The sequence below is a fragment of the Sphingosinicella xenopeptidilytica genome (genome assembly GCF_042676985.1).
Classification (GTDB): Bacteria; Pseudomonadota; Alphaproteobacteria; order Sphingomonadales; family Sphingomonadaceae; genus Sphingosinicella; species Sphingosinicella xenopeptidilytica.
In genome coordinates this window covers 1-109,423 of record NZ_JBHTIK010000005.1, presented here as the reverse complement: position 1 = coordinate 109,423, position 109,423 = coordinate 1, and the positions used below count along the sequence as shown (strand labels likewise).

The window sequence follows — 109,423 nt, the reverse complement described above, 5'->3', positions numbered from 1 at the left end:
CGCCGATCTCGTCTTCATCGAAAGCCGCACCGAAGAGCGGGTGTACGGACGGAAAGACGTGCTCGGCTGGCGGCTCGGCGTTCCCGAACCCGTTGCGGGCGAGATCGCCGCGTTGCTGCCACACGCCGCGCACTACGGCGGCTGGATCGACCGCATCGGCCTGTGGCGGGCGAGCGTCATCGGCCTTGCCGTATCGGCAGCGGTGCTGTTCGCGGTCTACCAGCTGCCGCACTGGCTGGCGCCGCTGGTGCCCGACCGCGTGATGAAGAGCTACGGCGACGCGATGGTCGGCGATTTCGGCGGCAAGTTCTGCGCCGGGCCGGGCGGGCAGGCCGCGCTAGATGCGCTTACCCGGCGGCTCGCGCCCGATGTGAAGGGCCTCAACGTCCGCGTCGTCGACCTGCCCGTCGTCAACGCCGCCGCGCTTCCCGGCGGCAATATCGTGATCTTCAACGAGCTGCTGAAAGAGGCGAAAAGCCCCGAGGAGTTCTCTGGCGTGCTCGCGCACGAGATCGCGCACATCGAGCACCGCGACGTCGCCGAGGCGATGGTGCGCGAGCTTGGGCTCGGGCTCGTGCTGACGACACTTGGCGGCGACGTCGCGGGCAATGTCCACGGCCTGCTCTCGCTCAGCTACAGCCGCGGCGCCGAAGGTGCCGCCGATGCCGAATCGATCGCGATGATGAACCGCTCGCACATTTCCCCTGCACCGACGGCGGGCTTTTTCGAACGGCTCGCGAAGAGTGAAGACATGATCGGCGGCGCCGACATGCTCGTCTACCTCTCCTCACACCCGGTCTCGAAGGGCCGCGCCGCTGCCTTCCGCAAGGGCGCAGCGAAAGGCGCGGCCTACACCCCCGCGCTTTCCCGCGACGAATGGGACGCGCTCGTCGATATCTGCCATAACGATCCCGACCGGCAAGACTGACGACAGGAGTTCCATGCCCACGATCACGTCGCGCGGCGGCATTCCGCTTGCCTATGCGCACCGCACGGGAACCGGCCCGACGCTCGTGTTCCTGCCCGGCTACATGTCCGATATGGAGGGCGGCAAGGCGCTTGCGGTGGATGCATGGTGCGCCGAAAACGGCCGTGCCTGCCTGCGCCTCGACTATTCGGGCTGCGGCACAAGTGGTGGTGCGTTCAAGGACGGCACGCTCACGCGCTGGCGGGATGACGTGCTCGATGTAATCGCGGCGGCGGCACCAGAGGGCCCGCTGGTGCTGATCGGCTCGTCGATGGGCGGTTGGCTCATGCTGCTCGTCGCGCTTGCGATCCCCGCGCGCGTTTCCGGTCTCGTCGGCATCGCTGCCGCGCCGGATTTCACCGACTGGGGCTTCACCGATACCCAGAAGGCCGCCTTCGCGCGCGGCGAAGACCTCGTGGAGCCGTCCGCCTATTCGGACGAGCCCTACGTGACAACCGCTGCCTTGTGGCGCTCGGGCGAAGCAAGCCGGTTGCTGGATGCGCCGGTCCCGCTCACCTGCCCGGTGCGGCTGCTGCACGGGCAGGCCGACCCGGACGTGCCGTGGTCCGTCTCGCTCCGGCTTGCCGAAGCGCTCGGTTCAGCGGACGTACAGACGCTGCTGGTGAAGGACGGCGACCACCGCCTGTCGCGGCCGCAGGACATTGCCCTGCTGCTGCGCGTGATCGAGGATCTGTAAATGCCGCTGCTTGCCGCCCTGATGCTGATGCAGGTGGTCGCGCCGCTGCCCGCCACGCCCGGCGCCGCCACGACGCCGAACGAACAGGCGCTGTATGCGGACTGTGTGCGCGCCGCGAACGAAGGCGTGCCCGGCGCGATCGATGCGGCGACGCAGTGGAAGAACGGCACCGGCGGGGTTCCGGCGCGGCATTGCCTCGGCCTTGCCTACATGGGCGCGAACCGCCCGGCGGACGCCGCGCGTGCCTTCGAGGACGCCGCGCGCGTGGCGGAAGCCCAAGGCAACCCCGCCGCCGCCGAGCTCTATGGGCAGGCAGGCAACGCGCTGCTGATCGCGGAGCAATATGCGCGCGCCGAAGTGGTTCTCAGCAATGCGATGGTGCTTGCCGCGCGGCGCCCGGCGCTGAAAGGCGAAATGCTGATCGACCGCGCCCGCGCCCGCGAGGCGCAGGGCAATGCGCTTGGCGCGCGCTCCGACCTCGAACAGGCGGTTGAGCTTGCGCCGGATGATGCCCTGGGCTGGCTGCTGCTCGGCACGCTCGCCCGCCGCGAAGAACGACTGGACGCCGCCCGCCCGGCGCTCGCCAATGCACTGCGCCTCGCGCCCGACGACCCGGACGTGCAGCTCGAAGCCGGCAACATGGCGGCGATGGACGGCGACTATGCGAGAGCGCGCACGCTCTGGAACGCCGCTGTCAGGGCCGGACGCGACACGCCCGCCGGCAAGGCGGCCGATACCGCGCTGCTCAGGAACCCCGAATAGTTTTACTCGCCCTTGGGCGGCACTTCCCACGGCGTGAACGAGGACAGGCCGCAGCTTCCCGTGGTCATCCGGGTCGTCGTGTCGAACGTCGTGATGATGTCGCCCCGACAATATTGCGCCATCGACGAGCTGTGCCGGAACGCATCGTTTTTGAGGCCCCGGCAGCTTTGCGGGAAGTCCATCCGGTACACACGGCTGCCGCGCATGTGGAAGAAGGCGACATAATCGTTCACCGCCTCGACACGGTCGACATCGCGCTGTTGGATGCAGGTCACGGGCTCGCCGACGGCCTTGCCGGGCACGGCGGCAAGGGCTTCCTGACGCGCCGGGCCATCGTTCGCGGCGCAACCCGCAAGGGCGACCGCGGTGAGCAGAAACAGGCTACGCATGTGTTCGATCTCCAGTGATCCCCGCAGACCGAATTTAGCAGAGCGCAAAGGGATTTAGTAGCCCGCCGCCTGCCCGTCCTTGCGCATTTCGGAGGCGCCCCGGTAGACGCCCGTATCGGGGTCGCGCCAGATCGCTTGATAGCCGCCAAAGGGCCCGGTCGTGTAGCGCACGGTGTGGCCACGCGTGCGCAGCGCCTCAGCGACCGACTGCGGCACGCCCGATTCGATCTCGAGAACGCCGCCGTCCGTCATCGGCGCACCGCCTTCGGGATCGGTGGAGCCATCGTGATGGAAGCGCGCCGCGTCCCCCGCCGCCTGCACGCCCATGCCGAAATCGATCATGTTGACGACGATCTGCGCGTGCCCCTGCGGCTGCATGGCGCCGCCCATCAATCCGAAGCTCATCAGCGGCTTGCCGGCCTTCGTCAGAAATGCCGGGATGATGGTGTGGAATGGCCGCTTGCCGGGCGTGTAGGCGTTGGCGTGCTTCGCATCGAGATTGAACTGCGCGCCGCGATCCTGAAACATGAAGCCGAGCGTGCGACCGTTTCCATCGTCCGGCACCAGCCCCGAGCCCATGCCGCGATAGTTGGACTGGATGAGGCTGACCATCATGCCGTCCTTGTCTGCCACGGTCATGTAGATCGTATCCTTGCCCGCGCCTTCGATGGCGAGGCCGGGCATGTCGGTCTTTGACGCCTGCGCCATGTCGATCGTTGCGCGCTGCTTTGCGGCGCGGTCTTTCGAAAGCAGCGCGGCGAGCGGGATCTTCGCGAACGCCGGGTCCGCATAGAAGCGCGCGCGATCCGCGAAGGCGCGCTTCTTCGCCTCCACGAACACATGCCAGAAATCCGGCGAGGCACGGCCCATCGCCTTCAGGTCGTAGCCTTCCAGGATATTGAGAATCTGGAGCGCGGCGACGCCCTGCCCGTTCGGCGGCAATTCCCATATGTCGTAGCCGCGATAATTGACCGAGACGGGATCGACCCATTCGGATTTATGCGCAGCGAAATCGCTGAGTCGGTGCGGGGCACCGATGCGGCCGAAATACTGGTCCATCGCCTGCGCAAGGCTGCCCTTGTAGAAGGCGTCACGGCCGCCTTCGGCGATCTCGATCAGCGTCAGCGCGAGATCGGGGTTCTTGAAGACCTCGCCTTCCTTCGGCGCCGTACCGCCGGGCATGTAGACCCGGCGCATGTTTTCGATCTCTTCGATGACGCCGGCTTTCGCGAGTTTCTCGAAGTTCGCCGTGCCATACTTCCAGCCGTCGGCGATAAGTTCGCTGACAGGGAAGCCCTGCTGCGCATAGCGGATGGCGGGCGCGAGCACGCGCTGCATCGGCAGCTTGCCGAACTTGCCGTGCATTTCGAACCAGCCATCGACCGCGCCGGGAACGGTGACGGAGAGCGCGCCCCAATCCGGCACCGTGCCGTCCCGGTCGTCCCCCGTGCGCGGCACCTTCGCGGCGCGCGCCTTCAGTTGCGCGAGGCTCTGCCCCGAAGGCGCGCGGCCCGAGGCATTGAGGCCGTGGAGCCTGTTCGTTTTCGGATCCCAGATGATCGCGAACAGATCGCCGCCGATGCCATTCCCGGTCGGCTCCATCAGGCCGAGCGCCGCGTTCGCCGCGATCGCCGCATCGACGGCGCTGCCGCCCTGCTTCAGCACATCGAGCGCGATTTGCGTCGCAAGCGGCTGGCTCGTCGCGGCCATGCCGTTCAGCCCGAGCACGGCGGAGCGCGTGGCATGCGGTGCGCCCGAAGCGCGGTCGCCCTGATCCTTCAGGGGTTCGGCAGCGAGACTGGCCGTCGATAGCATAAGAGCCCCCATCGCAAGCCCGGCAAGTCGCTTCACGGCCCTGTCTCCCCTGTTAGCGGAAATTGTCCTTCGCGGTCCGCCGCGCCGCGAGTTCGGCAACATCATGCGCGCGCGTGAACGGGTTCGTTGCGCGCTCAAGACCGATCGTGGACGGCACGGTCGGCTCCCCGCGCCCGCGCATCGCGACGACCTCCGCCTGACGCGCGGCAAGCGCCGTGTTCTCCGGCTCGGCGGTGAGCGCGAAACGGCCGTTCGATTCGGTGTATTCGTGCGCGCAGTAAACGCGCGTCGCGTCGGGCAGTGTCATCAGCTTGCCGAGGCTGTCGAACATCTGCGCCGCCGTGCCTTCGAACAGCCGCCCGCAGCCCATCGCGAACAGCGTATCGCCGCAGAACAGCACGCCGTCTTCGGGGAAGCTGTAGGCGATATGCCCCGCCGTGTGGCCGGGCACGTCGATGACGCGGCCCTCTGCCTTGCCGATCCGCACCGTGTCGCCTTCGCTGACGGCGCGATCGATGCCGGTGATCTTCGCCGCCTCGCCCGCCGGGCCGGTAACGGTGCAGCCCGTCGCGGCCTTGATCTCCGCATTGCCGCCAACGTGATCCGGGTGCCAGTGCGTGTTAAGGATCTGCGTGATCCGCCAGCCGCGCGCAGCAGCCTCGGCAAGCACCGGCTCCGCGACCGCGGGATCGACCACGGCGGTCTCGCCGCTCGCCGCATCGTGCGCGAGCCAAACGTAGTTGTCGGAGAGCACCGGGAGGCGGACGATTTCGAGCATGGCGGCTTACCAGACGCCCGTGTTCGGCATCGAGGCCCACGGTTCGGCGGGCGCCTTCGCCTCGCCCTTCTGCAGAAGCTCGACTGAGATGCCGTCCGGCGAGCGCACGAACGCCATGCGGCCGTCACGCGGCGGGCGGTTGATGGTGATGCCGCCGTCCATCATGCGCTGGCAGTCCGCGTAGATATCATCGACCTCATAGGCGAGGTGCCCGAAGTTGCGGCCGCCGGTGTAAACTTCCGGGTCCCAGTTGAAGGTCAGCTCGACCTGCGCCTCCTCATCGCCCGGCGCGGCGAGGAAGATCAGCGTGAACCGGCCCGCCTCGTGGTCCATGCGGCGAATCTCGCGCAGCCCGAGAAGCCCGTAGAACGCGAGGCTCGCTTCGAGATCGCTGACGCGCACCATCGTGTGGAGATACTTCATGCCGCAGCCTTTTCCGCCCGGAGTGGGCGCCCTTCATAGTCTTCGAAACAACGGACCACCCAGTCCGGCACCGGCGCGGGCGCACCGCGCGATTCCTCAACGTTCACCGCCACCTGCTCCCCGATCGCGCGCAGATCGTCTGCGCCCGCACCGTGAATCTCGTAGTCCACGATGATGGAGCTGCTGCCGATGCGGCGGCAGCGCAGGCAGATGTCGATCATCTCGTCGAGCAGCACCGGTTTCTTGTATTCCACGACATTGCGCGCGACGTGGAAATCCGGCCCCATCGCCGTCGGCGAGAGCGCGTAGATGCCGGCGGCGCGCCAGTATTCGGTGATGCCGATATCCAGATATTCGAGATAGCGGGAATTGAAGACGATACCCTGCGGATCGCATTCCGCGTAGCGGACGCGCTTGGGGAACGAGAACCGGAAATCGGCGCGCGGCATGGAGCCCTTTCTTCGTTCAGCTGTTGTGCAGCGGCAAGGCGCGATAGGATGCGCCGAAACCGCTTTATGGGGCACACAATGGCCGCTGACACGACCAACCGCAACTCATCACTCATCATAGCCGCCGTCGTTCTGGCGATCGGCGTCATCCTCGGCGGCTATCTTTTGGGCGACGGGCTGAAGCGCGCCAAGCTCGCCGACCGTGCCGTGATGATGCGCGGGCTCGCCGAGCGCGACGTGACCGCCGACCTTGCCACGTGGACGATCCGCACGCTTTCGACGGGCAGCAATTTCGACGCCGTTCAGGCCGACGCCGCACAGGATGCCGGCGTGATCCGCGCCTATCTCGGCGAGCACGGCTTCGGCGCGGCCGACCTCCAGCCCGCGGGGATCAGCGTCAACCAGTGGAACAACAACGGCGTCGACCAGATCCAGGTGCGCCAGCAGTTCCGCCTGCGCACCACGAAGATCGCCGAGGCAAAGGCCGCGCACGCCGGGCAGGCCGCACTCCTCGCGCGCGGTGTCGCGCTCGAAGACGGCGGGCCTTCGATCGCCTACAGCTTCACCAAGCTCAATGCCGTGAAGCCCGCGATGATCGCCGAAGCCACCAAGGACGCGCGCAAGGGCGCCGAGCAGTTCGCCAAGGATTCGGGCGCGAGCGTCGGCGGCATCCGCTCGGCAAGCCAGGGCTATTTCTCGATCCAGTCGCGCGACGGCGATACCGGCGGCCCTGCCGAATCGTCACCCGAGCAGAAGGTACGCGTGGTGACGACGGTGGAGTTCTACCTGAACGATTGAGGCCGAAGCCTCAGGCGTCGATGATGCGCGTCAGCCGCGTGATGTCGGCGTCGAGTTCGCTGTCGTCGGCGCGCAGTTCCTCGATGCGCTTCACGGCGTGCATCACCGTGGTGTGATCGCGCCCGCCGAAGCGGCGGCCGATGTCGGGCAGCGAGCGCGGCGTCAAGCGTTTGGCGAGGAACATCGCCACCTGACGCGGCCGCGCCACCTCGCGCGCACGGCGCGCCGACAAGAGATCGCTGAGCTTGATGGCGTAGTAGTCGGCGACCTTGCGCTGAATCTCGTCGATCGTGACCTTGCGGTCGTGCGCCTTCAGCACGTCCGCCAGAACCTGCCGCGCGAAATCGAGATCGATCGGCTTTCCGACCAGCGTCGAGTAGGCGACGATGCGGTTCAAGGCACCTTCGAGTTCGCGCACGTTCGAGGTGATCTTGCGCGCGAGGAAGTCGATCACGTCCTCGCCGACGGTCGCACCCGGCATCCGCTTCATCTTTTCGAGAAGGATGCTGAGGCGTAGCTCGTAGTCGGCGGGGTTGATGTCGGCGACAAGGCCCCACGCGAGGCGCGAGAGGATGCGGTTCTCGATGCCTTCGAGGTTCTGCGGCGAGCGGTCGGCGGTGATCACCAGGCGCTTACCGGCCGAGATGATCTCGTTCATCGTGTGGAAGAATTCTTCCTGCGTCGAATCCTTGCCGGCAATGAACTGCACGTCGTCGATCATCAGGAGGTCGGCAGTGCGCAGCTTCTGCTTGAACGACAGCGTGTCCTTGTCGCGCATTGCCGAGACGAACTCGACCATGAACTTTTCGGCCGACATATAGACGACCTTCGCACCCGGCATCGCACTGCGGATCTGCCAGCCGATGGCGTGCATCAGGTGCGTCTTGCCGAGACCCGTGGTGCCGTGGAGGAACAGCGGGTTGAAATCGATCGGCCCGCCTTCGGCAACAGTACGCGCAGCGTTGTAGGCGAGCTCATTGGCCTTGCCGACGACGAAGCTGTCGAACGTGTAGCGCGGTTCGAGCGCGACGCCGAACGCCGGCGCCTCGCGCACCGCCGCAGGGGCAGCCAAGGGCTGCTCCGGCTCGGGGGCGGCAGCGGTCCTCAGACCATTCTCGACGACGATGCGGACATGCTGGATGGCTGCGGACTGCGCCGCCCAGAGCAGCCGCAGCCGCTCGGCGAAGTGATTGCGAATCCAGTCCGCCGTGAAGTGCGTCGGCGAGCCCAGCGTCACCGTGTCCGCATCGACGCTGACGAGCGCGAGCGGCTTCAGCCAGCTGTCGTAGGTGCGGGCGCCGTACTCGGCGCGCAGGTGCGCGCGAATCATCTGCCAGATCGATTCGGCCGAATCGGTGCCGGACAGGAACATGGAGACGCCCTGCGCCGAACCGCGACCGGCCATCGCCGACACGGCTCGTTCACCCGCCTGCTTGCCCGTCATATCCCCCAAAACCCAGCATCCTCAGACAAAGGCACGCACGGCGACTCGCCGAACGCAAAACGTACGAAAACAGCATCGCCCCACCGGGAAGCTGGTGGGAACGCGGCTTACTCTTGCGTCACTTTGGGGAAGGAGCGAACTCCCCTTTGGCGCGAGGCCGGGGGCACATTAGGCAGGCCGCGGACAGGCTTTCAAGGGTCTCCGGGTGCAACGAAAATGAAATAAAAGGTTTGACAAGGACGACCGCCGATTCGCCGCTTCGGACCCCAGGAAAGGCATGGTCCGTAACGCTTACAGAACGAATCGGGAATATGTCCCAAACTAAAACGCCGCCGGAATCCGGCGGCGTTTGAACCTTGAAATCAAAGGATTTTCAGGCGAGCGCCTTCACGCGCTTGCTGAGTCGCGAGATGGTCCGCGCGACCGTGTTCTTATGAAGAACGCCCTTGGTGACGCCCCGCATCATTTCCGGCTGGGCGGCCTGCAGCGCGGCGGCGGCCTCGTCCTTCTTGCCGCTCGCGAGCGCGGCCTCGACACCCTTCACGAAGGTGCGGATGCGGCTGACGCGCGACTTGTTGATCGCCTGACGGCGGGTGTTGCGACGGATGCGCTTGCGCGCTTGCGGTGTATTCGCCATCGAGTCCTCAGAATGATCCTGATCCGGACCGGCGCACGGGCCGGCTGGACGCGAGGGAGACCCGCGCCCGGGAAAGCGGGCCTCCTACTAGGCGCCGTCGCCCTCGTCAAGCACGCTTTGCCGCCGCCTTCCTCACAAGTTTCGGGATATACAGCGGCGGACCTGCCGATAGGCTCCCGACGCTATGACCAGCAAGGACGAAACCGTGGGAACAAGCCTGGGTGCCATGCTCGCCGCCGCGCGCACCGGAGGCGATGGAGCGATCTACACGATCACCGAGGAATGGATGCAGGGCCGCACCACCTACGGCGGGCTCTCGGCGGCGCTGTGCCTTGCCGGAACGCTCTCCGCGCACATGGACCTGCCACCGCTTCGCTCGGCGCAGATCGCGTTCATCGGCCCCGCCGGGGCGGATGTGACGGCACGCTGCCGTGTGCTCCGGCAGGGCAAGTCGATGACCTATATGGAAGCCGACCTTCACCAGGGCGAGGCGCTGGCGACGCGGTGCATCTTCGCGTTCGGCAGCAGCCGCGAATCGGTCATCAACCTCAACCATTTCCCGATGCCCACCGTATCCGCCCCAGAGGCGTGCGAGCCGTTGTGGCGCAAGCGCACGCCGCTCAACTTCCTGCAGCAGTTCGATGCGCGCATGGCTTTTGGCGGCCGGCCCGCCGACGGCACCGGAAACGGCGACATCGCGTACTGGTTCCGCCTGCGCGATCCCTCCGGCATTCCGCCCGCCGTGCGCCTGCTCGCGCTCGCCGACACGCCGCCGCCCGCCGTGATGCCGATATTCGATGCTTTCGCGCCCATCAGCACCGCGACATGGCAGATTGAGGTGCTTGATACGGAGGCGAGCGGCGAAGGCTGGCACCTCATCCGCTCCACCGCCGAAACGGGCGCGAACGGTTACACCTCGCAGACCATGGGCATGTGGGACGAAAGCGGCCGCCCCGTGCTCGCGGGGCGGCAGATGGTGGCGCTGTTCGGCTGAAGCCGACTCAGCGGCCGGTGAACTTGGCCTCGCGCTTCTCAAGGAACGCGGCCATGCCCTCCTGCTGGTCGGCCGTGCCGAACAGGCCGTGGAACAGGCGGCGCTCGAAGCGGACGCCTTCGGACATCGTCGTCTCATAGGCGCGGTTCACGGTTTCCTTCGCGGCCATCACCGCGAGCGCGCCGTAGTTCGCGATCTGCTCGGCCGCCTTGATCGTCTCTTCCATCAGTTGTTCCGGCGGGTAAACGCGCGCGACGAGGCCGATGCGCAGCGCCTCCTCGGCATCGATCATGCGGCCGGTGAGGATCATGTCCATCGCCACCGCCTTGCCGACGAAGCGCGTCAGCCGCTGCGTGCCGCCCGAGCCCGGGATGACGCCGAGCTTGATCTCGGGCTGGCCGAACTTCGCCTTTTCGCTCGCGAAAATCGTGTCGCACATCATCGCGAACTCGCAGCCGCCGCCAAGCGCGAAACCGTTCACCGCCGCGATCACGGGCTTCCGCGTCCGCGTCAGCTCCTCCCACGTCGCGGTGATGAACTCTTCCGAATAGACGACGGAGAAGGTCTTCGGCTGCATCTCCTTGATGTCCGCGCCCGCCGCGAACGCCTTGCCGTCACCGGTCAGGATCATCGCGCCGATATCGGGATCGGCCTCGAAGGCGCGGAGCGCGGCGGTGATTTCGCTCGTCAGCTGGTTGTTGAGCGCGTTCAGCGCCTCCGGCCGGTACATGGTGATGATGCCGACGCGGCCGCGCGTTTCCACCTTCAGGCACTGATATTCGGACATGGGCTGGTCTCCCCTATTTCTGACAGGATGGGCAATAAAAGCTGGAGCGTCCCGACTGGACGATGCGGGCGACAGGCGTGGCGCAGCGCACGCAGGCCTCGCTCTCACGGCCGTAGACGCGGAATTCATGCTGGAAGTAGCCGAGTTCGCCCGCCACCTGGCGATAATCGCGCAGGGTCGAGCCACCCGCCGCGATGGCGCGTTCCAGCACCTCGGGAATCGCAGCCGCAAGTTTCGCAAGCTCGGCGCGCTTCACCTTGCCGCCCTCGCGCGTGGGCGCGACCCCCGCGTCAAACAGCGCCTCGCACACGTAGATGTTGCCGAGGCCCGCGATCAGCCGCTGGTCGAGCAGCAGCGCCTTCACCGGCGCGAAACGCCCTTTGAAACCGGAAAGATCGACAGACGCACCGAGCGGCTCCGGGCCGAGACCTTTGATGAGAAAGTGACTGTCGAGGTCATCCGTCGGTACCAGATGCACCGATCCGAAGCGGCGCGCGTCGTTCAGCACGGCGCGGCGGCCCTCGTCGGTCTCGATGACGATATGGTCGTGCTTCTCGTCGGTTTCGGGATCGACACGCATCCGGCCGGACATGCCGAGGTGCAGGATCATCGTGTCGCCGCGATCGGTATCGATGAGGCCATACTTGGCGCGCCTGCGGATGCCGGTGACGACCGCGCCCGTCAGCCGCTGGCGCAGGTCCGCCGGGATCGGCCAGCGCAGGTCCGGCCGCCGCGCCTCGACGCGCGCGAGGCGGCGGCCTTCGAGGACCGGCCTCAGACCGCGCATCACGGTTTCGACTTCGGGAAGCTCAGGCATCGAACAGGCGTCTATGCCGCGTTTACGAAGGGGGCAAGCGTGGGCTAAGGGCTACGCCATGTCCGAGACAGTCTCATACGGCTTCCAGGAGGTCGACCCCGAGGAGAAGACGCGGCGCGTCGGCTCGGTCTTCGCGCGCGTCGCGGCGCGCTACGACCTGATGAACGACCTGATGTCGGGCGGACTGCACCGGCTGTGGAAGGACGATTTCGTCCGCGCCGTGAACCCGCGTGCCGGCGAGCGCATCCTCGATATGGCAGGCGGCACCGGTGACATCGCTTTCCGCATGGCGAAGCGCGGCGCAAGCGTGACGGTTTCGGACATCAATCCGGCCATGCTCGACGTCGGCAAGGAACGCGCGAAGAAACGCGGCGTCGAAAACCTCGACTGGTCCGAGCAGAACGCCGAGGTGCTGAGCTTCGATGGCGCAAGCTTTGACGCCTACACGATCGCCTTCGGCATCCGGAACGTCACCGACATCCCGGCTGCGCTCCGCGAGGCGTATCGCGTGCTGAAGTTCGGTGGGCGCTTCTTCTGCCTCGAATTCTCGCGCTGCGAGTGGCCCGTGTTCGCGCAAGTTTACGATAGCTATTCGATGAACGTGGTGCCGAAGATCGGCAAGGCGGTGGCGCGTGACGAGGAAGCCTATCAATACCTCGTCGAATCGATCCGCCGCTTCCCCGACATGTCCACCTTCAAGTCGATGATCGCGGACGCCGGCTTTGCGCGGACCACGGCACGGCCCATTCTCGGCGGCGTCGTCGCCATGCACAGCGGCTGGAAGATTTGACCGCCGGCATCGTCCACGCCTTTCGGATGCTGCGCTGGGGCCGGACGCTCGCGCGGCACGGCGCACTGCGCGAGATCGAGGCGGCGCCGCAAACGCCGCCGCTGCTGCGCCGCATCGCGAAGCTCGCCCGGTTCGGAACGGGCGCACCCGAAACGCCGCACTATGCCGACGCCTTCCAAGCACTCGGCCCCGCCGCGATCAAGCTCGGGCAGGCGCTCGCCACGCGCCCCGACCTTGTCGGCCCGGAGGCTGCGAAAGACCTGACGCGGCTGCAGGACAATTTGCCGCCCGCCCCGTTCGCCGCCGTGAAGGCCTCAATCGAGGAGGCCTTCGGCGTGCCGCTCGATTCGCTCTATTCGCGCTTCGAGGAAACGCCGGTCGGCTCCGCATCGGTCGCACAGGTGCACCGCGCCGTCACCACCGATGGCCGTGCAGTCGCCGTTAAGGTGCTGAAACCCGGCATCGAAGCGGATTTCGCGCGCGCCATCGAAACCTACGAATGGGCCGCCGTCCGCGCCGAGACGATCGGCGGCGAACTCGCCCGCCTGCGCCCGCGCGCCACGATCGCTTACTTCCGCCGCTGGGTGGAGCGCGAGCTCAACCTCCGCATGGAGGCCGCCTCCGCATCCGAACTCGCGGCAGCGCTGACGCCCGAGACCGGCTTCGTCGTGCCGGAGGTGGACTGGGCGCGCACCAGCCGCCGTGTGCTCACCATCGCGTGGATCGACGGCGTGAAGCTCACCGACCTCGCCGCCGTGGACGCCGCAGGCATCGACCGCAAGGTGCTGTCGCAGACGCTCGTCCGCAGCTTCCTGCGGCAGGCGATCGGCCACGGCTTCTTCCATGCCGACCTGCATCAGGGAAACATGTTCGCGCTGCCGGACGGGCGGCTCGCGGTGGTGGATTTCGGCATCATGGGCCGCATCAACCGGCAGGCGCGGCTGTGGCTCGCCGAGATCCTGCACGGGCTGCTCACCGGCAATTACGCGCGCGTCGCGGAGATCCATTTCGAGGCGCAGTACGTGCCGCCGCACCACGACATGGCCGAGTTCGAAACCGCGCTGCGCTCGATCGGAGAGCCGATCCGGGGTCTTCCGGTGAAGGACATCTCGATCGGCAACATGCTCGACGGGCTGTTCGCCGTTACCCGGCAGTTCGACATGGTGACGCAGCCGCACCTGCTGCTGCTGCAAAAAACGATGGTGATGGTGGAAGGCGTCGCGCTCGCGCTCGATCCCGACGTCAACATGTGGGAAATCTCCGGGCCGTTCGTGGGCGACTGGATGCGTGACGAACTCGGCCCCGAAGCCGTGATCGCCGACCGCATCGTGGAAGCTTCGCGCGCGCTCGCGCGCCTGCCCGATGTGCTGAAGCGCCTTGAAGCGATGGTCCCGAACCCCGGCGCCGCGCCACCCTTGCCGCCGCTCGCCCCCCTGCCCGCCCCGCGCGGGATTTCGCGCACGGCATGGCTGCTGCTCGGCACCGGCATCGGCGCGGGCCTTGGCTGGCTGGCGATGACGCTTTAGGGTCCGGCCGTGGGCAAACGCATCCTCCTCATCATTTCGGGCGGCATCGCCGCCTACAAGGCGCTGGAACTCGTCCGGCTGCTCCGGAAAGATGGGATCGCCGTGCGCGCGGTGCTCACCGAGGCCGCACAACAGTTCGTGACACCGCTCAGCCTCGGCACACTCACCGAGGACAATGTCTACACCGATCTCTTCGACCTGAAGGACGAGCGCGAGATCGGCCACATCCAGCTCTCGCGGCAGGCCGACCTCGTCGTCGTCGCGCCTGCAACCGCCAACATCCTTGCGAAGATGGCGGGCGGCATCGCCGACGACCTCGCGACGACGCTGCTGCTCGCGACCGACAAGCCGGTGCTCGCCGCGCCCGCGATGAACGTCCGCATGTGGCTGCACCCCGCGACACAGCGCAACATCGCGCAGCTCCGCGCCGACGGCGTCACCATCATGGAGCCCGATGACGGCGACATGGCCTGCGGCGAATACGGCCCCGGGCGCCTGCCCGAACCGCAAGCCATCCTCGCTTCGATCCGCGCCATGCTCACCGCACCCCTCGGCGAGGCACAGACCGCCACCGCGCGCTTCGGCCAGAACCCGCCGCCACTTCGCGGGAAGCACGTGCTCATCACCGCCGGGCCGACGCATGAGCCGATCGACCCCGTGCGCTACATCGCCAACCGCTCCTCCGGCAAACAGGGTTTCGCGATCGCGGGCGCGCTCGCCGCACTCGGCGCAGAGGTGACGCTCGTCGCCGGTCCCGTAACGCTTGCGACGCCGCCCGGCGTGCGCCGCGTGAACGTGGAAACCGCGCGCGAGATGGCCGATGCGGTCGAGGCCGCGCTTCCTGCGGACGCTGCCGTGATGGTCGCCGCCGTTGCCGACTGGCGCGCGGAAGCCACCGGCCAGAAGATCAAGAAGGACAAGGGTGGCCTCGAAGCGTTGCCGCTCGTCGAGAACCCGGACATTCTCGCAGGCCTCGCGAAATCGTCGAAGCGCCCCGCCCTCGTCATCGGCTTCGCCGCCGAGACCGAGAAGGTCGTCGAACACGCCAAGGCCAAGCTCGCGCGCAAGGGCTGCGACTGGATCGTCGCCAACGACGTCTCCGGCGACGTGATGGGGGGGGCGCGGAACCGCATCCACATCGTCAGCGCCGCCGGCGTCGAGGATTGGCCGGACATGGAAAAGGACGCCGTCGCCCGGCGGCTCGCACAAAGGATCGCAGATGAACTCACCGATTGAAATCCGCCTGAAGCGCCTTCCCCACGGCGAGGGCCTGCCCATCCCCGCGCTCGCCACCAGCGGCGCGGCGGGCATGGATGTCGCCGCCGCCGAGGACGTGATCATCCCGCCGGGCGGGCGCCACGCGGTCGCCACCGGCTTCGCCTTCGCGATTCCGGAGGGCTATGAGGTGCAGGTGCGCCCGCGCTCCGGCCTCGCGCTCAAGAACGGCATCACCTGCCTCAACACGCCCGGCACCATCGACGCGGACTATCGCGGCGAGGTGAAGGTGATCCTCGCCAACCTCGGCGCCGAGCCCTTCGCCGTGAAGCGCGGCGAGCGCATCGCGCAGCTCGTCGCGGCGACCGTGCAGCAGGCGCGCTTCGCCGAAGTCGACGACCTCGACGAGACCGCGCGCGGCGCCGGGGGCTTCGGCTCCACAGGCCGATAACGACGCCGTTGAGCCTTACAGACGCCCAACTCGAACGCTACGCCCGCCACATCATCCTGAAAGAGATCGGCGGCGCCGGGCAAGCGAAGCTGCTCGCCGCGCGCGTGGCCGTGGTCGGCGCGGGCGGGCTCGGCAGCCCCTGCATCCAGTATCTCGCGGCGGCGGGCGTCGGACACCTCACGATCATCGACGACGATGCCGTCGACCTCTCCAACCTCCAGCGACAGGTGCTGCACGGCACGGATGACGTGGGCCGCGCCAAGACCGAAAGTGCAGCGAATGCCGTCACGCGCCTGAACCCCGACGTCGCCGTGGCGCAACACCGCGTCCGTCTCGATGCGGCAAACGCGGCTACACTTCTGGCCAACCACGACGTGATCGCGGACGGCTCCGACAGCTTCGAGACCCGCCGTGCCGTCGCCGATGCCGCGCTTGCGCTACGCATTCCACTCGTCGCGGCGGCCGTGGGACCGTTCGAGGGGCAGATCGCCACCTATCGCGGCTGGGAGGCGGACAAGCCCTGCTGGCGCTGCTTCGTGGGCGAGGCCGCCGACCGCGAGGGCGCAACCTGCGCCGAGGCGGGCGTGCTCGGCGCGCTCACCGGTGTGATGGGCGCGATGCAGGCGCTGGAGGTGATCCGCGAGATCGCGCCCTTCGGGGATTCGCTTGCGGGGCGGGTTTTGCTGTATGATGCACTCGGCGCCCGGGTTCGCACCGTGCGGCTGCCGAAGGACCCCCAATGCCCGTCATGCGGAAAAGCGTGAAACAGCAAGGTCTTGCGCTCGTCTTCGCGGAAGCGAACCACGCGCGACTGCACGGCGGCCTCAGCCTCGCGCTCGCCGCCGCCGCGCTCGGGCGCCCGGTGCGGCTGTTCTTTCAGGGTGAAGCCGTCTGCGCGCTTCAGGTGGAGCGGCACTGGGCGGGCGACAAGGCCTACAAGGCGGGTGGGCTGCCGCAGCTTTCGGAGCTTCTCGATCAGGCCGTCGGCCTCAGCTTGCCAATCATGGCCTGCGAGTCGGGCATCCACCTCTGCGGGCTCAGCGCGCCGGGCCTCATCGCAGGTGTCGAGACGGGCGGCCTCGTCGCCTTCCTCGCCGATGCGCGGAACGACGAACTGCTGTTCGTGTAGAACCGGCCCTAGTCTATGGTTTCGCCCTTGTAGACACCCCACAGGTCAACCGCGAGCACATAGCCGTTGCGCCCGCCGAGCGAGAGGCGGCACCAGCCTTCGTCGCAGACCTGGATATCCGCAACCACACCGGGCTCCGCGCGCCATACCGCGGGGCTCGAAAACTCGGCGCGGGCATAGAGGTTCGCAATCTTGCCGCGCACCATCGCGGTGCGCTTGCCCGAAAGCAGGTTCTTGTTCATCCAGCCGGTTTCGCCGTCCGGATCGCGGATCTGCCGCCAGATGCCCCATTCGCGGATCACCTCCACGGGAAGCCCCTTGCGCTTGTAGGTCCACGTCACGGGATAGGCCTCGCCCGGCCCGGCGCGCATATTGGCCTCGCCCGAGGCGATCGAGACCCAACGCGGCGTCGGCAGGCCGGAAAGCCCCTTGGTGGCGTCCGAATCCTGCGCTGCGGCGGGTGTTCCTGCAAAAGCGGCGGCGAGCAGCAGGGCGATGATGCGTTTCATGCCGCTATTGAATCGAATCCGCCCCGCCATGCAAGCGCCTCGCTTGCTCTCTCGGCCTTGACGCGGGTGCGAGGCGATCCTAGCCACGGCACATGGAAGAACGCCCCCGCCGCCCGCGCGTCGTCGTCACGCGCCGCCTGCCGCAACCGGTCGAAGCGCGCATGAGCGAACTGTTCGATGTCGTTTTCAATGTCGAAGACAGAGCGATGTCGCAGGCCGACCTCGCCGCCGCGATGGCGGACTGCGACGTGTTTCTGCCCACCGTTACCGACACGATCGACGCCGCGCTCATCGCCGCCGCGCCGCCGCGGCTGAAGCTGATTGCGAACTACGGCACCGGCGTCAATCACATCGATCTCGTCGCCGCGCGCGCCAAGGGCATCATGGTGACAAACACGCCGGGCGTTCTCACCGATGATACCGCCGACCTTGCCATGTCGCTGATCCTCTCGGTACCGCGCCGCCTCACCGAAGGCAGCCGCCAGCTCTATTCAGGCAAGTGGGATGGCTGGAAGCCGTGCGACGTGCACGGCCACCGCATCACCGGCAAGAAGCTCGGCATCATCGGCATGGGCCGCATCGGCCAGGCGATCGCGACGCGTGCGCGTGCCTTTGGCCTGCGCATCCACTACCACAACCGCCGGCCTCTGGCGGACACGGTGGAGGGAATGCTCGGCGCGACCTACTGGGACGATCTCGACGCGATGATCGAGGCGGTGGACATCGTCTCCATCAACTGCCCGCTCACCGACGACACCCGCCACCTCTTCAACGCGCGGCGCATCGCGCTGCTCGGCCCCGAAGGCTATCTCGTCAACACCGCGCGCGGCGAGATCATCGACGAGGATGCGCTGGCGGACGCGCTGGAAAAGGGCGTGATCGCGGGTGCCGGCCTCGACGTGTTCGAGGATGAACCGCGCATCAACCCGCGGCTCATTCCGCTCGATAACGTGACGCTGCTGCCGCACATGGGCTCTGCGACCTTCGAAGGGCGCCAGGCGATGGGCGACAAGGTCGTCACCAACATCCGCGCCTGGGCGGACGGGCACCGCCCACCCGATCAGGTGCTCGAAGGCTGGCTCTAACAAGCGGAACCGCTTCCCCCACACCGCGTTGACCCTTCGATGGGGCGTTATGTGGGAGATTTTTCATGCGTAAGTCCATGATTATTCTGGCGTCGGGCACGCTGCTCGCGCTCGGCGCCTGTACGGGCAGCCGAACGATCGACAGCGGCCTTGTCGGCGCGGGTGTCGGTGCCGCCGCCGGTGCGGTGGTGCCGGGTGTCAGCACGACGGAAGGTGCGGTGGCCGGCGGCGCTGCGGGCGCGGTCTACGGCGCGGTAACAGACGGCGACAGCAAGCGCGGCAGCAAGAAATACTGCCGTGATCGCTATCCGCGCGATTCACGCGACTACGATCGCTGCCGCCGCGATCGGTAAAGTTCAGTCGCCGGTCTGAATGCGCTCGACGAGTTGCTTCACCGTCGGAACGAAGCCGTTCGAATAGAACGGGTCCGTCGAGAAGTGGTGCGCGCTGTGCCCGGCGAACATGAGGTTATCCTCGGGCGGTGAGCCGTGCGCGATGTCCTGAAGCGTCTTCTGGATGCAGAAGGAGCGCGGATCGGCGAGCCGCCCGGTGCTGTTCTTGTCGAGGTGCTCGGCCCACGCGCTGAAGCGGCACTGCGAAAGGCAGCCCATGCAGTCCGCCTGGTCCTTGCGCACCGTCTTCGCCATCGCGGGCGTTTCGAACACCAGCGTGTCATCGGGCGTCTTCAGCGCCTCGGTATAGCCTTGGGCGTGCCAGCCGCGCGCGTGCAGCAGGTCGTCGCGCGTCACGTAATAGTGCTTGTTGCCGGGAACACCGACGTCGAGCAGGTGGGTGCGGTGGTCGTGCGGTTCGGTTGAAATGCCGATCTGCCGCTCGGAGCGGTGGATCAGCTCTTCGAGGAACGGCGTCTTCACAGCCGACGAATAGAAGCCCGTCGGCGAGAACGCCTGCAGCAGGATATCGCCCTCGGCAAGCGTCGTCAGCTTGCGCTTCCACACGTCCGGGATCGGGCTTTCCTGCGTCAGAAGCGGTCGCGAACCGAACTGGAAGGCGATCGTGCCGAGCTCGGGATTGCCGATCCAGTTTTCCCACTCGCGCAGATACCAGACGCCGCCCGCCATCACGATCGGCACGTCGTCGGAAATACCGACCTCGCGCATCGTATCGCGCAGGTCTTTCACGCGCGGATAGGGGTCTTGCGGATGGAGCGGATCTTCGGCGTTCGAAAGGCCGTTATGGCCGCCCGCGAGCCACGGGTCTTCATAGACCACGGCGCCGAGCCATTCGGGTGCCTTGCTGTAGGCGCGCTTCCAGAGCGCGCGGAAGGCGCGAGCCGACGAGATGATCGGATAATAATAGGTGCGATGCCGCGCGGCGATCTCGCTCAGCTTGTAAGGCATTCCTGCACCGCAGGTGATGCCGTCGACAAGCGCGCTCGCCTCTTCCAATATGCCTTCGAGGATGCGCTGCGCGCCGCCCATTTCCCAGAGGACATTGATGTTGATGCCGCCCTGCCCGCCTGCGATCTCGTGTGCGCGGCGGACCTGCTCGACGCCGCCTGCGATACCGTAGGCGACCAATTCTTCGTGGCGGTCCCCGCGTGTGCGGCCGCGGTAAATCTGCGGGATGATGTTGCCGAGCGCATCCGTGCTGTCGGCGTTCACGGCCGAGACCGTGCCAAGCCCGCCCGCGGCAGCCCACGCACCCGACGATGCATGGTTGGTCGCCGAAACGCCCTTGCCGCCCTCAACGAGCGGAAGCATCTCGCGCCCGCCCATGCGGATGGAATTCAGAAGCTTCATCGTACCTGTTGTCGTTTCTCAGCCCGCAGCGCCCCTCCGGCGCGTCTCCCCTTGCGAGCTATAGACCAACGGGAGCGCGATTGGGGGCGAAATATTACCCAGCCGTCAAATAGCAGGGGGAGCCTCGCAGGAGACTCCCCCTTTTATACTATTTGTCAGTCGCGGTCGCCGGCGATGAAGTCCGGCAGACCACCGCCCTCGCCTTCGTTCGACTCTTCACGACGGGGACGGTCGCCGCCTTCGCCGCGATCACGACGGGGGCCACGATCACGGTCACGGCCGCCACCGCCGCCGCGTCCGCGGTCACCACCACGGCCGCCGCGATCTCCACGATCGCCACGGTCGCTGCGCTCACCGCGCGGGCGTTCCTCACGCGGCGGACGCGTGTCGGGCAGTTCCTCGCCCGTCTCCTGGTTGACGAGGCGCATCGACAGGCGGACCTTGCCGCGATCGTCGATGCCGAGCACCTTGACCTTCACCTCCTGGCCTTCGGTGAGTACCTCGGAAACCTTCCCGACGCGCTCTTCCTTGATCTCGGAGATGTGGACGAGGCCGTCCTTGGCGCCCATGAAGTTCACGAACGCGCCGAAGTCGACCATCGACACGACCTTGCCGTTGTAGACCTTGCCCACTTCCGGCTCGGCGACGATGCCGATGATCCAGTTCTTGGCGGCTTCGATCTTCGACAGGTCCGAAGACGCGATCTTGATGGTGCCGTCGTCCTCGATGTCCACCTTGGCGCCGGTTTCCGCGACGATCTCGCGGATGACCTTGCCGCCGGTGCCGATCACTTCGCGGATCTTGTCCTTCGGGATCGACATCGTCTCGATGCGCGGCGCGTGTGCCGACATCTCGGTGCGGGTGCCGTCGAGCGCCTTGTTCATTTCGCCGAGGATGTGCGCGCGGCCGGCCTTCGCCTGGCTCAGCGCCACCTTCATGATCTCCTCGGTGATGCCGGCGACCTTGATGTCCATCTGCAGCGAGGTGATGCCGAGCTCGGTGCCCGCCACCTTGAAGTCCATGTCGCCGAGATGATCCTCGTCACCGAGGATGTCGGAAATCACCGCGAAGTCCTTGCCTTCGAGGATGAGGCCCATGGCGATGCCCGAAACCGGACGCTTGAGCGGCACGCCCGCGTCCATCAGCGCGAGCGAACCGCCGCACACCGTCGCCATCGACGACGAGCCGTTCGACTCGGTGATGTCGGCGATCACGCGCATCGTGTACGGGAATTCTTCCTTCGTCGGCAGCACCGGGCGCAGCGCGCGCCATGCGAGCTTGCCGTGACCGACTTCGCGGCGGCCCGGCGCACCGAAGCGGCCGACTTCACCGACCGAGTACGGTGGGAAGTTGTAGTGCAGCAGGAAGTTTTCGTGGCTGATGCCGTAGATCGCATCGATCATCTGCTCATCGTCGGCGGTGCCGAGCGTCGTCGTCACGATCGCCTGCGTCTCGCCGCGCGTGAAGAGCGCAGAGCCGTGCGTACGCGGCAGCACCTGCACTTCGGCGAGGATCGGGCGGACGTCTTCCTTGCCGCGACCGTCGATGCGGCGACCGTCCTTGAGGATCGCGCCGCGAACGATGTCGGCTTCCAGCTTCTTCACAAGCTTGCCGAGCTTCAGCTTCTCGGCGGGCTCCGCGTCCGCGAAGGACTCCTTCGCCTTGGCGCGTGCGGCGTCGAGCGCTGCAACGCGCTCCTGCTTCACGGTCAGCTTGTAGGCGGCCTCGATATCCTTGCCGACGAGCTTCTTCAGCGAGGCCTTCTTGGCGTCGGCGCCGTCGTCGAGCTTCAGCTCCCACGGATCCTTGGCGGCCTTCTCGGCAAGACGGATAATCGCGTCGATGACCTTCTTGCCGTTCTCGTGAACGAACATCACGGCGCCGAGCATCACTTCCTCGGAAAGCTCATGCGCTTCCGATTCCACCATCAGCACCGCGTCCGTCGTACCGGCGGCGACGAGGTCGAGCTTCGAGCCTTCGAGGTTGCGGCTGGGGTTCAGCACATACTCGCCGTCGACATAGCCGACGCGGCCACCCGCGATCGGGCCCATGAACGGCACGCCCGAAAGCGTGAGCGCGGCCGAAGCGGCGACGAGCGCGAGCACGTCCGGCTCGTTCTCGCCGTCGTAGCTCAACACCTGGCAGATCACGTTGACCTCGTTGTAGAAGCCTTCCGGGAACAGCGGGCGGATCGGACGGTCGATGAGGCGGCTGGTCAGCGTCTCATGCTCGGTCGGGCGGCCTTCGCGCTTGAAGAACCCGCCCGGGATGCGGCCGGCGGCCGAGAATTTTTCCTGGTAGTGTACGGTCAGCGGGAAGAAGTCCTGCCCGTCCTTCACCGACTTCGCAGCCGTCACGGCGCAAAGCACCACGGTTTCACCGAGCGTCGCGAACACCGCGCCGTCAGCCTGACGGGCAATGCGGCCCGTTTCCAGGGTCAGCGTCTTGCCGCCCCACTGCGTTTCAACTTTGTGGATATTGAACATCTGTTTTTCCGTTTCCTTCGCGGCCGGTCAAAAACGGGCCCTATGCCCGCCCGGCCTCCATCATCCGTCGCCGCGCTTGTCGCGGCAGACGGTTTGCGCACGGTGGCAGGCATTTTCGCGCCTGCCGTACCTTCAATACGAAACGGGCGCCGTGCGCGGCGCCCGAGACGAACCTTTTACTTGCGAAGCCCGAGCTTCCCGATGAGGTCGGTATACCGTCCCTCGTCCTTCCGCTTCAGGTAATCGAGCAGCGTACGCCGCTTGTTCACCAGCATGAGAAGACCGCGCCGCGAATGGTTGTCCTTGGCGTGGCTCTTGAAGTGCTCGGTGAGGTTGGCGATGCGCTCCGAGAGGATCGCGACCTGAACTTCGGGGCTGCCGGTGTCGCCTTCGGCGCGGGCATGTTCCTTGATCAGCGCTTCCTTGCGCTCTGCTGCAATCGACATCGTAGACTCCTTCGTTCTAGAGGTTGAAGCCCCGCTCCACACGGACTGTTCCCGCTTCAACGCGGGCGAGCGCGACGGGCACTGCGTCCAGCATCGCGACCACAAGTCCGTCCGGTTCGGGACGTCCGGCGAGCGTCTGGCCCGATTTGAGCCGGGCCGCTTCGCCGGGGTTGACCGCCAGAGCCGGGATGTCGTCCAGCCCCGCGGTCAGCGGCAACAGTGCCGCTATAAGGCGCTGCTCCATAGCGAGTTCGCCGAGTTTGTCCAGCGATATCGCGCCTTCGAGGCCGAACGGCCCCGCCTTCGTGCGCCGGAGCATGACGACGTGCCCCACCGTGCCGAGCGCCTCCGCGATATCCCGCGCGAGGCTCCGCACGTAGGTGCCCTTGGAGCACGAAACGGAGAACGTCGCCGTCTCGCCGTCCGCCTCCAGCAGCCGCAGCGCATGGATCGTCACCGCGCGGGGCGGAAGCACCACAGTCTCCCCGGCACGCGCCCGTGCATAGGCCCGCTCGCCGTCCACCTTCAGCGCCGAATAGGCGGGCGGACGCTGTTCGATGGCGCCGGTAAAGCGCAGCAGGACCGCCTCGATCGCTGCGCGCGAGGGCCGTACGTCCGATGTCGCCACAACGGCGCCCTCGGCATCCTCGGTTTCCGTCGCCACACCGAACCGCACGGTAAAGTCGTAGGCCTTGTCACCGTTCAGCATCCGACCGGTCAGCTTGGTCGCCTCGCCGAGCGCGATCGGCAGCACGCCCGTCGCCAGCGGATCGAGCGTGCCGCCGTGGCCGATCTTCGGCTTCGGCAGACCCGCCTGCCGCCACAGCCGCTTGATCGCGGCAACGCCCTGCGCCGAGGTGAGCCCCAGCGGCTTGTCGAGAATGATCCAGCCGTTCACCGGGCGGCTTTAGCGCCCGGCAGACGACCTGTCAGTCCTCTTTGCTTTGGGCTTTCGCCGTCTTGCCGGGGTCTTCCGCCGTCACGAGGCTTTGCAGTTGACACGTCCGGCCATCGACGAGGATCTGCCCGAATTTGTCGAGCGTCCCCGTGCCCTTGGTGATGAAGCCGATCTTGTTCGCGAAATTGAGACCCGTGCAGGGGCCCATCGTCTCGGCGTAATACCAGCGCCCGGTCTGCCCCTCGATATAGAGTGCGTGGTCGTTTTCGGCGCGGAAGTTGCGGATGCCGGTGGTGTCCGCAAAGGGTATGCGCGCCTCCTCTCCGATCTTCACTTGCGGTGCCGCGGCAATCGCCGGAACGGCGGAAAGGAGCGCGGCGATTACGCCCACTCCCGCAGCATGGAATATCGTCTTCATGCTCTGTCTCCTTTGGGCCCCTTATCGGCCCCGCCGGGTGAACGACGACTGAGCGGCAAGGTCAGTTCCCGTTCAGCGCCAGACGCTCCAGAAAATGCTTTCGGCAGAGCGCCACGTAGCGGTCGTTGCCGCCGATATCGGTCTGGGCGCCTTCGCTCACCGGGCGCCCTTCCATATCGACGCGCAGGTTCATCGTCGCCTTGCGCCCGCATTCGCACACGGATTTGAGCTCGACGAGCTTGTCCGCGATCGCGAGCAGCCGCGCGCTCCCTTCGAACAGCTCGCCCCGGAAATCGGTGCGAAGCCCGTAAGCGAGCACCGGAATGCCGAGCCGGTCGCACACCGCCGCAAGCTGATCGACCTGCACCCGGCTCAGAAACTGCGCCTCGTCGACCAGCACGCAATCGATCGGCACCACGCCGTGCTCGGCGGAAATAATGACATCGAGATCGGTATCATCCGAAAAGGGAACGGCCTCCGCCTCAAGCCCGATCCGCGAGTTGATCCGCCCGCGCCCGCCACGATCGTCGACCGCCGCCGTGAACAGCAACGTCCGCATCCCGCGCTCGACATAGTTGAAGCTCGATTGCAGCAGCGTCGTCGATTTTCCCGCGTTCATAGACGCGAAGTAGAAATACAGTTTGGCCATCAGCCGAGCGTTTCGACGGCGAGTGGTGGCGTATCACCGACAACCTTTGCGAAACGGCGATCGAACGTCTGGAAAGCCGTGGCCCCGGCCGATGCGGCAAGATGGAGGAGATCGCCTAGATCGCCCTTTTCCGCGAACCGGCCGAGCGCCCAGCGAACCGCATCGGCTTCGGGTACGACGATGCCCGGCAGATCGACGACGGTCGACAACGCGTCGACGATGTCGGCTCGCGAAAGCCCATAGCGCGAGCTGAGCACCCAACCCGTCTCGAGAAGAACAGTCAGCGGGATCATCGCCCCATCTTTCAGCGCCCGCTCCGCAGCCTCTGTCTGCGCGGGTGTGTCACGCATCAGAACGCGCACAAGAACGTTGGTGTCGACCGCTTTCACCAGTCGCCGCGCGTGCCTCTTTCGGCCCACATTCGGGCAACGCCCTCATCCATCTCCTCGATGCTGACGGGCGGACCTTCATACGGCGGCACGCGCGACCGGAACGCCGCCAGCAGTTCATCGAAGCTCCGCCCCGATTTCTGCTGCACCGGCCGAAGCAGCACACCGCCGTTCACCGTGATGACGTCCAGTTCCTGCCCCTCGGCGAGACCAAGCTCGGTCCGCACGTCCTTGGGGATCACCACCTGCCCCTTGGCCGAAAGTCTGGTCCGCGCGTTCATGCAGGTAAGATACGTCTTACCGCGCCACTCGTCAATCTTCGCCGAGGTCGCGTGCTACCTTCGGATCGCGGAGCAGCTTGTCGATACGGCTGGCTTCCTCGTAGCTCTCGTCGAGCCGGAACTTGAGTTCGGGCGTGTATTTGGTGCTCATCGACCGCGCCACCTCGCCGCGCAGGTACTTCGCGTTGCGTTTCAGCGCAGCGAGCACCTCGTCGTCGTCACCGCCGAGCGCCTTCACAAAAGCGGTGGCGATGCGCAGGTCCGGGGAGACGCGCACCTCGCTCACCGATACGATGTGCGTTTCGAGCACCGGATCGCGCACTTCGCCGCGGCCGAGCACGCCCGCCAGCACATGGCGGACCTGCTCGCCGATCCGCAGCAGGCGGACCGATTTGCCCTCGGGGGTTTGCGTCTGCCGCATAGGCCCGCGCGAAACGCCCTAGAGCGTCCGCTCGCGCTCCTCGACCTCGAACGTTTCGAGGTAGTCGCCCGCCTTGATGTCCGTCGTGGCTTCGAGCGTGACACCGCATTCGAGACCGGCGCGCACTTCGGCGACGTCGTCCTTGAAGCGGCGCAGCGAGGAAACCGAGCCGTTGTAGATGATGACATCGTCGCGCATGACGCGCGCCTTGAGCGCCTTGCGGATGAAGCCTTCGAGAACGAGAAGACCGGCGGCCTTGCCGTGCTTGCCCGCCTGGAACACTTCGCGAATTTCGGCGCGGCCGACGACATGCTCGATCTTCTCGGGGCCGAGCTGACCGGCCATCGCCGCCTTCACATCGTCCACGAGATCGTAGATCACGTCGTAGTATTTCAGCGCCACGCCGCGCTGCTCGGCAATCTCGCGTGCCTTGGCGTTGGCGCGCACGCCGAAGCCGATGATCGGCGCGCCCGAAGCGCCTGCCAGCGTCACGTCGGATTCGGTGATGCCGCCGACGCCCGAATGCAGCACGCGGGCCTTGATGTCGTCGGTGGAGATCCGGTTCACCGCCGCCACGATCGCCTCGACCGAACCCTGCACGTCGCCCTTGACGATGAGCGGATATTCGAGCGCCTGCTTTTCCTTCAGCGCCGAGAACATCGTTTCGAGGTTCGCCGGTGCCTGCGTCGTGCGCTTGCGCTGCAGAACGGAAGCGCGATAGGCCGCGATCTCGCGGGCGCGCGCTTCGTTTTCCACGACCGCGAACACGTCGCCCGCCATCGGCGTACCGGAGAGGCCGAGCACCTCGACGGGCTTCGACGGACCGGCTTCCTTCACCTGCACGCCGCGATCGTCGACGAGCGCACGCACCTTGCCCCACTCGGCGCCGACAACGAAGATGTCGCCGACACGAACGGTGCCGCGGCTGACGAGCACGGTCGCGACCGGGCCACGGCCCTTGTCGAGCTTCGCCTCGATCACCGTGCCTTCGCCCGGACGATTCGGGTTCGCCTTCAGCTCCAGAAGCTCGGCCTGCATCAGGATCGCATCCAGCAGCTTGTCGAGATTCGTCTTCTTGAGCGCGGAGACCTCCACGTCCTGCACGTCGCCGCCCATGTCTTCGACGACGACTTCGTGCTGGAGCAGTTCCTCGCGCACCTTCTGCGGCTTGGAGCCGGGCTTGTCGCTCTTGTTGATCGCAACGATCATCGGCACGCCCGCCGCCTTTGTATGGCTGATCGCCTCGATCGACTGCGGCTTCAGGCCGTCGTCGCCGGCAACCACCAGAATGACGATGTCGGTAACATTCGCGCCGCGGCCGCGCATCTCGGTGAACGCCTCGTGGCCCGGCGTATCGAGGAAGGTGACGATGTCGCCGGTGGCGACCTTCACCTGATACGCGCCGATGTGCTGCGTGATGCCGCCGGCTTCGCCCGAAACGACATCGGTGCCGCGCAGCGCGTCGAGCAGCGAGGTCTTGCCGTGATCGACGTGGCCCATGATGGTGACGACCGGCGGACGCGGCAGCAGATCGGTATCATTGTCGGCTTCGCCTTCAAGGCCGATCTCGACGTCCGAATCGCTGACGCGCTTGATGTTGTGTCCGAACTCGGTGACGAGCAGTTCGGCCGTGTCCTGGTCGATGGTCGTGTTGATCGTCGCCATCGAGCCCATCTTGAACAGCGCCTTCACGAGGTCGGCGCCCTTCTCGGCCATGCGGTTCGCGAGTTCCTGCACGGTGATCGCCTCGGGGACGACCACGTCGCGCACCTGCTTCGCCTGGTTGGCGCCGCCGATATGCGCGCGGCGCTCCTTCTCGCGCGCGCGGCGAAGCGCGGCGAGGCTGCGGGCGCGGCCGTTCTCGTCACCTTCGAGTGCGCGCGTAACGGTAAGCTTGCCCGAACGGCGATGATCCTCGCCGCGTCCGCGTGCAGGCTTCGGCGCTTCCTTGCGCACAGGCAGCGGCGGACCGCGGCGTACACCACGGTTATTGTCGTCGTCGGCAGCCGCCGGCTCGCGCTTTGCCGCCGGCGCGGATGCAGCGGGGGTGGCGGCGGCCTGGGGTTCCGGCGCAGCGGGTTCGGGCGCCACCGGTGCGGCTTCGCGGGTTTCTTCCTCGCGGCGCTTTTCCTCGGCGCGGCGGCGCTCGGCCTCGGCCGCCTCGGCGCGTGCGGTCTCTTCGCGGCGGCGCTGGTCTTCCAGCATCTGAAGACGCGCTTCCTCGGCCTCGCGCAGCAGTTGCGCCTGCCGCTCCTGACGCGACATCAGGTCGTTCGGCGCGGCAGCGGGCCGTGGCTTCGGGGCTTCGGCAACAGGCTTCGGCGGTGCCGCGACGGGCGCAGGCGCCTCGGGGGCAGCTTCCACCACCGTTTCCTCGGGCGCGCCATCGGGCCGTCCGAGCACGCGCCGACGCTTCACCTCGACGACGACGGACTTGGTCCGGCCGTGGCTGAAGCTCTGCTTGACCTTGCCGACGTCGACCGTGCGCTTGATTCCAAGCGGTGCACGTGCGCCCAGCTTCGGTTTGTTATCGTCGCTCATTCGTACCCTTTACAACTCAGATCCATCGGACGGCGTCCCGTCCGCGATTTCGATTCCGTCATGCAGGCCAAGATACGCGCGCCAGCGACTGACCGCAGACTCCACGCGAAGCGCGGCCTGCCGGTCGCGAAGCGCGGCGTGTACCACATTGGCCTGCCCAAGCGCCAAGGACAATTCATCCCGGCCCGCGGGCAAGGCGATTGCTTTGGCCTTTCCGCCCGCCGAATGCAACCGCTGCGCCAGCTTGCGCACGCCGTCGGGCGCGGCGTCGGCGGCGTGCAGCACAAGCCGCGCCTCGCCGCTATCCACCGCCCCTGCGATGCGGTCGCTGCCGAGCAGCAGATTACCCGCGCGCAGCTCCAGCCCCAGCCGGTCGAGCGCCGCGCGTTTCAGCCCGGTCTCGATGCGCTCCGCCATGCCTTCGGGCACGCGTTTCACATCGCCCTTGAAGGCGCGCTGCAGCGCGCCCTTCAGTCTGCCCTTGGCTTCGGCTTCGGCAACGAACGCGCGGTCCGGTTTCACCCACGCGCCGCGACCCGGCGCGCGTGCGCCGACATCCGGCAGAACCTCGCCGTCGGGGGAAAGAGCGAGCCGCACCAGTGCGTCCCGCCCTTCGCGCTCACCGCTAATTATGCAGCGACGTTCGGGCTCATGCTTCGGCATCCGCGGGTGCGTCCTCCCCGGATGCGTCTTCGCCCTCGAACCAGTGGGCGCGGGCCGCCATGATGATGCGGTTGCCGTCGGCTTCGCTGAGGCCGTACTCCTTGAGCACGCCCTCGCGCTTGGAGACGAGTTCGTCGGTCGCGAGATCGCCGAGATCGTCGAGCGTCTTGATGCCCGCCTTGCCGAGCGTCACGAGCATCTTCTCGGAAAGCCCCTCGATCGCCGCCAGCGCGTCCTCGACGCCGAGCGCGCGGCGCTCCTCGCGGTTCGCCGCCTCGCGGCGTTCCAGCCCTTCGGTGGCGCGGTTCTGGAGTTCGCCCGCCAGATCCTCGTCGAAGCCTTCGATCGCGGCGAGTTCGTCGGTCTCGACGTAGGCGACCTCTTCGAGTTCCGTGAAGCCTTCGGCAACGAGCAGCTGCGCCAGCGTCTCGTCGACGTCGAGTTCGTTCATGAACATCTCGGAGCGCTCGACGAATTCCTTCTGGCGGCGTTCGCTCTCGTCGGCCTCCGTCATGATGTCGATCTGATGACCCGTGAGCTGGCTCGCGAGGCGCACGTTCTGACCGCGACGACCAATGGCGAGCGAGAGCTGGTCGTCAGGAACGACCACCTCGATGCGCTGCTCTTCCTCGTCGATCACGACCTTCGCGACTTCGGCGGGCTGCAGCGCGTTCACCACGAAGGTCGCGATGTCGGGCGACCACGGGATGATGTCGATCTTCTCGCCCTGCAGTTCCTGCACGACGGCCTGCACGCGGCTGCCCTTCATGCCGACGCACGCGCCGACCGGATCGATCGACGAATCGCGGCTGATAACGCCGATCTTGGCGCGGCTGCCCGGATCGCGCGCGACCGCCTTGATCTCGATGATGCCGTCGTAGATTTCCGGCACTTCCTGCGCGAACAGCTTCTTCATGTATTCGCCCGCCGCGCGGGAGAGGAAGATCTGCGGGCCGCGGTTCTCGCGGCGCACGTCCTTGATCAGACACCGGACGCGGTCGTTCACGCGCAGGATCTCGCGCGGGATCTGCTGGTCGCGGCGGATGACGCCTTCGGCGCGGCCGAGGTCGACGACGACGTGGCCGAATTCGACGCGCTTCACGACGCCCGTCGTCACCTCATTCACGCGGTCCTTGAATTCCTCGTACTGACGCTCGCGCTCGGCATCGCGCACCTTCTGCACGATCACCTGCTTCGCCGCCTGCGCTGCGATGCGGCCGAACTCGATCGGCGGCAGCGGATCGACGACGAAGTCACCGATCGCGGCGCCCTTGTCACGCTTCTGCGCGTCGACGAGGCTGATCTGCTTGAAATGATCCTCAGGCGCCTCGACCACTTCGAGCACGCGCCACAGGCGCATTTCACCGGAGACCGGATCGATCTTCGCGCGAATGTCGTTCTCGGCGCCGTAGCGCGCACGGGCGGCACGCTGGATGGCCTCTTCCATCGCCTCGATCACGATCATGCGATCGATCGACTTCTCGCGCGCAACGGCGTCGGCAATCGCCAGCAGCTCGGCCTTGTTGGCGGAAATCGCGGTGGCCATCAGTCGTCTTCCTCTTCTTCTTCGTCTAACGCGTCGGCGCCCTCGCTGGAGAGCGGCTTCGTTGCCTTGATGAGATCATCGGTCAGCACCAGCTTCGCGCTGGCGATACTTGCAAACGGCACTGCGGTCTCGCCGAGTCCCTCGACGGCGATGCGCACCATAGCATCATCGAGCCCGAGAATGTGCCCCTGAAACCGCTTCCGCCCTTCAGCGGGCTCGGTGAGCTGGATCTTGGCGACATATCCCGCCCAGTCGGCGAAATCCTGAAGCCGGGTCAGTGGCCGGTCGATGCCGGGCGAACTCACTTCGAGATTATATTCGCCCGGAATCGGATCGACCTCGTCGAGCATGTCCGACACGCGGCGGCTCAGCGACGCGCACTGATCGATGGTGAGCTGCCGCGTCGCGGGGTCTTCCGCCATCACCTGCAGCGTCAGTCCGCCCGCACCGTTCATCAGCGCAACGCGCACGAGATCGAAGCCCATCGCGGTTGCGATCGGCTCCACCAATGCCTCGAGCGCCTTCGTGTCCGTCAAACTCCAGCCTCCCTAGCGGATACGACCCTTCGGCGCCGGTCCCGAACCTTGGAACCGACCTCCGCTTGGACTACCCATGTGGAGAACGCCGCCCATATAGGCGCAAAGCCAGCGCCCCGCAAGAGCAGGCCATCGCCCTGCACGCCCGGGCAAGACCATAGGCATTTGTCAGCGACCCAACACCGGGTTAGCCTGCAGTCATTCCCCCGACTGTTTTTGGAGACAGTGCTGCAATGATCCGCTCCCTCCCCGCGCTCGCCCTCGTTTCCGCGCTTGCCCTCGCCGCCTGCGGCGCAAACGGCTCCGCCGCCGGCGACAGCGCCGACACCACACCCGCCACCACGACAAAGTCAGGCAAGCCCTTCACCTCGGCCGAAATGGGCAAGTTCGAAGAGCCGTGGGCGCTCGCCTTCCTCCCCGATGGCCGCATCCTCGTCACCGAGAAGAAAGGCGTGCTGAAGCTGGTCCGCCTCGGCGGCGACACGGTCGATGTCGCGGGCGTGCCCAAGGTCGACTACGGCGGACAGGGCGGCCTCGGCGACGTCGCCGTGCACCCTGATTTCGCGAACAACGGCTACATCTATCTAAGCTTCGCGGAAGCCGGCGACGGCGACACGCGCGGCGCGGCGGTGGCGCGCGGCAAGCTGGTGCTGGAAGGCACACCCCGCATCGAAGGCCTGCAGGTGATCTGGCGGCAGGAGCCCAAGGTCTCCGGGCAGGGCCACTACGGCCACCGCATCGCCTTCGGCCCGGACGGCATGATGTACGTGTCGAGCGGCGAGCGGCAGAAGTTCGATCCGGCACAGGACCTCACCGCCAACCTCGGCAAGATCGTGCGCCTGTCCGACACGGGCATGATTCCGTCGGACAACCCCTTCTACGATCAGGGCCGCGTGAAGGCGCAGGTGTGGGCCTACGGCATCCGCAATCCGCTCGGCATCGATTTCGATAGCGAGGGCCGGCTCTGGGAGATGGAGATGGGCCCGAAGGGCGGCGACGAACTCAATCTCATCAAGGCCGGAACCAACTACGGCTATCCCAAGGTCTCGAACGGCGACCATTACGACGGCAAGGACATCCCCGACCATGCGCCCGGCGACGGCTTCGAGCCGCCGAAGGTGTTCTGGAATCCCTCGATCTCGCCCTCAAGCCTGCTCATCTACAAGGGCGACCTGTTCCCCGACTGGAAGGGCGACGCCTTCATCGGCGCGCTTTCGGGCGAGGCGCTGATCCGCGTCGACCTCAACGGCGAGACCGCAACCAAGGCCGACCAGTGGCCGATGGAAGCCCGCATCCGCGCCGTCGAGCAAGGCCCAGACGGCGCGATCTGGCTGCTTGAGGACGGCGAGAACGGCCGCCTCCTGAAGCTGACGCCCGCTTACTGATCCCGCCAGACGGGATCGCGCTTCGCGATGAAGGCACCGATGCCCTCGCAGGCATCGGCCGCCATCATGTTTTCCGCCATCACCGTCGACGCATAGGCATAGGCCTCGGCGAGCGGCATTTCGCGCTGCGCGTAGAAAGCACGCTTGCCGATGCCGACCGTCAGCTGCGAGCGCCCCGCGATCTGCGCCGCGAACGCCATCGTCTCGGCGGTGAGCGCGGCGTCATCCACCACGCGGTTGACGAGACCGATCTCGGCCGCGCGCGCCGCGTCGATAAGATCGCCCGTCAGCAGCATTTCCATCGCGTGCTTCACCGAAAGGTTGCGCGTCAGCGCCACCATCGGCGTCGAACAGAACAGCCCGATCCGCACGCCCGGCGTCGCGAACCGCGCGGCCCTGCCCGCCACGGCGAGGTCGCAGCTCGCAACGAGCTGGCACCCGGCCGCCGTCGCAACACCCGCCACCTCGGCGATCACCGGGCAGCGATGGTTCACGACCTCCTGCATCAACTGGCCGCACGCCTCGAACAGCCGAATGAACGCTCCGCGCCCGCCGTCCTCCGCGGTGCGCGCTGCATCCATTTCCTTGAGATCATGCCCGGCGGAAAACACATGCCCCGCAGCCGCGATCACGATGACACGCACTGCGCGGTCCGCATCCGCATCGCGGAGCGCGGTGCGCAGCGCCTCGATCATCGCGAAGGACAGGCTGTTCCGCGCGGACGGCGCGTTCAGCGTCAACCGCAGAACGCCGCCTTCCATCGCTGTCATCACAGGAGCTTCGTTCGCAGTCATGTCCATACTCCCTATCGCCGCCGATACCGGAAATACCAGATCGGCCGCCCTTCGCCCGCCGCCCATTCGCCGTAGCGTGTCGGCGGCCAGTCGTCGGGGCGAGTCTCCCAGTCGGAAGGATGCTCCGCAAGCCATTCGAAATCCGCCCGCCGCACCATCTGCATCACCGCCCAGCGCATGTAGACGGGATGATCGGTGGCGAGCCGGAATTCGCCGCCCGGCCTCAGCTTCGCGGCAATGCGATCGAGCGGCCCCGGATTGACAAAACGCCGCTTGGCGTGCCGCGCCTTCGGCCACGGATCGGGGTGCAGCAGATAGACGCGTTCCAGCGAGGCATCGGGCAGGCGTTCCAGCACATTCAGCGCGTCGCCGTCGTGCACGCGAACATTCGTCAGCCCCTCGTCCTCGATATGGCCGAGCAGTCCGGTGACGCCGTTCAGGAACGGTTCGCAGCCGATGAATCCCGTCTCCGGCCGCGCGGCAGCGTGCGCGACCAAGTGCTCGCCTTTGCCGAACCCGATCTCCAACTCCAGCAGGCATGCCTTGCCGAATAACCGCGCGGCATCCAGCGACTCATCCTTCGGCACCGCCACAGCGGGCAGCAGTTCCTCGACAAGCCGCTGCGCCCGGTTACGCAGCGCAAATGCCTGCCGCCGCCCATACAAACGGCGGATGGTGGTCGGATCGGACATCGAAACTCGTCGGATCAGTTGGGGGGACGGCAGGCCTTGCCTTCATACTGATGGCGATGCAACCGGTATTCCTTGCCGTTCCAGCGTTCGACCGGGAAGCAGAAGCCGGGGCCGCCGATCTCGATGTCCGGCCATCCGCCCACGCCCTTCGTGGCGAGCAGGTTCGGAATGCCGGAGCCGCCGGAGATGACCTTCCAGCCGCCCGCCGCCTGCTTGCTGACGATCGTGTAGCCCGTGCCCGTATGGCCGAAGCAGTAAGTGCTGCCTTCGGTGATAATAGCTTCCGGCTGGCCATCGCCGTTGATATCGCGCACCGTTTCGATTGCGCCGGGCGTATACGACATCGTGCCCGGATCGCCGCAGCCTTCCCAGCGGCTCCCCTTCTTCACGAACCCCGCTGCCTTGAACGCCGCCGCCGTATCGGCGGGCGAAAGCTTGATGTCCGCCGCCAGCGCCGTGGATGCCGAAAACGCCAACACTACGCCAAGACAGAGAACACGCATGGCTTCCTCCCTCGCCCTGTTGCGAAGCACGGAGCCTACGCTTTTCAAAGTGAAAGCGGAACGATTCGTCCTAGTGGCGGAAGTGGCGCATCCCGGTGAATGCCATGGCAAGGCCCTTTTCGTTCGCGGCCGCGATCACCTCGTCGTCACGGATCGAACCGCCCGGCTGGATCACCGCCGTCGCACCCGCATCCGCCGCCGCAAGGAGGCCGTCCGCGAACGGGAAGAAGGCGTCCGAAGCCACCGCCGAGCCGACCGTTTTCGCCTGCGCCCAGCCCGCCGCCTCGGCGGCGTCGCGCGCCTTCCACGCGGCAATGCGCGCTGAATCGAGGCGGCTCATCTGCCCCGCGCCGATGCCGGCAGTCGCACCGTCCTTCGCATAGACGATGGCGTTCGATTTCACGTGTTTCGCCACGCGCCACGCGAACAGCATGTCGGCCAGTTCCTGCGGGCTCGGCTGGCGCGCGGTGACGATCTTCAGGTCATCGACGCCGATCGCGCCATTATCGCGCGATTGCAGAAGATAGCCGCCCGCGATGGTCTTGAGTGCAAGGCCGCCGCGCGCCGGGTTCGGCAACTCGGTGAGCAGCAGGCGCAGGTTCTTCTTCTTCGCGAAGATCGCAAGCGCCGCTTCATCGGCATCCGGCGCCACGACGACCTCGGTGAAGATACCGGTGATCGCCTCCGCCGCCGCCGCGTCGAGCGGCCGGTTCACCGCGATGATGCCGCCGAACGCCGAGACGGGGTCGCAGGCCAGCGCCGCGCCGTAGGCATCGGCAAGGCTCGTGCCCGTCGCCACGCCGCAGGGGTTCGCGTGCTTGATGATCGCGACCGCCGGACCCGCATCCTTGAACTCGGCGATGAGTTCGAGCGCGCCGTCGGCATCGTTCAGATTGTTGTAGCTGAGCTCCTTGCCCTGCACCTGCCGGGCCTGTCCGATGCCCTTGGTGTGCGGCCCGCGCGGCGCATAAAACGCCGCCTTCTGGTGCGGATTCTCGCCGTAGCGAAGTTCGTCGCCGCGCGTCATCGCGACCGTCAGCGTGTCGGGGAACAGCTTGCCCTGATCGCCGAATGCGAACCACGAGGAGATCGCGCTATCATAGGCCGCCGTCGCCGCGAACGCCTTCGCGGCAAGCCGCTTCCTCAGCGCAAGGTCGGTCGCCCCATCGTTCGCATCGAGCGCCGCGATGAACTCCGCGTAGTCGGCGGGATCGGTGAGGATCGCGACATAGCCATGGTTCTTCGCCGCCGAGCGTACCATCGAAGGCCCGCCGATGTCGATGTTTTCGATGATCTCGTCGCGCGCCGCGCCCTTCGCGACCGTCGCCTCGAACGGGTAGAGGTTCACCACCACCACGTCGATCGGCGCGATGTCGTGGTCGCGCATCGCGGCGGCGTGCTCGGGATGATCGCGCAGCGCCAGCAGCCCGCCGTGCACCTTCGGGTGCAGCGTCTTCACGCGCCCGTCCATCATCTCCGGGAAGCCGGTGTGTTCGGACACGTCCTTCACGCCGAGCCCCGCGTCGCGCAGCGCCTTCGCCGTTCCGCCGGTCGAAAGCAGTTCCACGCCCCGTGCCGCGAGCGCCTGCGCGAGGTCGACCACGCCCGTCTTGTCCGAAACCGAAATCAGTGCCCGGGTGACCTTCACCGGCATCTCGCTCATCGTATGTCCTGCCTGTTACTTGCTTGCGCGCTTGAACGACCAGTTGACCGTCGCGCCGCCACTTTCCGTTTCGCCGCTGACGACGATCTGCGCCACGCTGCGATGCTTGCCGCTTTCGTCGACGAAGATGCTCTCGTCAACCGTCAGGCGGCCGCCGCGCACCTTCATCTGCCACACGCGTCCCGCCGCCAGTTTCACGAGCGCGCCCTTGCCGTCCGCGGTCGGCGTCGCCTCGACACCGGGCGCGAGGTGGAAGCGCACGTCGAACGGGATCGCCTTGCGGCGCCCGAGCAGCCGCGTGGCGCGCGCGGGTTCGAGCGCATCCTCGCCCCGAATATCGCGCCCGTCTGCGGCAAGGAAGATGCGGCGGCGGTGGATGACGCCGAAGCGCTTCGCATAGCCGTCGTGCGTCGCATCGAGCCAGCAGCCCTCCTCGCTTTCATGGCGCGTGACGACGACTTCGCCGACACCCTTGCCGAGCCCGCCGCCAACGAGCAGCCGTGTCGAATTGGTGTCGTTCACGATGAGCGTCGAATGCGCCGCCGTCGTCCGCAGCAGGCCTTCGAGCGCATCCGGAAGCGCCGCCGCCGCGCCGTCCGCGCCACCGCAGTTGATGACCATGCGCGCGTCGCCGTCCGACATCTCGAAGGCGAGCGTTCCGGCATGTGCGCCGCTGCCCACGTCCTTCGCGGGCGGCGGCCCCGCGTCGACGACGATCACCGTCTTGCCCGCGTCCATGCGCTGGAAGCCCGATGCTGCACCGTTCCGCGTCGGCCGCACATTGCCGCCGACGAGCGCGAGCGCCTTGGCGATCCGCTCCGGCGCGCAGACGTTGCCGCCGTGGATCGATGCGAGCCGCCCGTCACCGAGCAGCAAACCCTTCACGCCCGAAGACACCGTCTCGATCGCCTCGGCGACCACCTCGGAAAGCTCGGTCTTGCGCGCCTCGTAAAAGGCGCGGAGCGTCAGCAGCCGTTCGAGGAGCGCGAGCGCATCCGAAGGCCGCCGGCTGGCGACCCCGCCGCCCGGAAGCAGCACGTCTTCGAGCGCCTTCCGCAGTGCATTTTCCGCGCGCACAGTACGCGCTGCACCTTCCGGCAGGATCAGCCCCGCCGCGAGCAGGCCCGCAGCCGCCTCCACGCGCGGCATCCCCTCCGGCATCTTCTCGCACGCCCGGTCCACATGGCGTGCGGCGCGGGCGAGGTGGTTGAGCACGAGGCTGCGATAGATGGGCTCGCTGCGCGACAGGATATAGGGCGCATAGAGCGGCCAGAACATCAGCCGCCGCCCGGCGAGATCGGCGCGCCAAGCGAGTTCGTCATACTCGCGGTAGCTCGCAAGCCACGCCTCGACGACGAGTTCGGCAACGATCGCGCCTTTCTTGCGGTCGCTCGCCGCCGCAAGGTCGCGCAGCCATTCGAAACCGTGCACCCATTCGCGCCACGCGAGCGGTGCGCGTGCCGTCGCGAAATTGAGCGTGCGGACCGCCTCCGTATGCCCGCCGAAGCTGAGCTTGCCCGCTGCGATCTCGCGGCCCGCCGCGACATCGCCCACGATCGGGTCCGTCGTCACCGCAAGCAGTTTCAGCGGCGGACGCCCGCGCAGCTTGCGATTGTGGAGCGGCGTCGCATAGCCGATGCGGGCAAGCTTTTCGGAAAGGCGTGCACCGAGCGTCCGCGCCGCGCCGCGTCCGCGCGTCAGGCGCTGGCCGTCACGCCCGCCATCATCCCTGCCGCCCGCATCGCTCACGCCGCGCCGCCTCCCCTGAGGCGCGCGATGTTCGCCGCGTAGGCATCCGGGCCTCCCCGGAACGTCGCCGTGCCCGCAACGAGCACGTCCGCGCCCGCCGCGATGGCGCGCGGCGCGGTCACCATGTCGATGCCGCCGTCCACTTCGAGGTCGATGGTCTTGCCCGTCGCATCGATCAGCGTCCGGATCGCCTCGATCTTGCGGAGCTGGCTATCGATGAACGACTGCCCGCCGAAGCCGGGGTTCACGCTCATCACGAGCACGAGGTCCAGATCCTCGATCACATAATCGAGCACGCTGAGCGGCGTCGCGGGATTGAGCACGACGCCCGCCTTCTTGCCGAGCGCGCGAATGGTCTGGACCGTGCGGTGCAGGTGCGGCCCCGATTCGGGGTGCACGGAGAGAATGTCCGCACCCGCCGCCGCGAAGGCTTCAAGGAACGAATCGACCGGCGCGATCATCAGATGCACGTCGAAGGGCTTCGCCGTGTGCGGCCGCAGCGCCTTCACCACAGCGGGTCCGATCGTGATGTTTGGCACGAAATGCCCGTCCATCACGTCGACATGGATATAGTCCGCGCCCACCGCATCGATGCGCCGCACCTCGGCGCCGAGATCGGCAAAATCAGCGGAAAGGATGGAGGGCGCGATACGGACAGGCTGCTGCATGTGACCGGCTTTAACATCCCAAGCCGGGAGGTCAAATTCGCGGCTCAAACCCTCGCGATGCGCGCCATGAAAAACCCGTCGAGGCCCCCGTCCGCCGCAAGCTGGCCGGGCAACGTGCGCACGAAACCCTCCGAATTCGGCGTGATTCCGGCTGGGAGCCTATCCACATCCACCGGAAGCGCACGCGCCCACGGCGTCCGCGAGAGGAATCCCTGAACCTGCGACTCGCCTTCGTCGCGTTCCAGCGAACAGACGCAGTAGAGCATCCGCCCGCCGGGCTTCAGCATGTCGAACGCATGGTCCATCAGCGCCGCCTGCATCCGCACGAGTTCGCCGATCTGCCGCGCCGATTTCAGGTGCAGAACGTCGGGGTGGCGCCGGAAGATGCCGGTGCCCGAACAGGGCGCATCGAGCAGCACCGCATCGAGCGGCGCGGCCGGTTTCCACTTCAGCGCGTCGCCCGCGACCACCTCCGCCGAAAGCCCCGTGCGTTCCAGATTCTCCCGCACCCGCGCGATGCGATTTTCGGAAATGTCGAGCGCCGTCACCTGCGCGCCCGCTGCGGCAAGCTGCAGAGTCTTGCCGCCCGGCGCGGCACAAAGGTCGGCGATCATCTCTCCCGCCTTCGCGTCCAGCAGCCGCGCGGGCAGCGATGCTGCGAGATCCTGCACCCACCACGCGCCCTCTTCGAAGCCGGGCAGCTCCTCGATGCGCCCATGCCGCGCAAGCCGGACGTGGCCGGACATCAGCGACGTGCCGCCGAGCGCTTCCACCCACATCGCCGTCTCACCCGCATTGCGAAGCGTCAGGTCGAGCGGCGGCTCCGCGCCAAGCCCGACGGCAGCAGCCGCGATCACATCCTCGCCCCACGACGCCCCCCAGCGCACTGTCCACATGTCGGGCAGGCTCGGCGGAGACGGCAACGCGGCGCCCTGCTTCAGCAGCGTCGAAAGCACCCCGTGCGCAAGCCTGCGCGGCCCGCCTTCAAGCAGCGGCAGCGCCGTCGCGATCACCGCGTGCGGCGGCGTTTCAAGGAGAATCGTCTGGACGAGCGCCATGCGCAGCACCATGCGCGCGCGGGCATCGTCGGGCAGCGGCTTGCGCGTCGCGCCGTCGATCAGCGCATCGAGATCGGGGAGGTGCCTGAGCACGCCCGAAACGATCGCGCGCGCAAGGCCGCGATCGGCAGGCGCATCCAGCTTGCGAAAGGCGCGCTCGATCGAACGGTCGAGCGGCTCGCCGCGCCACAGCACCGCCTGCAAGAGCGCAAGCGCCGCCGCGCGCGCGGGTACGCCGGAAATCTGCTCCACGCTCAGCGGCGGCGCTTGAGCGGATCGAGCGCGCTCACCCGGCCACGCTCGGCAGCCTCGCGGATGCTCTGCGGCCGCGCGCCCTGCCCCATTTCCTGCGCGATGCGGCCGAGCGCCGCGACACGGTTTTCAGGGTTCGGGTGCGTCGAAAAGAGATTGTCCATGCCGCCGCCGATCAGCGGCTCGACGATGTAGAGCTGGGCGGCCGCCGGGTTCTTCTGCGCATAGGGATTGGGAATGCGCGCGGCACCCGCCGCGAGTTTCTGCAGCGCCGACGCAAGCTTCATCGGCTTGCCGCTGATCTCCGCACCCGCCCGATCCGCGCTATATTCGCGCGTGCGGCTGATCGCCATCTGCACCAGCATCGCGGCGAGCGGCGCCACGATCACCGCCGCGATGATCGCGAGCGGATTGCGGTTGTTGCCGCCCGCGAACAGCGCGAAATTACCGAGCATCGAGATCGCACCCGCCAGCGTCGCCGTCACCGTCATCAGCAGCGTGTCGCGGTTCTTCACGTGGCCGAGTTCATGCGCCATCACCGCCTCGATCTCGTCGCGGTCGAGAATGCGCAGCAGGCCGGTCGTTGCGGCAACGGCGGCATTTTCCGGATTGCGCCCCGTCGCGAAAGCGTTCGGCGCGTCGGTATCAATGATGAACACCTTCGGCATCGGCAGACCCGCGCGCTGCGCGAGGCTTTTCACGAGACCGACGAACTCCGGCGCGCTCCGCGCATCCACCTCGCGCGCGTTGTGCATCCGCAGCACCATCTTGTCCGCGTTCCAGATCGCGAACAGGTTCATGCCGCCGGAAATCAGAAGCGCGATCAGCGCACCGCCGCTGCCGCCGAGCATGTAGCCCAGCCCCATGAACAGCGCCGTCAGCGCCGCTAGCAGCATCACCGTCTTCATCTGACCCATAATCGCGCGAGGCTCCTTCGGTCCTCGCCTCATATTATCGGGATGCGCTCGCCTCGCTTCAAGAGTTTCCGCTGCCGAGGAAACTGCCGATGCGCTTGAAATAGCTCACCGGGAACAGCCGCGTCATGATGTCGATGAAGCGCGCGTCGCCGCCGATCAGCACGCGATGCTGGCGGCGCTCCATACCGCGGATGATCGTTTCTGCGGCCTCGGCGGGCGTCGTTCGCGCCGACTTTTCAAACTCGTCGCCGGAATCGAGCGCATTCGTCCGCCCGTCCATGCCCTTGATGAACTTGGCGTTGCGCGCAACGTTGGTCTTGATGCCGCCGGGATGCACGCGGATCACGTTGATGTGCGGATCGGTTTGCCCCAGCTCCAGATACAGCGCCTCGGTGAGCCCGCGCACCGCGTATTTGGAAGCGTTGTAGGCGGACTGCGTCGGATAGCCCATCATGCCGAACACCGACGAGATGTTCACAAGCCACGCATCGGAGGACTTGCGGAGGTGCGGGATCGCGTGGCGGCAGCCGTTCACGACCGCATTGAAATTCACTGCCATCACCCGGTCGAAATCCGCCTTCGGCGTGTCGGCGAACGGCGCCACCACCGAAAGCCCGGCGTTGTTGATGATACCGTCGAGCCCGCCGAATTCCGCTGCGGCGGCGTCGATCCAGCCTTTCAGCGCCGCCTCGTCGGTCACATCGAACGCCGCGCTCGTATGCGGATAGTTGCCGAGCATCCGTGCGGTCTCGGCGAGCCCGTCCGCATCCTTGTCGGAAAGCGCCAGCTTCGCGCCGCGCTTGGCAAGGCCGATCGCGAGCGCCCGCCCGATGCCGCTTCCGGCGCCCGTTACGGCAATGGCCCGACCTTCAAGGCTTTTCATGTCGTCCGCCTCCCCCTATCTCGCCTGCATGGTGCCGCGTCCCGCGCAAGGCGCACAGCTATGAATATGGTGGAAGAGCCCGATGGAAGAGAAGAAACCCGCGAAATCCGCAAAGCACGCGAAGCCCGATGAGGCGCCGAAGGTGAAGGAAGAAGGCGGCCCCGCCGGCCCCGACCCCGTGCGCTACGGTGACTGGGAAAGGAAAGGCATCGCCGTCGATTTCTGACGGCGATGCCTTTTTAGAAACGCCGCGGGCCGGGGGGCTGCGGCGTTTGGGGGAAGTTATGCGGTCTTGCGGCGACGGCGCGCAGCGAGCGCACCCACGACACCAAGACCGAACAGACCGATCATGCCCGGCTCGGGCAGGAAGATCATGCGCAGGTCGCCCCGCAGCATCGCGTAGATCTCGTCGAGATAGGCGGAGACGCGCGTGTCGCCCGACATCTCGCCGAAGCTCGAGTTGGTGCAGGCGCTCGAAAGCTCCGTGGCCACCGCGTCGACGCCCGGCGCATTCGAATCCGGATCGAGGAAGCCCGGGCCGCAGCCGTCATCAAACACGCCGCCGGTGATGCCGAACGAGGTGATGCCGGCGATCAGTCCCTCGATGAAAGTGGGACCACCCGAATCACCCGGAGAGCTGTTCGCTTCCGTGCGCACACCGTCGATCACGACGCCGGTATCATGCGCGAAGCAGAGCTCAAGGCCCCCGCAGAACCAACGGTCCACCGAACCGAACACATCATTCTCGTCGAGGCCACTGTCGAAATCGAACAACAGCACCCCGTCGCCGACATCGGAGAAGATGTCGCTGCCGAGCGCTTCGTAGATGTTGTTGCCCGCGCGCTTGTCGAAGTCGTCGGCCGCAGGCGTGATGCCGCGCGTGCCCGCAGTGCCTTCGCCCGTCGTGCCGAAGCCGACCTTGGTGTGGATCTCGCCGAGCTCGTCGGTGCCGGTGTAGACACCGTAGACTTCCTCGCCGTTCGACGCGGATTTCTTCAGCTTGATGAACGCAAGGTCGTGGTTCGGGAAGTCGAAGCTCGGGTGCACCCAGTAGCTGAAGGCTTCGTATTCGGCATCGAATGTCGTCCCCGCAAGACCGTTGCCCGCGCCGGTGCGGAAGCGGATGCGGTTGACATCGGGATCATCGAGACAGTGCGCCGCCGTGACGACGACATCCGCGGCGATGAACGTGCCGGTGCACAGGCTGATGAAGCCTGCCGCATCAAGCGAATCCGTGTTGATGATGAGCCCGCCGACGCCTGAAAAGGCACTTGCACCCACCTTGAACTGGGGGTCGTTGACCTGACTGGCGCTTGAAACCACCAGCTTCGGCTGAACCAACGCCTTGTTGTCCGCCATCGAAATCTTGGTGATGCCGCCCGCGAGCGCAGACGACGAAGCAACCAGCCCCAGCGCAATTGCAGAGGCTCCGACGAGAATGGATTTTTGCATTTTCCCACCCTGATACCAGAGACGCAAACCCCTCCCAGCAGGGGTACGCACGGCGTGCCGCGTGGCGGTCACGCAGATGGGGCAAGCCCAAGCAAGAGCCGCGCCACCTTGGCGGACTCCTGCAATATCATATGGTTAATATTCCGTTCAGGAAATCTTGTTGTTCGGATGTAAAATTTGCCGACAGGCGCCGACTCAAATGTCCTCGCTGCGCAGCGGGCGGGAGAGCAGTTCGGCGATCACCGTGTCCACCGATGCGCTGCCGTCGAGCAGGCTGCACACCGCGCGCGTGATCGGCATGTCGACGCCAAGCTCGTCCGCCGCCGCCTGCAGCACCGGCGCCGTGAACGCCCCTTCGGCCACCGTCAGCCGGTCGCTGAGCAGTTCCCCCGCACTCTTGCCCTCGCCGAGCCCGTGCCCGAGCGAGAAGTTGCGCGACTGCGTCGAGGAGCAGGTGAGCACCAGGTCGCCGAGCCCCGAAAGCCCGCGCATCGTTTCGGAGCGCGCGCCCTTGGCGATGCCGAAGCGAAGCATCTCGGCAAACCCCCGGCTGATCAGCGCCGCGCGCGCATTCTCGCCAAGCTTCCGTCCCACAACGACACCGCACGCGATCGCCAGCACGTTCTTGATCGCGCCGCCCACCTCCGCGCCAATCACGTCATCCGTCCAGTAAGGGCGGAAGCGCGGCGCCGCGATGCGCGCGATCAGCCGCTCGGCGAGCGCGCGGTCGGCGCACGCGAAAGTGATCGCGGTCGGCAGCCCCAACGCCACCTCGCGCGCGAACGTGGGTCCGGAAAGCACGGCAAGCGGCGCCTCCGGTAGCACCTCGGCGGCAACTTCGCCGACAAGCCTGCGCGTCGTCGCCTCGATGCCCTTGGCGCACAGCACGATCGGCGTATCCCGGTTCGGCACCCCGGCAAGCACGCTCCGCACATGCTGCGCGGGCGCCACCACGAGCAGCACGCCGCAATCGCCCAGCGCGCCAAGATCGCCCGTCGCGACAATCGCTTCGGAAAGCCGCACACCGGGCAGGAACAGACGGTTCTCGCGCGCGCCGTTGATATCCGCGACCACCTCGGGCTCGCGCGCCCACAGCACCACGTCGCCGCTTCCTGCGGCAACCTCGGCAAGCGCCGTGCCCCACGCGCCGCCACCGATCACGCCAACCTTCATGCCTTCACTCCTGCCCCGCGCACCGGCTCCGCTTCCGGGTCGAGCGGCCAGCGCGCGCGCGCCGGCACGTCGAGCGCGTCGGTATGCCCGGCGCGCAGTCGTTCGATCCCGGCCCACGCGATCATCGCCGCATTGTCCGTGCAGAGCGCGAGCGGCGGCGCGGTGAAACCGATGCCGTTCTCGTCAGCGAGGCGCTGCAGCGCTGCCCGGATCGCACCGTTCGCAGCGACGCCCCCCGCCACGACGAGCCGCGTCGCTTCCGGCATCCGCCCAAGTGCGATCCGCGTCCGGTCGACAAGGCAGTCGACGACCGCCTGCTGAAAACTCGCCGCAAGATCGGGCACCGATCCGCCGGCCGCGCGCAGCACGGCGCTTTTCAGTCCCGCGAACGAGAAATTGGAATCTCCGCTCCCGACGAGCGGACGCGGCAGCGACACCGCCTTCGGATTGCCCTCCCGCGCCGCGCGCTCCACAGCGGGACCGCCGGGAAAGCCCAACCCCAGGATCTTCGCCACCTTGTCGAACGCCTCGCCCGCCGCGTCGTCGATCGTCGTCGCGAGCCGCCGGTAGCGTCCGACGCCCTCCACGCCGAGCAGCTGGCAATGCCCGCCGGAGGTCAGCAGCAGCAGATAGGGAAACGCCAGCGTCGGATCGGCAAGCCGCGCCGAAAGCGCATGGCCTTCGAGGTGATTGACCGCCACGAGCGGCTTGCCGCTCGCCAGCGCCAGCGCCTTGCCGGTCACGAGCCCGACCATCACCCCGCCGATCAGCCCCGGCCCCGCCGTCGCGGCAACGGCATCGAGATCGTCGAACCCGATCCCCGCCTCGGCCATCACCGCCTCGACGAGCGGCGCCAGCCGGTCGACATGCGCGCGCGCCGCGATCTCGGGCACCACGCCGCCATAGGGGCGGTGCGCCTCCTCCTGCCCGGCGATGCGCTGGGCGAGAATATTGCGGTTTCCATCGACGAGCGCTGCCGCCGTTTCGTCGCAGCTCGATTCCAGACCCAGTACGATTTTGTGGGGAACGATCATATTGTCTCCGCGCTCGTAACTAGATACGCCGCCCCCCATGCACAAGGCTGAGCCCCTGAAACTCGGAACGCGCGGGTCGCCGCTCGCGCTCGTCCAGGCCCGCGCCGCCGCCGCCGCGCTCGTCGCCGCGCACGGCTGGAGCGAAGACAGCGTCGAGATCGTCCCGATCAAGACCACCGGCGACAAGGTGCAGGATCGTCCGCTCGCCGAGATCGGCGGCAAGGCGCTGTGGACCAAGGAGCTGGACCGCGCACTCCTCGACGGCGACATCGATTTCGCCGTCCACTCCGCGAAAGACATGGAGAGCATCCGCCCGGATACGATCGCGCTCGCCGCCGCGCTGCCCCGCGCCGACGTGCGCGAACGAATCATCGGCGTCTCCGGCCTTGATGCCCTGAAGCCGGAAATGCGTGTCGGCACCACCTCGCCGCGCCGTGCCGCGCAGCTTCTGGCGCGTGTCCCCGGCCTCGGCCTCGTGCCGTTCCGCGGCAATGTCGCAACGCGGCTTGCCCGCATCGATGCCGGCGAAGCCGACGCGACGCTGCTCGCCAGCGCCGGGCTCGCGCGGCTCGGGATGCACGATGTCGGCACGCCCATCCCGGTCGAAGCGATGCTCCCCGCGCCGGGGCAGGCGATCATCGCGATCGAGGCCCGCGCCGGCGACGACACCGTCCTCGCCTACCTCGCCGCCGTGAGCGACGCCGACGCGATGACAGCCCTCGTCGCCGAGCGCGCCTTCGCCGCGGCGCTCGGCGGCAGTTGCCACAGCCCCGTCGCCGCGCTTGCCGAGCGGGACGGCGCAGACTTCCGTCTTCGCGCCGAAATCCTCAGCACGGATGGGGGGGAACGCATCGCAGGAGAAACGCGTTTTTCGGAAATCGATGCGGCCGCTGCCGCTGAAAGCCTCGCAAAAACCATATTGAACCGGGCATCACCCGGTCTTCGGAGTCTCTTTGTCGCATGACTCGTGTTCTGATTACCCGCCCGCAGCCCGGCGCTGCTGAAACCGCTGACCGCCTCCGCGCGCTCGGCCACGAACCCGTGGTCGCCCCGCTGTTCGAGGTGAAGGCGAAGGAATGGTCGCCGCCCGCCGCCATGCCGGAGGCCGTCATGCTGACGAGCGCCGCCGCGGCGCGCGAAGGCGGCCCGGCGATGGCGACGTATCTGGGTCTGCCCTGCTTCTGCGTCGGCGCGCGTACCGCCGCAGCCGCGCAGGGCGCGGGCTTCACCGATATCCGCACGCCGGAAGTGCACGACGGCGGAGAGCTGCTCGCCGCCATCGCCGCGGCAGGCATCGGCGACATCCTGCATCTCTCCGGGATCGAAATCGCCACCTACGCGCCGCCTGCCGGTCTCAAGGTCGAACGCCGCGTCGTTTACGGCGCACACTTCCACAGCTGGTCCGAAGCGGAGCGCACGGCCGCACAGGCAGCGGACGTCGCGCTCATCTATTCGCCGCGCGGCGGAGAAGCCCTCGCCGCCGCGTTCGGCCCGCACCGCAAGGGGGTGCGCCTCTCGGCGATCAGCCGCAACGCCGCCACTGCCGCGGGCGACGGCTGGGCCGCCCGTGCAGTTGCGGCCTCGCCAGACGAGGATGCGCTGTTTGCGGCGGCCGGGCTGTTGTGCGAGAAGCAGGCGGACAAGGCACCGCTGACGAGGACTGGATGATCGACGACGAAGCCCGCGAAACACCGCGCCCGCGCAGCGCTGTGCCCTGGGTGCTGGTGGCTGGGCTGGTGCTCTTCGCGGCCGGGCTCCTCTTGAGCCCGTGGTTCGAAACGAACGTACGCACGCGCCTGCCCGGTGCGTTGCAGCGCCCCGATGTCGAATCGCTCGCCGTCCGCGTCGAGCGCGAAGCCGGTACGATCACCGCGCTCGAAGCCCGTGTCGCGGCGCTGGAAACACGCCCGGCGACGTCCGCGCCGCTCGGCGATGCCGCAACCACGCCTCGCGCGCTCAACGATCCCGTGCCGCTCGCGCTCGGTGGAGGCCCCAGCGCCGAGCGCCTTGCCCGGCTCGAAGCGCGCATCGAAGCGCTCGACCGTGGACAGGCACAGGCCTCGACACGCCTCGACAATGTTTCCGCCGAGCTCGCGGGCATCAACGTGAAGATCGAGCAGGTCGGCGGCAACGCCGCCCGCTCCATCGAAGCTGCCGCCGCCAGCGCCGAAAAGGCGCGCGGCGTGCTGCTGGTCACTGCCGCACGGCGCGCTGCAGAGCAGGGCCAGAGCCTCGCGGTGCTCGCCCCGGCGCTCCGCCGCCATTTCGCCGCCGCCGATGCCGATGCTGTCGAACGGCTGCTCACCGCGTCTCCCGGCGCGCCGACGCTCGCCGTGCTGCGCCGCCGGTTCGCGCAGATCCGCCCGCAGCTCGCCGAAAGCGCCGAACCCGAACAGGCGGATACGCTCTGGACGCAATTCAAGGCGGGCGTCGCCAGTCTCGTCCAGGTGCGCGAAAAGGGCGCTGCCGCGGCCCAGACCGCCAACGAGGCGCGGCTCGCCGATATGGCGACGCGGCTTTCGCAGGGCGATGTCGCTGGCGCGCTCCTTGCCATGCAGCGGCTTCCGGCCCGGACGCAGCAGCTCGCCCGGCAGTGGCGCATCTCGGCGGAAGCCTACGCGAACAGCTACGGCGCGCTCCAGCAGCTCGAAGCCTCCGTCCTTCTCGAAGATACCGACCTGCCGCTCACCGCGCCTGCAGCCGGGCAGCAGAAGCCGGCGCAGTCGCTATAACCGCGCGCACGATCCGAATTCTCGTGTTCGAATCACCCAGATCAACCCACGTTAAGACAGGCGGATGATGGAAGGCCTTATCGAACTGTTCCTGCAGCCGGCCACATGGGCGGCGCTGATCACACTGATCGCGATGGAAGTCGTGCTCGGCATCGACAACCTGATCTTCATCTCGATCCTCACGAACAAGCTGCCGGAAGGCCAGCGCGAGAAGGCGCGGCGCATCGGTATCGGCCTCGCGCTCATCATGCGCCTCGGCCTGCTTGCCACGGTCGCCTTCATCGTCACGCTGGTGAAGCCGGTCATCGAGCTTTTCGGGCAGGGCTTCTCGTGGCGCGACATCATCCTGATCGCCGGCGGCCTGTTCCTCGTGTGGAAAGCCACGAAGGAAATTCACCACAGCGTTGACCCGGGCCCCGCCGAGGGCGTGTTCGATACCAGCAAGGTGGTGATGAGCTTCGGAGCGGCGATCACGCAGATCATCCTGCTCGATCTCGTCTTCTCGATCGATTCGATCATCACCGCCGTCGGCATGACCGATCACGTGCCGATCATGGTCGTCGCCGTGATCGTTGCGGTCGCCTGTATGCTGCTCGCGGCGGACCCGCTCGCGAACTTCATCGACAGGAATCCCACCGTCGTGATGCTCGCGCTCGGCTTCCTGCTGATGATCGGCACCACGCTGATCGCCGAGGGCTTCGGCGCGCACGTGCCCAAGGGCTATATCTACGCGGCGATGGCCTTCTCGGTCCTGGTCGAGGTTTTGAACATGCTGTCGCGCCGTGCGAAACAGCGCCGCAAAGGAAATGGCGAGTGACCGCGTATCTTCACAAGGGCGATCTGCCCGCAGACGTCTTCGGCCCCGGCGCCATCGCCGTGGACTGCGAGGCGATGGGCCTCAACCAGCTGCGCGATCGGCTCTGCGTCGTGCAGCTTTCGGACGGCGGCGGAGACGAGCATCTCGTGCAGTTCCCGCTCGGCCAGTTCGATGCGCCGAACCTGAAGGCGGTGCTTACCGATCCGTCGCGGCTCAAGATCCTGCACTTTGCGCGTTTCGACGTCGCGCTCATCCAGCAGTATCTCGGCATCGTGATGGCGCCCGTGTGGTGCACCAAGATCGCGTCGAAGCTCATCCGCACCTACACGGATCGCCACGGCCTCAAGGACCTCGCGCGCGAGGTGATCGGGCAGGACATCTCCAAGCAGCAGCAGTCGTCGGACTGGGGCGCCGACACGCTCAGCGAGGCGCAGATCGAATACGCCGCGTCAGACGTGCGCTATCTGCACCGCATCAAGGCGATCCTCGAAGAACGGCTGGAGCGCGAAGGGCGCACGGCGCTTGCACAGGCCTGCTTCGATTTCCTGCCGACGCGCGCCGCGCTCGACCTTGCCGGCTGGGCCGACAAGGACATCTTCAGCCACGAAAGCTGAGCGGAAAAACGATGACGCAGGCCGCAGACGATCTTGCCAGCGACCGCCGCCGCTGGGCGATGCCCGGCAGCGCGTGGGATCGGCAGGTCGTCCTCCTGAAGCGCCTGCTGCCCGCGACCGCCGCGGTGATCCTGCTCGCCTGCCTGATCTGGCCGCTCACCGCGCAGCAGGAATTCAGCTTCATCCTGTCGCGCGACGCCGTCGAAAAGGCAGCCGAGCGCCTGCGCATGGAAGCCCCGATGTATCGCGGCGAAGACAGCAAGGGCCGCCCGTTCAGCATCCTCGCGGACGAGGCCGTGCAGCGTACCTCGAACACGCCGGTGGTGGAGCTGAAGCGCATCGAGGCGCGCCTCACGATGCAGGAAGGCATCGCCACCGTCACCGCGCCGAGCGGCCGCTACGATCTCGAAGCGGAAAAGCTCAATGTCCTCGGCCCGGTCGTCTTCCACCGCCCGGATGGATACGTGCTGCAAACCGGAGACGTCGCGGTAAGCCTGCCGACACGCACCGTCACGAGCGTCGGGCGCGTCAGCGGCCGTATGCCGCTCGGCTCGTTTTCCGCCTCTCGCCTCGATGCCGACATGGAAACGCGCGTTGTCACCTTGTCAGGCGGCGTGAAAATGCGGATTACGCAGCGATGATCCGCTCCGCCCTTCTCCTCGCTGCCGCTGCAGCGCTTACCCTCCCCCTCGCCGCCTCGGCGCAGAGCGGCTTCGGCAGCTCGGCATTGAAGGGCCACGACACGCGCGCGCCCATCGATATCGATGCCGCGCGCATCGAGGTGCGCGATCGCGATTCGCAGGCGATCTTCTCGGGCGCGGTGCGCGTCGTGCAGGGGAGCATGACGCTGAACGCGGCAACGATGCGCGTGTTCTATGAAAACGCCACTGGCGGCAATCTCGCGATCAACCGGCTCGATGCCGAAGGCGGAGTCCAGCTTGTCAGCCCCAGCGAGCGCGTGAGTTCGCGCCTCGGCATCTACGACGTCCAGACCCGCCAGATCACCTTTGTCGGCGGCGTCGTGCTCAATCGTGGCGACAGCGTGCTGCGCGGCGAGCGGCTGGTCATCGACCTTGAAAACGGCCGTTCGACGCTCGACGGCTCGGCAAGCTCGACCGACGGCGGACCCCGCGTCACCGGCCGTTTCGTGGTGCCCCCGCGCAATACGCAGTAACCGCCCGCGCGATCCTTTTTATGCTGTTTGGTCCCGTTCGGCTTGCATTGCCGAAACCGACCATGCACAAATTGCGCCAACTGGGCACCCAGGCAGCCGGTTCCTGCATTTGTCGTTAAGTATTCGTGAGGTAGAAAGCCCGCCATGAGCGAAGTCATGACGATGGAGGACGAGACTCCCGCGGTCGACACCGAACGCGGTCTCGCTGTCGTGTCCATCGGCAAGCGCTACGACAAGCGCGTCGTGCTGCGCGATGTGTCGCTCGGCGTGCGCCGGGGCGAGGTCGTCGGGCTCCTCGGGCCGAACGGCGCGGGCAAGACCACGTGCTTCTATTCGATCATGGGCCTCGTGATGCCCGATTCGGGGCGCATTCTACTCGATGGCATCGATATCACCGGCCTCCCCATGTACCGCCGCGCCGCGCTCGGCGTCGGCTACCTGCCGCAGGAAACCTCGATTTTCCGCGGCATGACCGTCGAAGACAATATCCGCGCCGTCCTCGAAGTCGCGGAGCCGGACCCGGCCGCGCGCGAGGCACGGCTCGATCAGCTTCTCGGCGAATTCTCGATCGCGCGGCTCCGCAAGGCCCCCGCCATGTCGCTCTCGGGCGGCGAGCGCCGCCGCTGCGAGATCGCCCGCGCGCTGGCCGCGAACCCTTCGATCATGCTCCTCGACGAGCCGTTCGCGGGCATCGACCCCATCTCGATCGCCGATATCCGCAACCTCGTCGGCCATCTGAAGGACCGCAACATCGGCGTCCTCATCACCGATCACAATGTCCGCGAAACGCTGGAGATCGTGGACCGCGCCTGCATCATCTACGACGGCCGCGTGCTTTTCGAAGGCACGCCCGAGGCGCTCGTCGCCGACGAGACGGTGCGCAAGGTCTACCTCGGCGAGAGTTTCAGCCTCTAGCGTATGGCGATCGGTCCGCGTCTTGATCTGAGACACTCGCAGCAGCTGGTGATGACCCCCCAGCTGCAGCAGGCGATCAAGCTGCTGGCGCTGTCGAACCTCGAGCTCGAAAGCTACATCAACGGCGAACTCGAACGGAACCCGTTGCTCGAAGCGGCGGGCGAGGCGCCCGCCGAGCCCTCCGAAGCGCCCGAAATCGCCTCCGACGACTGGTCGGTTCCCGATCCCGCTGGCTCGGACCAGCTCATCGCGGCGGGCGGCGGCGATGCCGATGCGCCGCTCGACGTCGATCACAGCGCCGAGACCTTCCACCACGACTGCGCAAGCGACATGCCCGCCCCCGGCACCGGCGGCCTCGACGGCAGCCTCAGCGTCGCCGGCCCCACCGTCGCGGGCGCAGGCGGCGGCGAGGACAGCGAAGGCTTCGACGCCACGCTCGCCGCAGAGCTCTCGCTCCACGACACGCTCCTCGCCCAGCTCGCCGGCATGGACGACATCCAGCAGATTATTGCCCGCCACATCATCGATCTCATCGACGAGAGCGGCTATTTCACCGGCGACCTCAATGAAATCGGCGCGCGCCTGCTGGTGCCCACCGCCCACGTCGAGGCTGTGCTGAAGATCATCCAGACCTTCGAGCCGACCGGCGTCGGCGCGCGCTCGCTCGGCGAGTGCCTCGCGCTGCAGGCGATGGAGGCGGACCGCCACGATCCCGCGATGGCGATGCTGCTTTCGAACCTCGATCTCCTCGCGCGCGGCGAGATGGCGACGCTGCGCCGCATCTGCGGCGTCGATGCCGAAGACCTCGCCGACATGATCGCCGAGCTGCGCGGCTACAACCCCAAGCCCGGCCTCATGTATGGCGGCGAGCCCCCGCAGCCGATCATGCCCGACATCTTCGTCGGGCGCACCGCGTCGGGCGGCTGGGCGGTCGAGATCAACGCCGCGACGCTCCCCCGCCTCCTCGTCAACCGCAGCTATTATGCGGAGCTTTCCGGCACGGGCGGCAAAGCGGCGAAGAGCTTCCTGTCGGATTGCCTGCAATCGGCGAACTGGCTCATCAAGGCGCTCGACCAGCGCCAGCGCACGATCATCAAGGTCGCGACCGAGCTCGTCCGCCAGCAGGAGGCGTTCTTCCTCCACGGCGTCCAGCACCTGAAACCGCTCAATCTCCGCGCCATCGCCGACGCCATCGGGATGCACGAATCGACCGTCAGCCGCGTCACCTCGAACAAATACCTCTCGTGCGAGCGCGGCCTGTTCGAGCTGAAATACTTCTTCACCTCGGCGATTCAGGCCGCCGACGGCGGCGACGCCGTCTCGGCCGAGGCCGTGAAGACACGAATCCGCGAACTCATCGACGGCGAACGCGGCGGCAAGATCCTCTCCGACGACAAGCTCGTCGAGCTCTTGAACACCGCCGGGTTCGACATCGCCCGCCGCACGGTCGCGAAATACCGCGAGGCGATGGGCATCGGCTCCTCGGTCGAACGCCGCCGCGCAGCGGCGATCCAGAGCGCCGCCGCTTAGGCGTTTAGTCGCGCAGAAGCTCGTTGATGCCCGTCTTGCTGCGTGTCTGCGCATCGACACGCTTCACGATCACCGCGCAGTAGAGCCCCGGCCCGCCGTTCGCACCCGGCAGCGTGCCCGGCACCACCACGGAATATGCCGGCACCCGCCCGCGCGTCACTTCGCCGGTCGCGCGGTCGACGATCTTGGTGGAAGCGCCGAGATACACGCCCATCGAGAGCACCGCGCCCTCCTCCACCACCACGCCCTCGGCGACCTCGCTGCGCGCGCCGATGAAGCAATTGTCCTCGATGATCACCGGCCCGGCCTGCAGCGGCTCCAGCACGCCGCCGATCCCCACGCCGCCCGAGATGTGCACGCCCTTGCCGATCTGCGCGCAGCTGCCGACCGTCGCCCACGTATCGACCATCGTGCCCTCGCCCACATGGGCACCGATGTTGACGAAGCTCGGCATCAGCACCGCGCCCTTGGCGATGTAGGCGCCGCGCCGCGCGGCCGCGCCGGGCACCACGCGGAAGCCCGCCGCGCGAAACTGCGCTTCGCCCCAGCCCGCGAACTTCGAAGGCACCTTGTCGAACGCCGGCGCCCCGCCCGCGCCGCCGTCGACAACGGCATTGTCGTTGAGACGGAACGACAACAGCACCGCCTTCTTCAGCCACTGGTTGACGCGCCAGTCGCCGTCCACCTTCTCGGCGACGCGGTACGTGCCCGCGTCCAGCCCCGCGATCGCGGCCTCCACGGCGTCGCGCACCGCGCCCGTCGTGGAAAGGCCGAGCCCCTCGCGCTCTTCCCAGGCCTGATCGATGATGGCGGCGAGATCGGTCATGCGTTTACCCCTCTTGTAATGGAATGAAGCCAGTCGCCGACATCGGCGATCCGGTGGTCGATGCTGGTGTGATCGGCCTGATAGCTGCCGCTCTCGGCGCCGTTGTCCGCCCACACCGTGGTCATGCCCATCGCCTTCGCGGGCACGAGGTTCCGCGCCATGTCTTCAACGAACAAGGCACGTTTGGGCCGGATGCCGTGCGCCGCGCAAAAGCCGCGATAGGCGTTCGGGTCGGGCTTCGGCCGGTAATCCATGGCGTGAATGTCGTAGACCGCCTCGAACACGCTGCCGAGGCCGAGCCGGTCCAGCACCTTCTCGGCGTAAGCGGTATCGGCGTTGGTGAACACGAGCTTGCGTCCCGGCAGCTTGGCAAAGGCATCCGCCATGCGCCCGTCCGCCTCCAGCACGCCCATGTCGATGTCGTGCACGAAGCTCAGGAACTCGGCGGGCGCCACCCCGTGCCCGTCCATCAGCCCGCGCAGCGTCGTGCCGTGGTCGTGGAAGAAGCGCTTCTGCACGCGCCGCGCCTCCACCGCATCGCAGCCGATCAGGCGCATGATGAACGCGCCCATGCGCTCGTCGATCTGCGCGAAGAGGTTCGCGCGCGGCGGATAAAGCGTGTTGTCGAGATCGAAGATCCACGTCTCGATGTGGCCGAAGGCGTCCATGCCGGGGGTCATGGCTTCGACCGGCTGATTCCGCAAGCATTTGGTAATGCCTTTGCGCGACGATTCTGCCATCAGGGGCAAGACAGGAACCAGAGGGGCAGGCGAGTATGCGCCGACACGTCAGGACGCGATATCGCAGGCTTACCGCCGTTTCGACACTCTGCCTCGCCGCCTTCCTTGCCGCGTGCGGCGGAGGCGGCGGCACGCGCCCGGTGGCGCCGGGCACGGTCACGCCGCCCCCAACGCCGACCCCCACCCCGACACCAACGCCAAGCCCGGTTTACGATACGCTGGAATACAGCCGATCCAATGCCGCCGCCTCGGCCGGCGCGATCGCCGCCTATCAGGACGGCGCGACCGGCGCGGGTGTGAAGATCGCCGTGATCGACAGCGGCGTCGACATCCAGAGCGCCGAGTTTGCGGGCCGCATCGATCCCGCGAGCCGCGATATCGCGGGCTCGCGCGGCATCGACGATACCGACGGCCACGGCACGTCGGTCTCCGCCGTCGCGCTCGCTGCGAAGAACGACAGCGGTATGCATGGCCTCGCTTTCGATGCCACGCTGATCGCTCTCAGAACCGATACGCCGGGCTCCTGCGAGGACAAATGCAGCCATTCCGACAATAATATCGCCAGCGCCATCGATACGGCCGTCGCGGCGGGCGCGCGCGTTATCAACATGTCGCTCGGCGGTTCGGCCCCCTCGTCTCGCCTGCGTACAGCACTTGCCAATGCCACCGCAGCAGGTGTCATCGTCGTCATTTCCGCCGGCAACGAAAAAGAAGCAGGAGCGGGTGGCGACACCAACCCCGACCCCTTCGCACAGATCGCGGCGAACAGCTCGATTGCGCGTGGACGCATCATCATTGCGGGTTCCGTGAACGGCAGCGACGCGCTTTCGAATTTCAGTAACCGGGCGGGCAGCTATGCCGCATATTATCTCGCCACGCTGGGCGAAGGCGTCCGCAGTATCGACGAGACAGGCACTGGCCGCCTGTTCTGGGGAACCTCTTATGCCGCGCCGGGCATCTCCGGGGCCGTCGCGCTGCTGGCCGACGCCTTCCCCAGCCTTTCGGCAGACGAGATCATCGACATCTTGTTCCGCACCGCGCGCGATGCGGGCACAGCAGGCGACGACGCCGTCTTCGGGCAGGGCATCCTCGATCTCATCCGCGCGTTCTCGCCTATCGGCGGCACCTCGCTTGCGGGGAGTAGCGTGCCCGTCACCAGCGATGCGGGTTCGCTCGCCGTGCTCGGCGGCGCGCTCGGCGACGGTGGCGACCTTACCGGGACGCTTTCGGATGTCGTGGTTCTCGACAGCTACGGCCGCGCCTATGTTGCCGATCTCGCGGCCGGCGTCTCGCGCGCTGCCCCCGCGCCGCGCCTTGCCGCCGCGCTCCAGACCAACACCGAAGAGGCGCGCGATGCCTTCGGCGTCGCAGGATACAGCCTGTCGTGGAACGCTGCCGTCAGCACGCGGCCATGGCTCGGTCTCGCGCAGTCGGGCGGCATCGATGCGCGCGCCGACGCGGACGCAAGCATCACGCGCGGCTTCGTTACCGGCAGCGTCACGCCGGGCACGGGCGTCGGCTTTGCCGCCGGATACGGCGCGGACGACCTCCTCGCGAGCATGGCGGGCACGCGCGCGCCGGGCTCGCGCTTCATCGCGAGCGGAGACGCGCTCCGTGATGATGGCGTTTCCATCGCGGGCACACGCGCGGCAGCCGTCAGCCAGCGCATCGGCGGCTGGACCTTCGGCATGGCGGCGGGCACGGGCGAAACCCAATCGCTGCGCCCCGGCAGCGCGTGGGACCGGCGCCGGAGCGGAGACGCCGTGCAGCTTTTCGCCGCCAGCGCCTCGCGCCGCATCGGCGCGTCGGACGTCAGCGTCACGTGGAGCCGCCTCGACGAAAGCGGCAGCATCCTTGGCGCCGAAGGCTCGGCAGCGCTTGGGCTGACCCGCGCCTCCAGCAATTTCCTCGGCCTGGACTGGGCGATGGATGCCGGGCACGGCTGGCGCATCGCAGCGCAGGCGCGCGGCGGGCTCACCCGTCTCGATGTCGCCTCGGGCGGGCTCATCTCGGGCGCGGATGCGCTGCGCAGCCTCGCCTTCGCGTTCGATGTGACGAAATCGGGGGTCGTCGCACGCGGCGACGCGATCTCGATGCGAATCGCGCAGCCGCTCCGCGTCGAAGGCGGCGCTCTCCGGGCCGATATCCCGACGAGCTACGATTACGAAACGGAAACGGCAGGCTACACCCGCCGCACCTTCACGCTCGCGCCCTCGGGCCGCGAAATCAGCGTGGAAGCCGCATGGTCTCTACCCCTCGCAGGGCTAGGCCATCTCGACACGAACCTCTTCTGGCGCCGTGACCCCGGCCACATCGCCTCACTCGACGACGATATCGGCGCGGCCCTTCGCCTCAGAGCGCGGTTCTAGAGTGATTTCGAGGCAGGTGGCATCACCTGCCGGCTCGGAAATAACGGCAAACAAAAGATATTCTAGAGTTGTTCCGGTTCAATGAGAACCGGAACAACTCTAGAGTCCGCCCCACCTACCCCGTCACCCCGGCGCAGGCCGGGGCCCATAACCACGGTCTCATGGATACCGGCCTACGCCGGTATGACGAATGTATGGCAGGCTTTCATGATCTAACGCGCCGCCGAAACCCCATCGAGATGCCGCACGGCATCGTGCGCCAGCCGCACGACCTCGTCGTCGAACTCGGCCACAGTCGAAAGCGGCTTGCTGCACTCGGTGCAGACGATCCAGTCGCGTTCCGCAGGTCGGTCCGACACTGCAAAGTCCGTGCCGCCGCAGTTTTCGCACTTCAGGCTGACTCTGATTCCGCCAGTCATGGCTGATCTCCCCGGTTATGCTTTTGTTGCAAAGCTATCGGGCTCACGCGCGAAGTCGAGTCGTCTTGTGTAAATTGATGCCCCCGAAAAGACAGAGGGCCGGCATCCTCGTGAGAATGCCGGCCCCAGCGCGCTTTTCGGGTCTGTTTCCGACAGGGGGGATCGGAAAACGGTGCCCCGCGCGCTCTCAACGAAGCTGATCGGACTGGGACGTGCCGATCAGCTGTCGCCGCGCTCCGCGCGACGTTCCGCGCGCCTCGCCTCGTGCGCCGCACGGCGCTCCTCGGGGCTCAGCGTACCATCCTTGTTCGTGTCGGCGGCGTCGAAGCGGGCAAGCGGCTTCGCCTTCGCTTCGGCGAGCGTGATGCGGCCATCCTTGTTGGCGTCCGCGCTTTCGAAGCCCTTCTCGCCGAAGCTGCCCCAGCCCATTCCGCCGTGGCCGCCGCGATGCATCATGCGGTGGCCCTTGCGGCCATCCTTGTCGCCGTCCTTGAACTTCATCCGCATCTCGCGGCGGTCCTTGCCGTCCGCCTGCGCGGTCTCGCGGCGCTCGGCCCACTTGGCCTTCATCCCGGCGTGGTGCGAATCCCACTCGCCGCGGCTGATCTGGCCGTTCTTGTCGGCGTCCATCGCGGTGAACATGCGCGTGCGCGCCTCGGCCATCTTCCTTTCACCCTCGGCGCGGCGGGCTTCCCCCTGCGCCTTGATCTCGGCTTCGGTAACGGCGCCGTCCTTGTTGGTGTCCGCTGCGGCAAAGCGTTCGGCGATCTTCTTCTCAAGATCCGCGCGCGTCCCGGGGGCGCTCCAACGGGCAGCCTTTTCGGGGGTTTGTGGGGCTGCGGTCTGGGCGATCGCAGGCAGCGCCATCAGCGCGGCGGCCGATGCTCCGATCATCAGGAATTTGTTCACTTCGGTACTCCGTTTCAGCATCTGATTACCTGCCTATACGCAGCCCATGCTGACTCTCCCTTGAATATGCCGTTCATCAATGCGAAGGGCGCGCGTACTCCCAAGTTTTCCGCGAAAGGTTCGGTTGGATGTCTGATATCAAGCGCGTGGTTCTGGCCTTCTCTGGCGGTCTCGACACGAGCGTGATCCTGAAATGGCTTCAGCAGACCTATGCCTGCGAGGTCGTGACCTTCACCGCCGATCTCGGCCAGGGCGAAGAGCTCGGGCCGGCGCGCGCCAAGGCGGAGCTCATGGGCGTCAAGCCCGAGCACATCTTCATCGACGACCTCAAGGAAGAGTTCGTGAAGGACTATGTGTTCCCGATGATGCGCGCGAACGCGCTTTATGAAGGTCTCTACCTGCTCGGCACCTCGATCGCCCGGCCGCTGATCGCCAAGCGCCAGATCGAGATTGCCAAAATGGTCGGCGCAGACGCCGTCAGCCACGGCGCCACCGGCAAGGGCAACGATCAGGTCCGCTTCGAGCTCGGCTATTACGGCCTCAACCCCGACATCAAGGTGATCGCGCCGTGGCGCGAGTGGGATCTCACCAGCCGCACGCGCCTCATTGAGTTCGCCGAGGCGCACCAGATCCCGGTGTCGAAGGACAAGCGCGGCGAAGCGCCGTTCTCGACCGACGCGAACCTCCTCCACACCTCGTCTGAAGGCAAGGTGCTCGAAGACCCGTGGCAGGAAGTGCCCGACTACGTCTTCTCGCGCACCGTGAACCCGGAAGACGCACCCGACACGCCCGAATACATCACCGTCGAGTTCGACGCAGGCGACGCGGTCGCCGTCAACGGCGAGGCCCTGTCCCCCGCGAACCTCCTCGCCAAGCTCAACGACTACGGCCGCACGCACGGTATCGGTCGCCTCGATCTCGTCGAGAACCGCTTCGTCGGCATGAAGTCGCGCGGCATGTACGAAACCCCCGGCGGCACCATCCTCCACACCGCCCACCGCGCCATCGAACAGCTCACCCTCGACCGCGGCGCCGCGCACCTCAAGGACGAACTCGCCCCGCGCTACGCCGAGCTGGTCTACAACGGCTTCTGGTTCAGCCCCGAGCGCGAGATGCTGCAGGCCGCCATCGATCACAGCCAGCAGCAGGTCTCCGGCACCGTCCGCCTCAAGCTCTACAAGGGCTCGGCATGGGTCGTCGGCCGCAAGTCGCCGAACTCGCTCTATTCCGAGAAGGTCGTCACCTTCGAGGACGACGCCGGCGCCTACGACCAGCGCGACGCCGAAGGCTTCATCAAGCTGAACGCGCTGCGCCTGCGCCTGCTCGGGCGCCGAGACGCTTAAACCCGGGCTTAAACCCGCCTTAACCCTGCACCCCTAGTCTCGCCGCACCATGGGAACGGCGGCACGGGCGATGAAAGCGGATATCGGCGAGCTTCGCGCGGCGAGCGCGATGCTCGGCATCGCCGGGCTCTACATGGCCGTCGTGCTCGGTACCGGGCTCATTCCGGCGGGGCAGTTCGCGCAGCTTTTCTCGGTCTACGCGCAGTCGCTCGGCGCGCTCACGCTCGCGGCAGGCGGCATTGCGCTCTTCGTCGAATGCGGCCGCCGCGCACGCCGCGAGGGTACGGCACCCTCCCCTTTCGGCGTGATCCGCAGCTTCGTTACGCTGCGCTGGCAGCGCGACCGCTTCCTCAGCCTCGCCGCGCCGCCACTCGTCTGCGCGATGATGCTGGCGACGTTCAACGCCTTCAAGCAACTCGTTCTACCACGCGCGGGCTTCCACCTCGATCCGCTGTTCGCGGCGTGGGACAAGGCGCTGTTCATGGGCACAGACCCGTGGGTGGTGACGCACAAAATCCTGAGCGGCCCCGCCGCGACGCTCGCCATCGACAGCTTCTACCACGGCTGGTTCGTGCCGATGACGCTGGGCGTCATCGTCTGCGCCTACCTCCGCGATTCGCACCTGCGCACGCAGTATGTGCTCAGCTACGCGATCTCGTGGATCCTGATCGGCTCCGTCCTCGCATGGCTGCTCCCGGCCGCGGGGCCCTGTTTCTACGACGATTTCGCGGGCGGCGCGCCGACCTTCACCGCACTGATGGACACGCTCGGCAGCTACGACCGGACGCTCATCGCCGAAGGCGGTGCCGGTATCGCCGCGCTCAAGAACCAGCAGGCGCTGCTCAATCATTTCAGCAGCGGCGGCCCGCTCGTCCTCGGCGGCGGCATTTCGGCGATGCCATCGATGCACAATGCGCTCGCCGTCTTGTTCGCGCTCGGCGGTATGCGCATCAACCGCGTGCTCGGCTGGGTGATGTGGATTTACGCGACGCTGATCTGGATCGGCTCCATCCACCTCGGCTGGCACTATGCCGTGGACGGGATCGCCGCCGCCGTGCTCGCCGCGCTCATCTGGTATGTCTGCGGCCGCGCTGCCGAAGCGATGCTCTCCGCACGCCAGCACCGCGAACCCGCCCTCGCACTCGCCGAATAGGCGTCAGCGCGCGAAGACGGCGAACTTGTAGCCAAGGAAGTTGAACCCCATCGCCGCGACCGTCGCGGCGGCGAACGCCGGCGTCGTCGGCAACCCGGCGTAGGTCAGCGTGGAAAAGGTCGCGGCGTTGACGACGAGCCCGCCGAGCGATGCACCGACATAGCGGAGGAATTCCCGCCGCGTCGGCGGCGCATCCACGCGGAACGTCCAGCGCCGGTTGCCCATCCACGTCGTCAGGATCGCGAGGCCGAGCGCCGGAACCTGCGCCGCATACGGAGAAACACCGGCACGAACCAGCGCTTCGAGACTCGCCGCGCCGAGAACGAAGGCCGTTCCGCCGACGGCAAGGAACGCAGCGCCTTCGCGAAGCCGCGCCTTCACGGCGTCGGCAGCCCGCGCTGCGTCAGCAGGAACATGCGCTTCAGCTCAACACGCGAGCGCGAGACCGAATCGAGAATGAGCCCGCAGATCGCGGACATTGACGCGATGATCATCAGCGCGGCGGCGAGGATCGCGGTCGGGAAGCGCGGCACCAGCCCGGTTTCCAGATACTCCGCGACGACCGGCAGGCCGAACGCCAGCGATGCGAGCGTCAGCAGCCCGGCAATCCCGCCGAAGAAGAACGCAGGCCGCGTCTCCTTCAGCAGCAGGAAGAACACCGAAAGGATACGAAACCCGTCGTGGAACGTGCGGAGTTTGCTCACCGAGCCTTCGGGGCGCACGCCGTAGTCGGTCTCGATCTCGGCGACCGGCAGCATAAGCTGGCTCGCGTGCACCGACATCTCGGTTTCGATCTCGAAGCCGCGGCTCACTGCCGGGAACGTCTTCGCGAAGCGGCGGCTGAATACGCGGTAGCCCGAGAAGATGTCGCTGAAATCGTCGCCGAACATCCACTGGAACACGCCGTTGAACAGGCGGTTACCGATCGCGTGGCCGGATCGCCCGGCGTCCTGCCGCACGCCGCGCCGCGTTCCCACCACCATGTCGAGCCGGCGTTCCACAAGCGCCTTCACCAGCATTGGGGCGTCAGCCGCCGCATAGGTGCCGTCGCCGTCCGCCATCACGTAGATGTCAGCGTCGACCTCAGCGAACATGCGGCGCACCACGTGGCCCTTGCCCTGCCGCGTCTCGCGGATGACGATCGCGCCCGCGCGTTCGGCGACGCGCGCCGTATCGTCGGAGGAATTGTTGTCGAACACGTAGATGACCGCGCCGGGAAGCGCGTCCGCAAAGCTCGCAACCACATGCGCGATCGTCGCCGCCTCGTTGTAGCACGGCAGCACGACGGCGGTGGCAAGGCCGACCCGCGACTGCGCGGTGTCGAACTGCGAGGCGGACGGAATCGAGACCATGGTTGTTCCTCGGGCGGAAAGTTCCGATGGCCCGAACTCTAGGGCGGCGATGGCTTCCAACTGGTTAATATTGCACCGCTTCGAAGCTGACTGTTAACCATGCGCCGCGTAGACCGGCGCGCATGGATACGGATCGGACCCGCGGCTTTCTCGTGCCGCTCATCATCATCTGGCTGCTCGCCGCGCTCGCGCTCGTGGTGGTGAACCGCGCGGATATCGCCGCGCTCGACCTTCCCGATACCGACGACGCGCAGCGGCTGATGCAGGTGCGCGACTGGCTCGGTGGACAGGCATGGGGCGATATCGATCAGCACCGCATGAACCCGCCCGCAGGCGCGAACATGCACTGGTCGCGCCTCGTCGACCTGCCGATCGCCGCGATCATCGTCGTCACGGAGCCCGTCTTCGGCCGCGCCGTCGCCGAGCGCATCGCCGGAACTGCCGTCCCCCTCCTTGCGCTCCTCGTCACGATGGGCGCCGCCGCGCTCGCGGCCTTCCGTCTCGCCGGGCGGCAGGCGGCGATTCTCGCGGCGGTGTTCATCGCGGCGAGCGGCCAGATCCTGTCGCTGTTCAAGCCGCTCCGCATCGATCACCACAACTGGCAGATCGCGTTCATGCTCTGCGCCGTGGCCGCGCTCTGCGATCCGCGCCGCCGCTTCTCGTCGGGCATCGTCGCCGGCCTCGCCACTGTCGCGGCGCTCGTTATCGGGCTCGAAATGCTCCCGCACCTCGTCGTCGCAGGTGCGATCCTCGTGCTCGGCTGGTGCCTGCAACCGGCACTCGGGCGGCTGCTTGCGGGTTACGGCGTCGCGCTCGTCGCGGGATCAGCGCTCGCTTTTCCAGCCTTCGTGCCGCCCGCGCGCTGGTGGTTCGCCGCCTGCGATGCCTTCTCGCCCGTCTATGCCGCACCGCTCGTGTTCGGCGGCGCGCTCGCCGCGATCCTGCCGCAGATCGATGTGCTGACCACGCCCGTCAGGCGGGGCATCGCTGCCATCCTCGGCTTCGCAAGCGTCGGCATCGCCGTGCTCGTCGCCTTCCCTCACTGCGCGGGCGGCCCGATGGCGATGCTCGATCCCGCGTTCCTGCCGGTGCTAGCCCGCATCAGCGAGGCGCGCTCGATCGTGAGCTATCTCGGCACCGAGCCCGAAACCGCAATCGCGTTCGGCCTCTATCCCTTCATCGGCATCGCCTGCGCCTTCGTGATGCTGCGCCGCGCGGACGCGGACAGCCGCTTCGGCTGGAGCCTCGTCTTCGGCCTCCTCGCCACCACGACATGGCTGATGTTCCTGCAGCTCCGCGCCGCGACCGGCCCCAATGCACTCGCCGCGATCGCTGCCGCCGCCGTCGCCGCGATGCTGCTGCCCCGCGCCCGCGCGATCCCGTCGACGCTGCCGCGTATCGGCGCAACCATGCTCGTGCTGGTCGGCCTCACCAGCGCGCTTCCCATGTTCGCGGCGCTCGCGGCGAAGCGCATTGGCGGCTCTCCGAACACCATCCCCGCAACCGAACCCCTCGCCTCGTGCACCGCGTCCTCGACACTCGCGCCGCTGAACGGCGTGCCGAAGGGGATCATTGCCGACGTGTTCGACATGGGCCCCGCGATCCTCGTCCACACGCCGCACAGCGTCATCGCCGGCCCCTATCATCGCAACGCGGCCTCCATCGCGGACACGGTGCGTCTGTGGCGTGCGGACGATGAAGAGGCAAAGATGATCGCCGCCCGCTACGGCGCGACCTACGTGCTCGGCTGCGTCGGCACCAACGACCTTGCGGCCGCGAAAAAGGAAGCACCCGAGGGCCTGTGGGCCCGCCTCGAAGCCGGTGAAGTCCCCGCATGGCTCGAAGCCGTGCCGATGCCGAAGGGCTCGCCCCTGCGGCTCTACCGCATCAAAGGCTGAAGCTCGCCCGGATTCCGTCGATCACATATTGCGCGGCGAGCGCGGCGAGGATGACGCCGAGCAGCCGCGTGATCATCGCCTCCAGCTTGTCGCCGAGGAAGCGCATCAGCGGCCCTGCCGCGAGCAGCGCGACGAGCGTGGAGGCAAGCACGATGGCGAGCGCGGCGAGCACCACACTGCGTTCCGCCCAGCCGTTCGCCTGCGAGGTGAGCAGCATCACGCTCGCGATCGAGCCCGGCCCGGCGAGCATCGGGATCGCCATCGGGAACACCGAGACGTCTTCGATCTCCTTGGATGCGACCTCCTGTGCGCGCGAATTGCGTCGTTCGGTGCGCTTTTCGAACACCATTTCGGACGCGATCAGAAACAGGAGGATGCCGCCCGCGATACGAAACGCATCGAGGCTGATGCCGAGCGCAGCAAGCATCCCCTTGCCGAGAAAGGCGAAGAACAGCAGCACCGCCGCCGCCACCAGCACCGAGCGGATCGCCATCGAGCGGCGCTGCTGCGCGGAAGCGCCCGCCGTCAGCGAGGAATAGATCGGCGCGCATCCCGGCGGATCGATCACCACGAACAGCGTGGCGAGCGCCGAGATGAACAGCTCGGTCATTACAAGCCTTCGGGCGCCGGCAGACCGGCACGGCGATGCGCGGCGACGAGCGTATTGCGGAGAAGCACGGCGATGGTCATCGGCCCGACGCCGCCCGGCACCGGCGTCACCGCGCTCGCGGTCTCCAGCGCCTCGGTGTAGGCAACGTCGCCGACAAGCCGCGTCTTGCCCTCGCCGCGTTCCGGCGCCGCGATACGGTTGATACCCACGTCGATCACGACCGCGTCCGGCTTCAGCCAGTCGCCGCGCACCATTTCCGGGCGCCCCACGGCCGCGACCACGATGTCCGCCTCACGCACCACAGCGGGCAGATCGGCGGTGCGGCTGTGCGCGATGGTCACGGTCGCGTTCGCCGCGAGCAGAAGCTGCGCCATCGGCTTGCCGACGATGTTCGAGCGTCCGATCACGACCGCACGCTTCCCCGAAAGGTCGCGGCCGAGCCGGTCTTCGAGCAGCATCATGCAGCCGAGCGGCGTGCACGGCACGAGGCCGGGAAGCCCGGTCGCAAGCCGACCAGCATTCACAATGTGAAAACCGTCCACATCCTTGTCGGGGTCGATCGCCTCGATCACCGCACTCTCGCGCATGTGCCTGGGCAGCGGCAGCTGCACGAGGATGCCGTCGACGTTCTCGTCCGCGTTCAGCTTTTCAACGAGCGCGATCAGGTCGGCCTCGGGCGTGTCTGCGGCCAGTCGGTGCTCGAAGCTCACCATACCGGCCTCGACGGTCGCCTTGTGCTTGGAACCGACATAGACTTGGCTTGCCGGATCCTCGCCGACGAGCACGACCGCAAGACCGGGCCGATGCCCCGTCGCCGCAAGAAACGGTGCCACCGCGGCGGAAACACGTCCGCGGAGACCTTCGGCAAACGCCTTGCCGTCGATACGCTCAGCCGCCATTTGAAAACTTTCAGCCCGCCATGATGTCGAAGACCAGCGCCGGAACCAGCCGCTGGATGAGGATAAGGCCGAGGATCAGCACCATCGGCGAAAGGTCGATACCGCCAAGATCGGGGAGCACGCGCCGGATCGGCCGCAGCATCGGTTCGGTCAGCCGGTCGAGCCCGGTCAGCAGGCTGCGCACGAATTGATTGCTGGTGTTGATGACGTTGAACGCCACCAGCCAGCTGATGATGACCTGCGCGATGATGATCCAGATCACGAGCTGGATGACCATCGTAAAGATACCGAGCAGAGCCGCGACCGTATTCATGCTAGTCCATTCCTTGGCACACCGTGCAGGACTGTCTCCTAGCCGCGCACCGAAACGGTGTCCACCGCGTCCTCCGCGCCGAGCCCGTTCTCGATCGCATCGATCGCGGCAAGGAGCCCGGCCTTGTCGCAGCGCGCCGCGATATCCGCCTCGATCGCGAGCACGCCGGGCGCGATCTCGCCGTACAGGCGCTCGCCGTCCGCCGTCAGCGTCAGCCGCGAGGTGCGCCCATCGCGGTCGTCCGCCGCGCGCCGCATCAGCCCGCGCGCGATGAGCGCGGAGACGGCCCGGCTCACCGTCGCCTTCTCCATCGGCGTCATCCGCACCACGTCCTGCGCGCTCCGCCCCGGCTTCTCGGCGACGGCCGCGAGCACGCGCCACTGCGGCGAGGACAGCCCGCAGCCTTCATAGACACGCGCCAGCCGCTGGCTCAGCCGGTCGGAAAGCACCGCGACGCGGTAGGGCAGGAACGTGTCGAGACGGATCGGAGGCATATCGTTCCACTTGCAACAAGTTTCATATGAAACTAATATCACGGAATAACGACTCGAAGCAAATGAGGGAGAGAGCGTCAATGGCCGACCTTTTCGAAAACCCGGCAGGGCTCGATGGATTCGAATTCCTGGAATTCGCCGCGCAGGATCCCGCGCTCGTCGACCGCGTGTTTCGCCAGCTCGGCTTCACCCCCATCGCGAAGCACCGCTCGAAGGACGTGACGCTTTACCGGCAGGGCCACGTCAACTTCCTGCTGAACGCCGAGCCGCGCTCGCCTGCCGCCTTCTTCGCCGAAGAGCATGAAGCCGGCGCCTGCGCGATGGGCTTCCGCGTGAAGGACGCCGCGAAGGCCTATGCGCACGCCATCGCGAACGGCGCCGAACCCATGCCGACCTCCACCGGCTGGATGGAGCTTCGCCTCCCCGCCATCAAGGGCATCGGCGGCAGCCTTATCTATCTCATCGACCGCTACGGCGACGATGCCGATATCTACGATATCGATTTCCGCTATTTCGAAGGCGTCGACCGCCATCCCAAGGGCGCAGGCCTCGAGATCATCGACCACCTGACGCACAACGTCTATCGCGGCCGTATGAAGTTCTGGGCGGAATTCTACGAGAAGCTCTTCAACTTCCGCGAGATCCGTTATTTCGACATCAAGGGCGAGTATACCGGCCTCACCAGCAAGGCGATGACTGCGCCTGATGGCAAGATTCGCATTCCGCTGAATGAGGAGGCGAAGCAGGGCGGCGGCCAGATCGAAGAATTCCTGATGGCGTTCAACGGCGAGGGCATCCAGCACATCGCGCTCTCCACGAACGACATCTACGGCACCATCGACAGCCTGCGCGCCCTTGGCCTGCCCTTCATGACCCCGCCGCCCGAAACCTATTACGCAATGCTCGATGAGCGCCTGCCCGGCCACGGCGAACCGGTCGATGCGATGAAGGCGCGCGGGCTTCTGCTGGACGGTTCCACAGAGAACAACGACCCCCGCCTGCTCCTGCAGATCTTCTCGGGCAACATGCTGGGGCCGGTATTCTTCGAGATCATCCAGCGCAAGAAGGACGAAGGTTTCGGCGAGGGCAACTTCAAGGCCCTGTTCGAATCGATTGAACGCGACCAGATCGAGCGCGGCGTGCTCGAAACCGCGGAGGCCTGAGCTATGAAGCGCTACCTCAATTTCCCGCTGGTGAAGGGTGAAGCGAGCCGTCAGGCCCATGCCGACCTCCCGGAAGGCACCTACGAGCGCGAGATGTCGAAGGAGGGTTTCTTCGGCCCTGCCGCCTTCTTCTATCATCGCAATCCGCCCACGGGCTGGATCGACTTCGATGGGCCGCTCGCGCCGCGCGCCTTCGACCTCACGCAGATCAACGAAGCACCGAATTCGCTCTGGTCCGCGCCTGTCGTGCTCCACAACAAGGCCACCGAAATTCGCCTGTGGCGCCTCGCAGAGGCCATGCCGAGCCTCGACCGCAACGGCGACGGCGACCAGATTCTCTTCGTACATCGCGGCGCAGGCGATTTCTTCTGCGACTTCGGTCACCTCGCGATCGGGCAGGGCGATTATGTCGTCATCCCGCGCGGTACGATGTGGCGCATCGTGCCCACGGAGCCGATGCAGATTCTCGCTGTCGAGGCGACGAACTCCAGCTACACGCTCCCCGACAAGGGGCTGCTGGGGCCGCACGCAATCTTCGATCCGGCGGTGATGGACACACCCGAGATCGACGACGCCTTCCGCGCGCAGCAGGGCGACCTCGAAACGCGCGTCGCGGTGAAAAAGCGTGGGCAGGTGTCGTGGATGACCTATCCGTTCAATCCGCTCGACGCGGTGGGCTGGCACGGCGAGTTGTCGGTCGCACGGCTCAATGTGCGGGACATCCGCCCGATCATGAGCCACCGCTATCATGTGCCGCCCTCGGCGCACACGACCTTCCTTGCAGACCGCTTCGTGATCTGCACGTTCGCGCCGCGCCCGTTCGAAACGGACCCGAAGGCGTTGAAGGTGCCGTTCTTCCACAACAACGACGATTACGACGAAGTGCTGTTCTACCACGACGGCGACTTCTTCAGCCGCGACAACATCCACCCCGGCATGATGACGCTGCACCCCACCGGCTTCACGCACGGCCCGCACCCCAAGGCGCTCACCCGCATGTTCGAGCAGCCCAAGGCGATGACGGACGAGTATGCTGTGATGATCGACACGCGCGATCCGCTCGAAATCGGCGAAGCGGCTTCCGCTGTGGAATGGACCGGTTACAAGGATAGCTGGAAAGCCAAATCCTGAAGGGGGTCCACATGAAGGGTACGATCCTGTCCGCGGCGGTGCTGTGCCTCGCCGCACCGATGGCGAATGCCGCCGCACCGGGTTCGCCGCAGGGCACCGCGGCGCTCAGCCTCTACAAGGACATCGTCGAAATCCGCTCCGCCGCGGGTCACGGCAAGGTGCCCGAAGTCGCGGCGCGCGTCGTCAAGGATCTGAAAGCGGCGGGCTTCGCGGACGCGGACATCAAGGTCGTGCCGATGGGCGAGACCGTGTACCTTATCGCCCGCTATCCGGGGAAAGCGGGCAGCAAGAAGCAGCCCGTCGCCTTCCTCGCCCACATGGACGTCGTCGATGCGAAGCCCGAGGACTGGTCGTTCGACCCCTTCGTGCTGCGCGAGAAGGATGGCGATTTCCTCGGCCGCGGCACGCTCGACAACAAGATGGGCGTCGCCCACCTGACGCGCGCCTTCGCCGACCTCAAAACGAGCGGTTTCGTACCGGACCGCGACCTCTACCTCGGCTTCTCCGGCGACGAGGAAACCGGGATGGCCACGACGCGCGCGCTCGTCGACGCGCTGAAACCCGCGAAGCTCGAATATGCGCTCAATTCGGACGCGGGCGGCGGCGCACTCGCCCCGGACGGCAAGCCCTTCGGTTACGGGATGCAGGTCGCCGAGAAGACCTTCGCCACGTTCGACGTGACGATCCGCAACGAGGGCGGGCACTCCAGCCGTCCGCGCAAGGACAACGCGATCTACGATCTCGCCGCGCTCCTCAAGAATGTCGAGACGCTCAAATTCCCGATTCAGGCGAACAGCGTCACGCGCGCCTCGTTCGGCGCGATGGCGAAGGAACTGAAAGCCTCGCAGCCGCAGGTCGCCGAGATGCTGCGCCGCTTCTCGGAAAATCCGAACGACGCCGAAGCCGCCGCCGCGCTCTCGTCGAGCGAGGAATTCGAACCCGAGATGCGCACCACCTGCGTCGCCACGATGCTGAACGCGGGCCACGCTGAAAACGCACTGCCGCAGCGCGCGATCGGCACGGTAAACTGCCGCATCTTCCCCGGCGTGGAGGTGGCGACCGTGCAGGCCGCACTCGAACAGGCGGGCGGCAACCCGAAGGCCGAATGGAAGGTGCGCGGCACGCCAACGGCAAGCCCTGTTTCGGAGCCACGCCCCGACGTAACCGCCGCCGTGAAATCGGCGCTGGCGCTGCACTATCCCGGCGTCGCGATCACGCCCTATCAGGAGTCGGGCGGCACTGACGGCATGTGGTTCCGCATCGCGGGCGTGCCCACCTTTGCCGTGTCGCCGATCTTCATGGACATGAAGAAGATGCGCGCGCACGGGCTCGACGAGAATGCGCCCGTGGCCTCCTTCTACAACGGCCTTGATTACTGGCCGCACCTTATAAAAACGCTTGCCGGAGGGAAGAAATGAAGCTTGCCAGCCTGAAGGGTGGCCGGGATGGCCGTCTGGTCGTCGTGTCGAAGGATCTCGCGTGGTGCGCGGACGCGTCCGCCATCGCCCCGACGCTGCAGGCCGCGCTCGACGACTGGGACGTGGTGGCCCCGAAGCTCGAAGCCCTCGCCACCGATCTTGCGCACGAAGTGATCCCCATGATGCGCTTCCACGAGCGCGAGGCGCATTCGCCCCTCCCGCGCGCCTTCCAGTGGGCCGACGGCTCGGCCTACGTGAACCACGTCGAGCTGGTGCGAAAGGCGCGCGGCGCAGAGCTCCCCGAAAGCTTCTGGACCGATCCGCTGATGTACCAGGGTGGCAGCGATTCGTTCGTCGGCCCGCGTGATCCGATCGTGCTCGTCGACGAAAGCTGGGGCTGCGACCTCGAAGCCGAGGTCGTCGTCGTCACCGGCGATGTGCCGCAAGGCGTTTCCGCCGCAGACGCGCGCCAGCACATCCGCCTCGTCGGCCTCGTCAACGACGTCTCCTTGCGCAATCTCATCCCCGCCGAACTCGCGAAGGGCTTCGGCTTCCTCCAGTCCAAGCCCGCTAGCGCCTTCTCGCCGGTGTTCGTGACGCCGGATGAGCTCGGCGCCGCGTGGGACGGCGGCAAGCTTCTCGGCACGCTCAAGGTCGATCTCAACGGCCAGCCGTTCGGCCGCGCCGAAACGCATGTCGACATGACCTTCGATTTCGGCGTGCTGATCGCGCACCTCGCGAAGACGCGCGATCTCGAAGCCGGATCGATCGTCGGCTCCGGCACAGTCTCGAACCGCGACGCAGGCGGTGGGCCGGGCAAGCCCATCGCACAGGGCGGCCTTGGCTACTCCTGCCTCGCCGAAGTGCGGATGGTCGAGACGATCCTGTCGGGCAAGCCCGAAACGCCGTTCCTCAAGTATGGCGACAGCGTCCGCATCTGGGTCGACGACAGCACCGGCCACAGCATTTTCGGCGCGATCGAGCAGACCGTCGCGGCAAGCTGAGCAGGCGCGCTCGTTTCCAAGCTGTTAACGCCTGCTGGGGCAGGGTCGCGCGCACTGTATTCAGGGAGCGCATACATGACACTCGGCAGCAAGGTTTCAGCGCTTCGCCGCGCAAAGGCGTTGCCGCCGGTCAGCACGGGCGCGCAGGAACGGCGCCTGCATATGCAGGCGCACAACTACTGGGCGACGTTGCCACGCGCGGGCAGCGTGCCGCGTTGGAACGATTTCGATCCGATGCTGATCGAAGATCGCTGCACACAGAGCTTCGTCATCGATCTTGATGAACGCGAAGGCCCGCACCTCCGCCTCATCGGTGAGGCGCTGCAAGCCGAAGGCGGCGTCGATACCGACGTCATCGGCCTCGCCGACGCGCCGCCGGGCTCGCTCCTCATGCGCATCAGCAGCTACCTGCCCGAACTCCTCAGCCGCGCCGTGCCGCTGTCGGTCGAGGCCCCTTATGAAACCGCCACAGGCCACCCCGGCATCTACCGTGCGCTGCTGATGCCGTTCACCACCAACGGCGGCGTGATCGACGTCGTGTTCGGCGTCGTAAGCTGGCGCGAAACCGCACGTGAAAGCGAACGCCCGGCCGCAGCGCGCATCGTTCCCATCAGAGGCTGAAACGCCGTCCACGGTCAGCCCCTTTTCCAATTGTCAGTGGGAACGCACGCCCCCTATATTGGCGTGGTCCGCGGCGACAATGTTCGCTTCGCGGTAACCGGAGAGTGGATGTCTGAGCTTGTACGATAAGGCTCTCTGAACCTCAGAGAGCCTCGTGAATTCAAAGCCGCCGGGCGCAATGCGCTCGGGGTGTCTTTCACGCCTATCTTACGAGACTTCCATGAATATCTCACGAAATGAACAACGTGCGTTGCACGTTCTGGCCCTTGGCGGCTGCATTCTGCACGAGCGCGGCGACGGCCCCAAAATCACGTCGGTGACATGCGTCACACGGGAAGGAATGCTCCTCGCCGACTTCGACCTCACCGTTTTCAACCAACTGCGGCGGAAAAGGCTGATCGAATCCCGATCGGGCAGCCCATATCGGATTTCCAAACGCGGCCGTACGTCCGTTCGCGCGCAACTCGACAATCAAGGGGCATGACATGCTGATCCGCAATGAAACGACGGCTGACATCCCAGCGATCAGCCGGCTTGTCACGGAAGCCATGCTGCTGCTGCCGCAATCCACCGGAACAGAGGCACGCATCGTTGAGATGCTGCGCGCGGAGCACGCACTTGCCCTCTCCCTTGTGGCCGAGGAGCAGGGCGAGGTGATTGGGTATCTGGCCGCCTCGGCGGCGTGGATCGGGACGCAGGGCGGCTGGGGCCTGATCGGCCCGCTTGCAGTTTTGCCGTCAAGGCACCGCCAAGGTATCGGCACGGCGCTGATGGCAGAAGCCGTCCGCCGGCTACGAACGACGAGCCGGGGCGCGGCGCTGGTGGGCGACCCCGCCTATTATGGCCGGTTCGGCTTCCGATCCTTCCCCGGCCTCAGCGTCGCCGGCTGTCCTCCGGAGGTGGTTCAGGCCTTGCCCTTCGACGACATTGAGCCGCGCGGGGAGCTGCTGCACCATCCGGCGTTCGGCCTAGAGTGATTTCGCAGGTGGAATCACCTGCCGGCTCGGAAATAACGGCAAACAAAAGATCATTTGGAGTCGTTCCGGTTCAATCTGAACCGGAACGACTCCAGACCAACAGGCGTGACAAAGGTCGGGCAACGTATCGTCGAAAGGCACAGTCCGACCACAAACGAAAAGGGCCGGCGCGAATACGCGCCGGCCCCTCCTGCGTTCGATCCTCCCCGAATCGATTGCGGCTGCTTCGTTAGAGCAGTTCGATATTGCCTGCAGCCACCTTGCCGCGACGGTCGCGCGCCAGCTCGAAGCTGACCCGCTGGCCTTCGGCGAGGCTGGTGAGACCGGCGCGCTCGAGCGCACTGATGTGCACGAACGCGTCCTGCTTGCCGTCGCCGCGCGAAATGAAGCCGAAGCCCTTCATCGTGTTGAAGAACTTGACCGTCCCTTCGATGCGCTCGCCGGGCGTGAAGTCGTCGTCCATGGCACCCGCCGACGGACCGCGGTCGCGGGCCGGACGTTCGGGGCGATCGGGACGCTCGGGCGCCTCGCCATCGACCACGAGATCGGCAGCCGAGAGGCGTCCGCCACGGTCGAAGATCGAGAACGTGACCGGCTGGCCTTCATCAAGCGTCGTGCGACCGGCGCGTTCGACCGCACTGATGTGCACGAACACGTCTTCGCCGCTGTCGCGAGCGATGAAGCCGAAGCCCTTCGTCGCGTTGAACCACTTGACGGTGCCCGAAGCCGTGCCGAGCGACGTGCCGGGGTCACGGCTAGCGCCGCCACCACCGAAGCCGCCGCCACCGCCGCCGCCGCGGAAACCACCGCCACCGCCACCGCCGCCACCGCCGAAGCGATCACCGCCGCCGAAGCCGCCACCGCCGCCACCGCCGCCACCGAAGCGGTCACCACCGCCGAAGCTGCGACCGGAGTCGTAAAAATCGTCGCCACCGCCGAACGAATCGCGTCCTCCGCCGCGGCGGTCATAGCCACGGTCCCCACCGCGCTTGCGGCCATCAAAACCCATGTCGTGATATCCAGTCTGAATAACGTCGGCAGCCGGGCGCCTGCCGCCACAGCACTGTCGTTCTCGGCCCAATTCTATTCGCGGCGGTCGACAGCCTGCTGATCCCAAAACAAAATCCGTGCGCCCACGGACATTCATGACGAACGTCCACACCAGTCTGAAACTGACATGAACTTCGCCAGCCTACAGGAGATTCGCAAAACCTGCGAGCAAAAAAGACGTGTTCTCAATTCTTTCCGGCACGTGCGAGTGCAGCCTGCACTTCGGCGTGCCGCGCGGCGCTGAGCGGCAGCCGAACGAGCACGAAAGCGGCGGGAAGCAGGATCACCGGCGGCAGCACGATCCAGAAGCCCTCGACCCACAGCAGCGACCCCGGCGCGCTCGCCGCAGCCGCTTCGGCGCTGAACCCGACAAGTGCGAGAATCGGAAACAATATCCCCACCGGCAGCGCGTAGCCGAGCTTCATCGCCGTCGTCAGCACGGCATTCAGCAGCCCGATCCGGTCCGCGCCGCTCGCCAGCCGCTCCTCGTCGCCGACATCGGCAAGCATCGCGCGGAGCAGGAAGCCGGGCGCGGCATAGGGCGTTCCGGCGAGCCCGATGGCAAGATACGAAAGCCACGCCTGCGCGGGATCGAAAACGAGAAACGCCGCGACGTGCAGCGCCGCGCCGCTCACGCACGCAGCGGCGGCGGCGCGCTGTTTGCCGAAGCGCACGGCAAGGCGCAGCCACAGCGGTAGCGCAAGGAGGCCGCTGCCGAAATAGATCAGCAGCATCACCGCCGCCCCGGCCTGCGTGAAGCCGAGCAGGCGGACGAACACGAACTCGAAGAGCGCGCCCGTCACGCCCGGCGCGAGGTTCACCAGCACGTCGGCGAGAAGCAGCATCGCCAGTGCCCGGTTCGAAAACAGCCGGCGGATATCCGCCCACGTGATGCGCGGGTGTTCCGCCTGCGCCGCGCCCTCGCGCGCGCCGACGATCGCACCGATCACCGTGAGCGGAATGATGGCGAGGATGAATGCGCCCATCAGGTGCACCGGCTTCGGCGCGTCCGCGCCCATCATCTGCCCGAGCACGGCGGGGAGCACGAGCACGGTGATCAGCCCCACCAGATGCCCGCCGATCCACCAGCCGTAGACGCGCGAACGTTCATGATAATCGCCGGAAAGCGTCGCGCCCCACGCGATATGCGACACGTTCAGCATCGAATGGCCAGTGAACAGCAGCATCAACCAGCCGAACAGATACCACACGGTAATGCCCGGCACGGCGAAGAACACCGCGACCGTGGCGACAAGGAGCGTCAACCCGCCCGCCACCAGCCACGGCCGGAACCGGCCCCAGCGGCTGCGCGTGCCGTCCATGAAATGCCCGAGCAGCGGATCGAGCGGCATGTCGAGCATCCGCACGAGGAAGAAAACGAAACCCACCGCGGCAAGATCGAGCCCCAGCGTGCCCGCGTAGTAAGGCGGCAGATAGATGACGAGCGGCAGCCCGAGCGCGGCGACGGGAAGGCCGGGGCCCGCATAGGCGGCAAGCGTGCGCGTCGGAAGCCGGGTCACGGGGCGGGAGCTTATCGGCAGCGCCGCCGCCGCCTCACTAGCGATGCTGGGAGGATCGCTCCGGGCTTCGACGAACCGCACGCCCTGTTCGACGGGCGTATAGCAAGTCCCGGCGGCGCAGCGTATGAACCCAGCCATGCTCGCTTTTCCCGAAAGGACTTCATCGATGATGCGCAGCCTTGCGTCGGCTTTCGCCATTGCACTTTCGCTTGCTCTCGCCGCCCCCGTCTCGGCCCAAACGGCGCCGGCGGCCTCCGCCGCGGTCCAGAACCCCGCACATCAGGCGCTCTGGCAGCTTTTCCAGGATTCGGACGAGGCGAACCTCAAGCGCAATCCGATCAATGCCCTGTTTCGCGGGGACATGCGCTACGCGGACCAGCTCGGCGACTACATTACCGATGCTTACTACAATGCAGAGCGTGCCGCCGGCGAAAGCGACCTCGCGCGCCTGAAGGCGATCGACCGCAGCGCGCTCGATGCCACCGACCGCATCGCCTACGATGTCTTCAAGTGGCAGACCGAAGAGACGCTCAAGGGCCTCACCCCCGAAATCCTCGCGCTCACCGTCGTGCGCCCGGTCAATCACTTCAGCGGCTTCCACACCTTCTACCCGTCGTTCGCATCGGCCACCGGCGGCGCGCCCTTCGCGACGCTCGCCGACTACGAGAACAACCTGAAGCGCCATCAGGACTACGTCACGCTGCTCGATCGCTCGGTCGGCCGGTTCCGTGAAGGCATGGCGTCAGGCGTCGTCGAAACGAAGCTCACGATCAACAACGTCATCGAGCAGCTCGCGACCCAGCTCGCGCAGGCGCCCGAGGACTCGCCCTTCTACAGCCCGGTCACCAAGTTCCCCGAAGGCATCTCCGCCGCGGATCAGGCACGCCTCAAGGCCGAATACCGCGCGATGATCACGGACAAGATTTATCCGACATATCAGCGGCTGCACGATTTCCTGAAAGCCGAGTACCTCCCGGCGGCCCGAGAGCAGGTCGGCCTCTCCGCCATGAAGGGCGGGCCCGTACTCTACGCGCAGCTTATCGAAAACACGACGACGCTGCCGCTGAAGGCCGCAGACATTCACGCCATCGGCCTTGCCGAAGTGAAGCGCATCAAGACCGGGATGGAGAAAGTGAAGGCCGAGGTCGGCTTCAAGGGCACGCTGCCTGAATTCTTCGATTATCTGCGCAACGATCCGCAGTTCAAGCCGCAGTCGCGCGAGTGGCTCACCCAGAAATATTTCGAGATCGGCAAAGCGTTGGACGCCAAGGTGCCGGCGTATTTCTCCACGGTGCCGAAGTCCCCGCTCGATATCCGCCCCTACGAGCCGTTCCGCGAAAAGCAGCAGGCCGGTGGTTCCTATCAGCAGGGCACACCCGACGGCACACGCCCCGGCATCTTCTATTTCAACGCCTATGATCTGCCCTCGCGCACCACGCCGGGCATGACGACGCTCTACCTCCACGAAGGCGCCCCCGGGCATCATTTCCAGATCAGCCTCGCGCAGGAAAATGCCGCCCTGCCGAGCTTCATGCGTTTCGGCGGCAATACCGCCTACATCGAAGGCTGGGCGCTCTACGCCGAAACGCTCGGCTACCCGATGGGCTTCTTCGATGATCCCTACCAGCGCTTCGGCACGCTCTCCGACGAGATGCTGCGCGCGATGCGGCTCGTCGTCGACACCGGACTTCATTCGAAGGGTTGGACCCGCGATCAGGCGATCGAATACATGCTCGCCAACAGCGACATGGGCCGCACCGACGCCACGGCGGAGGTCGAGCGCTACATCGCCATCCCCAGCCAGGCGCTCGCCTACAAGGTCGGCGCGATGAAGATCCAGGAACTCCGCGCCCGCGCCGAAAAGGCGCTTGGGCCGAAGTTCGACATCCGCGATTTCCACGCGCAAGTGCTGATGACCGGCGCCCTGCCGCTCGCGGTTCTCGAAAAGAAGATCGACGACTGGATTGCGTCGAAGAAATAAGTGCCCGAACGCGCCGTCATTCCGGCCTGGGCCGGAATGACGGCTATCGGCCCGCCGGCCTGCACATTATAGGCTCGGCCCATGGTGAAGCTTTCCTGCCTCTGCGGCCAGATCCACATCGCGACCGAAAAACGGCCGGACTACATCCACGAATGCAACTGCACGCTGTGCAGCAAATCGGGCGCGCGCTGGGCCTATTGTCATCCGTCGGAGGTCAGCGTCGAAGGCGTGACGAACACCTACTCCCGGCAAGACAAGGATGACCCGGCCGCGGAAATCCATTTCTGCCCCACATGCGGCGCGACAACGCATTTCACCCTGACTCCGGGCGCCGTGGCAAAGTTCGGAAACAGCATGATGGGCGTCAACATGTGGCTGGCGGACGAGAAGGACCTCGCCGGAATCGAACTGCGTTATCCGGACGGGCGCAGTTGGTCGGGCGCGGGCGATTTCAGCTACGTGCGCGAGGCACGCATTCTCGGCTAGATCTCGACCTGGCTGCCCAGCTCCACCACGCGGTTCGTCGGCAGCTTGAAGAACTCCATCGCCGTCGCCGCGTTGCGCAGCATCCAGGCGAACAGTTTTTCGCGCCAGATCGCCATGCCGGGTTTCGGCGCCGCAATCAGCGTCTGGCGGGAAAGGAAGAAGCTCGTCTGCATCATGTCGAACTTCGGCCCGCAGGCGTTGACTGGTGAAAGCGCTTTCGGAATATCGGTTTCCTGCATGAAGCCGTAGCGCAGCTTCATGCGGTAGAAGCCCTGCCCCAGATCCTGCGTCTCCACGACGTCGCACGTCTCGACGTAGGGAATATCCTCGATCGCCACGGTGAGCACGATCACGCGTTCATGCAGCACCTTGTTGTGCTTCATGTTGTGGAGGAGCGCGTGCGGCACGCCGGTCGGTTCGGACGACATGAAGATCGCCGTGCCCGGCACGCGCGTGGCGCTGCCCGCCGCCGATTTCACGAAGATCTCCATCGGCATCGCGGCTTCCTGCATACGGCGGCGCATCAGCAGGCGGCCCTTCGACCATGTCGTGAGCATGGTGAAGGCAACGATGCCGACGGCGAGCGGGAACCAGCCGCCATCGGGAACCTTGGTAAGGTTCGCCGCGAAATAGGCGCCGTCCACGAGGAAGAAGATGCCGAGCAGCGGAATGGCCACCCACGGCTTCCACTTCCAAAGCGAGAACAGCACGACGCCGAGCAGGCAGGTATCGATGAACATCGCGCCCGTCACCGCGATGCCGTAGGCGGCGGCGAGGCTGCTCGAATTCTGGAACATCAGCACCAGCAGGATCACCGCCGCCATCAGCAGCCAGTTGATGACCGGGATATAGATCTGCCCCTGCGTGGAGGCACTGGTGTGCTTGATGGTGAGGCGCGGCATGAAGCCGAGCTGGATCGCCTGATGCGTCACCGAGAAGGCGCCGGAGATCACCGCCTGGCTCGCGATGAACGTCGCCATCGTGGCGAGAATGACGAGCGGCAGACGCAGCCCCTCGGGCGCGAGAAGGAAGAACGGGTTGCGGATCGCTTCCTGCGCCTCGGCGGCGGGCAGGCTGATGATCATCGCGGCCTGCCCCATGTAGTTGATGAGCAGCGCGGGCATCACGAACCAGAACCACGAGATCCGCAAGGGCCGCCGCCCGAAATGCCCCATGTCGGCATAAAGCGCTTCCGCACCCGTGACCGCGAGCACCACCGAGCCGAGCGCAAGGAATGCGAGCCAGCCGTCGATCATGAAGAACTGGATCGCGTACCACGGGTTGATCATCGCCAGGATGATCTCGGGATGGTGGACGATCTGGCTCGCGCCGAGCACCGCGATGGTGAGAAAATAGGTGAGCATGATCGGCCCGAACCATGCGCCCACCTTCGCCGTGCCGCGCGACTGAAGCATGAACAGGAACACCAGCAGACCGACCGCGATCGGCAGCACGAGCGGCTCCATTCCCGAGCGAACGACGGTAAGCCCCTCCACCGCCGACAGCACGGAGATCGCGGGCGTAATCATGCTGTCGCCGTAGAAGAGCGCCGTTGCGAACACGCCGAGCAGCACGATCAGCGGCGCGAGCCTGGAATGCTCGGTTCGCCGCGAGATGAGCGCGAGCAGCGCGAGGCTGCCGCCCTGCCCCTTGTTGTCCGCACGCATCAGGATGGTGACGTACTGGATGCTCACCACCAGCGTCATCGACCAGAAGATGAGGCTGATGACGCCGTAGACGTGTAGCGTATCGAGCGCGAGCGGATGATGCCCCACGAACGTCTCGCGAAAGGCGTAGAGCGGCGAGGTGCCGATGTCGCCGAACACGATGCCGATGGCGGCGACCGCGAGCTTCGCGATCCCGTCATGGCGATCGGATGTCGCCGCGTGCGGGTTGTGGGGTCCGGTCATGGACGGGGGTGTGGGATCGGCGCCGCGATCAGCGGCTCTGAACCCTTTTATCCTTGTACTGCTGGGCCATGCGACTCATGCCTCAAGCTGCATTGTTTCTCACCGAAACGGCGGCGGCGACTAGCATAGCGTGCCGCACTGCACAACAGGCGTGCCAACCCGCTCACTCACCCACGATCTTGCGGATGCTCACCTGCGTCACCAGCCGCTGCACGCCGGGCAGCGCCGCCAGCAGCTCGCGGTGCACGCGCTCGAAGCTGTCGCCTTCCTTCACCAGGATTTTCAGCATGTAGTCCGAATCGCCGGTGATAAGGTGTCCCTCGGCAATTTCGGCCGCGCGTGCCACGGCGGTTTCGAAAGCGGAGAGCGTTTCCTTGCGCTGGTCGGTGAGCGTGACGGCGACATAGACGGCGGAGGGATTGCCCCGCGCTTCGGGCGACAGCACGGCGCGGTAGCCGCGGATGTACCCCGACTCTTCCAGAAGCTTCACCCGCCGGTGTGCCGCGGACGCCGAAAGCCCGACCCGGCTGCCGAGCTGCTCGCTGGTCAATCCCGAGTCGATTGCAAGCTGGGCGATAATCTTGCGGTCTATCTGATCAAGATCGGACAATTTCCTGAAATCTCCAACAATGTTCGAATATTCTCTACACGATTCCCCTTCCGTCTGACAACTTCACAAACTTTTCCGACGCGATTTCCGTTAAATTCCCTCCATTCCATAAGGACGAGGGAGAACAGGTCATGCGCGTCGGGGTGCCCAAGGAAATCAAGGTTCACGAATATCGTGTCGGCATGACGCCGGCCTCGGTCGCCGAGCTCACGCAGGCGGGCCACGAGGTTTTCGTCGAAACGGGCGCGGGCAGCGGCATCGATTTCGGCGACGACGCCTATACGGCGGTCGGCGCGAAAATCCTCGCGACGCCGCAGGAAGTCTTCGCCGCGTCCGACATGATCGTGAAGGTGAAGGAGCCGCAACTCCACGAGATCGCATGGCTGGAACCGCGCCACACGCTGTTCACCTACCTGCACCTCGCCGCCGACAAGCCGCAGGCCGAAGCGCTGATGAAGTCCGGCGCGACGTGCATCGCCTATGAGACGGTCACGAACGCGCAGGGCCGCCTGCCGCTCCTCCAGCCGATGTCAGAGGTCGCGGGCCGCATGGCCGTGCAGGTCGGCGCGCACTATCTCGAAAAGGAACAGGGCGGCCGCGGCATCCTGCTCGGCGGCGTGCCCGGCGTGGCGCCCGCCAAGGTCTCGATCCTCGGCGGCGGCGTCTCCGGCTTCAACGCCGCGCAGATGGCGGTCGGCCTCGGCGCAGACGTGACGATCTACGACGTCTCGTCCACCCGCCTTGCCGAGCTCGACGCGCTGTTCCAGAATCGCATCAAGACCGTCTACGCGAGCGGCGCTGCCGTCGCACGCGCGGCGGAGAACTCGCACCTCATCATCGGCTGCGTGCTGATCCCGGGCGCAGCAGCACCGAAGCTCGTAACGCGCGAGATGCTGAAGACGATGAAGCGCGGATCGGTGCTCGTCGACGTCGCCATCGATCAAGGCGGCTGCTTCGAGACCTCGCACGCGACGACGCACAGCGACCCGGTCTACACGGTCGAGGGCGTCATCCACTACTGCGTCGCCAACATGCCCGGCGCCGTGGCGCGTACGTCGACCTTCGCGCTCAACAATGCGACGCTGCCGTTCATCGTGAAGCTGGCGAAGCTGGGCGCCGAGGGCGCGATGCGCGCCGACCCGCACCTCCGCAATGGCCTCAACGTCGCGGGCGGTTTCATCACTTACAAGGCGGTCGCCGACGATCTCGACCTCGCCTACCGCGCCTGGGAGTAAAGCGTTTCACCTGAGCGATGCCAAAAAAGAAGGGCCGGAGGCGATGCCTCCGGCCCAACTGTTTTCGGACCGACAGTCGTTAGAAGCGGAACGCGAGGCCCGCCAGAACCTGATCGGCCGCATAGCCGCCGTCCATGTCGCGGTGGCGGTATTCGGTGCGGATGCTCGCCGACTCGTTGATGCCGTACTCGAGACCACCGCCATAGAGCAGGCCGTCCGACCAGCCCTTGTCGCTGGCCGAATCGACACCCTGGATCGTCGAGACCAACGAAACGCGAGTCTTCTCGGCACCGTAGCCGACGCGGCCGTAAACGAGCAGGTTCGGCGTTGCGAGGAAGCCCGCGCGCGCGCTCACGTCGTAGTTCCACTTGGGGTCGACCTCTGCGGTCAGGCCGGCGATCGGCGTACCGCGCAGCGTCTTGCCGCCAAAGCCGAGACCGGCTTCGACACCAACGAGAACGTTCTGACCGATGCCGTAATCGTAGCCGGCGAACACACCGTAATCGATGCCGCTGCGGTTCTTGTCGAAATCATCAACGCCCGGCAGGCCGAACTCAAGATCGACCGACCTTTTGCCCCAGCCGATCTGGCCGCCGACGAACGCGCCGCCGATCGTACCTGCGTCCTGAGCAAGCGCGGACGCCGGGAGGAGGGCAGTCGCGAGCGCGGCAAGGATAAGCTTTTTCATAAACACACCTCTACAAAATTGCACTGCCCGCGACGGGAGAGCCTCGCGGACGGCGGGAGAGGTGGGAGCGAATTAAGGCCGCGAAAAGGCATGGCGGCACGGCTTCGGCGAACGACTGTCGAAAACAGGACAAACGACATACGGGCTTCGACGAACGACGTTCAGCGCCCGTTAAACCGTAATATCGGGTGGAAAAGCGCCCGCTAAAGCGCCTCTTCGGGGATCGCAAACAGTGCCTCCGCGCCGCGCGTAATCGGCCCGAGCAATGCCGCCGCCTGCGGCAGGAACTGTTCGGCGAAGAAACGCGCCGTCACGATCTTCGCATTCAGGAACGCCGGGTCACCCTCGCCCGCCGCAAGACGCTGCGCTGCGGTCGCCGCCTGCTTGGCGAGCAGCCAGCCGCCGATGGTAAGGCCGAACATGCGCAGGTACGGTGTCGCGCCTGCCGCATTGTCGTCGGCACCGCCCGCCGCGCCGCCTTCGGCGAGCCACGTCGTCGCGCTCTCAAGCGCCGCGAGCGCGTCTTCGAGATAGGGCGCCAGCCCGGCCGTTTCGCCCGTGAGCAGCGCGAAATCCGCGCGCATGTCCGCGAACAGGCTCTTCCAGCGGCCCTGCGGCAGCTTGCGGCCGACGAGGTCCATCGCCTGGATGCCGTTCGTTCCCTCGTAGATCGGCGCGATGCGCGCGTCGCGGTAGTGCTGCGCCGCGCCCGTCTCCTCGATGAAACCCATGCCGCCGAAAATCTGCACGCCGAGGCTCGCGACCTCGACGCCGACATCGGTCGAGAACGCCTTCGTCACCGGCGTCAGCAGGTCGGCAAGCGCCTGCGCCTCGCGCCCGGCGCGTTCGTCAGTTTCAGCGTGCGCGCGGTCGACGGCGGCGGCGTTCAGATAGGTGAGCGCCCGCGCCGCTTCGGTGAGGCCGCGCATCGTCATGAGCATCCGCCGCACATCGGCGAATTCGATGATGCGGCGCACCTGTACGCGTTCCTTCGCGTAGGCGAGCGCGTGCTGATACGCACGCTCGGCGATGGAAACGCCCTGCAAGCCCACATTGATGCGGGCGTGGTTCATCATCGTGAACATCGCGCGCATCCCGGCGTTCTCGCCGCCGATGATGTAGCCGACGCAATCGTCGTTATCGCCGTAGCTCATCGTACAGGTCGGCGAGGAATGGATGCCGAGCTTATGCTCGATCGAAACGCAGCGCAGGTCGTTGCGCGCGCCCAGAGAGCCGTCCGCGTTCACCAGGAACTTGGGCACGACGAACAGCGAGATGCCCTTGGTGCCCTTGGGCGAGCCGGGCGTGCGCGCGAGGACGAGGTGGATGATGTTTTCGGCCACGTCGTGCTCGCCCCACGTGATGAAGATCTTGGAGCCCTTGATGCGCCACGTGCCGTCTTCCGCGGGCGTCGCGGTGGTGCGAAGCGCGCCGACGTCCGTTCCCGCCTGCGGCTCGGTGAGGTTCATCGTGCCGGTCCATTCGCCCGAGATGATCTTGGTCAGGTATGTCTGCTTCTGGTCCTCGGAGCCGTGCGCCGTCAGCGCCTCGATCGCGCCCTGCGACAGCATCGGGCACAGCGACAGCGCCATGTTGGCGCTCGTCAGCTGCTCCTGCACGGCGGTCGCCAGCACGAACGGCAGGCCCTGCCCGCCCCACGCCGGATCGGCGCCGAGCGTCATCCAGCCGCCTTCGACATAGGCTGCATAGGCCTCACGAACGCCTGCGGGCAGCGTCACCACGCCGTTCGCGAGCTTCGCGGCCTCGGTGTCGCCGATGCGGTTGAGCGGCGCGAAAACGCCTGCGGAGAGCTTCCCCGCCTCCTCGAGGATGGCATCCACCAGATCCGCGGTCGCCGCCTCGAAATGTTGTAGCTGCGCGAGGCCGGGCAGATCGGCGATGGTTTCGAGGACGAAGCGCTGCTCGGTGATCGGGGCGGTGTAGGTCATGGGCGGCCATCTATCGCTTGTGAGAGGAAACGGCGCGGGTATAGCGGGGGGCTGTGAGCGGGCAACCTGATCTTTTGAGCACTGAAACCGTGCCCCCGGACACGGCAGGCGTCTCGCTTGCCGCCGCGCTGCTACGCACCGGCTCGGTCGTCGCGGTCCCGACCGAAACCGTCTACGGCCTCGCCGCCGACGCAACGAACCCAAACGCCGTCGTCCGCATCTACGCCGCCAAGGGCCGCCCGTCCTTCAACCCCCTCATCGCCCACGTCAGCGGCGCTGAAATGGCAGCAGCGCATGTCGAACTATCCCCGCTCGCCCACCGCCTCATCGACGCGTTCTGGCCGGGGCCACTGACGCTTGTCCTGCCGCGCAAACCCGAAAGCCCCGTCGCCGCCATCGTCACCGCCGGACTCCCGACACTCGCTGTCCGCTGCCCCGATCATCCCGTCCCGCAAGCGCTGATCGCGGCGCTCGACCGCCCACTCGCCGCCCCTTCAGCCAACGCCTCCGGGCAGATCAGCGCAACGCGCGCAGAACACGTCCTGAAAACCCTGGGCGGCCGCATTCCGCTCATCATCGACGGCGGCCCCTGCAAGGGCGGCATCGAATCGACAATCGTCGCGGTGGATGGAGACCGCCTGCGCTTGCTGCGCCCCGGCGGCATCCCGCGCGAGGCGCTGGAGGCGTTCGCCCCTGTTTCGTTGGGGGGTAGCGGTATCGAGGCACCGGGCATGATGGAAAGCCATTACGCTCCCTCGAAGCCGCTCAGGCTGGACGCGAAAACTGCAGCTGACGACGAGTTCCTGATCGGCTTCGGTCCCGTCACGGGCGACATCAGCCTGTCCCCGGCGGGCAATCCCGTCGAAGCTGCCGCCCGCCTATTCGACTGCCTGCACGCCGCCGACGCGAGCGGTGCGGGCGCCATCGCCGTCGCCCCCGTCCCCCATGAAGGCCTCGGCGCCGCGATCAACGACAGGCTCCGCCGCGCCGCTGCGCCGCGCTGATTCTCCTTGCGCCCAGAATGTGTTATGCAGCCCCGCCGCGCATGACGCGGCGCTTCAGGGGAGGGTATGGCATGTTCGATCTCAAGAAGCTTACAGCGGAACTCTTCGGCACCTTCTGGCTCGTTCTCGGCGGCTGCGGCAGCGCGGTGCTCGCCGCCGCGTTTCCCGATGTCGGCATCGGTCTTGCCGGGGTCAGTCTCGCGTTCGGCCTCACCGTGCTCACGATGGCCTTTGCTTTGGGCCCGATCTCGGGCGGGCACTTCAACCCCGCCGTCACGCTGGGTCTCGCCGCGGGCGGGCGCTTCGCGTGGAAGGACGCGCCGGGCTACATCGTCGCGCAGGTCGTCGGCGCCATCCTCGCCGCGCTCGTGCTCTACACGATCGCGAGCGGCAAGGCCGGTTACGCGGGCGGCCTTGCCTCGAACGGCTTTGGCGAACATTCGCCAGGCGGCTATTCGATGACCTCGGCGCTGTGGACCGAGATCGTGATGACCTTCGGCTTCCTGATCGTCATCCTTGGCGCCACGGCGAAGCGCGCTTCGCCCGGCTTCGCGCCGATCGCGATCGGGCTTGCGCTCACGCTCATCCACCTCATCAGCATCCCGGTGACGAACACGTCGGTGAACCCGGCGCGCTCGACGGGGCCGGCGCTCATCGAGGGGGGCATTGCGCTTCAACAGCTCTGGTTCTTCTGGGTTTACCCGATCGTGGGCGGACTCATCGCGGGCTTCGTGTACAAGTTCATGTGGGACGAGTGATACGGTGCGGGAGGGGAGTTGCGGCTTCCCTCCCGATTGTTGGAAAGCCATTGACAGATTCCTTATTGCGAATGATTATCAATCTTATCGCAACAAGGATCGGACCATGGCGACGATTGCCGAAATAGCCGAATACCGTGGCGGGCCGTGGCTGAACCTGCCGCCTGACAGCCAGACGATCCTGTGGGCGCTGCGGCGGCTCGTGATCGGCTGGCCGCGCCCGCCCTGCCTTCACGCCGCGCTGATCGAGGCCTACGGCGACAACGCGTGCGGCATCGAACACCTGCTGCGCTGCCTGCTGACGGGCATCGCCATGCACGGCACACAGCGGCTGGAGATCGGCGCGCCCTGCTGCGTGGCGCTGCTGCCGCACGAGGCCGAGCTGCTGGAAGCCATCGGGCTCGACGGCGCCGAAGCCGATCCCTCCGCGCTCGTCCGACTTTGCGACAATCCCGCGGCAGCCCAGCTTTCGGTGCTCGCCGCAGGCATCAGCGCAGCGGTGGCAGACGCGCATGTCGGCGCTGCGCATTAGAAGAGTTTCCGTTCGCGCGGGTCTGATTTATGTTCCGCTCAAATCAGCGGAAGAGGGACCGCATGACCGAACATTTCGACATGATCGTCGTGGGCGCCGGCATCTCGGGCATCGGCGCCGGCGTGCACCTGAAAAAGCACTGCCCGGATCGCAGCTATATGATCCTGGAAGGCCGCCCGAACATCGGCGGCACGTGGGACCTGTTCCGCTATCCCGGCATCCGGTCCGACAGCGACATGTATACGCTCGGCTTCAACTTCAAACCGTGGACGGACCAGAAGGCGATCGCCGACGGTGATTCCATCCTGCGCTATCTCGATGAGACCGCGCGCGAATACGGCCTCTACGAGAAGATCCGCTTCGGCCACCATGTCGAGGCCGCGGCATGGGATTCGCACACCGCACGCTGGACGGTGACGGCGCGCTCCGACGGCAAGCCCGTGCAGTTCACGTGCAATTTCCTCTACATGTGCTCGGGCTACTACCGCTACGAGGCCGGCTACACGCCGCAGTTCGAGGGCGCGGAGCGCTTCCGGGGCCGCATCATCCACCCGCAGCACTGGCCGCAGGACCTCGATTATGCGGGGAAGCGCGTCGTCGTGATCGGTTCGGGCGCGACCGCCGTCACGCTCGTCCCCGAAATGGCGAAGACGGCGCATGTCACCATGCTACAGCGCTCGCCGACCTACATGATCTCCCGGCCCGCCGAAGACCGCTTCGCGAACTGGCTGCGGCGCTGGCTGCCGCCGATGGCCGCCTACAACATCGTGCGCTGGCGCAACGTCGCGATGCAGCAGTGGCTCTTCCGGCTGGCGCGGAGCAAACCCGAAAAGCTGAAGAAACGCCTGCTCGGCGGCGTCCGCGACTTGCTCGGCCCCGGCTATGACGTGAAGACGCACTTCACGCCGACGTACAACCCGTGGGAGCAGCGGCTCTGCCTCGTTCCCGACGACGACCTGTTCGATGCGATCCGCGAAGGCCGCGCCGAGGTCGCGACCGACCACATCGACCGCTTCACCGAAACCGGCATTCTCCTGAAATCTGGCAAGACGCTGGACGCGGATATCGTCGTCACCGCAACCGGCCTCGATCTCCTCTTCATGGCCGGGATCGACGTGACGCTCGACGGCCGCAAGGTCGATTTCCCGAAGACGTACGGCTACAAGGGCATCATGTTCTCGGGCGTGCCGAACCTCGCGGTGGCGTTCGGCTATACCAACGCTTCGTGGACGCTGAAGGCGGACCTCACCAGCGAATATCTGTGCCGCGTGCTCAATCACATGAAAGAGACCGGCACCGATACGGTCACGCCAACGCTCGTCGACCCGAACATGGAAGCCGAGCCGTGGATCGACTTCTCCTCGGGGTATTTCCAGCGCGGGCTTCACCAGTTCCCGAAGCAGGGCAAGACGGTGCCGTGGCGGCTCAACCAGAACTATGCCGGCGACGTGAAGATGTTCCGCCACGCGCCGGTCGACGACGGCGTGCTGCGCTTCAGCAAGGCGGCGGATGCGTCGGCGCAGCGCGAGCCGCAAGCGATCGCGGCCGAGTAGAACCTACCGCCCGGCAAACAGCTGCCGGCCGGCAAGATCGAGCAGGATTTCCTCCGATCCGCCACCGATCGCGTTGACGCGCACCTCGCGGTAGATGCGTTCGACCTTGGAGCCCTTGAGGTAGCTGGCGCCGCCCAGCACCTGCGCGGCATCGCGGGCGACAGCCTCCAGCATCCGTGTTGCCTGCACCTTCAGCATCGCGAAATCGGCAGGCTCTGTTTTGCCTTCGCGCACCTGCCACGCGCACTGATCCACCCACGCCTGCGTCGCATTCACCTGCCGCGCCATGTCGGCGAGCTTGATACGGATCGACTGGTGCCCGACGAGCGGCTTTCCGAACGTCTCGCGCTCGCGTGCCCATGCCGCGGCTTCCTCGAGACAGACGCGCGCGTAGGCGCAGCAGCCGTGCGCCATGCCGAGCCGCTCGCTGTTGAAATTGCGCATGATGCCCATGAAGCCCGCATTTTCGGGGCCGATCAGGTTTTCGGGCGGCACCTCGACATTGTCGAAATGAAGCGCGGCGGTATCCGAACAGTGCCAGCCCATCTTTTCGAGCGGCGTGCGTGTGAAGCCCGGCATGTCCGCCTCGATCAGCATCAGCGAGATGCCGCCCATGCCCGCGCCGCCGGTGCGCACCGCGACCGTTATATAATCTGCGCGCATCCCGCTGGTGATGAACATCTTGCCGCCGTTCACGACATATGTGTTCCCCACCCGTTCGGCACGCGTACGGAGGCTTGCGACATCCGAGCCGCCGGACGCCTCGGTGATGCCGAGCGCGATGATCTTCTCGCCCGCGAGCACCGCAGGCACGACGCGGCGTTTCATCTCCTCGCTGCCCATGGCGAGGATCGGCGGCAGGCCGATGCCGTGCGTCATCAGGCTGGCAGTGAGCCCGCCCGCGCCCGGCCGCGCCAGTTCATCGGACTGGGTGAGGTTGTGGAACACGTCGAAGCCCGCGGTGTGACCCCCATATTCCTCGGGATAGCCGAGCCCCAGGATGCCCGCTTCCGCGGCCTTGCGGTGGAGCGCGCGGGGGATAGCGCGCGCCTCCTCCCACGCATCGACATGAGGCGCGATCTCGCGCTCCACGAATCGGCGCACGCTTGCCGCCACCGCCTCGTGCGTTTCGTTGTAGAACGGCGAGCGTGCCCGCCAGTCGTCGAAAAGCGTCATGCACGCGATGCTCGGCCCCTGCGGCCGTGCGGGTCAACCTCGGCTTTTAAGGCGGTCTGCGTATTTTTCCCGGAATTTCCGGACCTTGGGGCCGACGACAAAGTTGCAGTAGGGCGTCGTGTCGCCGGTCCGTGCGTAATATTCCTGGTGATAGTCCTCGGCCGGATACCATGGGCCCGTCTCGATGGTCGTCACCACCGGGTCCGGCCACAGCGCCCCGGCCTTCACGATCGCCGCCGCCGCCGCCGCCCGCTGCGCATCATCCTGCGGGAAGATCGCCGAGCGGTACTGCGTGCCGACGTCGTTGCCCTGCCGATTGAGCGCCGTCGGGTCATGAACGTGGAAGAAGATGTCGAGCAGCTCTTCGTAGCTGACGACCGCCGGATCGAAGTGGATCAGGATCGCTTCGGCATGGCCGGTGTCGCCGCCGCAGATTTCCTTGTAGGTCGGGTTCGTCGTATGTCCGCCGATATAGCCGGATTCGACTGCCGCAACCCCCTGAAGATCGTCATAAATCGCTTCCACACACCAGAAGCATCCGCCTGCGAGGATCGCGGTTTCCATGGGCATGTTGCACTCGCTCCGTTCGATTTCGCTGTGCTTCCGACCGCCGCTGCGGCGGCATGTCGCAAGCCGGCGCTCTGGCGGTTAACCACCAACATTATGTATATTCGCGGCAACAGAATACAAATTCTTGCGGATTGAACCCGCGCCAGGGCCAGGCCGGACTTGTAAATGCAGGATTAATCCATAATAATTTAGTAACCAATCAACGCTCGCAGCGGGGCCGTGTCGCGAGCGGAATGACAACAGAATATCAACGGGGCCCGCCGACGCTTTGCGCGGCGAGGATAGGGCAGGTTTGGTTATGAATATCGCTGCTGCTGGAAAGCTGGCGCTGTGCATCTGCACCGGCGCTGTGGTTGGTGCCGGGGTGAACGAAGCCCGTCATAATGCCGACAAGCCGAAGGCCGTGAAGACGGCTTCGAAGAACCCTGCCCGCAAGGTCGTGCAGTTCCCGTGCGAACCCTATATCGTGCAGGATCAGATGATGCGCGATGCGCAGATCCCCAGCGACTTCGAGGCGACCAACCTTCCCGAATACGCCGAGCTGATCCTGCCGGGTGGCGGCGGTTCCGGCGGTGGCGGCGACGACGGTGGTGACGACGGCGATGGCGGCGGCACGAATCCGGTGCCGGAGCCGGCCATGCTCGCGCTCTTCGGCCTCGGTGCGGCAGGCCTCGTCGGCGGCCGCAAGTATCTGCTTCGTCGCAAAAGCTGAACACAACGACGTTAGCTGAAGGGCATGAGACTTTTCCTTGCCCTTTCGCTCTCGCTCATGCTTGCTTCCGGCGTGACCCAGGCCGCCGACCGCCCCATCGTGATCGCACATCGCGGCGCTAGCGGCCTCCTTCCCGAACACACGATCGCGGCCTACACGCGCGCGATCGACGACGGCGCCGATTTCATCGAACCCGACCTCGTACCGACACGCGACGGCACGCTGGTGGCGCGGCATGAGAACGAGATTTCAGGCACCACCGATGTCGCCGCGCGGGCGGAGTTCGCGGATCGCAAGGCGACCAAGACGATCGACGGCGTCTCCGTCACCGGCTGGTTCACCGAGGACTTCACGCTCGCTGAACTGAAGACCCTGCGAGCCCGTGAGCGCCTGCCCGAGCTGCGCGGCACGGCGAACGACGGCCGATTCGAGATTCCGACACTGGGCGAGATCATCGCGCTCGCCAAGGCGCGCGGCGTCGGCATCTACCCCGAGACCAAGCACCCCTCGTACTTCGCGTCCATCGGGCTTTCCCTCGAGCCGAAGCTCGTCGCCGCGCTCGATGCCGCCGGCTGGCGCGATGCCGATGCGCCGGTCTTCATCCAGTCGTTCGAGGTGAACAATCTGAAGCGGCTGGACGCGATGACGGGCGTACGCCTCATCCAGCTCGTCGCAGCGGAGGGCGGACCGGCGGACGGCGCGCACGAAACCTATGCCGAGATGCTGACCCCGGAGGGCCTCAAGGCCGTCGCGGCCTATGCCGACGGCATCGGCCCCGAAAAGACGCTGGTGATCGCGCGCGGGCCGGACATGCGCCTTGCGGCGCCGACGCGGCTCGTGGCGGACGCACATACCGCGGGGCTCAAGGTGCATCCGTGGACGTTCCGCGCGGAGAATTACTTCCTCCCCGCAGACCACCGGCAGGGCGAAGACCCACGCGCGCACGGCGATCTCGGCGCGGAAATCAGGGCCTATCTCGCGGCCGGGGTCGACGGCGTGTTCAGCGATTTCACGGCCGAAGCCGTGGCCGCGCGCTAACGATCGAAGGGGTTCTTGCCGCCCCGCAGCGTCAGCCGGATCGGCACGCCGGTGAAGCCGAGATCGTCGCGGAGCGAATTCGCGAGGTAACGGCGATAGCTTTCGGGAAGCTCGGTCAGCCGGTTGCCGAAAATCACGAACGAGGGCGGACGCGACTTCACCTGCGTGACGTAGCGCAGCTTCAGGCGCTTGCCGTCCGGCGCGGGCGGCGGATTGCGCGCGAGTGCGCCTTCGAACCAGCGGTTGAGGCGGCTGGTCGGCACGCGCTGGCTCCACGCCTCGCGCTGCTCGAAGGCGGCCTTGATGAGCGTATCGAGGCCCTTGCCGGTCATCCCCGAAACCGCGAGCAGCGGCACGCCCTTGATCTGCGCGAGGCCCTCGTCGAGCGCCTTGCGGACGCCCTGGAACAGCCGCGACTGATCCTCCGCCGCGTCCCACTTGTTGAGCGCGATGACGAGCGCGCGGCCTTCCTCGATCACCATGTCGGCGATGCGCAGGTCCTGCGCTTCGAGGCCGAGCGTGGCATCGAGCAGCAGCACGACGACCTCGGCGAAATCGATGGCGCGGCGCGTATCGGCGACCGAGAGCTTTTCGAGCTTCTCGTGCACCTTCGCCTTCTTGCGGACGCCGGCGGTATCGATCAGGCGCACGGGGCGGCCTTCCCAGTTCCACTCGATCTCGATGCTGTCGCGCGTGATCCCCGCCTCGGGACCCGTGACCAGCCGGTCCTGCCCGAGCAGCGTGTTGATGAGCGTGGACTTGCCCGCGTTCGGGCGTCCGACGATGGCGAGCTTGAGCGGGCCTACCGCTTCGTCCTCGTCCTCATAATCGTCGCCCGCCGCCGCGACGGCGGCATCAACATGCGGCGCCAGCGCTTCGAACAGATCGGCGAGCCCTTCGCCGTGCTCGGCAGAGATGCCGACCGGTTCGCCGAAGCCGAGTTCATAGGCTTCGAGGATACCCGCGTCGCCCGAGCGGCCTTCGGCCTTGTTGGCGACGAGCACCACCGGCACCTTCGCGGTGCGCAGCCAATCCGCGAAGTGCCGGTCCATCGGCGTGAGCCCCGCACGCGAATCGATGACGAGCAGCGCCGCCGACGCGTCTTCGAGCGCGGCTTCGGTCTGCGCGCGCATCCGCCCCGAGAGTGTCTCGGGCCCGGCGTCCTCAAGTCCCGCCGTGTCGACGGCAATGAAATCGAGATCGAACAACTTCGCCTCGCCCTCACGGCGGTCGCGCGTTACGCCCGGCGTGTCGTCGACGAGCGCGATGCGTTTGCCGACGAGCCGGTTGAAGAGCGTCGACTTGCCGACGTTCGGGCGCCCAATGATGACGACCTTGGGCTTTTTGCTGGTCATGGCTCTAACGGTAGGCGCTCAGGCGGCCGTCTTCGGAGAGGATGTAGAGCGTGTTGTCGGCGACCACCGGCTCAAGGAAAATGTCACCCGCCACTTCGTTTGTGGAGAGCACGCTGCCGTCGGCTGGCGACACGGCGACGAGATCGCCTTCGCTGCTCGTGAGATAGAGGCGATCCGACGCGAGCACAGGCCCCTGCCAGATGATCGGGTTCTTGCGCTTCTTGACGTTGCGCCAGCGCGGGAGCTGCGTCACCCAGCGCACGCGCCCGTCGGCGCGCTGCACCGCCACGAGTTCGCCGTCCACGGTCACCGCGAAGATATATTCGCCCGCCACCCACGGCATCGAGGTGCCCGCGAGGTTGCGTTCCCAGACACGCTGTCCGGTCGAAAGGTCGAGCGCCACCATGCGGCCGCCGTGCCCGATCGCGTAGACCCGGCCGTCGCTGATCACAGCCGAAGCATCGATGTCGCTGAGCGCGGCGAGCGAGGTGGTGGAGCCGGTGCGGTTCAGCGCATCCTGCCAGACGCTGCGGCCGTTTTCGACGCGCAGGGCGATGAGCTCGCCGCTGGAGAAACCGACAACGGCGGTGCCGAGCGCAACGGCAGGCGCCGCCGTGCCGAGCAGACCGGCGGGCTCGACCGTCGCGGCGTTTTCCCACAGCGTTTCGCCGGTCGCGGTGGAGAGCACCTGCAACTGGTTATCCTGCGTCATCACGAAAAGCTGCGCGCCCTCGACCGCGGGAGCACCGCGCAGCGGCATACCGATGTCGACGCGCCACGCCTCCGCGCCCGATGCCGCATCATAGGCCGCGACGAGGCCATAGCCCGAGGTCGCATAGATACGGGCGCCATCGGTGGCGACACCGCCGCCGAACGCGACGTTCTGGGATTCTCCGTCCTTGCGCAGCGTTGCCGACCAGAGCTGGCCGCCGTTCGCGGCGCTAAACGCGCGCACCACCGCCTGGGTATCGATCGTGTAGACACGCCCGCCGGAAACCACCGGGCCCGACGTCAGCCGCCGTGTCCGGTCGCTGCCGCTGCCGATCGAGACCGACCACGCCCGCGAGGGATTGGCACGCAGGCTGAGATGCCCGAGCGCCTTCGCCGCACTGCCGCCCGGCTGTGTCCACTCCGCGTTGACGATGGGCACCGGCAGGGAGACCGTGGTGTTCGCAAGGTCGGGGTCGGCGGTCGTCCGCGCCTCGTAGGTGAGCACGGCAAGGCGCTCTCCGGCGATCTTCGACTTGTTCTTGTCTCCGCCGCCGCGGAAGATTCCGCAGCTGGCAAGCGCCACGACCAGCGGCACGACGACGATAAGCGATTTACGCATCAATTCTTTCCGGTTGTCGGTTCGGCTGCCGGAGCATCCGCCGCGGGGGCAGCGTCGGGAGCAACGTCGGGGAGGCTGCCGAGCGAGGCGGCGAGCTGCTGCGCGCGCTGGCGGAGCGACGGTGCGATGGTTTCGTCTGACGAGATCGCGGCGAAGATCGGCCCCGCGAGTTCGGGCTTGCCTTCGGCCATGTAGGCGACCGCGAGCATCTCTCCGGCAACGCCAAACCAGGGCGCGCCGGGCTGTGCGAGCGGCTTCAGGCGCGTCACGACCTCGGCCGGTGCCAGCGTATCATACTCGACGCGCACGGCGGTGATCGTTGCAAGATCGCGCAGCGGCTGCGGCAGCTTCGTGTCGGCGGCGAGCGCCTGATACTCCGCGAGCGCAGCGGCATTGTCGCCATTTTCGACGGCGCGCGACGCCTTGGTGAAGCGCGCGAGCGTCGTGTAGCCGCCGTGGTTTCCGGCTGCGAAACGCTCGATATCCGCCACCGCCTTGGCGTTGCCAAGCTCCAGCCCCTGCTGCGCCGACGAGAATTCCTCGCTGAGCACGCCGACATTGCGGACCTGCTCCTCGCGCCACCAGAGGAACCCGGCAAGCGCGACGAGACCGATGCCGACGGCAATGACGATCCAGCGCCCATAGCGGTTCCAGAAGCCGGTGAGCTGATCCCGGCGATATTCCTCGTCAACCTCGCGGATGAAGGCGTCTTCGGGCGCTGTGCCCGATGGTTCCCTGGCCAATGTCGTGCCTCTCAAATTGTGCGCGGGACCATAGCGATGGCCGCGCGCGCACGCAAAACCCTATTTTTCCTCGTCGGCCCGGTAGAGGTTGTCTTCCGTGGGGAAGGTCCGCGCGCGCACATCGGCCGCATAGTCCTTCACGGCATCGGCCACGACCTTCGACATCGCGCCGTAGCGCTTCACGAATTTGGGCGTCCGCTCGAAGAGGCCGAGCATGTCTTCCGTAACCAGCACCTGCCCGTCGCACTGCGCCGAGGCACCGATGCCGATGGTGGGGCACGCCACCGTCTGCGTGATCTCGATGGCGATCGGCTCCATCACGCCTTCGATGACGATCGAGAAGGCGCCAGCATCGGCCATCGCGGTGGCATCGGCGACGATCGACCGCGCCTCCACATCGCTCTTGCCGCGCACGCCATAGCCGCCGAGGATGTTCACCGCCTGCGGCGTGAGGCCGACATGCGCCATCACCGGGATGCCGCGCGAGGTGAGGAATTCCACGGTCGGCGCGAGCACCTTGCCGCCTTCAAGCTTCACGGCGGCGGCGCCGGTTTCCTTCAAAAGCCGCGAGGCGTTGGTGAACGCCTGCTCGGGCGAGGCCTCGTAGCTGCCGAACGGCATGTCGACGATGACGGCGGCGTGATAGCTGCCGCGCACGACGGCGGCACCGTGCGCGCACATCATCTCCATCGTCACCGCCACCGTGTGCGGCAGGCCGTAGATCACCTGCCCCAGCGAATCGCCGACGAGCAACATGTCGCAGTGAGGGTCCATCAGCTGCGCCATGCGGACCGTGTAGGCGGTGAGCATCACGAGCGGCTCGCCGCCCTTGCGCTGCCGGATACGCGGCACCGTGAGGCGCTTCATCGGCGCCGGGGTGGGGTTGGCACGGCTCGTCGAGGTGTCGAGCGTGAGCGTCATCGAGGTCGTAGACATGGGGCGGCTTGTAACGCCTCCGTGCAGGGGTGGAAAGCGTGCGGGAACGCTCAGCGGATCGCGGCGGCGTAAACGTCGGGCTTGAACCCGGCGAGGCGCGCCTTGCCGGTATCGAGAATGGGGCGCTTGATCATCGAGGGCTGCGCCAGCATCAGGTCCACGGCCTTGCCTGCATCCAGGTTTTCGCGGGCCGCATCCGGCAGCTTGCGGAAGGTCGTTCCGGCGCGGTTGAGCACGGTTTCCCAGCCGAGTTCCTTCACCCACGCCTCAAGCCGAGGTCGGTCGATTCCTGCCTTCTTGTAATCGTGGAACGCGTAGTCGACGCCGTTCGCCTCGAGCCACGTGCGCGCCTTCTTCACCGTGTCGCAGTTCGGGATGCCGTACATCGTCACCATCGTCTCGTACTCCTGCTCCATTTTCCGGGCCCGGCCCGCATTGACCTGCCGTAGTCCATCCGCGAGGCTGAATACCCATGAAAAACCTGCCGCTCGCACGCGTCTACCAGTTGCTCGAACCCGGCCCCGTGGTGCTGCTGACCACAGCCGCGAAGGGCCGCAGCAATGTGATGACCATGTCGTGGCACATGATGGTGGAGTTCACGCCTCCGCGCGTCGCCTGCATCGTCAGCCCCGCCGACCACAGCTTCAAGGCGCTGCGCGCGACGAAGGAATGCGTGATCGCGGTTCCGGCCGTGGACCTCGCGCCGAAGGTCGTCGGGATCGGCAACTGTTCGGGCCGCGATGTCGACAAGTTCGAGCGGTTCGGGCTGACGCCGGTTCCGGCGCGCATCGTGGCAGCGCCGCTCGTCGCCGAGTGCTTCGCCAATCTCGAATGCCGGGTGGTGAACACGCGGCTCGTGAACGCCTACAGCCTGTTCGTGCTGGAGGTGGTGAAGGCGTGGATCGATCCCGCGCAGAAAGACCCGCGCACCATCCACCACCAGGGCTACGGCCGCTTCGCGGTGGACGGGGAAACCATCACACTCGCCTCGAAGATGCCCTGACGGCCTCACGCCGGCCGCCTTACTCCCACTCGATCGTGCCCGGCGGCTTCGACGTGTAATCGTAGACGACGCGGTTGATGCCGTTCACTTCGTTGACGATGCGCGTGGCGACGGCGCTGAGGAACGCGGCATCGAAGGGATAGACATCGGCGGTCATGCCATCGACCGAAGTGACGGCGCGGAGCGCGCAGACGCGATCGTAGGTGCGGCCGTCGCCCATCACGCCGACGGTGCGCACCGGGAGCAGCACGGCGAACGCCTGCCAGATCGCGTCGTAGAGGCCCGCCTTGCGGATTTCCTCGAGGTAGATGCGGTCCGCCTTGCGGAGCGTGTCGCACTTCTCCTTGTCGACCTCGCCGGGGATGCGGATGGCAAGGCCCGGGCCGGGGAACGGGTGGCGGCCGACGAAGGCTTCAGGGAGGCCGAGTTCGCGGCCCAAGGCGCGAACCTCATCCTTGAACAGTTCGCGCAAGGGTTCGACGAGCTGCATGTTCATGCGCTCGGGGAGGCCGCCGACATTGTGGTGGCTCTTGATCGTGACCGACGGCCCGCCGGTGAACGAGACGCTTTCGATCACGTCCGGATAGAGCGTGCCCTGCGCGAGGAAATCGGCGCCGCCGATCTTCTTCGCCTCGGCCTCGAACACGTCGATGAAGGTCTTGCCGATGAACTTGCGCTTGGCTTCGGGATCGGAAACACCCGCGAGACCGGAGAGGAACAGTTCCTCGGCGTCCACGTGGACGAGCGGGATGTTGTAAGCGCCGCGGAACAGTGAGACGACTTCCTCGGCTTCCTGCGAGCGCATCAGGCCGTGATCGACGAACACGCAGGTGAGCTGATCGCCGATCGCCTCGTGGATCAGCACCGCCGCGACCGCCGAATCGACGCCGCCGGAAAGCCCGCAGATCACCTTGCCCTTGCCGACCTGCTTGCGGATGTCGGCGATCTTCGCGTCGCGGTAGCCCGCCATCGACCAGTCGCCGGTGCAGCCCGCGACATGGCGCACGAAGTTCGACAGCAGCTTCGCCCCGTCCGGCGTATGCACGACCTCGGGGTGGAACTGCACGCCGTAGAAGCGGCGCACGTCGTTCGCGATCGCCGCGAACGGCGCGCCGTCAGACTTCGCCACAACTTCGAACCCGGCGGGAATCGCCTCCACGCGGTCGCCGTGGCTCATCCACACCTGATGCTTCTCGCCGGTGTTCCAGAGGCCGTCGAACAAATGGCAATCGCGCACGATCTCGATGAAGGCGCGGCCGAATTCGCGGTGATCGGAGGGCGTGACCTTGCCGCCGAGCTCGGCGCACATGGTCTGCTCGCCGTAGCAGATGCCGAGCACCGGCACGCCCGCCTCGAACACTGCGCCCGGCGCCTTGGGGCTCGCCCCTTCCGTCACCGAGGCGGGACCGCCCGACAGGATGATCCCCTTGGGCTTCAGGCGCCCGATCGCGGCCTCGCCGCCGGAGAACGGCACGATCTCGCAATAAACCCCCGCCTCGCGCACGCGCCGGGCGATGAGCTGCGTCACCTGGCTGCCGAAATCGAGAATAAGGATGGAATCGCCGTGGGGAACGGTCACGCGGGGCCTCGAGGATCAGAACGTGGGATTCCGGCCGGGTTAGCCTTGGCGCGGATGCGTGTCCAGAGGCCGGGCGCGCACTGTCGCAACATCGGAAACGGAATCACACGAAAGCTTCCCCGAATCGTCATCGCACTGTCAGCCGCCGCCGCGAGACATGGTTAACGCTGGCGATGAGCGCCAGTGTTACGCCAACCGACGACAGGGGTATTCGTATGCTCAAGCTTCTCCTCGGCGCCGCCGCGTCCGCCGTTCTCGCCGCGTCCGCGCAGGCGGCGGTGATCACGCCGGTTTCCGCCACCGCCAGCAGCACGTTCAACAATGGCGCCTACAACGCCCAAAACCTGATCAACGGCAGCGGCCTTTCGGGCGATCTGCACGATTCGAACTACGCCAACATGTGGATGACCGACCTCGGCGCGAGCAAGGCGCAGGTGACGTTCGACCTCGGCGGCCTGTTCAACCTCGCGAGCGCGGACATCTGGCAGTTCAACTTCGGCACCAACACGCCGGTGATCTCCACGCTCGACCGCGGCATCAAGGACTTCCGCGTGCTCGTTTCGCTCGACGGCGCCAGCTTCACCGAGATCTTCACGGGCACGCTGGACCGTGCGCCCGACGGTTCGCCGATCACCGCGCAGACCATCGCGCTTTCGGGCGCCGCGCGCTTCGTGCAGTTCGATATCCTCAGCAACTACACCTACGGCACCATCTACGAAGCGTGGGAAGCCTCGGGCCTTTCGGAAGTGCGCTTCAACAGCGCCGAGGTGCCGGAGCCGGCCAGCCTCGCACTCGTCGCGATGGGCCTCGGCGCGCTCGGCTTCGCGCGCCGCCGCCGCGCGATCTGACGCTCCTGCCGTCCCCGCCGGGCACGCACACGGCGGGGACGCGCCTTCCCTCTTGAGAGACGGCGCAAAGCCGCCTACAGACGGCATCACATCAAGAGTTGGGTTCAGCCCAACGCCAACCTGCTTTCCGGGCAAGGTGGCGCTCCCTTCGGGGAGGATGTGGCCGAGCCGGCAACCAAACGGATCAAGCCACCGCGTCTTACCCGGAAAGCGACCCGAGGATAGACGCGTCGATGCCGATCAAGATTCCCGACGACCTGCCCGCCCGCAGCACGCTGGAGCGCGAGGGCGTGATGATCCTGGGCGAAGCGGATGCCGTGCGGCAGGATATCCGGCCGCTGCGCATCGGGCTGCTCAACCTGATGCCGAACAAGATCCGCACCGAAACGCAGATCGCGCGGCTGATCGGCGCGACGCCGCTGCAGGTGGAGCTGACACTGGTGCGGATGAGCGACCACGTTCCGCGCAACACCTCCGCCGACCATATGCTGTCGTTCTACCGGCCGTGGGCCGACATTCGGCACGAATATTTCGACGGCTTCATCACCACCGGCGCGCCCGTGGAGCTGCTGCCGTTCGAGGAGGTGGGCTATTGGGACGAGCTGCGCCGCGTGTTCGACTGGACGCAGACGAACGTGCACGGCAGCTTCAACATCTGCTGGGGCGCGCAGGCGGCGGTGCACCATTTCCACGGCGTGCCCAAACACGCGCTGGACAAGAAGGCGTTCGGCGTCTTCGAACACCACAACCTCGCCCCCGCCTCCCCCTACCTGCGCGGCTTTTCGGACGATTTTGCGATCCCCGTTTCGCGCTGGACAGAAGTGCGGCGCGAGGACCTGCCCGAAGATCACGGCATCACCGTGCTCGCCGAAAGCGCGGAGACGGGGCTCTGCCTCCTCGAAGACCCGCAGCACCGCGCGCTGCACATGTTCAACCATGTGGAATATGATTCCACGTCGCTCGCCGAGGAATATTTCCGCGACCGCGACGCCGGAAAGCCGATCGACGTGCCGAAGAACTACTTCCCCGGCGACGACCCTGCCGCAACGCCGCAGAACCGCTGGCGCAGCCACGCGCATTTGCTGTTCGGCAACTGGATCAACCAGATCTACCAGACGACGCCGTTCGACATGACAGACATCAGCCGGGGCTGAACGGGCGCGGCTACCAGCCGACGCCGGGCTGCGCGAGGTATTCCAGCTCCTCCGGCGTGGACGTGCGCCCGAGAAGGATGTTGCGAGTCGGGTAGCGGCCGAAGCGTTCGATGACCGCTGCGTGATCGCGCGCGAAGTCGAGTTGATGGTCGAGACCGGGCTGCGCGAAGCAGCGCAGCGCGAACCGCTGCACGCCGCGATCCTCGGCGTGCATCAGCGGCATGTAGAAGAAGCCGCGCCGGAACGGATCGAGCTGCCGGTGCCAGCCTTCACCGATACCGTAGAGCGTGAGATCGAGCGCGGCGGCATCCGCCTCGAACGCGCGCGGCGTATCCCTGTGGATGTTGCGCGAGAACTGATCGAGCAGGATGACCGCGGCGAGCAGCGTATCCGCGTTGCGCGTCCATAGCGACGTGTCGGCAAGCGCACGGTCGCGCAGTGCACCGAACCGGCGGGCGATTTCGGCGTCGAGGTCGGACGACTTCGTCCAGTGCTGCTCGGGCGTCAGTTCATCGAACCAGAAGGCGAGAACGGCGGCGGCATCTTCTTGGGCAGACAAGGCTGGTCTCCTGTAGGGGGGCAGGAGACCAGCCTAGCCGCGCCGCGCGCGCGAGGCCACTCAGCGGCCCGCGTAGGCGCTTTCGAAGCGGAAGTCGGTGATGCGGTCGCCCCGGACGTAGCAGGAAAAGCCTTCGTCGCGGCGACTGTCGTCCCGGTCGTCGCCGCGCATCTCGACGCGGCCCGAGACGCGGTATTCGCCGCCCTGCCGGTCCAGACCCCGGATATCGTTCACGCGCGCCTCGCGGCCGTAGCGGCTCCCGAGGTCTTCGGCCTCGCGCGCGCAGGTAGAAATGGCGGCGCGCTCTTCGCTGGTGCGGTTCTTCCAGTCGCGGTCCTGCCAGCCCCAATCGCTGTTACCGGCGCTGCTGCCCGGGCGGCCATAGGTGCCGTCGCGGTTCCAGTCCCCTTCGGGCTCCCAGCCCGAATCGAGCGGGCGCTCCTGCTCTTCCTCTTTCTTCTTTTTGGACGCGCTGGAGAGGACGGCGATGAGGCCGCCGGCGACCACGGCGCCGACGATCGCGTCGCCGAGATCGAAGCCGTCGCCGCGACGGTGATGGCGGCGCCCGTAGCGCCCGTCGGCATGGGCTTCAGACACGCCGAGCGGCGTGTTCGCGAACCCGGGAATCCCCGCCATGGAAGAGACCACGATGGCCGTGGCGACGCCGAAACTCATGACCTTACGCATAGGACTTACCCCGCCGATGATGCGGGACCGGTATGCGCTCGATGAGCTTTATCCGCGATGAACCGAAATCGCCTCCAGCGCGGCGCGCAAGGAGGCGGGAAGCGGTACGGGGCGGCGGGTTTCGCGGTCCACGTAGACATGGATGAAGAAGCCCTCGGCGGCGGCCTCTGTCTCGCCCTCGGCGAACAGGCCAACTTCGTAGCGGACGGAGGAGGTGCCGATGTGTGCGGCGCGGATGCCCGCATCGATGGCTTGCGGGAAGGCGAGCGGCGCTGCGTAGCGGCAGCCGGTCTCGACGACGAGGCCGATGACGGCGCCGCCGTGAATGTCGAGCACGCCCGCCTCGATCAGGTGCGCGTTCACCGCCGTATCGAACCAGCTGTAATAGACGACATTGTTGACGTGGCCGTAGACGTCGTTGTCTGCCCAGCGCGTGGTAATGCTGCGGAAGACGGCGTAATCGGCGCGGGTGCGGAAGGGCTCGCGGTTCAAAGCGCGGCCTCGTAGAGACGACGGGCATCGGCAAGGTCGATCTCGCACGGATTGTTTATGAGCAGGCGCTGCTGCTTCATCGCTTCCGACGCGAGAAGATCGAGATCGTCCGCTTTCACGCCGACGTCGCGCAGGCGCGCGGGCACGCCGCAATCGACAGCGATGGCGACGAGCGCCTCGACGAGGCCCTGCGCCTGTGCCTGACGACCGAGCGATGCCAGCGAGGGATCGAGGATCGGCGCGAGGTCCGCGTAGAGCGGCAGCGCGGCGGCCATGTTGTGGCCGAGCACATGCGGCAGCATCAGCGCGTTCGAAAGCCCGTGCGGCACATGGAAATGCCCGCCGAGCGGATAGGCGAGCGCGTGAACGCCCGCGACCGGCGCATTGGAAAACGCGACACCCGCAAGGTGCGAGCCGAGCAGCATGGCGCCGCGCACGTCGGGATTGGCGGGATCATCGCAGGCGCGGCGGATGTTGGCGCCGAGGAGGCGAAGCGCTTCCTTCGCGAGCGCGTCCGACAGCGGGTTCTTGAGGCGCTTCGTCGTGAACGCCTCGATGGCGTGGACCATCGCGTCGATGCCGGTGGCGGCGGTGACGCCGCGCGGCAGACCGAAGGTGAGCGATGCATCGAGGATCGCCCAGTCCGCATACAGCGGCCGGGCTACGACGCCCTTCTTCTCCGCGCCGCCGACGGTGAGGATCGCAATGGGCGTGGCTTCGGAGCCGGTGCCGGCGGTGGTGGGGATGAGCACGAGCGGCAGGCGCGCACCCTTCGCCTGATCGACGCCGTAAATACCATCCAGATCATCGCCCGAGCCGAGCAGGTAGGCGACGACCTTCGCAACATCCATCGGGCTGCCGCCGCCGAAACCGATGACCGACGTGACCCCCGCCTCGCGCCCGGCCGCCACGGCGGCAAGCGCCGTCGCGGCAGAGGGGTCGGCCTCGACAGCGTCGAACACCAGCACCCGGTCGCCGAGCGCGCCGAGCATCGGATCGGCAAGGCCGAGGCCGCGCACGCCCTTGTCGGTGACGACAAGCACGGGGCCTTCGGGCACGAGATCGGAAACGGACGTGCTACGCCCGGTGCCCGAAAGCACGCGGGGACCGTAGTCGAAGCGGAAGTCGGTCATGGGCGGCACCGTGAATATTCCGGTTTCAAGAACACCCCCCTCCTCTTCAGGGGAGGGGTCGGGGGTGGGGCATATCCTCACATTCAACATTGGAGAAGCGGAACCGCCCCTCCCCAAACCCCTCCCCTGAAGAGGAGGGGCTTTCACGACGCGACACTATTGGCTCACCCGAAAAAGAAAAGGGCCGCACCCGAAGGCGCGGCCCCTGTTCTTTCAGCGAAAGCGCCTGATCAGGCGGCTTCGGCGTCGTCGAACGACTGCACCGGACCCGAATCCTGGCCCTTGGCGCTGGTGTCGCGATCGACGAACTCGATGATCGCCATCGGCGCGGCGTCGTCGCCACGGATGCCGGCCTTCAGCACGCGGATGTAGCCGCCGGGGCGACCCTCGTAACGCGGGCCGAGCACCTCGAAGAGCTTCTTCAGCTGCGTCTCGTCCATCAGGCGCGACTGCGCGAGACGGCGATTGGCAAGACCGCCCTTCTTGGCGAGCGTGACCAGCTTTTCCACGTACGGGCGAAGTTCCTTCGCCTTGGGCAGCGTGGTCGTGATCTGCTCGTGCTTGATCAGCGCGGCGGCCATGTTGCGGAACATCGCCTGACGGTGGCTCGTGGTACGGCCGAGCTTACGGTGTCCTACGCGGTGACGCATGTCTCAAACTTCCTTCTCGTTTGTTCACGGAGCCGTGCAAGGTACTCCGGACCAGGCGGCAGAACCGGGCGCCGCCCAAACCCGTGCTGGGTAAGGCCGAAGCCTTTAGCCCATGATTTCCTGTTCGAGCTTCTTGGCGAGCTCCTCGATGTTCTCCGGCGGCCAGCCGGGGATTTCCATGCCGAGGCGGAGGCCCATCTGCGAGAGGACTTCCTTGATCTCGTTGAGGCTCTTGCGGCCGAAGTTCGGCGTGCGGAGCATCTCGGCCTCGGTCTTCTGAACGAGGTCGCCGATGTAGATGATGTTGTCGTTCTTCAGGCAGTTCGCGCTGCGGACCGAAAGCTCCAGCTCGTCCACCTTCTTGAGGAGGTAGCGGTTGATGGCGCCTTCGTCCTCCTGCGCCGCGGCAGCAGCGGAGGGAACGGCGGCGATCGCCGTCGGCTCGTCGAAGTTGATGAAGAGCGCCAGCTGGTCCTGAAGGATACGCGCCGAATAGGCGAGCGCATCGTCCGGGGTCACCGTGCCGTCGGTTTCGACCGTCAGCGTCAGCTTGTCGTAGTCGAGCTCCTGGCCGACGCGGGTGTTTTCCACCTTGTAGGCGACCTGACGCACCGGCGAGTAGAGCGCATCGACCGGCACGAGGCCGATCGGCGCGTCCGCCGGACGGTTCTGCGACGCGGGCACGTAGCCCTTGCCGGTCTCGACCGTGAGTTCCATGTTGAGCGTCGCGCCCTCGTCGAGCGTGCAGATGACGAGATCAGGGTTCATGATCTCGATATCGCCCGTCACCGAAATCTGGCCGGCGGTGACTTCGCCCGGACCCGACGCGGTGAGGTGCAGACGCTTCGGCATCTCGTCGAGCATCTTCACCGCAACCTGCTTCACATTGAGCACGATGTCGGTGACGTCTTCACGCACGCCGGCGAGCGAAGAGAACTCATGCAGCACGCCGTCGATCTTGATCGAGGTGACGGCCGCACCCTGCAGCGAGGAGAGCAGCACGCGGCGAAGCGCATTGCCGAGCGTGAGGCCGAAGCCGCGCTCAAGCGGCTCGGCGACGAACGTCGCCTTCCGCGCCTTGTCCGCGCCGGCCTTCACTTCGAGGCTGTTGGGTTTCTTCAGTTCCTGCCAGTTCTTTGCAATTACGGCCACTGTCTTCCCCTTCGCGGGCTGGCGGGCCGAAGCCCGCCGCATAGGATTTTCGGACGAAACGCTTTGGCGAACGCGCGGGGCGTCAGACGCGGCGGCGCTTCGGCGGACGCACGCCGTTGTGCGGGATCGGCGTCACATCGCGGATCGCGGTGATCTGGAAGCCGACCGCCTGCAACGCGCGGAGCGCCGATTCGCGACCCGAACCCGGGCCCCGAACTTCGACTTCCAGCGTGCGCACGCCGTGCTCGGCAGCCTTCTTGCCGGCGTCTTCCGCTGCGACCTGCGCGGCGTAAGGCGTCGACTTGCGGCTGCCCTTGAAGCCCATCGTGCCGGCCGACGACCAGGCAATCGCATTGCCCTGCGCGTCCGTGATGGTGATCATGGTGTTGTTGAAAGAGGCGTTCACATGCGCGACGCCCGACGTGATGTTCTTGCGCTCGCGCCGTTTGATGCGAGCCGGTTCCCGTGCCATTTCGAATAGCTCCCTTTTGCTCGCTTACTTCTTCTTGCCGGCGATCGGCTTCGCCTTGCCCTTGCGGGTGCGGGCGTTCGTGTGCGTGCGCTGACCGCGGACCGGAAGGCCCTTGCGGTGGCGAAGGCCGCGATACGAAGCGAGGTCCATCAGACGCTTGATGTTCATCGAGGTCTCACGGCGGAGGTCACCCTCAACCGTGTGATCGCGGTCGATCATCTCGCGGATCTGGATGACTTCCTGATCGGTGAGGTCCTGAACGCGGCGCTCGGCAGGGAAGCCAAGCGTCGAGCAGATCTTCGCAGCGGTGGTACGGCCGATGCCGTGAATATAGGTAAGGGCAATCACGACGCGCTTGTTGGTCGGGATGTTAACGCCCGCAATACGTGCCACAGACGGTTCTCCTAGCTCCACAGGCCGCGTGGGCGCGCGGGCCTATCTCAAAGCGTGAAACCCCAATGAACACACAAAACCGGCGAGCACGCAATATGCGCCGCCGGAATGCGATTCACTCGGGATGCGGGGGAGATAGGAGCCGAATCGGCCCATGTCAAGCGGGCGGGCGAAGCCGGTGTCAAGATATGAAACGCGGCAGACAGTTGACGCGTGCATCGCATATCGCCATCGGCGGTTGCAAGAACATGAACGGGGGATCGCATGGCTGAAGCCGGACAACTGCCGCCATCGACGCGGCGCGTGCTGACGGCGAGCCTCGTCGGCACGGCGGTGGAGTTCTACGACTTCTATATCTACGTGACGGCGGCGGCGCTGGTTTTCGGGCCGCTGTTCTTCCCCGCCGAATCGCCGTCCGTTCAGCTCATGATGTCGTATGCGAGCTTCAGCATCGCGTTTCTCGCGCGGCCGCTCGGGGCCAGCGTGTTCGGCCATTTCGGCGACCGCATCGGGCGCAAGTCGACGCTCGTCGCCTCGCTGATGCTGATGGGCGGGTCCACGCTCGCCATCGCCTTCCTGCCGACTTACCAGACCGCCGGGTGGATCGCGCCGCTGCTGCTCTGCATCCTGCGCTTCGGGCAGGGCTTCGGGCTCGGCGGCGAATGGGGCGGCGCAGCGCTGCTCGCGGTGGAAAATGCGCCGCCGGGCTGGCGCGGGCGTTTCGGCATGTTCCCGCAACTCGGCGCGCCGGTGGGCTTCATCGCGGCGAACGGCCTGTTCCTGATCTTCGGCCTGACGCTGACGCAGGAGCAGTTCTTCGCGTGGGGCTGGCGGCTGCCGTTCCTCGCGAGCGCGGTGCTGGTGGGCGTCGGCCTCTGGGTACGCCTCAAGCTGACCGAGACGCCTGCCTTCGCTGCCGCGATGGAACAGGGGCCGCCGCCCAAGGTGCCGCTCGCCCTGCTATTGAAGGACCACTGGCGCGAAACGCTCGCGGGCACGCTCGCCGTAGTCTGCTGCTTCGCGATCTTCTACCTCGCGACCGCGTTCGCGCTCGGCTACGGCACGACGACGCTCGGCATCCCGCGTGAGACGTTCCTCTCCCTCCTGCTCGGCGCGATCCTGTTCATGGCCGTCGGCATCCTGATCGCGGGCTGGCTTTCGGACGTGAAGACGCCGCGCTTCATCCTGATGGCGGGGTGCATCGGCACCGTGCCCACGGCGCTGCTGATGGCGCCGATGATGGAAGGCGGGGCGCTGTTCCCGATCTTCGCGTTCCTTGCGCTCGCGCTTCTGATGATGGGCTTCGTCTACGGCCCGCTCGGCGCGTTCCTGCCCGGCCTTTTCCCGGCGCGCGTGCGCTACACGGGCGCCTCGATGGCGTTCAACGTGGGCGGCATCCTCGGCGGCGGCCTTGCGCCCAACATCGCGCAGGCGCTCGCCGACCGGGGCGGGCTGGCCCCGGTCGGGTTCTATCTCGCGGGTGCGGCGACGGTGAGTTTCATTGGGCTGCTGATGGTGCGGCCTACAGCCGAGCCCTGAGACTCGCGAAAAAGCTGCGGCCCGGCTCCGGGAAGCCGTCGGTGAGCTGGTAGGTCTCGTCGAACAGGTTTCGCGCGCCGATGCCGAGCGTGACGTTGTCCATCACGTCGAAATCGATGCGCAGGTTGGCGAGCACGTGGCTGCCGGTCTTGTAGTAGCGCGTGCCGGCCGTGTTCACGGTCCAGCGGCTCGACGCGATGTCGACATTCGGAACGATGTGGAGGCGCGAGACCGGCGACCAGTCCGCCCAGACGAATGCCTTGTGTTCCGGCACGCCCGTCGGCTGGAACGCCGCGTTCGAGGGATCATCGAGGTCGCGATGTGTCCACGTGTAATTGGCGCCGAGGCCGAGTGTCTCGCCAAGGCGCGCATCGAGCGACAGCTCGACGCCGTAATAATCACCCTTGCCGAGGTTGCGGCTTTGCGTGACGGCCTGCGGATCGCAGACACCGGGCGCCGTGCAGACCTCGATGATGGTCGGGAAGGCGACGATCACGTCGGTAACGCGCGAATAAAACGCCGCGCCTTCCACGCGTACAGCGCCATACTGGCGGCTGCCGCCGATCTCGAAATTGGTGGCGCGCTCCGCCTTCAGGTCCGGGTTCGAGGTGGCGCCGCCGAAGCGCGAACTGAAGCGTTCGAACACGGTGGGGAAGCGTGCGCGCGACGATACGCTGGCGTGGACGCGCGTCGCATCGTCCGGCGTCCAGACGAGCCGCCCCTGCCCGTTCAGCGCGCTGCTGTTGCGGATCGGATAGGAGAACAGGCGATTGCCCGGAAGGCCGGGGACGGCGCCATATTCCTCCGCGCGCTTGAGGTCGCGCCAGTCGTAGCTGGCGCCCGCGGTGAACGTGAGCGTCGGCGACAGCGCGAGACGGTTCTCGACCGCGACGCTCCACGTTTCCTCGAGGTTCTCCTGATCGGGCTCCCACGTGCCGGCCGGGAAGACCTGCTGCGACTCGATATGCTTGTCGCGGCGGTAGTGCGCAGCGACGCTGAGGCCGTAGCTGTCGGTGAGATCGACATCGAGCTGCGCCGAGCCGCCCCATGCGGTGTCGTTGTACGGGCTGTTGAAGGCGCGCGGGCGCGTCTGCGCCGTCTGTGCGGCGGTGTCGAAGGAACGGAGCAGGTTGTCGAGCTTGTTGCGGTAGGCTCGGGTCTTGAGCGTGGCATTGTCGCCAAGCGCCGTCGTCGACAGGAAATAGATGCTCTCCACGTCCCACTGCGGCCACGCCCAATTGCGCTGCGTCGCCGTGTCGGTGACATGGAGCGGCGCGTTCTTCGCGCCTTCCTGCCGCGTGTAGCTGATCGAATATTCGTCCGTGGCGTTCGGCGTGAAGCCTAGCTTTACGTTAACGCGCCAATCCTCCGTGCGGGTGAACTCACGCTCGCCGCCGTCCTCGACCGAGCCCGCCGAAGCTTCATAGCCGCCGGGCAGATCCCAATGGTCCTGGAAGTTCCGCGTGTAGGAACCCTGCGCGTA

Annotated in this window: 116 protein-coding genes and 1 riboswitch (1 of these 117 cut by a window edge); of the genes, 48 read left to right on the top strand and 68 right to left on the bottom strand. The window is 66.6% G+C overall.

What is annotated here, in order from left to right; all coding sequences use genetic code 11:
- The 3 genes in view from ACFQ00_RS08550 to ACFQ00_RS08540 are tightly spaced (at most 13 nt apart) and all read left to right on the top strand, a layout consistent with a single transcriptional unit that may run on beyond the window.
- A protein-coding gene (locus ACFQ00_RS08550) for a M48 family metallopeptidase (protein WP_381489025.1) crosses the window boundary here: on the top strand, window positions 1–928 show its 3' portion. It extends 116 nt beyond the left edge of the window; only the last 928 of its 1,044 coding nucleotides appear in the window; the start codon falls outside the window, past its left edge; its stop codon occupies window positions 926–928.
- 13 nt (window positions 929–941) lie between these two features.
- Window positions 942–1,664, top strand: a complete 723-nt coding sequence (locus ACFQ00_RS08545; RefSeq protein ID WP_381489022.1) for an alpha/beta hydrolase — start codon at window positions 942–944, stop codon at window positions 1,662–1,664.
- Entirely contained in the window at window positions 1,665–2,426 is a 762-nt protein-coding gene (locus ACFQ00_RS08540; RefSeq protein WP_381489019.1) for a tetratricopeptide repeat protein, read from the top strand. It begins immediately after the preceding gene.
- Window positions 2,427–2,428: 2 nt separating this feature from the next.
- Here ACFQ00_RS08540 and ACFQ00_RS08535 read toward each other — a convergent pair whose 3' ends face one another.
- From ACFQ00_RS08535 to ACFQ00_RS08515, 5 genes are read right to left on the bottom strand one after another with little or no spacing between them, the layout of a single operon-like run.
- Window positions 2,429–2,815 (bottom strand): DUF6491 family protein, encoded by a 387-nt coding sequence (locus ACFQ00_RS08535; RefSeq protein WP_381489016.1) that lies wholly within the window; start codon window positions 2,813–2,815, stop codon window positions 2,429–2,431.
- 54 nt (window positions 2,816–2,869) lie between these two features.
- Window positions 2,870–4,666, bottom strand: coding sequence for a gamma-glutamyltransferase (gene ggt / locus ACFQ00_RS08530; RefSeq protein ID WP_381489014.1), 1,797 nt, complete (start codon window positions 4,664–4,666; stop codon window positions 2,870–2,872).
- 16 nt (window positions 4,667–4,682) lie between these two features.
- On the bottom strand, window positions 4,683–5,408 hold the full coding sequence (gloB, locus tag ACFQ00_RS08525; protein ID WP_381489011.1) for a hydroxyacylglutathione hydrolase: 726 nt from the start codon (window positions 5,406–5,408) through the stop codon (window positions 4,683–4,685).
- A 6-nt stretch (window positions 5,409–5,414) separates the two neighbouring features.
- A complete protein-coding gene (locus ACFQ00_RS08520) occupies window positions 5,415–5,831 on the bottom strand; it encodes a VOC family protein (RefSeq protein WP_381489008.1) in 417 nt (138 codons plus the stop codon).
- Entirely contained in the window at window positions 5,828–6,280 is a 453-nt protein-coding gene (locus ACFQ00_RS08515) for an acyl-CoA thioesterase (protein ID WP_381489005.1), read from the bottom strand. The genes ACFQ00_RS08520 and ACFQ00_RS08515 overlap by 4 nt, the downstream gene beginning before the upstream one ends.
- Before the next feature lie 78 nt (window positions 6,281–6,358).
- On the opposite strand from ACFQ00_RS08515, the gene ACFQ00_RS08510 reads away from it, so the two are divergent.
- Window positions 6,359–7,078 carry an SIMPL domain-containing protein gene (locus ACFQ00_RS08510; RefSeq protein WP_381489002.1) on the top strand — a complete coding sequence of 240 codons (720 nt, stop codon included), beginning with the start codon at window positions 6,359–6,361 and terminating at the stop codon, window positions 7,076–7,078.
- A 10-nt stretch (window positions 7,079–7,088) separates the two neighbouring features.
- On the opposite strand, the gene dnaA is transcribed toward ACFQ00_RS08510, so the two are convergent.
- The gene (dnaA, locus tag ACFQ00_RS08505; RefSeq protein ID WP_381490857.1) at window positions 7,089–8,450 is read right to left on the bottom strand and encodes a chromosomal replication initiator protein DnaA; all 1,362 of its coding nucleotides are present in this window, start codon (window positions 8,448–8,450) and stop codon (window positions 7,089–7,091) included.
- A gap of 445 nt (window positions 8,451–8,895) precedes the next feature.
- Complete coding sequence (rpsT, locus tag ACFQ00_RS08500; protein WP_374597219.1) at window positions 8,896–9,159, bottom strand: 30S ribosomal protein S20; 264 nt, start codon at window positions 9,157–9,159, stop codon at window positions 8,896–8,898.
- A 184-nt stretch (window positions 9,160–9,343) separates the two neighbouring features.
- On the opposite strand from rpsT, the gene ACFQ00_RS08495 reads away from it, so the two are divergent.
- Window positions 9,344–10,153 (top strand): thioesterase family protein, encoded by an 810-nt coding sequence (locus ACFQ00_RS08495; protein ID WP_381488998.1) that lies wholly within the window; start codon window positions 9,344–9,346, stop codon window positions 10,151–10,153.
- Between the two features lie 7 nt (window positions 10,154–10,160).
- On the opposite strand, the gene ACFQ00_RS08490 is transcribed toward ACFQ00_RS08495, so the two are convergent.
- Complete coding sequence (locus ACFQ00_RS08490) at window positions 10,161–10,940, bottom strand: enoyl-CoA hydratase (protein WP_381488995.1); 780 nt, start codon at window positions 10,938–10,940, stop codon at window positions 10,161–10,163.
- Between the two features lie 13 nt (window positions 10,941–10,953).
- A complete protein-coding gene (gene mutM / locus ACFQ00_RS08485) occupies window positions 10,954–11,757 on the bottom strand; it encodes a bifunctional DNA-formamidopyrimidine glycosylase/DNA-(apurinic or apyrimidinic site) lyase (RefSeq protein WP_381488992.1) in 804 nt (267 codons plus the stop codon).
- A 58-nt stretch (window positions 11,758–11,815) separates the two neighbouring features.
- On the opposite strand from mutM, the gene ubiE reads away from it, so the two are divergent.
- Genes ubiE through ACFQ00_RS08455 form a run of 6 tightly spaced genes read left to right on the top strand, consistent with a single transcriptional unit; the run spans window position 11,816 to window position 16,868 of the window.
- Window positions 11,816–12,547 carry a bifunctional demethylmenaquinone methyltransferase/2-methoxy-6-polyprenyl-1,4-benzoquinol methylase UbiE gene (gene ubiE / locus ACFQ00_RS08480; RefSeq protein ID WP_381488990.1) on the top strand — a complete coding sequence of 244 codons (732 nt, stop codon included), beginning with the start codon at window positions 11,816–11,818 and terminating at the stop codon, window positions 12,545–12,547.
- Window positions 12,544–14,073 (top strand): 2-polyprenylphenol 6-hydroxylase, encoded by a 1,530-nt coding sequence (gene ubiB / locus ACFQ00_RS08475; protein ID WP_381488987.1) that lies wholly within the window; start codon window positions 12,544–12,546, stop codon window positions 14,071–14,073. Before ubiE ends, ubiB begins: the two co-directional genes overlap by 4 nt.
- 9 nt (window positions 14,074–14,082) lie before the next feature.
- Window positions 14,083–15,309 (top strand): bifunctional phosphopantothenoylcysteine decarboxylase/phosphopantothenate--cysteine ligase CoaBC, encoded by a 1,227-nt coding sequence (coaBC, locus tag ACFQ00_RS08470; RefSeq protein ID WP_381488985.1) that lies wholly within the window; start codon window positions 14,083–14,085, stop codon window positions 15,307–15,309.
- Entirely contained in the window at window positions 15,293–15,739 is a 447-nt protein-coding gene (dut, locus tag ACFQ00_RS08465; RefSeq protein WP_381488982.1) for a dUTP diphosphatase, read from the top strand. Before coaBC ends, dut begins: the two co-directional genes overlap by 17 nt.
- Before the next feature lie 8 nt (window positions 15,740–15,747).
- Window positions 15,748–16,503, top strand: coding sequence for a HesA/MoeB/ThiF family protein (locus tag ACFQ00_RS08460; protein WP_381488980.1), 756 nt, complete (start codon window positions 15,748–15,750; stop codon window positions 16,501–16,503).
- Window positions 16,500–16,868 (top strand): DsrE family protein, encoded by a 369-nt coding sequence (locus ACFQ00_RS08455; protein WP_381488977.1) that lies wholly within the window; start codon window positions 16,500–16,502, stop codon window positions 16,866–16,868. Before ACFQ00_RS08460 ends, ACFQ00_RS08455 begins: the two co-directional genes overlap by 4 nt.
- Before the next feature lie 8 nt (window positions 16,869–16,876).
- On the opposite strand, the gene ACFQ00_RS08450 is transcribed toward ACFQ00_RS08455, so the two are convergent.
- Window positions 16,877–17,377: an SH3 domain-containing protein gene (locus tag ACFQ00_RS08450; protein WP_374597199.1), complete on the bottom strand. Its 501-nt coding sequence runs from the start codon at window positions 17,375–17,377 to the stop codon at window positions 16,877–16,879.
- A gap of 92 nt (window positions 17,378–17,469) precedes the next feature.
- Here ACFQ00_RS08450 and ACFQ00_RS08445 point away from each other — a divergent pair, with 92 nt between their 5' ends.
- Together ACFQ00_RS08445 and ACFQ00_RS08440 are read left to right on the top strand one after the other, a co-directional pair.
- On the top strand, window positions 17,470–18,462 hold the full coding sequence (locus ACFQ00_RS08445; protein WP_381488973.1) for a 2-hydroxyacid dehydrogenase: 993 nt from the start codon (window positions 17,470–17,472) through the stop codon (window positions 18,460–18,462).
- Window positions 18,463–18,527: 65 nt separating this feature from the next.
- Window positions 18,528–18,815: a hypothetical protein gene (locus tag ACFQ00_RS08440; RefSeq protein WP_381488971.1), complete on the top strand. Its 288-nt coding sequence runs from the start codon at window positions 18,528–18,530 to the stop codon at window positions 18,813–18,815.
- A gap of 3 nt (window positions 18,816–18,818) precedes the next feature.
- Here ACFQ00_RS08440 and ACFQ00_RS08435 read toward each other — a convergent pair whose 3' ends face one another.
- The 13 genes from ACFQ00_RS08435 to rimP all read right to left on the bottom strand — a co-directional run bounded on the left by ACFQ00_RS08435 (window position 18,819) and on the right by rimP (window position 31,499).
- Complete coding sequence (locus tag ACFQ00_RS08435) at window positions 18,819–20,225, bottom strand: NAD(P)H-dependent flavin oxidoreductase (RefSeq protein WP_381488968.1); 1,407 nt, start codon at window positions 20,223–20,225, stop codon at window positions 18,819–18,821.
- Window positions 20,226–20,380: 155 nt separating this feature from the next.
- Window positions 20,381–22,711, bottom strand: coding sequence for a polyribonucleotide nucleotidyltransferase (pnp, locus tag ACFQ00_RS08430; protein ID WP_374597191.1), 2,331 nt, complete (start codon window positions 22,709–22,711; stop codon window positions 20,381–20,383).
- 176 nt (window positions 22,712–22,887) lie between these two features.
- Window positions 22,888–23,157 carry a 30S ribosomal protein S15 gene (gene rpsO / locus ACFQ00_RS08425; protein WP_121047353.1) on the bottom strand — a complete coding sequence of 90 codons (270 nt, stop codon included), beginning with the start codon at window positions 23,155–23,157 and terminating at the stop codon, window positions 22,888–22,890.
- 16 nt (window positions 23,158–23,173) lie between these two features.
- A complete protein-coding gene (gene truB / locus ACFQ00_RS08420; RefSeq protein ID WP_381488963.1) occupies window positions 23,174–24,055 on the bottom strand; it encodes a tRNA pseudouridine(55) synthase TruB in 882 nt (293 codons plus the stop codon).
- Between the two features lie 31 nt (window positions 24,056–24,086).
- Complete coding sequence (locus tag ACFQ00_RS08415; RefSeq protein WP_381488960.1) at window positions 24,087–24,473, bottom strand: DUF6491 family protein; 387 nt, start codon at window positions 24,471–24,473, stop codon at window positions 24,087–24,089.
- 61 nt (window positions 24,474–24,534) lie between these two features.
- Entirely contained in the window at window positions 24,535–25,122 is a 588-nt protein-coding gene (locus ACFQ00_RS08410) for a thymidine kinase (RefSeq protein WP_381488958.1), read from the bottom strand.
- Entirely contained in the window at window positions 25,122–25,511 is a 390-nt protein-coding gene (locus ACFQ00_RS08405; RefSeq protein WP_381488955.1) for a type II toxin-antitoxin system VapC family toxin, read from the bottom strand. The genes ACFQ00_RS08410 and ACFQ00_RS08405 overlap by 1 nt, the downstream gene beginning before the upstream one ends.
- The gene (locus ACFQ00_RS08400; RefSeq protein WP_381488953.1) at window positions 25,508–25,792 is read right to left on the bottom strand and encodes an AbrB/MazE/SpoVT family DNA-binding domain-containing protein; all 285 of its coding nucleotides are present in this window, start codon (window positions 25,790–25,792) and stop codon (window positions 25,508–25,510) included. Before ACFQ00_RS08400 ends, ACFQ00_RS08405 begins: the two co-directional genes overlap by 4 nt.
- A gap of 31 nt (window positions 25,793–25,823) precedes the next feature.
- Window positions 25,824–26,213 carry a 30S ribosome-binding factor RbfA gene (rbfA, locus tag ACFQ00_RS08395; protein WP_381488951.1) on the bottom strand — a complete coding sequence of 130 codons (390 nt, stop codon included), beginning with the start codon at window positions 26,211–26,213 and terminating at the stop codon, window positions 25,824–25,826.
- An 18-nt stretch (window positions 26,214–26,231) separates the two neighbouring features.
- Window positions 26,232–28,754, bottom strand: coding sequence for a translation initiation factor IF-2 (gene infB, locus ACFQ00_RS08390; RefSeq protein WP_381488948.1), 2,523 nt, complete (start codon window positions 28,752–28,754; stop codon window positions 26,232–26,234).
- Between the two features lie 9 nt (window positions 28,755–28,763).
- Window positions 28,764–29,417, bottom strand: coding sequence for a DUF448 domain-containing protein (locus ACFQ00_RS08385; protein ID WP_381488944.1), 654 nt, complete (start codon window positions 29,415–29,417; stop codon window positions 28,764–28,766).
- A complete protein-coding gene (gene nusA / locus ACFQ00_RS08380; RefSeq protein WP_381488940.1) occupies window positions 29,404–30,963 on the bottom strand; it encodes a transcription termination factor NusA in 1,560 nt (519 codons plus the stop codon). Before nusA ends, ACFQ00_RS08385 begins: the two co-directional genes overlap by 14 nt.
- Window positions 30,963–31,499, bottom strand: a complete 537-nt coding sequence (gene rimP / locus ACFQ00_RS08375; RefSeq protein WP_374597174.1) for a ribosome maturation protein RimP — start codon at window positions 31,497–31,499, stop codon at window positions 30,963–30,965. The genes nusA and rimP overlap by 1 nt, the downstream gene beginning before the upstream one ends.
- A 233-nt stretch (window positions 31,500–31,732) precedes the next feature.
- Between rimP and ACFQ00_RS08370 the strand changes: the two genes are divergently transcribed.
- Window positions 31,733–32,884: a PQQ-dependent sugar dehydrogenase gene (locus ACFQ00_RS08370; RefSeq protein ID WP_381488937.1), complete on the top strand. Its 1,152-nt coding sequence runs from the start codon at window positions 31,733–31,735 to the stop codon at window positions 32,882–32,884.
- Here ACFQ00_RS08370 and ACFQ00_RS08365 read toward each other — a convergent pair.
- From ACFQ00_RS08365 to ACFQ00_RS08325, 9 genes are all read right to left on the bottom strand, one after another.
- A complete protein-coding gene (locus ACFQ00_RS08365; RefSeq protein WP_381488934.1) occupies window positions 32,878–33,678 on the bottom strand; it encodes an enoyl-CoA hydratase in 801 nt (266 codons plus the stop codon). The two genes, ACFQ00_RS08370 and ACFQ00_RS08365, sit on opposite strands and share 7 nt — an antisense overlap.
- An 11-nt stretch (window positions 33,679–33,689) precedes the next feature.
- A complete protein-coding gene (gene trmB / locus ACFQ00_RS08360) occupies window positions 33,690–34,370 on the bottom strand; it encodes a tRNA (guanine(46)-N(7))-methyltransferase TrmB (protein ID WP_381488932.1) in 681 nt (226 codons plus the stop codon).
- 14 nt (window positions 34,371–34,384) lie between these two features.
- Complete coding sequence (locus ACFQ00_RS08355) at window positions 34,385–34,873, bottom strand: hypothetical protein (protein ID WP_381488929.1); 489 nt, start codon at window positions 34,871–34,873, stop codon at window positions 34,385–34,387.
- A gap of 70 nt (window positions 34,874–34,943) precedes the next feature.
- On the bottom strand, window positions 34,944–36,536 hold the full coding sequence (purH, locus tag ACFQ00_RS08350) for a bifunctional phosphoribosylaminoimidazolecarboxamide formyltransferase/IMP cyclohydrolase (protein ID WP_381488926.1): 1,593 nt from the start codon (window positions 36,534–36,536) through the stop codon (window positions 34,944–34,946).
- A gap of 15 nt (window positions 36,537–36,551) precedes the next feature.
- Entirely contained in the window at window positions 36,552–38,285 is a 1,734-nt protein-coding gene (locus ACFQ00_RS08345) for a heparinase II/III family protein (RefSeq protein WP_381488924.1), read from the bottom strand.
- Complete coding sequence (gene rpe / locus ACFQ00_RS08340) at window positions 38,282–38,953, bottom strand: ribulose-phosphate 3-epimerase (protein WP_381488920.1); 672 nt, start codon at window positions 38,951–38,953, stop codon at window positions 38,282–38,284. The genes ACFQ00_RS08345 and rpe overlap by 4 nt, the downstream gene beginning before the upstream one ends.
- Window positions 38,954–38,997: 44 nt before the next feature.
- Window positions 38,998–40,263 carry an RsmB/NOP family class I SAM-dependent RNA methyltransferase gene (locus ACFQ00_RS08335; RefSeq protein ID WP_381488917.1) on the bottom strand — a complete coding sequence of 422 codons (1,266 nt, stop codon included), beginning with the start codon at window positions 40,261–40,263 and terminating at the stop codon, window positions 38,998–39,000.
- A gap of 2 nt (window positions 40,264–40,265) precedes the next feature.
- Entirely contained in the window at window positions 40,266–41,180 is a 915-nt protein-coding gene (gene htpX / locus ACFQ00_RS08330; protein ID WP_381488915.1) for a zinc metalloprotease HtpX, read from the bottom strand.
- A 58-nt stretch (window positions 41,181–41,238) separates the two neighbouring features.
- On the bottom strand, window positions 41,239–42,063 hold the full coding sequence (locus ACFQ00_RS08325) for an SDR family NAD(P)-dependent oxidoreductase (RefSeq protein ID WP_381488912.1): 825 nt from the start codon (window positions 42,061–42,063) through the stop codon (window positions 41,239–41,241).
- Window positions 42,064–42,145: 82 nt separating this feature from the next.
- Between ACFQ00_RS08325 and ACFQ00_RS08320 the strand changes: the two genes are divergently transcribed.
- Entirely contained in the window at window positions 42,146–42,289 is a 144-nt protein-coding gene (locus ACFQ00_RS08320; protein WP_381488909.1) for a DUF1674 domain-containing protein, read from the top strand.
- A gap of 56 nt (window positions 42,290–42,345) precedes the next feature.
- Here ACFQ00_RS08320 and ACFQ00_RS08315 read toward each other — a convergent pair whose 3' ends face one another.
- The 3 genes from ACFQ00_RS08315 to tsaD all read right to left on the bottom strand — a co-directional run bounded on the left by ACFQ00_RS08315 (window position 42,346) and on the right by tsaD (window position 45,722).
- Window positions 42,346–43,515 carry a trypsin-like serine protease gene (locus ACFQ00_RS08315; RefSeq protein ID WP_381488906.1) on the bottom strand — a complete coding sequence of 390 codons (1,170 nt, stop codon included), beginning with the start codon at window positions 43,513–43,515 and terminating at the stop codon, window positions 42,346–42,348.
- 195 nt (window positions 43,516–43,710) lie between these two features.
- Complete coding sequence (locus tag ACFQ00_RS08310; RefSeq protein ID WP_381488903.1) at window positions 43,711–44,688, bottom strand: NAD(P)H-dependent glycerol-3-phosphate dehydrogenase; 978 nt, start codon at window positions 44,686–44,688, stop codon at window positions 43,711–43,713.
- Window positions 44,685–45,722 carry a tRNA (adenosine(37)-N6)-threonylcarbamoyltransferase complex transferase subunit TsaD gene (gene tsaD, locus ACFQ00_RS08305; RefSeq protein ID WP_381488900.1) on the bottom strand — a complete coding sequence of 346 codons (1,038 nt, stop codon included), beginning with the start codon at window positions 45,720–45,722 and terminating at the stop codon, window positions 44,685–44,687. The genes ACFQ00_RS08310 and tsaD overlap by 4 nt, the downstream gene beginning before the upstream one ends.
- 37 nt (window positions 45,723–45,759) lie before the next feature.
- Between tsaD and hemC the strand changes: the two genes are divergently transcribed.
- From hemC to rpoN, 9 genes are all read left to right on the top strand, one after another.
- Complete coding sequence (gene hemC, locus ACFQ00_RS08300) at window positions 45,760–46,686, top strand: hydroxymethylbilane synthase (RefSeq protein WP_381488897.1); 927 nt, start codon at window positions 45,760–45,762, stop codon at window positions 46,684–46,686.
- Window positions 46,683–47,390 carry a uroporphyrinogen-III synthase gene (locus ACFQ00_RS08295; RefSeq protein WP_381488893.1) on the top strand — a complete coding sequence of 236 codons (708 nt, stop codon included), beginning with the start codon at window positions 46,683–46,685 and terminating at the stop codon, window positions 47,388–47,390. Before hemC ends, ACFQ00_RS08295 begins: the two co-directional genes overlap by 4 nt.
- Window positions 47,387–48,454, top strand: coding sequence for a COG4223 family protein (locus ACFQ00_RS08290; protein ID WP_381488890.1), 1,068 nt, complete (start codon window positions 47,387–47,389; stop codon window positions 48,452–48,454). The genes ACFQ00_RS08295 and ACFQ00_RS08290 overlap by 4 nt, the downstream gene beginning before the upstream one ends.
- Before the next feature lie 67 nt (window positions 48,455–48,521).
- Entirely contained in the window at window positions 48,522–49,271 is a 750-nt protein-coding gene (locus ACFQ00_RS08285; protein WP_381490854.1) for a TerC family protein, read from the top strand.
- A complete protein-coding gene (locus ACFQ00_RS08280; protein ID WP_381488887.1) occupies window positions 49,268–49,885 on the top strand; it encodes a ribonuclease D in 618 nt (205 codons plus the stop codon). The genes ACFQ00_RS08285 and ACFQ00_RS08280 overlap by 4 nt, the downstream gene beginning before the upstream one ends.
- 11 nt (window positions 49,886–49,896) lie before the next feature.
- Window positions 49,897–50,526 carry an LPS export ABC transporter periplasmic protein LptC gene (gene lptC, locus ACFQ00_RS08275; protein WP_381488885.1) on the top strand — a complete coding sequence of 210 codons (630 nt, stop codon included), beginning with the start codon at window positions 49,897–49,899 and terminating at the stop codon, window positions 50,524–50,526.
- Window positions 50,523–51,059 carry an LptA/OstA family protein gene (locus ACFQ00_RS08270; RefSeq protein ID WP_381488883.1) on the top strand — a complete coding sequence of 179 codons (537 nt, stop codon included), beginning with the start codon at window positions 50,523–50,525 and terminating at the stop codon, window positions 51,057–51,059. The genes lptC and ACFQ00_RS08270 overlap by 4 nt, the downstream gene beginning before the upstream one ends.
- Before the next feature lie 144 nt (window positions 51,060–51,203).
- On the top strand, window positions 51,204–51,974 hold the full coding sequence (gene lptB / locus ACFQ00_RS08265; RefSeq protein WP_293780668.1) for an LPS export ABC transporter ATP-binding protein: 771 nt from the start codon (window positions 51,204–51,206) through the stop codon (window positions 51,972–51,974).
- A gap of 3 nt (window positions 51,975–51,977) precedes the next feature.
- The gene (gene rpoN, locus ACFQ00_RS08260) at window positions 51,978–53,504 is read left to right on the top strand and encodes an RNA polymerase factor sigma-54 (protein WP_381488880.1); all 1,527 of its coding nucleotides are present in this window, start codon (window positions 51,978–51,980) and stop codon (window positions 53,502–53,504) included.
- 4 nt (window positions 53,505–53,508) lie between these two features.
- Here the strand turns inward: rpoN and dapD are convergent, their stop codons facing one another.
- Both dapD and ACFQ00_RS08250 read right to left on the bottom strand, forming a co-directional pair.
- A complete protein-coding gene (gene dapD, locus ACFQ00_RS08255; RefSeq protein WP_381488877.1) occupies window positions 53,509–54,330 on the bottom strand; it encodes a 2,3,4,5-tetrahydropyridine-2,6-dicarboxylate N-succinyltransferase in 822 nt (273 codons plus the stop codon).
- Complete coding sequence (locus ACFQ00_RS08250) at window positions 54,327–54,998, bottom strand: pyrimidine 5'-nucleotidase (RefSeq protein ID WP_381490851.1); 672 nt, start codon at window positions 54,996–54,998, stop codon at window positions 54,327–54,329. Before ACFQ00_RS08250 ends, dapD begins: the two co-directional genes overlap by 4 nt.
- 107 nt (window positions 54,999–55,105) lie before the next feature.
- Here ACFQ00_RS08250 and ACFQ00_RS08245 point away from each other — a divergent pair, with 107 nt between their 5' ends.
- Window positions 55,106–57,439 carry a S8 family peptidase gene (locus tag ACFQ00_RS08245; protein WP_381488874.1) on the top strand — a complete coding sequence of 778 codons (2,334 nt, stop codon included), beginning with the start codon at window positions 55,106–55,108 and terminating at the stop codon, window positions 57,437–57,439.
- Between the two features lie 212 nt (window positions 57,440–57,651).
- Here ACFQ00_RS08245 and ACFQ00_RS08240 read toward each other — a convergent pair whose 3' ends face one another.
- Entirely contained in the window at window positions 57,652–57,858 is a 207-nt protein-coding gene (locus ACFQ00_RS08240; protein ID WP_381488871.1) for a hypothetical protein, read from the bottom strand.
- Between the two features lie 219 nt (window positions 57,859–58,077).
- Window positions 58,078–58,788: a calcium-binding protein gene (locus ACFQ00_RS08235; protein ID WP_381488868.1), complete on the bottom strand. Its 711-nt coding sequence runs from the start codon at window positions 58,786–58,788 to the stop codon at window positions 58,078–58,080.
- Window positions 58,789–58,895: 107 nt separating this feature from the next.
- On the opposite strand from ACFQ00_RS08235, the gene ACFQ00_RS08230 reads away from it, so the two are divergent.
- Both ACFQ00_RS08230 and ACFQ00_RS08225 read left to right on the top strand, forming a co-directional pair.
- Window positions 58,896–60,110, top strand: coding sequence for an argininosuccinate synthase (locus tag ACFQ00_RS08230; protein ID WP_381488865.1), 1,215 nt, complete (start codon window positions 58,896–58,898; stop codon window positions 60,108–60,110).
- A gap of 70 nt (window positions 60,111–60,180) precedes the next feature.
- A complete protein-coding gene (locus tag ACFQ00_RS08225; RefSeq protein ID WP_381488863.1) occupies window positions 60,181–61,263 on the top strand; it encodes a phosphatase PAP2 family protein in 1,083 nt (360 codons plus the stop codon).
- 3 nt (window positions 61,264–61,266) lie between these two features.
- On the opposite strand, the gene ACFQ00_RS08220 is transcribed toward ACFQ00_RS08225, so the two are convergent.
- Window positions 61,267–61,644 (bottom strand): GtrA family protein, encoded by a 378-nt coding sequence (locus ACFQ00_RS08220; protein WP_381488861.1) that lies wholly within the window; start codon window positions 61,642–61,644, stop codon window positions 61,267–61,269.
- Window positions 61,641–62,615, bottom strand: coding sequence for a glycosyltransferase (locus tag ACFQ00_RS08215; RefSeq protein WP_374597116.1), 975 nt, complete (start codon window positions 62,613–62,615; stop codon window positions 61,641–61,643). The genes ACFQ00_RS08220 and ACFQ00_RS08215 overlap by 4 nt, the downstream gene beginning before the upstream one ends.
- 122 nt (window positions 62,616–62,737) lie before the next feature.
- Here ACFQ00_RS08215 and ACFQ00_RS08210 point away from each other — a divergent pair, with 122 nt between their 5' ends.
- Entirely contained in the window at window positions 62,738–64,513 is a 1,776-nt protein-coding gene (locus ACFQ00_RS08210; protein WP_381488857.1) for a hypothetical protein, read from the top strand.
- Here ACFQ00_RS08210 and ACFQ00_RS08205 read toward each other — a convergent pair.
- From ACFQ00_RS08205 to ACFQ00_RS08190, 4 genes are read right to left on the bottom strand one after another with little or no spacing between them, the layout of a single operon-like run.
- Window positions 64,503–65,123: a MarC family protein gene (locus tag ACFQ00_RS08205; protein ID WP_381488854.1), complete on the bottom strand. Its 621-nt coding sequence runs from the start codon at window positions 65,121–65,123 to the stop codon at window positions 64,503–64,505. The genes ACFQ00_RS08210 and ACFQ00_RS08205 overlap by 11 nt on opposite strands.
- A complete protein-coding gene (gene folD / locus ACFQ00_RS08200; RefSeq protein WP_381488852.1) occupies window positions 65,123–66,022 on the bottom strand; it encodes a bifunctional methylenetetrahydrofolate dehydrogenase/methenyltetrahydrofolate cyclohydrolase FolD in 900 nt (299 codons plus the stop codon). The genes ACFQ00_RS08205 and folD overlap by 1 nt, the downstream gene beginning before the upstream one ends.
- A 10-nt stretch (window positions 66,023–66,032) precedes the next feature.
- On the bottom strand, window positions 66,033–66,335 hold the full coding sequence (locus ACFQ00_RS08195; protein ID WP_121047312.1) for a YggT family protein: 303 nt from the start codon (window positions 66,333–66,335) through the stop codon (window positions 66,033–66,035).
- A gap of 38 nt (window positions 66,336–66,373) precedes the next feature.
- A complete protein-coding gene (locus ACFQ00_RS08190) occupies window positions 66,374–66,829 on the bottom strand; it encodes a MarR family winged helix-turn-helix transcriptional regulator (protein WP_374597109.1) in 456 nt (151 codons plus the stop codon).
- An 80-nt stretch (window positions 66,830–66,909) separates the two neighbouring features.
- Between ACFQ00_RS08190 and hppD the strand changes: the two genes are divergently transcribed.
- The 7 genes from hppD to ACFQ00_RS08155 all read left to right on the top strand — a co-directional run bounded on the left by hppD (window position 66,910) and on the right by ACFQ00_RS08155 (window position 73,143).
- On the top strand, window positions 66,910–67,992 hold the full coding sequence (gene hppD, locus ACFQ00_RS08185; protein WP_381488845.1) for a 4-hydroxyphenylpyruvate dioxygenase: 1,083 nt from the start codon (window positions 66,910–66,912) through the stop codon (window positions 67,990–67,992).
- 3 nt (window positions 67,993–67,995) lie between these two features.
- Complete coding sequence (locus tag ACFQ00_RS08180; RefSeq protein ID WP_381488842.1) at window positions 67,996–69,123, top strand: homogentisate 1,2-dioxygenase; 1,128 nt, start codon at window positions 67,996–67,998, stop codon at window positions 69,121–69,123.
- An 11-nt stretch (window positions 69,124–69,134) separates the two neighbouring features.
- The gene (locus tag ACFQ00_RS08175; RefSeq protein ID WP_381488839.1) at window positions 69,135–70,541 is read left to right on the top strand and encodes a M20/M25/M40 family metallo-hydrolase; all 1,407 of its coding nucleotides are present in this window, start codon (window positions 69,135–69,137) and stop codon (window positions 70,539–70,541) included.
- On the top strand, window positions 70,538–71,545 hold the full coding sequence (locus tag ACFQ00_RS08170) for a fumarylacetoacetate hydrolase family protein (RefSeq protein ID WP_381488836.1): 1,008 nt from the start codon (window positions 70,538–70,540) through the stop codon (window positions 71,543–71,545). Before ACFQ00_RS08175 ends, ACFQ00_RS08170 begins: the two co-directional genes overlap by 4 nt.
- Before the next feature lie 75 nt (window positions 71,546–71,620).
- The gene (locus ACFQ00_RS08165; RefSeq protein WP_381488833.1) at window positions 71,621–72,166 is read left to right on the top strand and encodes a PAS domain-containing protein; all 546 of its coding nucleotides are present in this window, start codon (window positions 71,621–71,623) and stop codon (window positions 72,164–72,166) included.
- 220 nt (window positions 72,167–72,386) lie between these two features.
- Window positions 72,387–72,650: a YjhX family toxin gene (locus tag ACFQ00_RS08160; RefSeq protein ID WP_381488831.1), complete on the top strand. Its 264-nt coding sequence runs from the start codon at window positions 72,387–72,389 to the stop codon at window positions 72,648–72,650.
- 1 nt (window position 72,651) lies between these two features.
- Entirely contained in the window at window positions 72,652–73,143 is a 492-nt protein-coding gene (locus tag ACFQ00_RS08155; RefSeq protein ID WP_381488828.1) for a GNAT family N-acetyltransferase, read from the top strand.
- A 229-nt stretch (window positions 73,144–73,372) separates the two neighbouring features.
- Here ACFQ00_RS08155 and ACFQ00_RS08150 read toward each other — a convergent pair whose 3' ends face one another.
- Window positions 73,373–74,152, bottom strand: coding sequence for a cold-shock protein (locus tag ACFQ00_RS08150; protein ID WP_381488826.1), 780 nt, complete (start codon window positions 74,150–74,152; stop codon window positions 73,373–73,375).
- A 226-nt stretch (window positions 74,153–74,378) separates the two neighbouring features.
- A complete protein-coding gene (locus tag ACFQ00_RS08145) occupies window positions 74,379–75,911 on the bottom strand; it encodes an MFS transporter (RefSeq protein WP_381488823.1) in 1,533 nt (510 codons plus the stop codon).
- Between ACFQ00_RS08145 and ACFQ00_RS08140 the strand changes: the two genes are divergently transcribed.
- Together ACFQ00_RS08140 and ACFQ00_RS08135 are read left to right on the top strand one after the other, a co-directional pair.
- A complete protein-coding gene (locus ACFQ00_RS08140; protein ID WP_381488820.1) occupies window positions 75,880–77,694 on the top strand; it encodes a DUF885 domain-containing protein in 1,815 nt (604 codons plus the stop codon). The genes ACFQ00_RS08145 and ACFQ00_RS08140 overlap by 32 nt on opposite strands.
- Before the next feature lie 81 nt (window positions 77,695–77,775).
- Window positions 77,776–78,180, top strand: a complete 405-nt coding sequence (locus ACFQ00_RS08135) for a GFA family protein (RefSeq protein WP_381488817.1) — start codon at window positions 77,776–77,778, stop codon at window positions 78,178–78,180.
- On the opposite strand, the gene ACFQ00_RS08130 is transcribed toward ACFQ00_RS08135, so the two are convergent.
- Entirely contained in the window at window positions 78,177–80,090 is a 1,914-nt protein-coding gene (locus tag ACFQ00_RS08130; RefSeq protein WP_381488814.1) for a potassium transporter Kup, read from the bottom strand. The two genes, ACFQ00_RS08135 and ACFQ00_RS08130, sit on opposite strands and share 4 nt — an antisense overlap.
- A gap of 163 nt (window positions 80,091–80,253) precedes the next feature.
- Complete coding sequence (locus tag ACFQ00_RS08125) at window positions 80,254–80,700, bottom strand: Lrp/AsnC family transcriptional regulator (protein ID WP_381488812.1); 447 nt, start codon at window positions 80,698–80,700, stop codon at window positions 80,254–80,256.
- A gap of 131 nt (window positions 80,701–80,831) precedes the next feature.
- On the opposite strand from ACFQ00_RS08125, the gene ald reads away from it, so the two are divergent.
- A complete protein-coding gene (ald, locus tag ACFQ00_RS08120; protein ID WP_381488810.1) occupies window positions 80,832–81,935 on the top strand; it encodes an alanine dehydrogenase in 1,104 nt (367 codons plus the stop codon).
- A gap of 79 nt (window positions 81,936–82,014) precedes the next feature.
- Here ald and ACFQ00_RS08115 read toward each other — a convergent pair whose 3' ends face one another.
- The gene (locus tag ACFQ00_RS08115; RefSeq protein ID WP_381488807.1) at window positions 82,015–82,623 is read right to left on the bottom strand and encodes an outer membrane protein; all 609 of its coding nucleotides are present in this window, start codon (window positions 82,621–82,623) and stop codon (window positions 82,015–82,017) included.
- A 203-nt stretch (window positions 82,624–82,826) separates the two neighbouring features.
- Complete coding sequence (locus ACFQ00_RS08110) at window positions 82,827–84,572, bottom strand: acyl-CoA dehydrogenase (protein WP_381488804.1); 1,746 nt, start codon at window positions 84,570–84,572, stop codon at window positions 82,827–82,829.
- 74 nt (window positions 84,573–84,646) lie between these two features.
- On the opposite strand from ACFQ00_RS08110, the gene ACFQ00_RS08105 reads away from it, so the two are divergent.
- The 4 genes from ACFQ00_RS08105 to ACFQ00_RS08090 all read left to right on the top strand — a co-directional run bounded on the left by ACFQ00_RS08105 (window position 84,647) and on the right by ACFQ00_RS08090 (window position 88,419).
- A complete protein-coding gene (locus tag ACFQ00_RS08105; RefSeq protein WP_381488801.1) occupies window positions 84,647–85,576 on the top strand; it encodes an L-threonylcarbamoyladenylate synthase in 930 nt (309 codons plus the stop codon).
- Window positions 85,577–85,647: 71 nt separating this feature from the next.
- Complete coding sequence (gene aqpZ, locus ACFQ00_RS08100) at window positions 85,648–86,334, top strand: aquaporin Z (RefSeq protein WP_381488798.1); 687 nt, start codon at window positions 85,648–85,650, stop codon at window positions 86,332–86,334.
- Between the two features lie 106 nt (window positions 86,335–86,440).
- Entirely contained in the window at window positions 86,441–86,866 is a 426-nt protein-coding gene (locus ACFQ00_RS08095) for a hypothetical protein (protein WP_381488795.1), read from the top strand.
- A 62-nt stretch (window positions 86,867–86,928) separates the two neighbouring features.
- Window positions 86,929–88,419 carry a flavin-containing monooxygenase gene (locus ACFQ00_RS08090; RefSeq protein ID WP_381488792.1) on the top strand — a complete coding sequence of 497 codons (1,491 nt, stop codon included), beginning with the start codon at window positions 86,929–86,931 and terminating at the stop codon, window positions 88,417–88,419.
- A 3-nt stretch (window positions 88,420–88,422) separates the two neighbouring features.
- Here the strand turns inward: ACFQ00_RS08090 and ACFQ00_RS08085 are convergent, their stop codons facing one another.
- The gene (locus ACFQ00_RS08085) at window positions 88,423–89,595 is read right to left on the bottom strand and encodes an acyl-CoA dehydrogenase family protein (RefSeq protein WP_381488789.1); all 1,173 of its coding nucleotides are present in this window, start codon (window positions 89,593–89,595) and stop codon (window positions 88,423–88,425) included.
- Between the two features lie 33 nt (window positions 89,596–89,628).
- Entirely contained in the window at window positions 89,629–90,165 is a 537-nt protein-coding gene (msrA, locus tag ACFQ00_RS08080; protein ID WP_381488786.1) for a peptide-methionine (S)-S-oxide reductase MsrA, read from the bottom strand.
- A 298-nt stretch (window positions 90,166–90,463) separates the two neighbouring features.
- On the opposite strand from msrA, the gene ACFQ00_RS08075 reads away from it, so the two are divergent.
- Complete coding sequence (locus ACFQ00_RS08075; RefSeq protein WP_381488784.1) at window positions 90,464–90,877, top strand: PEP-CTERM sorting domain-containing protein; 414 nt, start codon at window positions 90,464–90,466, stop codon at window positions 90,875–90,877.
- Window positions 90,878–90,901: 24 nt separating this feature from the next.
- Window positions 90,902–91,915, top strand: coding sequence for a glycerophosphodiester phosphodiesterase (locus ACFQ00_RS08070; RefSeq protein ID WP_381488781.1), 1,014 nt, complete (start codon window positions 90,902–90,904; stop codon window positions 91,913–91,915).
- Here ACFQ00_RS08070 and der read toward each other — a convergent pair.
- Genes der through ACFQ00_RS08045 form a run of 5 tightly spaced genes read right to left on the bottom strand, consistent with a single transcriptional unit; the run spans window position 91,912 to window position 96,695 of the window.
- On the bottom strand, window positions 91,912–93,270 hold the full coding sequence (gene der, locus ACFQ00_RS08065) for a ribosome biogenesis GTPase Der (protein WP_381488778.1): 1,359 nt from the start codon (window positions 93,268–93,270) through the stop codon (window positions 91,912–91,914). The genes ACFQ00_RS08070 and der overlap by 4 nt on opposite strands.
- A 4-nt stretch (window positions 93,271–93,274) precedes the next feature.
- Window positions 93,275–94,600: an outer membrane protein assembly factor BamB family protein gene (locus ACFQ00_RS08060; protein ID WP_381488775.1), complete on the bottom strand. Its 1,326-nt coding sequence runs from the start codon at window positions 94,598–94,600 to the stop codon at window positions 93,275–93,277.
- Window positions 94,600–95,343 (bottom strand): tetratricopeptide repeat protein, encoded by a 744-nt coding sequence (locus ACFQ00_RS08055; RefSeq protein ID WP_381488772.1) that lies wholly within the window; start codon window positions 95,341–95,343, stop codon window positions 94,600–94,602. The genes ACFQ00_RS08060 and ACFQ00_RS08055 overlap by 1 nt, the downstream gene beginning before the upstream one ends.
- 60 nt (window positions 95,344–95,403) lie before the next feature.
- Window positions 95,404–96,279, bottom strand: a complete 876-nt coding sequence (gene panB, locus ACFQ00_RS08050; protein ID WP_381488769.1) for a 3-methyl-2-oxobutanoate hydroxymethyltransferase — start codon at window positions 96,277–96,279, stop codon at window positions 95,404–95,406.
- Window positions 96,280–96,329: 50 nt separating this feature from the next.
- Window positions 96,330–96,695, bottom strand: coding sequence for an ArsC family reductase (locus ACFQ00_RS08045; RefSeq protein ID WP_381488766.1), 366 nt, complete (start codon window positions 96,693–96,695; stop codon window positions 96,330–96,332).
- Between the two features lie 56 nt (window positions 96,696–96,751).
- Here ACFQ00_RS08045 and ACFQ00_RS08040 point away from each other — a divergent pair, with 56 nt between their 5' ends.
- Complete coding sequence (locus ACFQ00_RS08040) at window positions 96,752–97,282, top strand: flavin reductase family protein (RefSeq protein ID WP_381488763.1); 531 nt, start codon at window positions 96,752–96,754, stop codon at window positions 97,280–97,282.
- Window positions 97,283–97,301: 19 nt separating this feature from the next.
- Here ACFQ00_RS08040 and guaA read toward each other — a convergent pair whose 3' ends face one another.
- A complete protein-coding gene (guaA, locus tag ACFQ00_RS08035; protein ID WP_381488760.1) occupies window positions 97,302–98,861 on the bottom strand; it encodes a glutamine-hydrolyzing GMP synthase in 1,560 nt (519 codons plus the stop codon).
- 215 nt (window positions 98,862–99,076) lie between these two features.
- Here guaA and ACFQ00_RS08030 point away from each other — a divergent pair, with 215 nt between their 5' ends.
- On the top strand, window positions 99,077–99,709 hold the full coding sequence (locus tag ACFQ00_RS08030) for a discoidin domain-containing protein (protein ID WP_381488757.1): 633 nt from the start codon (window positions 99,077–99,079) through the stop codon (window positions 99,707–99,709).
- A gap of 83 nt (window positions 99,710–99,792) precedes the next feature.
- Window positions 99,793–99,898, top strand: a riboswitch (SAM-I-IV-variant riboswitch).
- A 44-nt stretch (window positions 99,899–99,942) separates the two neighbouring features.
- Window positions 99,943–100,863 carry a homoserine O-acetyltransferase MetA gene (gene metA / locus ACFQ00_RS08025; RefSeq protein WP_381488754.1) on the top strand — a complete coding sequence of 307 codons (921 nt, stop codon included), beginning with the start codon at window positions 99,943–99,945 and terminating at the stop codon, window positions 100,861–100,863.
- A 10-nt stretch (window positions 100,864–100,873) separates the two neighbouring features.
- On the opposite strand, the gene ACFQ00_RS08020 is transcribed toward metA, so the two are convergent.
- From ACFQ00_RS08020 to rpsM, 8 genes are all read right to left on the bottom strand, one after another.
- A complete protein-coding gene (locus ACFQ00_RS08020) occupies window positions 100,874–101,422 on the bottom strand; it encodes a DUF924 family protein (protein WP_381488751.1) in 549 nt (182 codons plus the stop codon).
- 60 nt (window positions 101,423–101,482) lie between these two features.
- Window positions 101,483–102,109 carry a hypothetical protein gene (locus tag ACFQ00_RS08015; protein WP_381488749.1) on the bottom strand — a complete coding sequence of 209 codons (627 nt, stop codon included), beginning with the start codon at window positions 102,107–102,109 and terminating at the stop codon, window positions 101,483–101,485.
- A 48-nt stretch (window positions 102,110–102,157) separates the two neighbouring features.
- Window positions 102,158–102,601, bottom strand: coding sequence for an acyl-CoA thioesterase (locus ACFQ00_RS08010; RefSeq protein WP_381488746.1), 444 nt, complete (start codon window positions 102,599–102,601; stop codon window positions 102,158–102,160).
- Window positions 102,598–103,734, bottom strand: coding sequence for an iron-containing alcohol dehydrogenase (locus ACFQ00_RS08005; RefSeq protein WP_381488743.1), 1,137 nt, complete (start codon window positions 103,732–103,734; stop codon window positions 102,598–102,600). The genes ACFQ00_RS08010 and ACFQ00_RS08005 overlap by 4 nt, the downstream gene beginning before the upstream one ends.
- A gap of 230 nt (window positions 103,735–103,964) precedes the next feature.
- Window positions 103,965–104,384, bottom strand: a complete 420-nt coding sequence (gene rplQ / locus ACFQ00_RS08000) for a 50S ribosomal protein L17 (protein WP_381488740.1) — start codon at window positions 104,382–104,384, stop codon at window positions 103,965–103,967.
- Window positions 104,385–104,489: 105 nt separating this feature from the next.
- Window positions 104,490–105,536: a DNA-directed RNA polymerase subunit alpha gene (locus tag ACFQ00_RS07995; RefSeq protein WP_374597023.1), complete on the bottom strand. Its 1,047-nt coding sequence runs from the start codon at window positions 105,534–105,536 to the stop codon at window positions 104,490–104,492.
- A gap of 82 nt (window positions 105,537–105,618) precedes the next feature.
- Complete coding sequence (gene rpsK, locus ACFQ00_RS07990; RefSeq protein WP_121047270.1) at window positions 105,619–106,008, bottom strand: 30S ribosomal protein S11; 390 nt, start codon at window positions 106,006–106,008, stop codon at window positions 105,619–105,621.
- A 24-nt stretch (window positions 106,009–106,032) separates the two neighbouring features.
- Window positions 106,033–106,401 (bottom strand): 30S ribosomal protein S13, encoded by a 369-nt coding sequence (gene rpsM, locus ACFQ00_RS07985; RefSeq protein WP_271257745.1) that lies wholly within the window; start codon window positions 106,399–106,401, stop codon window positions 106,033–106,035.
- Between the two features lie 264 nt (window positions 106,402–106,665).
- Here rpsM and ACFQ00_RS07980 point away from each other — a divergent pair, with 264 nt between their 5' ends.
- Window positions 106,666–107,940, top strand: coding sequence for an MFS transporter (locus ACFQ00_RS07980; protein WP_381488735.1), 1,275 nt, complete (start codon window positions 106,666–106,668; stop codon window positions 107,938–107,940).
- Here the strand turns inward: ACFQ00_RS07980 and ACFQ00_RS07975 are convergent.
- Window positions 107,924–109,423 (bottom strand): TonB-dependent receptor (locus ACFQ00_RS07975; protein WP_381488733.1); only part of this gene is annotated, 1,500 nt, incomplete at its 5' end. The genes ACFQ00_RS07980 and ACFQ00_RS07975 overlap by 17 nt on opposite strands.

Excerpts from the sequence above, each read along its gene's own strand:
- ACFQ00_RS08545 (WP_381489022.1), top strand. The coding sequence starts at position 942 with ATGCCCACGATCACGTCGCGCGGCGGCATTCCGCTTGCCTATGCGCAC.
- ACFQ00_RS08540 (WP_381489019.1), top strand. The coding sequence starts at position 1,665 with ATGCCGCTGCTTGCCGCCCTGATGCTGATGCAGGTGGTCGCGCCGCTG.
- ACFQ00_RS08535 (WP_381489016.1), bottom strand. The coding sequence starts at position 2,815 with ATGCGTAGCCTGTTTCTGCTCACCGCGGTCGCCCTTGCGGGTTGCGCC.
- gloB (WP_381489011.1), bottom strand. The coding sequence starts at position 5,408 with ATGCTCGAAATCGTCCGCCTCCCGGTGCTCTCCGACAACTACGTTTGG.
- ACFQ00_RS08520 (WP_381489008.1), bottom strand. The coding sequence starts at position 5,831 with ATGAAGTATCTCCACACGATGGTGCGCGTCAGCGATCTCGAAGCGAGC.
- ACFQ00_RS08515 (WP_381489005.1), bottom strand. The coding sequence starts at position 6,280 with ATGCCGCGCGCCGATTTCCGGTTCTCGTTCCCCAAGCGCGTCCGCTAC.
- ACFQ00_RS08510 (WP_381489002.1), top strand. The coding sequence starts at position 6,359 with ATGGCCGCTGACACGACCAACCGCAACTCATCACTCATCATAGCCGCC.
- dnaA (WP_381490857.1), bottom strand. The coding sequence starts at position 8,450 with ATGTTCCTGTCCGGCACCGATTCGGCCGAATCGATCTGGCAGATGATT.
- rpsT (WP_374597219.1), bottom strand. The coding sequence starts at position 9,159 with ATGGCGAATACACCGCAAGCGCGCAAGCGCATCCGTCGCAACACCCGC.
- ACFQ00_RS08495 (WP_381488998.1), top strand. The coding sequence starts at position 9,344 with ATGACCAGCAAGGACGAAACCGTGGGAACAAGCCTGGGTGCCATGCTC.
- ACFQ00_RS08490 (WP_381488995.1), bottom strand. The coding sequence starts at position 10,940 with ATGTCCGAATATCAGTGCCTGAAGGTGGAAACGCGCGGCCGCGTCGGC.
- mutM (WP_381488992.1), bottom strand. The coding sequence starts at position 11,757 with ATGCCTGAGCTTCCCGAAGTCGAAACCGTGATGCGCGGTCTGAGGCCG.
- ubiE (WP_381488990.1), top strand. The coding sequence starts at position 11,816 with ATGTCCGAGACAGTCTCATACGGCTTCCAGGAGGTCGACCCCGAGGAG.
- dut (WP_381488982.1), top strand. The coding sequence starts at position 15,293 with ATGAACTCACCGATTGAAATCCGCCTGAAGCGCCTTCCCCACGGCGAG.
- ACFQ00_RS08450 (WP_374597199.1), bottom strand. The coding sequence starts at position 17,377 with ATGAAACGCATCATCGCCCTGCTGCTCGCCGCCGCTTTTGCAGGAACA.
- ACFQ00_RS08445 (WP_381488973.1), top strand. The coding sequence starts at position 17,470 with ATGGAAGAACGCCCCCGCCGCCCGCGCGTCGTCGTCACGCGCCGCCTG.
- ACFQ00_RS08440 (WP_381488971.1), top strand. The coding sequence starts at position 18,528 with ATGCGTAAGTCCATGATTATTCTGGCGTCGGGCACGCTGCTCGCGCTC.
- ACFQ00_RS08435 (WP_381488968.1), bottom strand. The coding sequence starts at position 20,225 with ATGAAGCTTCTGAATTCCATCCGCATGGGCGGGCGCGAGATGCTTCCG.
- pnp (WP_374597191.1), bottom strand. The coding sequence starts at position 22,711 with ATGTTCAATATCCACAAAGTTGAAACGCAGTGGGGCGGCAAGACGCTG.
- rpsO (WP_121047353.1), bottom strand. The coding sequence starts at position 23,157 with ATGTCGATTGCAGCAGAGCGCAAGGAAGCGCTGATCAAGGAACATGCC.
- ACFQ00_RS08415 (WP_381488960.1), bottom strand. The coding sequence starts at position 24,473 with ATGAAGACGATATTCCATGCTGCGGGAGTGGGCGTAATCGCCGCGCTC.
- ACFQ00_RS08410 (WP_381488958.1), bottom strand. The coding sequence starts at position 25,122 with ATGGCCAAACTGTATTTCTACTTCGCGTCTATGAACGCGGGAAAATCG.
- ACFQ00_RS08400 (WP_381488953.1), bottom strand. The coding sequence starts at position 25,792 with ATGAACGCGCGGACCAGACTTTCGGCCAAGGGGCAGGTGGTGATCCCC.
- rbfA (WP_381488951.1), bottom strand. The coding sequence starts at position 26,213 with ATGCGGCAGACGCAAACCCCCGAGGGCAAATCGGTCCGCCTGCTGCGG.
- infB (WP_381488948.1), bottom strand. The coding sequence starts at position 28,754 with ATGAGCGACGATAACAAACCGAAGCTGGGCGCACGTGCACCGCTTGGA.
- ACFQ00_RS08385 (WP_381488944.1), bottom strand. The coding sequence starts at position 29,417 with ATGCCGAAGCATGAGCCCGAACGTCGCTGCATAATTAGCGGTGAGCGC.
- nusA (WP_381488940.1), bottom strand. The coding sequence starts at position 30,963 with ATGGCCACCGCGATTTCCGCCAACAAGGCCGAGCTGCTGGCGATTGCC.
- ACFQ00_RS08370 (WP_381488937.1), top strand. The coding sequence starts at position 31,733 with ATGATCCGCTCCCTCCCCGCGCTCGCCCTCGTTTCCGCGCTTGCCCTC.
- ACFQ00_RS08365 (WP_381488934.1), bottom strand. The coding sequence starts at position 33,678 with ATGACTGCGAACGAAGCTCCTGTGATGACAGCGATGGAAGGCGGCGTT.
- trmB (WP_381488932.1), bottom strand. The coding sequence starts at position 34,370 with ATGTCCGATCCGACCACCATCCGCCGTTTGTATGGGCGGCGGCAGGCA.
- ACFQ00_RS08355 (WP_381488929.1), bottom strand. The coding sequence starts at position 34,873 with ATGCGTGTTCTCTGTCTTGGCGTAGTGTTGGCGTTTTCGGCATCCACG.
- purH (WP_381488926.1), bottom strand. The coding sequence starts at position 36,536 with ATGAGCGAGATGCCGGTGAAGGTCACCCGGGCACTGATTTCGGTTTCG.
- rpe (WP_381488920.1), bottom strand. The coding sequence starts at position 38,953 with ATGCAGCAGCCTGTCCGTATCGCGCCCTCCATCCTTTCCGCTGATTTT.
- htpX (WP_381488915.1), bottom strand. The coding sequence starts at position 41,180 with ATGGGTCAGATGAAGACGGTGATGCTGCTAGCGGCGCTGACGGCGCTG.
- ACFQ00_RS08325 (WP_381488912.1), bottom strand. The coding sequence starts at position 42,063 with ATGAAAAGCCTTGAAGGTCGGGCCATTGCCGTAACGGGCGCCGGAAGC.
- ACFQ00_RS08320 (WP_381488909.1), top strand. The coding sequence starts at position 42,146 with ATGGAAGAGAAGAAACCCGCGAAATCCGCAAAGCACGCGAAGCCCGAT.
- ACFQ00_RS08315 (WP_381488906.1), bottom strand. The coding sequence starts at position 43,515 with ATGCAAAAATCCATTCTCGTCGGAGCCTCTGCAATTGCGCTGGGGCTG.
- ACFQ00_RS08310 (WP_381488903.1), bottom strand. The coding sequence starts at position 44,688 with ATGAAGGTTGGCGTGATCGGTGGCGGCGCGTGGGGCACGGCGCTTGCC.
- tsaD (WP_381488900.1), bottom strand. The coding sequence starts at position 45,722 with ATGATCGTTCCCCACAAAATCGTACTGGGTCTGGAATCGAGCTGCGAC.
- hemC (WP_381488897.1), top strand. The coding sequence starts at position 45,760 with ATGCACAAGGCTGAGCCCCTGAAACTCGGAACGCGCGGGTCGCCGCTC.
- ACFQ00_RS08295 (WP_381488893.1), top strand. The coding sequence starts at position 46,683 with ATGACTCGTGTTCTGATTACCCGCCCGCAGCCCGGCGCTGCTGAAACC.
- ACFQ00_RS08290 (WP_381488890.1), top strand. The coding sequence starts at position 47,387 with ATGATCGACGACGAAGCCCGCGAAACACCGCGCCCGCGCAGCGCTGTG.
- ACFQ00_RS08285 (WP_381490854.1), top strand. The coding sequence starts at position 48,522 with ATGGAAGGCCTTATCGAACTGTTCCTGCAGCCGGCCACATGGGCGGCG.
- lptC (WP_381488885.1), top strand. The coding sequence starts at position 49,897 with ATGACGCAGGCCGCAGACGATCTTGCCAGCGACCGCCGCCGCTGGGCG.
- ACFQ00_RS08270 (WP_381488883.1), top strand. The coding sequence starts at position 50,523 with ATGATCCGCTCCGCCCTTCTCCTCGCTGCCGCTGCAGCGCTTACCCTC.
- lptB (WP_293780668.1), top strand. The coding sequence starts at position 51,204 with ATGAGCGAAGTCATGACGATGGAGGACGAGACTCCCGCGGTCGACACC.
- rpoN (WP_381488880.1), top strand. The coding sequence starts at position 51,978 with ATGGCGATCGGTCCGCGTCTTGATCTGAGACACTCGCAGCAGCTGGTG.
- dapD (WP_381488877.1), bottom strand. The coding sequence starts at position 54,330 with ATGACCGATCTCGCCGCCATCATCGATCAGGCCTGGGAAGAGCGCGAG.
- ACFQ00_RS08250 (WP_381490851.1), bottom strand. The coding sequence starts at position 54,998 with ATGGACGCCTTCGGCCACATCGAGACGTGGATCTTCGATCTCGACAAC.
- ACFQ00_RS08245 (WP_381488874.1), top strand. The coding sequence starts at position 55,106 with ATGCGCCGACACGTCAGGACGCGATATCGCAGGCTTACCGCCGTTTCG.
- ACFQ00_RS08240 (WP_381488871.1), bottom strand. The coding sequence starts at position 57,858 with ATGACTGGCGGAATCAGAGTCAGCCTGAAGTGCGAAAACTGCGGCGGC.
- ACFQ00_RS08235 (WP_381488868.1), bottom strand. The coding sequence starts at position 58,788 with ATGCTGAAACGGAGTACCGAAGTGAACAAATTCCTGATGATCGGAGCA.
- ACFQ00_RS08230 (WP_381488865.1), top strand. The coding sequence starts at position 58,896 with ATGTCTGATATCAAGCGCGTGGTTCTGGCCTTCTCTGGCGGTCTCGAC.
- ACFQ00_RS08225 (WP_381488863.1), top strand. The coding sequence starts at position 60,181 with ATGAAAGCGGATATCGGCGAGCTTCGCGCGGCGAGCGCGATGCTCGGC.
- ACFQ00_RS08215 (WP_374597116.1), bottom strand. The coding sequence starts at position 62,615 with ATGGTCTCGATTCCGTCCGCCTCGCAGTTCGACACCGCGCAGTCGCGG.
- ACFQ00_RS08210 (WP_381488857.1), top strand. The coding sequence starts at position 62,738 with ATGGATACGGATCGGACCCGCGGCTTTCTCGTGCCGCTCATCATCATC.
- ACFQ00_RS08205 (WP_381488854.1), bottom strand. The coding sequence starts at position 65,123 with ATGACCGAGCTGTTCATCTCGGCGCTCGCCACGCTGTTCGTGGTGATC.
- folD (WP_381488852.1), bottom strand. The coding sequence starts at position 66,022 with ATGGCGGCTGAGCGTATCGACGGCAAGGCGTTTGCCGAAGGTCTCCGC.
- ACFQ00_RS08195 (WP_121047312.1), bottom strand. The coding sequence starts at position 66,335 with ATGAATACGGTCGCGGCTCTGCTCGGTATCTTTACGATGGTCATCCAG.
- ACFQ00_RS08190 (WP_374597109.1), bottom strand. The coding sequence starts at position 66,829 with ATGCCTCCGATCCGTCTCGACACGTTCCTGCCCTACCGCGTCGCGGTG.
- hppD (WP_381488845.1), top strand. The coding sequence starts at position 66,910 with ATGGCCGACCTTTTCGAAAACCCGGCAGGGCTCGATGGATTCGAATTC.
- ACFQ00_RS08180 (WP_381488842.1), top strand. The coding sequence starts at position 67,996 with ATGAAGCGCTACCTCAATTTCCCGCTGGTGAAGGGTGAAGCGAGCCGT.
- ACFQ00_RS08175 (WP_381488839.1), top strand. The coding sequence starts at position 69,135 with ATGAAGGGTACGATCCTGTCCGCGGCGGTGCTGTGCCTCGCCGCACCG.
- ACFQ00_RS08170 (WP_381488836.1), top strand. The coding sequence starts at position 70,538 with ATGAAGCTTGCCAGCCTGAAGGGTGGCCGGGATGGCCGTCTGGTCGTC.
- ACFQ00_RS08165 (WP_381488833.1), top strand. The coding sequence starts at position 71,621 with ATGACACTCGGCAGCAAGGTTTCAGCGCTTCGCCGCGCAAAGGCGTTG.
- ACFQ00_RS08160 (WP_381488831.1), top strand. The coding sequence starts at position 72,387 with ATGAATATCTCACGAAATGAACAACGTGCGTTGCACGTTCTGGCCCTT.
- ACFQ00_RS08155 (WP_381488828.1), top strand. The coding sequence starts at position 72,652 with ATGCTGATCCGCAATGAAACGACGGCTGACATCCCAGCGATCAGCCGG.
- ACFQ00_RS08150 (WP_381488826.1), bottom strand. The coding sequence starts at position 74,152 with ATGGGTTTTGATGGCCGCAAGCGCGGTGGGGACCGTGGCTATGACCGC.
- ACFQ00_RS08140 (WP_381488820.1), top strand. The coding sequence starts at position 75,880 with ATGATGCGCAGCCTTGCGTCGGCTTTCGCCATTGCACTTTCGCTTGCT.
- ACFQ00_RS08145 (WP_381488823.1), bottom strand. The coding sequence starts at position 75,911 with ATGGCGAAAGCCGACGCAAGGCTGCGCATCATCGATGAAGTCCTTTCG.
- ACFQ00_RS08135 (WP_381488817.1), top strand. The coding sequence starts at position 77,776 with ATGGTGAAGCTTTCCTGCCTCTGCGGCCAGATCCACATCGCGACCGAA.
- ACFQ00_RS08130 (WP_381488814.1), bottom strand. The coding sequence starts at position 80,090 with ATGACCGGACCCCACAACCCGCACGCGGCGACATCCGATCGCCATGAC.
- ald (WP_381488810.1), top strand. The coding sequence starts at position 80,832 with ATGCGCGTCGGGGTGCCCAAGGAAATCAAGGTTCACGAATATCGTGTC.
- ACFQ00_RS08115 (WP_381488807.1), bottom strand. The coding sequence starts at position 82,623 with ATGAAAAAGCTTATCCTTGCCGCGCTCGCGACTGCCCTCCTCCCGGCG.
- ACFQ00_RS08110 (WP_381488804.1), bottom strand. The coding sequence starts at position 84,572 with ATGACCTACACCGCCCCGATCACCGAGCAGCGCTTCGTCCTCGAAACC.
- aqpZ (WP_381488798.1), top strand. The coding sequence starts at position 85,648 with ATGTTCGATCTCAAGAAGCTTACAGCGGAACTCTTCGGCACCTTCTGG.
- ACFQ00_RS08095 (WP_381488795.1), top strand. The coding sequence starts at position 86,441 with ATGGCGACGATTGCCGAAATAGCCGAATACCGTGGCGGGCCGTGGCTG.
- ACFQ00_RS08090 (WP_381488792.1), top strand. The coding sequence starts at position 86,929 with ATGACCGAACATTTCGACATGATCGTCGTGGGCGCCGGCATCTCGGGC.
- ACFQ00_RS08085 (WP_381488789.1), bottom strand. The coding sequence starts at position 89,595 with ATGACGCTTTTCGACGACTGGCGGGCACGCTCGCCGTTCTACAACGAA.
- msrA (WP_381488786.1), bottom strand. The coding sequence starts at position 90,165 with ATGCCCATGGAAACCGCGATCCTCGCAGGCGGATGCTTCTGGTGTGTG.
- ACFQ00_RS08075 (WP_381488784.1), top strand. The coding sequence starts at position 90,464 with ATGAATATCGCTGCTGCTGGAAAGCTGGCGCTGTGCATCTGCACCGGC.
- ACFQ00_RS08070 (WP_381488781.1), top strand. The coding sequence starts at position 90,902 with ATGAGACTTTTCCTTGCCCTTTCGCTCTCGCTCATGCTTGCTTCCGGC.
- der (WP_381488778.1), bottom strand. The coding sequence starts at position 93,270 with ATGACCAGCAAAAAGCCCAAGGTCGTCATCATTGGGCGCCCGAACGTC.
- ACFQ00_RS08060 (WP_381488775.1), bottom strand. The coding sequence starts at position 94,600 with ATGCGTAAATCGCTTATCGTCGTCGTGCCGCTGGTCGTGGCGCTTGCC.
- panB (WP_381488769.1), bottom strand. The coding sequence starts at position 96,279 with ATGTCTACGACCTCGATGACGCTCACGCTCGACACCTCGACGAGCCGT.
- ACFQ00_RS08045 (WP_381488766.1), bottom strand. The coding sequence starts at position 96,695 with ATGGAGCAGGAGTACGAGACGATGGTGACGATGTACGGCATCCCGAAC.
- ACFQ00_RS08040 (WP_381488763.1), top strand. The coding sequence starts at position 96,752 with ATGAAAAACCTGCCGCTCGCACGCGTCTACCAGTTGCTCGAACCCGGC.
- ACFQ00_RS08030 (WP_381488757.1), top strand. The coding sequence starts at position 99,077 with ATGCTCAAGCTTCTCCTCGGCGCCGCCGCGTCCGCCGTTCTCGCCGCG.
- metA (WP_381488754.1), top strand. The coding sequence starts at position 99,943 with ATGCCGATCAAGATTCCCGACGACCTGCCCGCCCGCAGCACGCTGGAG.
- ACFQ00_RS08015 (WP_381488749.1), bottom strand. The coding sequence starts at position 102,109 with ATGCGTAAGGTCATGAGTTTCGGCGTCGCCACGGCCATCGTGGTCTCT.
- ACFQ00_RS08005 (WP_381488743.1), bottom strand. The coding sequence starts at position 103,734 with ATGACCGACTTCCGCTTCGACTACGGTCCCCGCGTGCTTTCGGGCACC.
- rplQ (WP_381488740.1), bottom strand. The coding sequence starts at position 104,384 with ATGCGTCACCGCGTAGGACACCGTAAGCTCGGCCGTACCACGAGCCAC.
- rpsK (WP_121047270.1), bottom strand. The coding sequence starts at position 106,008 with ATGGCACGGGAACCGGCTCGCATCAAACGGCGCGAGCGCAAGAACATC.
- ACFQ00_RS07980 (WP_381488735.1), top strand. The coding sequence starts at position 106,666 with ATGGCTGAAGCCGGACAACTGCCGCCATCGACGCGGCGCGTGCTGACG.